The organism is Sporosarcina sp. BP05, from assembly GCF_014282005.1.
Lineage (GTDB): Bacteria > Bacillota > Bacilli > Bacillales_A > Planococcaceae > Sporosarcina.
Genome location: NZ_JACFTD010000004.1, coordinates 173,015 through 269,376, shown reverse-complemented (window position 1 = coordinate 269,376; position 96,362 = coordinate 173,015). Strand labels below are relative to the sequence as shown.

Here is a 96,362-nt window from a genome sequence, read left to right as displayed (position 1 = left end):
ATTAGGCATTTGGATTTCTGCTTTTTAGTTTATCCCGCATTAACGGGCAGTAAGACCCCCAGTTCAAGTCTACAAGAAGAATAAGTGTGGGATCAACTGCCCGTAAAAGCCCGAATGGTTAGGGCCAACGAGGAGGAATTGCAGTTCATTCCTCCCTGTTGGTTACTTAGGCTAAGAGCGGCCACAGGTCGTGGCCGCTCTTAGCCTAAGTTCTTTAAACAATCAGTGGGGGATGAAACCCCCCTCTGATTGAAGACTAACTTTATGAAAAAGATAGTTACGGGGCACCGGTATCGTCATCAGTAGTGGTCCCATCTGTTCCAGTACCGGTACCTGGTTCTGGTGGAACCGTGGTGCCGGTACCATCATCGGGATTCGTAGTACCTTCGTTACCACCATTACCACCATTACCGTTGTTACCATTATTTCCATTATTCCAGTCGTTACCATTATTACCGTTATTGCCATTGTTCCAGTCTTCGCCATCTGGGTTTTCATATTCAGTTTCTTCTTCAGGTACTGGGACTTCTTCAATAACTTCTTCAATCTGAACGGTCGTAGTCGCTGGACTGCTTACCAGGTCGTCGAGTTTGGCAATGACGGAGAACGTATATGTCCGACCTGTTTCAGCTCCTGAAAAAGTAACGGACATGTCAGATGTTGTTGTCATTTCTTGCATATCTCCGCCATCAGCGCCCACTAATACGGTGAACTCTACATTGCCCACGATAGCTTCGGAGACTGGAGCACTATGGGACCAGTTTAAATCAATAGAACCCGTTTCTGCATTATATTGGGCGGCTAAACCATTTGGTGCTTCAAGTACGATAATTTCTTCTTCAGCAACTTCTACGGGGGCAGTTCCTCTGACGAATAGTTCTGTGCGCTTTCGACTACTAGGTGTCGTCCGACTTGCTAAAACAAGTGGATTTGAACCGTATTCAATAGTTGCTTCCTCCACAGAGCCAGGTTTTTGGAACCGTGATGTGTTTTTTCCAGCGGAAATATCACTCATCACCATACGAAATAGATTTTGAGGGACGTATCTGCCTTTGTCGAATGTGGTAATAGGTGTTGCATATTTCTCATAACCACCCCATACGGCAATTGTATAATCTGTCGTATAGCCTGCAAACCATGAATCGGGAACGTCTGAATTTTTCAAGCCGTTCTTGGTTATTATTTCAGAAGGATAGTTTGTTGTCCCAGTTTTACCGGCAATATCCAGACCTGAAATAGCTGCTTTTGTTCCTGTTCCCGCTGTTAATACATCACGTAAAATGTCCGTAACCATATAGGCTGTAGAATCTTTCATGACTGTTTCGGTATCCGGTGTCATGTTACGTGGTTTTCCATCTCTAAAAATTATTTCCTTAATAGCATGCGGTTTTGTGTAAATCCCGCCGTTACCAAATGCTGAATAGGCTCCCGCCATCTGAAGTGTAGAAAAATCATATTCTCCGCCGCCGAGTGCATTGGAAGAATTCAATTTATCATACTGAAGTCCGAGTCCTTTCGCGAAAGCACCTGCCTTCCCAGTTCCGACTTCTTCAAACACTTTTACTGCAGGAATGTTTCGAGATTTATATAATGCTTCTCGAATTGTCATTGTCCCTTGGTATTTGCCATCAACGTTTCGAATGGCTTTGTTTGTTCCTTTATAATTGTACGGCTCATCTACGACCGTATTTCCGGTCGACCAACTAAAGTTCTCGATGGCAGGGCCGTAGGAGAGTACCGGTTTAATCACAGAACCGGGTTGACGTTTTTGGTCTGTAGCAAAATTCCAGTCAGTACCAGAGTAATTACGACCTCCACCGACTGCAACGATTGCACCGGTTTTGGTATCAAGCACTGTCATTCCGGCTTGCATTTTTTCGGATTCATATAGATCGTTAGTGTTTAGTGCATTCTCTACAGATTGCTGAGCTGCGGGATCCAAATTCGTTTGAATTTTTACGCCTTCAGACAGCAGGTGGGACATACCGGCATCTTCCAGTTCGGAGAGCACGAGATCGACGTAAGCCGGGTATTTTGTGTTGCTAACCTGTTTTTTATCGTCAGCAAGTAATGTTCCTGTGACTGACATGGCTTTTGCTGCTTCCATTTCGACTTTAGTAATTTTTTTATGCTGGTACATGAGCCCAAGAACGATATCGCGTCGTTTTTTAGCACGTTCTGGATTTTTATAAGGATTGTAACCGTTTGGACTTTGCGGAAGTCCTGCCAACATAGCGACTTCATTTAATTCAAGTTCATTCAGATTTTTACCATAAAAGTATTTGGAAGCTGTTCCAAATCCATAGTTATTCCCGGACATCAGGATCTTATTGAAGTACATTTCAAAAATTTCTTCTTTTTCGAATTTCCGTTCAAGCTGGAAAGCGAGCCATGCTTCTTGCGCCTTCCTTTTTAACGTTTTCTCTTCAGACAGGAATGAGTTCTTAATGACCTGTTGGGTAAGTGTACTCGCTCCTTGAGAACCGAAACCACTTCTAAAGTTCGCGATGACTGCACCGCCAAGCCTCCAAAAATCCATCCCGTGGTGGGAGTAGAAACGGACGTCTTCAGTTGCTAGTATTGCATCTTGCAGCGGGTCCGGGATTTCGGAGTAGGGGACGAACTCCCTTTTTTCAGCGCCCGATTTCATGAAGACATCACCGTTGATATCAAGAAAATCAGATGATAAGGGGTCTTTCAATAGGTTTTCATCGAGATCAGGTGCAGAACTTGCATAAAAAGCGAACAACCCCGCGCCGCCAATTAGTATGGCTACTCCGATGGCAACGATTGCCAGAACGATCTTCTTAATAATGCCTTTTCCCTTATTCGCCTTTTTACTTTTTTTCTTTGTGCGTTCCGCCTCAATTACTTTTCGGCGTCCAGCTCTTGAATTTATATTATCGCTCATACATCTTCCTGCCTTTCAGTTGCATTGTTTGATGTCGTTGTCATGATGGACACCGCTTTTAAATAATCGAGCCTTGGATTGAAACGTGGTAGAATTTCCAAGGATATGGCCTCAAACTCTAAAAGTGTGATCGATTTTCTTCCGCCTGTTTTCATTCTTTTCCAATATTCCTCAAAACTGTCATATGGGACTATAAAATAGCGGTCAAGCGAAGTGAATTTGACGATAAAAAAAACGATTCCACCTTGCTTTGACACAGATTGCATATGATCCACCTGATGCTCATGAATATTTTGTAACGGAAAAGAGGTTGCACTCTTTGTTTCTTTTGCTTCGAAATCAATATATTTCCCTTGCCATACCCCGTTAAAGTCAGTTGTAGACGGCGTCCGAAAATAGGCTTCTGTTATGACTGCGGCGCTTCTCGCCGGATAATTCACGTTTACGACTTGGATTGGAACGGGTTTCTTATGGATGACAGCAATTCCGCGACTTAAATAGAACTCATTTGTTTCATTCAATTCATCTTCCAACGACTTCCCTCGGTTACTAAATGAAAGATCGACTTTTTTTTGCAAGCCAATCTTCTGAACGGGTACATATTTTTTACCGTTCGGATAGCGTATTGTCATAGGTACCACCTCGCATCTCCCTATCATACCATAAGCATTGGACGGATTAGGGATGGGAAAGTTGCAATCAAATGTCCAGATAATGAACAAGCTTAAACGTATTCAATCAAAAACAAGCTGATTACCACATACTACAAAGTAGTCAGCTTGTTTTTTAGTATAAACACACGTCAGTTGATTAATCATTTATTTGCATAAAATACTGGTGAGAAGGGCTTGATATCCTCGATTTTCACTGGACTATTTTCGACTAACTATTCATGACAGATTTACTGAGGGGTCCTAGTGTGGCTAGTTGCCTGTCGCGTACCTATACTATTAAAGTGAAAAATGCAGTTGTTTTGGAAGAAAGGAGTAGATGACATTCTAATAGAAAGTTTCAGCCGCCAAAATTGCATCTTTGGCGGCATTTGTCCAGGTAGGAAGTCAGCTATTCTTTCGTCCCAAAAAGCTTTAGCACTCTGTGCACTTTTGCATTTGGAGCGCGGCGGATGAAATACCACCATACGATTACCGAAAATACTGTGTAGGGTAATGGTATAGAAGTCGTTCAATCCAAAGAAATCCAAATGCAACTATACACGTAGCACCTAGTGTGTAATCAAGTTATGTGCTGATTACTTTGGTTAATCGACAGACGTGGTGTAAACACAGTCTAGTTCCTACATTCAATAGCTTACCCAGCTTAAACCAGTAGTTCCTTCACCTGCATGTACGCCTACACAGACGCTGAGAGGGAGAACTTGTGCTTTCAAGTTTGGAAATTCTTGCAATAGCTCTTCTTTCCAACTTTCAGCATCTTTTGCATTGTTACAGTGGATCACTGCGATTTCTGGAACGGTGCCTTTTTTCATGTCGCTACGTAGCAAATCTGTCACATTTTTTTTAGCTCGTTTATTGGCACGAACTTTTTCTTTCATCACGGGTTTTCCATCATCAAACGAGATGATGACTTTAATATTTAGCAAATTACTTAAAAATGCTTGTGTTCCAGAGACACGGCCGCTTTTATGTAGTTGATTCAGATTGGCAGGTATGAAGGATAACTTGGAATGTTTTGTTGTTTTGTTGATGGCCGCAATAACTTCCTCAACGTCATGCCCCTTGTTAAGTAGTTCATTGCCAATTTCAATCATTTTAATCATCGGATAGGAGCCAATTTTAGAATCAATAGGATAGACCTTGAAGTCTACCATTTGTGCGGCCGTCTGCGAGCTGTCAAACGTACCGGATAAGCCGCTAGACACATGCACGGCAATTGCGCAATCATATCCTTGTTCCTGTAGTTCTTCATAAAGGGTGACCATTTCGCCAATAGCAGGTTGGGAGGTTTTGGGGTGAGTTTTTGCAACGCGTAGTTTGTCATAAAACTCTTCTTGTGTCATATCGACTGTTTCTTTAAAGACTCCTTCATCAAATACGACACTCAACGGTAAAATATGGACGTCATGTTTTCGTATAAAAGATTCGTCTAACTGTGCAGCTGTATCAGTAATCCATGCGATTTTCGTAGTCATTAACAGAATTCTCCCTTGATGGTGCAAATTTTAGCGTTAACACAAGCTATCTATTATCGCTAATGTACACTACGGGTGAAAGGAGCACTAGTATTAGTTGTCATATAGAGACGGGAAATTAATTTAGGTGACATAATTTGAACATAATTACAAGTCAACACTTATATCAATGACTTTAAATGTAGGATTAGTCATGACGAGGAATATACGTTCCTATGAATTTGGTACAACTCAATCATATCTGCTAAAATAAAAGAAACGTCCGGAAAGGGTGTATCATTATGAACCTACAACAAAAGACTGAAACGCTACTTACTGTTTGTAAGGAATGTTTCGAGCGCCATGCGCAGATGAGAGAACTCGATCGTGAGCCCGATTTTTTCATAGAAGTAAAACCATATGCAGATCAATACCATACGTTGCTCGATGAATGGACTGAGGAAGTGTCGGAATTCATCAAGACCGCCAAACCAAAATATGTTCATCCAATTCAAATTGAAACGCTGACTGACTCCATGAAGCAATTCATCGTTCAGTCATTTTATCAAAAGACAGGTAAAAAACGTTTTGTTCTATCGATAAATTCAGCTGAATATACGTTGAAAACAATTATGGACGCACTACGTCTTGAACAAGAGGGCAAAGAACGATGATAAAGAAGATGGCGGTTCACGAAGTGTTAGCTAAACTGCGTACTGACCCTTCTTTTTCCGACAATGTTATCCATACTAAAACGATTGCAGGGAAAGAAGCGATCTACGCAGAATTTCCTGAAAAACTGCATCCCTCGATTATTAAAGCGCTGTCGTCAAAAGGGATCAATAAATTATATAGCCACCAAAGAGAGGCGTTCGACCTGGCATCATCCGGAAATTCTTTTACTGCCGTTACACCGACAGCTTCCGGGAAATCCCTTTGCTATCATCTTCCCGTAATGCAAAGCATCCTTGAAGATGATACATCGAGAGCCATTTATTTGTTTCCAACAAAAGCGCTTGCCCAAGATCAACTAGCGGACCTCCATGAGCTTATTGAAGCGAGTGGGGAAACCATCCTCAGTTATACATATGACGGGGATACTGCGCCTGGATTACGTTCTAAGGTTAGGAAGTCGGGTCATATCGTGCTGACAAATCCCGATATGCTGCATTCAGGTATTTTGCCGCATCATACAAAATGGGTTTCGTTATTCGAGAACTTAAAATACATCATCATCGATGAATTGCATACTTACAAAGGTGTTTTCGGCAGTCATGTTGCTCATGTGTTGCGAAGGTTGAAACGAATCTGCAACTATTATGGCAGTGATCCAGTGTTCATCTGTACATCCGCGACAATCGCGAATCCGCAAGAACTAGCGGAGTCATTGATAAATGCGGATATGCAAGTAATCGTCAATAATGGAGCACCAGCTGGAAAGAAACATTTTGTCTTCTATAATCCACCGGTCGTCCATCCGACATTTGGTATCCGAAGAAGTGCCGTACTTGAAGTACGGGATATCGCTGCGCTTTTATACCGGGAAGGTATCCAAACGATTATTTTTGCGAAAAGCCGGGTACGGGTTGAGATGCTCGTCACCTATATGAAAGCATTGACGAAGAAGAAACTGTTCGATGAAACGGTAATGGGGTATAGGGGAGGCTATTTGCCATCTGAACGTCGGAAGATTGAAAAAGGACTTCGAGATGGCGATATCCGTACGGTTGTTAGTACGAATGCACTCGAACTTGGCATTGATATCGGGCAACTACAGGCGTGTATTATGACGGGTTACCCGGGAAATATTGCGAGTGCATTTCAGCAGGCCGGTCGTGCGGGAAGGCGGCAGGATGAGGCTCTTATTATTTACGTCGCCCAGTCCTTGGCTCTCGATCAATATATTATTGAACATCCTGATTATCTTCTTGGCCAATCACCCGAAGAAGCACGGATTCATCCGGATAACATGTTTATCTTAATGGATCATCTTAAATGTGCTTCTTTTGAGTTGCCATTTTCTTCAACGGATGCATATGGTGAATTCGACGTACAAGAATTACTCGCATTCCTTGAAAGTGAAGGGGTATTGATTAAGACCACAGACAAATGGCATTGGATGACAGACAGTTTTCCGGCAAGTGAAGTAAGTCTTCGCTCTGCATCACAGGAAAATGTCATCATTATTGATAAAACCTATCCGAAAGAAACAAAGGTCATAGGGGAGATGGATCGTTTCAGTGCGATGACGCTCCTCCATGAAGAAGCAATTTATATTCATCAAGGAACCCAGTTCCAAGTCGAGCAATTGGATTGGGAGGAAAAGAAAGCCTATGTTACAGAAGTCGATGTCGATTACTTTACAGATGCCAATCTTGCAGTGGAACTAAAAGTGATGAATGAAGATAGCGTTGCACAGTTCGGAGATAACAAAGCCGCTTATGGAGATATCGCTGTACTGGCAATCCCGACGATATTCAAGAAAATCAGGTTCGATACACATGACAATATTGGCTCAGGTCCGATTTCATTACCTGCGGAAGAATTGCATACCTCTTCTACGTGGTACACATTCGATATACCTGAAGGATGGACGGGTGCCGGACTGACAGATGCAATGACGGGTGCAGCCTATGCAATCCAATCATTTATCCCGTTATTCGTCCGCTGCGATAAAACGGATATCCATGTTATACCGCAAGTTAAAGCTGTTCATACTGGCAAGCCGACTATTTTCATCTATGACAGTTACCCAGGTGGGATAGGTCTGAGTGAAAAAATCTTTGAACGGTGGGACGAGCTGTTGCAGAAAGCGGCCAATCATGTGTCCACCTGTCGCTGCGAGGCGGGTTGTCCGGTCTGCATAGGTGCGCAAGAAGCTGGTATGGGCATGAAACAAGATGTAGGATCTCTTCTTCAGAAACTAGCAGGAGGAGAATGCAATGTCATATGAACAGAAGCTGATGCAAATGAAGAAATTGCTGAAAAAAACAACTACGAAAGTGGTAGCCGAAAATATGCCTGAAGATGTAAAACCCGTTGCAAAAGTACCTGTCTATGAACAACAATGGCTGGATGCCGGTTTGACAAAAGCCGTGAATAAACACGGTATCGTCTATAAACGGATTGTTGAATACGATACTAACTATCAACATGGAAACATTGTTCTTTCGGGTTTGAAGTCAACAATCGATAAATGGAAGAAGTCTGGTGAAGTGCATCCACTGTCGCCAGATTTTTCAAAACCGCTTGTTTTCTTTGATACAGAAACGACAGGTTTAAAAGGTGCAGGCACACTGATATTCCTTATGGGGTTCATTGAACAGACGTCATCATCTTTTAAAATGACACAGTATGTCCTTCCGGGCCCTGATCACGAAGCTGCCTTCCTTTATGCAACGGGGTTATGGGAAAAGCCTTCGACACTTGTTACGTATAATGGAAAAAGTTTTGATATCCCAATGGTGGAAACGCGGTGGACGATGAACCGTAAAGAATTGCCGCCGCTTATTAAGCATACCCAGATTGACTTGTTACACGGTTCTAGGCGCATATGGAAAGGTGAGATGGAAACGTTTAGACTTCCTGCAATTGAGGAGGAACAACTCGGTTTCTTCCGGGAAGGAGATATCCCGGGGCATATGGCGCCAATCATCTACCAAGATGCTGTGAAGAATGGTCGTGCGGAGCTTCTGATGAAGGTTCTCCTCCATAATGAATGGGATATCCTTTCTTTGGTCGCGCTTTATATACGGTCGACCGATCTTCTTTTGAAGAGTGATGTCCGAGAATCGGCTGTAACCCATACGAATATAGGGAAGTGGTTTGCTGATTTGAAGTCGCATGACCGTAGTAAACAAATCTTTGAAAGTGTAATAGCAGAGTATGGGGTCAATCATCCGGCGACACATTTTCACTTCGGATTCATCTTGAAAAAGGAACAAGCTTACGAGGACGCGGTCACTTCATTCAAGATAGCGGCAACAGGTCTTACCGGACGTGAGCAAATTATCGCATTAGAGGAATTAGCAAAGCTTTACGAGCATAAGCTGAAAGAGTTAAACAAGGCCCTAGGCTATACAGAAGAAGCGATTAGGCTCTTGAAGGTGGATTCTTACTTAACAGCAAGTTTTCGGATACGTTCGCGAAATGATTTCTTGAAAAGGGAAATAAGAATAACCAGAAAATTATTTCCCAGGCAAGCGCGCAAACCGACAAAAAATGGCTGAAAGTCGGCTTTAGTAAGACAAGGTCGGACAACATATGTTATAATCAAACGTATGTAAACAGAGACGGAAGGGCGATTTTTAATGGACACTAAACTAGATACTAAAACGATTCTTGAAAAGGAATTCAAAACGGGCCTACGCGGCTATAATCAGGAAGAAGTAGATCTCTTTCTGGATGATATTATTCATGACTATGAAGCTTTTAAAAAGACGATTACAGAATTGCGTACTGAAAATGAACGCATGCAAAGAGAACTTGAATCAGCACAAAAACGCCCTGCGGCAGGAAGTGCTGGGACGACGAACTTTGATATATTGAAGCGTATTTCAAATCTAGAAAAGCATGTTTTCGGAAGTAAACTCTTCGATCAAGAATAATATATTGTAAATGAAACATAAGTACGGTATACTGAAAATATCATAGTGGAATTTAGGTAATCGCTGCAACATCCTATGTTGTAGAGGAAAGTCCATGCTCACACGGATCTGAGATGACCGTAGTGTTCGTGCTCGGCGAAAGAATAAGCCGTGGCTTCGCGTATAACGCGTTGACGGCGGGAATAAATCCTAAGTCTTCGGATATGGATGAGGTTCCCTGAACAGTGCCACAGTGACGTAGCTGGCTCGGAAACGGGTCAGATGGAACGCGGTAAACCCCACGAGTGAGAAACCCAAACTATGGTAGGGGCACTCTTCCGAGGGAAATGAACTGTAGGAAGAGACAGGTGTATACCTGTAGATAGATGATTACCACCCTTAGTACGAGGCGCAAGCCGTTTGAGTACACGGGAACAAAACATGGCTTATCGAATTTCCTATGGTACTATTCTTAAATTGATTGCTCTCCAATAAGATGGGGAGCTTTTCTTTTTGAAAATTAAAGTGTGAAAAAAATATGGTTTTATTGGCAATGCTATAACAAGTTAACCCTTGATGAATTCATAGAAATGATTGATGGTATAGAATTGGAGTTGGAAATGCATGACTGAATTTAAACTAGTAGCAACATCTGCAATGGGGCTTGAATCGCTTGTAGCAGATGAAGTAAAAGCACTTGGTTATAAAACGACTTCGGAAAATGGGAAGATTTATTTTCAGGGCGATGAATTGGCGATTGCAAAAACGAATCTATGGCTCCGAGTAGCGGACCGTGTTCGTATTGTTGCAGGTGAATTCGAAGCTACGACGTTCGATGATTTATTTGAACAGACAAAAGCAATTCCGTGGGAACGTTTTTTGCCAGTTGACGCAGAGTTTCCAGTTGCGGGTAAATCAGTGAAATCTACTTTATACAGCGTACCCGATTGCCAGGCAATTGTAAAAAAAGCGATTGTTGAACGCTTGAAGATTGCTTATAAAAGAACTGGTTTTTTTGATGAATCAGGTCCTTTATTCAAATTAGAAGTATCGATTTTAAAAGATAAAGTAACATTGACAATCGATTCCAGTGGAACGGGACTACATAAACGTGGATACCGGATGGCGCAAGGGGATGCACCGTTGAAAGAGACGCTTGCTGCAGCACTTGTGAAAGTGTCACGTTGGAATCCAAATCGTCCTTTCGTTGACCCGTTTTGTGGTTCAGGTACAATCGCAATTGAAGCTGCAATGATCGGGCAAAACATTGCACCTGGATACAATAGGGAATTCTTAAGTGAAGAGTGGCCTTGGATCAACAAAAATATTTGGGATCAAGTTCGTGAAGAAGCGGAAGACCTCGCAAAATACGACCAACCGCTTGATATTTCAGGATTTGATTACGATCCGCGAATGATCAAAGTGGCACAAGAGAATGCGGCGGGAGCTGGATTCATGGATTTAATCAAGTTTCAAACATGTGATGTACGGGATTTGACGCTAGATAGCTTGAACGGAGTTATGGTCGGGAATCCGCCATACGGTGAACGTCTTGGTGAAGTGGAAGATGCTGAAGAAATTACGCAAGAACTTGGCCGTATAATGAAAAACTATCCTTCATGGTCTGTTTATATGTTATCTTCATTGGAAAATTATGAAAAAATGTACGGACATAGAGCAACGAAAAAGAGGAAATTATTTAATGGTTTTATTAGAACGGATTTGTATCAGTTCTGGGGCCAACGTCAATAATTGATAGAATGCGGAAGAGGGAAACTCCTCTTCCTTTTGCATGTAATAAGGAAGGGGTAAACGATGAGTAGTAAGATGCCATTCCCATTATCAAAAGATAAATCGTTCTATGAGTCACTGAACGACTGGATAGGGGATACGTTATACGATGAATTGACTGAAAAAGGATTTGAATGCCGTGATGAACAAATCTATATGGCGTTCCAAATTGAACAAGCGCTGAAAGAAAAGAAAGTCCTTTTCGCGGAAGCAGGTGTAGGGACAGGTAAAACAATTGCTTATCTACTCCCTGCAATCGCCTATGCTCGCTATACGGGAAAACCGGCTCTCATTTCATGTGCGGATGAGACGCTCATCGACCAGCTTGTTAAAGAAGACGGGGATATCCGGAAAATTAGTGAAGCGCTCGGTCTTGATATCGATGTGCGCCTTGCAAAATCACGTGACCAATATTTATGCTTGAAACGTTTGGAAGAGGCGGGTAATACGATTGACGAAGACTATGTTGATGTTGTGGCAGATGAACTTCCTGAATTCGTTTATGGCGCTGGTTCATTGCAATCTATTGTTCCTTACGGGGAACGCTCGGATTATCCTAACTTAAGCGATGAAGAGTGGAAAACAGTGAACTTCCATCCCATCCAGCAATGTGCTGCGTGCGATCTTCGCAATCGATGTGGCCAGACAATTCACCGAAATCATTACCGCGAATCGGTCGAACTCGTTATTTGTTCTCACGATTTTTATATGGAGCATATTTGGACAAAAGAATCACGTAAAAGACAAGGACAGTTACCTTTATTACCGGAACCATCAATGATTGTCTTTGACGAAGGCCATCTTCTTGAGTATTCGGCTCAGCGTGCTTTGACGTATGAGGTACAAAACAGTACGTTGCTAAATCTGCTTGAACGAATTATGGTCGATGGAATAAGAGAGTCGACACTTCAACTGATGGAGCGCCTAATTGATTCTCATGAAGCATTTTTCAAATTGCTTGACGCGCTTGCGGATAAAACGGAAAATGAGCGGAAAGCGATTGAGAAGACACCTGAACTTCTGGAAATTGGGAAAGAGGTTGTCAAAATCTCAAATGCGCTTCTTGAAGAATTTGTATTTGAAGGTGAACTCTATATCATTCCGGCATATGATTTGAGAATGGTCGAGGAATATCTGGATCAATATATTTACTCAATGGACCTCTTTACCTCTCAAAATGATGCAGTAGACTGGCTTGAGGGGCGCGAAGGCGAATCCACACTGGTTATCATGCCGCGTCTAGTGACAGATATATTAAGAGAGAAACTGTTTTCATCCAACACACCAATCGTCTTTTCATCCGCTACATTATCCGTTGGTGAAACGTTTACTTATTTGGCAGACGGTCTTGGTATACAAGATTACCTGTCATTCTCGGTGGAATCGCCGTTTGATTATGATAAAGTGATGGAAGTATTTGCGACGGATGTAGAAGCCGGCGGTAAAGCGAAACGAGCGCTTGAACTTTTAGAAGATGGTGAGCAAACGTTGATTCTCTTTAAGTCAGAACGAGCGATGAATCATTTCAAAGAGCGCGTTCCTTTAGAGTGGCAAGACCGTATCGCTTTCGAGGGTGAACGAGAATTATCTTCAATCGTACGTGATTTCCAACAGAAGAAAGTACCTGTTTTATGCTCTTATCATTTATGGGAAGGGCTCGACATTCCTCAAGATGCATTGACGCGTGTCATTATTTACGATTTGCCATTACCACCATCGGATCCGTTGTTCGACGCGAGACGCCAGCATGCCAAGGATCCATTCCGTGAAGTAGACTTACCGTTTATGCTGCTAAGACTACGCCAAGGAGCCGGCCGACTCATACGGACGTCTGCCGATTCTGGAACAGTACATTTATTGCTTGAAGGTAAAGAACAGGAAATGAAAGCTGAAATCGAAGGTATTTTCCCAGTGAAAATGAAAATGACGGTTTAACAATAATGTTTAAGGCTCTCCTAAGAAATAGGAGAGTTTTTTTACTTTTCGGGCAACTATATGATCTAGGACCTACACTGGTCTCGAGGTTTTAGTGTTTTTATGGGAAATGTGTGAAACGTTGTATGGTTCTGGAGGGACGTTGTTAGGTTTGTAGTTAGTGTTGATTAGTTAGATAATAATGTTTTGAAGATTGGGGAAAGCGTTGCTTAGTTGTTACAATGTCGTTTAGTTCTGGCGAAACGTTGTTAAGTTTCACGATAATGTTGCCTAGTTCTAATCATGCTTGGGAGTGTAACCCAACCCCCATATGCCGAAGCTCAGTTATATTTTAATACAAATAAAATTTAAATTCATCGTTAGCATCAATTGTCGCCAATAAAATAGAATGTACATCCACATTCATGTTCACTAATTTTTTATTTAGCCATGTATTGTCTTTACCGGATTTTTTCAATTCATCCACATCAATTTTTCCTTCTTTAATGATAATCCAAGGAATTGAAAATGGTTTTGTGATTAATTGTATGTCTTCGGCTGTTATCGGTTGTAGGTGGGGAGTTAAGAAAAATGAAATGGTACCATCAGTTTCCCACAGCGCAAGAGCAATCTTATCTACTTCTTGAATTTTTTCTTTTCTTGCTTCTGAAAGTAGATGATCTACCGTTATTCTTGCTTTAACTAGCCCATTATACATAATTTCCCCATTTTTTATCAAAGGAAAAGGAGATGGTTCAATCCATTTTCTAAATAAGTCCCATTTTAAACTCAAATGGACACCTCCACTATATAAAGCGACCAATACTGCGGTCGTAATTAGGGAACCTTTCATACCTGATTTTTCTTCAGACAACGGATGCGCAAGAATATTCCCGAGAATCAATGCGATTGAGAAATCGAGCAGTCGTAATTGTGAAATGGATCGGCGTCCAATAAGTTTGGTTGCAAAGAGTAAAAAGAAATAAGAAGTAATAGCACGAAGTACCCACTGGACAGTTGTGAGTGATTCATGACCGTAAAAAAATCCATCTGAATTCATACCCCGCTTCTGATTTTAAATAACCTGTACTATAATGCTTATTGTTTCCTGAAAACCAATAAGTATGAGTATGAATGCCTGGTTAATGAAATAAAATCAAAGAAACATGAACAGAAAAACATATCGAAGGGCTTAGATATCGAACTGATTTGATTTTAAAAGTAGTGGGATTTATTTACTAAAACCGATTACTATTTTCGAAACTATATGAGATAACCGAATTATGTTAATATAGAAGCCTGTATAGTAAAAGGGGGAATGGATTTGACAACAGAAGAAAAGTTCGTAGCTTTGCTAAAAAAAATGAGTGCATACTCAGAAGCCGTTTCAATAATGTATTGGGATATGAGAACAGGAGCACCGAAAAAAGGCATTCCAGCAAGATCAGAAGCAGTCGGAACGTTATCGACAGAGTTATTTAAATTGAGTGTCTCAGAGGAAATGGGGGGCTATCTCGAAGAACTTGGCAATAGGAAAGACACACTTAACCCAATTTTGTTGAAAACAGTTGAAGAAGTGAAAAAGGAATACGACCTAAGCAAAAAAATTCCCGCGGAGGAATACCGCGAATTTGTCGTGCTGACTTCTCAATCAGAATCCGCATGGGAAGATGCAAAAGAACAAGCTGATTTTGACACGTTCCTTCCGTATCTTAAAAAAATTATTTCAACGACGAAGAAGTTCATTGGCTATTGGGGCGAGAAAGATGGCAATCCTTATAATACATTGCTAAATCAATACGAACCGGGAATGACAACAGATATCATCGATGAAGTTTTCGGCCAATTGAAAGAGACAATCGTGCCGCTAGTGAAGAAAATTTCTGAATCAGGCAACCAACCTGACACATCATTTTTATTCAAACAATTTCCGAAAGAAAACCAGAAAGCATTTAGCCATGCTATTTTGAAACAACTTGGCTATAATTTTGAAGCAGGCCGTTTAGATGAAACCGTTCATCCATTTGAAACAGCCATCAATATTGGCGACGTTCGAATTACGACGAAATACGATGAAAATGATTTCCGTTCTGCTGTTTTTGGAACAATCCATGAATGCGGACATGCACTTTACGATCAAAATATTGATCTAGAACTTGAAGGATTACCAGTTGCAGAAGGTACTTCAATGGGTATTCATGAATCTCAATCATTGTTTTATGAACAGTTTGTCGGACATAATGAAAGCTTTTGGACGTATAACTTTGACTTATTAAAGAGCCATTCACCTGAACAATTTAAGGGTGTAGCACTTAAAGATTTCCTTCGTGCGATCAATGTGTCAAAACCATCGCTCATTCGGATTGAAGCAGATGAACTGACGTATCCGCTTCACATTATGATTCGTTATGAAATCGAAAAAGGCATTTTTAACGGCGATTATGAAGTGAAAGATCTGCCCCGAATTTGGAATGATAAATATGAGGAGTACCTTGGCGTCCGTCCAGAAAATAACGGTGAAGGTGTTTTACAAGATGTTCACTGGGCTGGCGGGTCCTTTGGTTATTTCCCGTCATACGCACTTGGCTATATGTACGCGGCCCAGCTGAAAGTCGCCATGTTAAAAGATCTACCTAATTTCGACGAACTTTGTGGGAATGGTGATTTTGGACCGATTCTTGATTGGTTAACAGAACATGTTCACAAATACGGCAAACTGAAACAGCCGCTTGAAATTATTAAAGATACAACGGGCGAAGGATTGAACGCCAAATACTTATCAGATTACCTGTCTGAAAAATACACAAAGTTATATAGCCTATAAAAAGTAAAAACAGTCCCGTGAGCCCCAAAGAATCCGGGGAAGGGACTGTTTTTAGTGGACTTTACTGTTCATCAATAGTTAACAGGACAGTTAACATTCCGCCGCCATCAATCTTAACGGGTAATTTAAATGCCTGTTTGAAGCCGTAAAATTTCGTTGACCCTGTCATAACGGTAGGAGGGGAAATATCAAGAATGAGGCCATCTTTTTCAAGTATAGTACATAAGTTTCCAGCAACCATATTGCCAAGTTCGCCCGTGAATGATTCGATCATTTCGCCTTCGATTGACATACCAAACATTGCTTGTCCAATCGTATTTATGGCGTCTAAAGATGCATCAATGAGAAGCCTTCCTTTTATGCCGCCAACAAGTCCAATTAAGACACTTATCTCTTTTTGTTCATATGGTTGAACTGTAGTCGTCGGACCGAGGACGTCCAATTTGACCGGAATAACAGATGTCAGTGAAGAAATTGTCCCATTTAATATCATTTGTGCATTCTTCGATGTGCTCATTTAAGTCTCCGCCTTTCTAAAATGGAACGATAGGTCAATTATATCATGACGAAAGTTGAATTAAGCAAAAAGCGACAAAATATGCATAGAAAAATTTGTTGATAATTTGAACGTTGATAAATGGTATGATAAAAAGAGTAATTGATGAAGGGATCGAAAGATAAATGCCAGAATTAGATAACCTATTACAACAAGCTGCTACATACGGACTGCTTTTTAAAACGAATGATGATGAAGATCGCTTTAAGAAAACGGCATTATTCGCCAAAAAGCTTATTGACAAAGAATATACCATTGGATTTGCAGGTCATTTTTCGGCGGGTAAATCGTCGATGATTAATGCGTTAACAGGCCAAGACTTACTGCCGTCAAGTCCGATACCGACGAGCGCCAACATTGTTAAAGTACGGAAAACTGAAACGGATTTTGCTATTATCCATCATACAGATGGTACAGCAGTAAAATACGGCGGGCATGGATTTCCAGCCGCCGTCAAGTCGTTCAGTAAGGATGGTGCGGCCGTTTCGCTCGTTGAAATCGGCCATACAGAATCGAAATTACCGGAAGGGATTACTGTTATGGATACGCCCGGTGTTGATTCAACGGATGATGCGCACCGTTTGTCGACAGAATCCGCACTGCATCTCGCGGATCTCGTCTTTTACACGATGGATTACAATCATGTGCAGTCGGAGTTGAATTTCCGTTTTACGAAAGAATTGATGCGTTACAACGATAACGTTTATTTGATTATCAACCAAATTGATAAACACCGAAACAGCGAGTTGTCGTTTGTGGATTTCAAAAAGTCGGTTGAGGATTCATTTAAAATGTGGGGTGTCGTACCGAAAGGGATTTTTTATACGTCATTGAAGGATTTAACGCACCCGCATAATGATTTTAGTGACGTGAAAGCAATTGTTGATGGATCAATGGAAAACTGGCAAGAACAATTCGTCGACAACGCCGAGATGACATTAGTAAAACTGAAAGATGAGCATAGCCAATTCTTGTCTGATGAAATTGCGGAACGGAAAAACACGTTCTCCGAAATTGTTTCAGAAGATGAATGGACTAAGCAAGATGAGCTTGAGGAAGAGGCTTTAGAATCACGAAAAATGCTGAAACTACTATCGGGGGATACGTTCTCTTCCACATTTGAAAAGGAACGAAATGACCTATTGCATGGCGCGGCAATTACACCATATGAAACACGTGAACTACTGAAAAACTACTTGGAATCGCTGTCGTCCAGATTTAAAGTTGGACTTCTGTTTGGTGCGAAAAAGACGGCGGAAGAAAAGGCGCGGCGGAAAGAAGCGCTTGCTGACAATATGGGGAAACTTGTGCATGCGCAAATTGAGGTCCATCTAAAGACGCTTATGAAAAAATCGCTGAAAGAAACGGGGATCTTAACGGATGAGCGATCACTGATGATTGATGAAATCAACTTAACGATCCCATTTTCTGATATAGAAAAAGAATTTAATGTATCTGATACTATAACTGGCGACACCGTTCTCAACTATTCTGAACGTATGAGAACAACGATTCAAGCAGCATTTAGGCGAATGACCGAGGATTGGAAACACGCGATGACTCAAATCGCATTAGCAGCGGGGAATGACAACACGGGTATTCTTGAACAAAAAGTGTACCGATTGGATGAGAAGTTGCATGCAATTCGGCAGGTCGGTGAAGTGGAAGTCCAATTGGCAAATCTCGAAAATGAAATTGTTGGCTCGAATGTGGAAGCCAATGCACTTCTTCAACAGTGGAAAGTACAGAAAACGCTGCAATTAGTTGAGTTCAATGAAGCGGAAGAAGTATTTTCCTCGGAGAATAATCCAAATCACACGGCAGAAAACGAACAAGTTAAGCGAGAAGTAATTACTTCAAATTCGGAATCAGTAGTTAAGCACGCCATTCATATCGCAAATTCGGTTGAAGCGATTCCGGGTTTTCTGGAAACAGCGGACTACCTTCGTAAAAAAGCTGACCGACTGGACGGACAAGAATTCACTGTTGCGTTATTCGGTGCGTTCAGCGCAGGAAAATCATCTTTTTCCAATGCATTAATTGGGGAAAATGTCTTGCCAGTTTCTCCAAATCCAACTACTGCAGCCATCAATCGGATACGTCCGATTTCTGTAGGAAAAGAAGATAAAACGGCCGATATTTTATTGAAAACGGAAGACCGGATGAAGGAAGATGTTTTCCGATCCTTTGAAGCGCTTGGTATCAGGGCAACATCATTGACGGATGCTTTCCAACAAGCAAATGATGCACTAAATGCAGAATTGACGGATGAAAGTCTCCATATTCATAAAGCATTTATTGCTGCATTCAAAAGAGGCTATCCTCTTTATCGTGAAGTGCTTGGCACAATTATTAAGGTCGGGCAGGAAGAATTCGTTAAATTTGTTGCAGAAGAAGACCGAAGCTGTTTCGTCGAATCAATCGACTTCTATTATGATTGCGAATTGACTAGAAAAGGAATCACCCTCGTTGATACACCAGGAGCCGACTCCATTAATGCGCGTCATACTGATGTTGCGTTTGAATATATCAGAAATGCGGATGCGATTCTTTTCATCACGTATTATAATCATGCGTTTGCGAGGGCAGACAGGGAGTTCCTTGTCCAGCTTGGTCGGGTGAAGGATGCATTCGAGCTAGATAAGATGTTTTTTGTTGTCAATGCAATTGACCTTGCATCTGATGCGGAAGAGGCGGAAGCAGTTAAGACATTCGTTGGGGATGAACTTCGGAAATTTGGTATCCGTAATCCTAGAGTCCATGGGATTTCAAGTTTACAGGCACTTGAGGCAAAAGTGGATAATCGGATGGATCCGTTTATGGCGCCTTTTGAAGAAGAATTCCATTATTTTCTTGAACATGATCTAAAAGGACTTGCTGTTCTGGCACTCGAAGAAGAGGCGGTAAAAACAATTGAACGACTTTCCTCACTTATTAGCCGGACAGAAACAAATCGAACACGTAAGGCGGAAAGATTGGACGAATTGAACAAACTTGAAGGGGAAGTGCGCCAACATTTCTCACACAAATTTACGCAAGTGCTAACAAAAGCAACTCATGATGAATTAAGCGAACTTGTCTACTACATTTTGCAACGTGTATTTTTACGTTTCGGTGATTTCTTCAAAGAGGCGTACAGTCCATCTGTTTTCGTTAACAATTCTGCAGACCGGGCATTGAAAGGTGCACTAGCTGAAACCGTGCAAATGATTGGATTTGATTTGACACAAGAGCTTAAAGTGACGAACTTGCGAATGCTAAATTTCATGAAAAAGCAGTTGACTAATCGGCAACGTATAGAAATTTCAGGATTAACTGACAAGGATAGCTCCATTGCACCTTCACCTTATGAACCGCGAGATGCTGACATGTTGTCTTTCGGAACTCCATACACTGATTCGAACAATTATGGAAGTGTCAACAAATTGTTCAAAAATCAGAAGGCCTTCTTCGAAAAGGGAGAGCGTGATGTATTGAAAGTCCGATTGGAAGAATTGTTGAAAGCGGATGCGTCGATTTATCTTGGTCGTGAAAAAGAATTGCTTGAAAAGTGGGCGGACCGTTGGATCGACAGTGAAGCGGAAGGGCTAAGACAGCACTTGCTGAAAGAAAGTTTGAATCAGATTGCCTCTGAGCGAACACATCTTCAAGGAACGGAACAACTAAGTGAATGGCGTACTGTGTATGAGAAACTACAAACAGAGGAGTGGGTTTGATTGGCTACCGTTTTTGTTTCGATAAAAGATATTGATCATGCTAAATCCAAATGGATAGATACACGTTTTTCATTGCAGGATGCGGATGAAGGCAAGCAGAAATACACAAAAATCCATATAACAGGTGCAGTTTACTGGGATCTTGAACGTGATTTGTCCGACATGACGAAATCGGAAGGGAGACACCCGATGCCAGAGAAGGCGGCATTAACAGAGCTTTTTAGAACGAGTGGACTCTCGATTGATGACCAAATAATCGTTTATGATGACGGTGGAAGCCCATTTGCAACTCGTGCGTGGTGGCTATTGCAATATGCTGGATTTAACAATTCATTAATCGTACTTGAAGGATTCGAGGCAATGAAAGAAGCGGGTTTCCCTGTAGATAATTGTATACCGGAGCCCCCGCGGACTTTAGTTGCCCCTCAGTGGGATGAAACCATCTATGCCCCAAGGCAATTCGTTGAAGAAACTGTAGCTGGTGAAACAGCGAGTGTCCTGCTAGATGCTCGATCAGCAGTACGTTACCGGGGAGAAAATGAACCAATCGACCCGATTGCCGGACGGATTCCAGGAGCGCTGAACTTTGACTGGGAACAACTGAAAAAAGAAGGCGTCTTCAATTTGGATGTTGCTGTAAAAGAGCGATTGCACACTGTTGTTAAACCTACAGAAGAGGTAACGGTTTATTGTGGAAGCGGCGTGACGGCGGCGCCTTTATATGCTTTGCTCAAACACAATGGTTATGAGTTTGCCCGTCTATATGTCGGAAGCTATAGTGACTGGATTTCACAACCAGGGGCGAAAGTCGAGAAAGATTGACTGGCCCAATCAGAACAATTCTATGGAGGGTTACGCATGCATTATGCACTGCTTGGAGACATACATTCCTCTAAAGAGGATTTAGAAAAAGTACTCGCGGATATTTCGGAGAAAGCGCCAGAAGCAGTCTGTGTCGGAACTGGCGATCTGTTTGAATGCATTATTAGTAAGAGGGATATTACGAAACAGAAGTTTACGAAGCTTGATGACGTTATGATTATTCCCGAGGGGTTTATTGAGCTATTAACATTTTTATCGGTTAGTGGCAACCAGGAAGACCGGATTTTGATGATTACCGAAACGGACGATCCGCTCCGGGAAAAACTGGACTCGATGCCGGAAACGGTAGACATTGCCACGGCTAAAATAATCCATGGTCATCAGTGGGAGTGGGGCGGTGAACCGTGGGCGCTCATTCATGCTGAAGTGAATGGATCTCTTGTTTTTTACGGGCATAGTCATACATCTAAACTGTCCCGAAATGATGTGAATGATGCAATTGAAATTGGAATACCATATGATGTAAGTGGTAACAAGGTCCTCGTGAATGTCGGGGCGGTCGTCATTGATCGAGAATGGGTGCTGTATGATGTATTGAAAAATACCGTTACTTTTATGAAAGCCTAACGAAAAAGACTGAACAGACAATCGCCTGTTCAGTCTTTTTTATGAATAGCTTCTCGTGCAAGTGCATCTGCTGCACGGTTTTCTGCATCGGGAATCCATTTAATGAAAAAGAAGTCAAACGTGTTTGCAATCTCAAGAATTCTTCTTAGGTATTCTTTATGCAATTCATTTTTCACGAATTGTTTTTCCACGGCCATGACAACGATTTGGGAATCCGAACGAGCAGATACCATGCCAGTCGTCAGTTTAGACGTTTCTTCCATTCCGCGTAAAAGCGCTTGAAATTCGGCAGAATGATTATCGGTCGGTTCGATTTTTTCGGATAATTTTATCACATGACCTTCACCTTTTATGAAGATGCCGATACCGCTTTTCCCGGGATTACCTGCACTTGCACCGTCTACATACAACTCAATCATTTATTTAGCACCTCGATTTACTTGATTTGTTGCACCTATGTCCAAAGCGTATTAGAATTAATGAATCGTGTCTTTTGGGGGTAGTCGTTATGAATAAAACGATCATTATGAAAGAAATCGACGGAATCCTGGATACCTATTGCGATGGCTGTTTCCTTAAAACCCAGTTGTCAAAAGACAAAGGGAAGTCGGGATCACATAAGTTTTGTATCACAACGTGTACAATTGGGGAACGGCTCCAGTTTCTAGGTCAGGAAATGAATAAAATCACAAAATAATATCCCGCTGGAAATTGCGTCAGCGGGATTTTTGATTTATCTAGGAAATTATAAAATCTCGTACTGTGGGCAAATTACCACTTAGAGATTTGACGTCTAGACTCCAGCGCCTAGGGGCTCGGGTCATAAGCTGGTCCGGCTGTGCGGAAAAGAACTCCGCTTCGCCAGCCCGTCTTATGCCTGTCGCCTCTGAACAGGCGCTTGCGCTTTTGTACTTTATCATTCATCTCCAAGTTTTAAGACATTCGCTGCCTGAGGACCGCGATTCCCTTCGATGATTTCGAAGGATACGGATTGTCCTTCATCAAGCGTTTTAAAGCCTTCTGATAGAATACCGGTAAAGTGGACGAACACATCTTCCCCGTCATCCGCTTCGATGAAACCATAGCCTTTATCATTACTGAACCATTTGACTTTTCCCTGGTACATGTACATTCCTCCTCGGCGATTCGATGTCCAATCCATTAGGTGCATGGATGCATCAACTATACATTAATCGACATTGTGCGTCAATGATATGCCTAAATATTCAGACGTTATTTTATCAAAAAAACTTATTAATAGGAGTGATTATATGACAAAAATTATTGAGAAATGCAAGAAGATAGTCGTAGAGATTTACAATAAATTTGATGCAAGTCATGATTTCGCCCATATCGAACGCGTCATGAAAAATGCGGAGGAAATCTTGGCTGGAGAGCCTACAGCTAGTGAGGAAGTCGTCCGTCTTGCTGTTTTGTTACACGATATCGAGGATGCTAAATACAAATCAGGTGACAATCCAACCGTATTGGAAATCTTACAGGCAATTGGTGTTGATGGTGAATTAGCTAAGAAAGTATTTGCGTGTATTGAAAGCGTGTCATTCAGTGGTGGGAATGCCAAGGATATCACGTCCATCGATGGAGCCATTGTCCGCGATGCAGACCGACTGGATGCAATCGGTGCTATTGGCATTGCGCGGACGTTTGCGTTCGGTGGTGCAAGGGGAAGGAAGCTGTATGATACAGACGAGATGGTTCGTGACAATATGTCTGAAACAGAATACCGAGGCAAGGAAACGGCATCAGTTACGCATTTTTATGAAAAGTTGTTGCTGTTAAAAGAGTTGATGGTGACAGAAGAAGGGAAGCGACTGGCAGAGCAGCGACATGACTATATGGAAGGTTTTTTAAAGCAATTAAATCGTGAAATCGGTACTTAATGGCGATAAAAATGCAACCCCTTGTTCTATAAGAGACAAGGGGTTTTTGAATGATTTCAGTCATCATGTATGTAACAGTAATTTTTTTCTAATGGTTTCCAGAATTTCGTCATTCCAATTGCGTCGCTTGCAAATACTTTTCTCTCAATCCAAAATACCCACCACGAAGGGCATCTTTATTGATTTCAATAAAATTGTTGGTCATCGGATGGACGGGGAATTGGAGAGTGTTCAAGGTATATTAAATTTATACGTCCCGTTTACTGGTCATATTGACATTTGTGCCTTTCATTTTATTCATAGTATCATAGGGGTAGTATTTGTTTTTAGATGTGTTTTTATAGCCTTAAATGGTAATCATATACTTTAAAAGAGATTATCTTATAGGGGGGGAGTTTATGTTCAAAATCAACAAAGATCAGCTACTCAAAGTTTTCAAAGTAATGATTCCACTTTTGTTATTAATTTTAGCTATATATGAAATTCAGCAAACAGCTCGTGGCGTGGACGTAGGTATGCTTCAGAATGAAGTGAGTCAATTGCATCCGTGGGAACTAGCACTAATACTTATAGTATCCTTTTGCGCCGTCACACCCATGTTTTTCTATGATATCATTTTGGTGAAATTACTTGGAATTAAAATGGGGAAATGGAAATTATTGAGGCATTCTTTTATTGCCAATACGTACTCAAATCTTATTGGATTTGGTGGCCTTGTCGGTTTGATGCTCCGCAGTTATTTCTATTCGAAACATAAAGAGGAGAAGGAGGGGCTGTTAAAAAATATCGCCTCGGTCACTCTCTTCTACTTAACGGGAATTTCACTATTAGCATGGATTGTTCCCATCTTTTTTTGGGACTTCCCGCTTCTAAGGGAAACGAAATGGTTATTTATCACAATAATTATCGTCAGTTTATATGTTCCGACTTTTATCGGTCTTTATATGATCCGTTATAAAAAAGTAAATGCCTCTTTGTTAAATGGTAAAGTTGCTGTACAGCTAATTGCAACATCGGTAGTTGAATGGATGGCAGTTTTGCTAGTAATTTGGTTTTTAACCATTATGTTAAATATACCAATTGAGCTTTCGACATTAATTCCAATCTTTTTAATTGCGTCTTGCGCAGGAATTGTGAGTATGATTCCCGGTGGAATTGGTTCATTTGACCTTGTTTTTCTGTGGGGCACACAAAGCGTAGGTATTGCTGATGAAAAAGTTCTTTTCCTACTTATTTTATATCGAATGGGTTACTTTGTTCTGCCGTTTTTATTCTCCTCTCTCTTATTCATACAAGAATATTGGGTCCGGTGGAATCTTTCGTGGGATGATTTACCGAATAATGTGCTTCAAAAAGTTAGTCATACACTGTTAACTATTATGGTATTTCTATCCGGAATTGTGTTACTGCTTTCCGCATCCGTTCCAGGTATCTTGAATCGCTTGAAAATCGCTCAAGAATTCTTATCTTTACCAATTATGAATGTTTCCCACCAGTTGACTGTCGCAGCCGGTTTTATTCTCTTAGGGCTGTGCAGAGGGATTAAATACAAAGTTAAAAGGACGTATCATCTAGCCATAATTGTTTTAATTAGTGCGGCTCTATTCTCAGTTTTTAAAGGGTTTGATTATGAAGAGGCTATCTTTTTACTCATTGTAATGGGTTTGCTAATTGTGTCAAAAAGCCAGTTTTACCGTTTAAGTTATGTTTTAACGTGGGGGATAGCCCTGTTTGACATAGCCGTCGTGACAATCATTACTGCGATGTATGTATTCATCGGCTATTTAAACTTACCGTCCTCAAAATTTCAGATTCCGGCTGCATTGCGCGACTATATAATAACGGATTACCGGGATTTGTTTTACAGTGCGATTATTGGAATACTTATAGCTTTAGTCATTTTGTTCATTGGACATATGATTCGTAAGCCAAAGATGATGGAAATGGAACCATCTATTCATCAAGAACAGAAAATTAAAGATCATCTTGAACGCTATACGGGGACTGAGTTTTCCCATCTTATCTTTTTACATGACAAATATGTATTTTGGAATCAAGACTATACCGTTTTATTTTCTTATCAAGCGTACGCCGATAAAATTGTGGTGCTCGGCAATCCAGTTGGATTAGAAAGTAACTTTTCATCTGCAATCGAAGAGTTTTTGGAAACGGCAGATCAATACGGTTATACGCCGGTCTTTTATGAGGTCAACAATAAAATACTTCCAGCCCTACATGAACATGGATTTGGTTTCTTTAAGCTCGGTGAGGAAGCGCATGTCAATTTGGACAGTTTCACATTTTCAGGAAAGAAGATGAAGGGATATAGGGCTGTTAAAAATAAATTTGAAAGGGAGAATTTTTCAGTTGAATTAGTAAATCCACCTTTTTCGTCCGAGATGATGACTGAATTAGAAGAAGTATCTACGAAATGGCTACAAGGAAGAGCAGAGAAAGGATTTTCCCTTGGCTTTTTCGACGAGCAATACCTGAATACTTCACGAATCGCTATTTTAAGGGATGAAGAGGGCATTATCGGCTTTGCAAGTTTAATGTCAATGTATGATAATGATGAACGGATTTCCGTAGATCTTATGCGCTTCAATCCGGGTGCTCCATCTGGAACGATGGATTTCATATTCCTTTCCTTATTCGAATGGGCAAAAGGAGAAGGATATAAAGTATTTAATATAGGAATGTCGCCGTTATCAAACGTTGGGCAATCAAAGTATTCCTTTTTAAGTGAAAAAATTGCGGCCCAAATCTTTTTACATGGCCAATATTTTTATCATTTCAAAGGACTAAAAAATTTCAAGGTGAAGTACGCGGATTTTTGGGCGTCAAAATATGTCGCCTACCGTAAAAAGTCTTCATTGCCGTTTACAATGGCACAAATTACGTTGTTGATTGGTAAAAAGAGAACTTAATCTACAGTTGTTGGGTTATGTTTAGAGGAAATAGGTAGAAGCCTAAGCCCATGCAATTTCTTTACATATCGTAGATAGTACGTATGTAAAGGGGCGATTAAATTGACAAACTCGAGAGGGTTTAACGGTGGTTACGGAGCACATCAAGGTTACCCAGGCCATGGTGGGCATCATGGACATCCCAGCTACGGCTACCCAGGCTATCCCGTTCATCACGGCTATCCTGGTTATTATGGTTACCCCGGCTACTATTGGAACATGGGATACCCAGGCTATCCAGGACACGGAGGTATGGGGTATCCAGGATACGACAATATGGGACATCATGGACACAATGAGCACGGGAATATGGGCCATCATTATGGTGGGGAACAGCGATAACTTTAAACGAAAAAACCAGCCAAACAACATGTTAACTTGTTGTTTGGCTGGTTTTATGTTTTATCAATTAAGTTAAGTTCTTGAAGTTTAGTTTAAAATTCAAGCTGTTTTGCAATATACTCTTGCACTTCTGAAATTGGCATACGTGTTTGTTCCATTGAATCGCGGTGACGAACTGTCACTTGACGGTCTTCTTCAGAATCAAAGTCATACGTAATACAGAATGGTGTTCCGATTTCATCTTGACGGCGGTAGCGTCTGCCGATAGACTGTGCGTCATCATATTGGACGTTGAAATGTTTACGCAGTTCCGCGTAGACTTCATCGGCACCCTCTGCGAGTTTCTTCGATAGTGGCAGAATCGCAGCTTTTACCGGCGCAAGTGCTGGGTGGAAACGAAGAACAGTACGTTTGTCGTCGCCTTCTAGTTCTTCCTCAGCAAACGCATCACAAAGGAAAGCGAGTGTCACACGGTCTGCACCGAGTGAAGGTTCGATACAATAAGGGACAAACTTTTCATTTGTTATAGGATCTAGGTAGTGGAAATCTTCACCGGAATGCTCCATATGACGGTTCAAGTCGAAATCTGTGCGGTTCGCAATGCCCCATAGTTCACCCCATCCGAATGGGAATTTGTACTCGATGTCAACAGTCCCTTTCGAGTAATGGGAAAGTTCGTCTTCATCGTGTTCACGCAAGCGCATATTGTCTTCTGTCAAACCAAGGTTCAATAACCATTGTTTTGAAAATTCACGCCAGAAAGCGTACCATTCCATGTCTTCGCCAGGCTTACAGAAGAATTCAAGTTCCATCTGTTCGAACTCGCGTGTACGGAACGTGAAGTTTCCAGGTGTAATTTCATTCCGGAAACTTTTTCCGATTTGTCCGATACCAAAAGGCATTTTCTTTCTCATTGAACGCTGTACGTTTTTGAAGTTTACGAAGATACCTTGTGCCGTTTCAGGACGAAGGAAAATTTCATTCGCTGATGAATCAGTCACACCCTGTGATGTTTTAAACATCAAGTTAAACTGGCGAATATCTGTATAATCCATAGCACTACAAGTAGGGCAGACAACGTTATGTTCATTGATAAGTTCTGACATTTTATCGAAAGATAGACCATCGACAACCATTTCAATCCCTTTTGCATCGAGTGCATCTTCGATAAGTTTGTCTGCACGATGACGTGTGTTACATTTTTTACAGTCAATCATCGGATCGTTGAAGTTCCCGATATGACCTGAAGCTTCCCAAACTTTCGGGTTCATAAGGATAGCTGCGTCAAGACCAACGTTATACGGCGATTCCTGAATGAATTTCTGCCACCAAGCTTTTTTAATATTGTTCTTTAATTCGATACCAAGCGGGCCATAATCCCACGTATTTGCTAGACCTCCGTAAATATCAGAGCCTGGGAAAACGAAACCTCTTTGCTTTGCTAAGTTAACGACTTGTTCCATTGACATAATAAATCCCTCCAATTATTAATCAAATACGCCTTGGCGGATTTGTGTCCAGATTTTGAATTGAGCTTGCTCAATTAATTCCCCTCAAAATCTGTGACATCCGCCGGAGGCTTTAATTTGTTTCAGCGGGGCCTTATGCTGAAACAAATTAAAAAGCACCCATCCCTGGACATATGTCCAGGGACGAGTGCATGATTACCCGCGGTTCCACCCTAATTGGCTGTACGAACAGCCCTCTTTAACAGTACATTAGCTCCAGGTTGCCGTTTCATGTCGGTTCGGGCTTTCACTATCCCCGCTCGCTTCAATTTGACATTACTCATAGACCTATCTTCGCCTATTCAATTCTCCCTTAGTTTAGCATGGTTCCGCTTTCTTCGCAATAGCGCGCGTCTTCGTATATAATAATCAAGGATAAACAATTGAACGCTTAGGGCGGTGACATATATGGAACTGAATAAGCGTCAGACGGAGATCTTTGAAATCGTTAAAGCAGATGGCCCAATCACTGGCGAACAGATCGCGGAGCGGCTTAAGCTAGCGAGGGCTACAATCCGTCCTGACTTAGCTATTTTAACTATGGCTGGCTTTTTGGATGCAAGACCTCGAGTAGGCTATTTTTATTCGGGAAAAAGACCTGCCCAATCGGTTGCTGACAGTATGACCGGCATGAGAGTACGTGACTTCCAGTCGATTCCGGTTGTTGTGGAAGAAAATATTTCGGTATATGATGCAATTTGTCAGATGTTCTTGGAAGACGTAGGGACATTATTCGTAGTTGATCAATCTTCATTTCTTACTGGAGTCCTTTCAAGAAAAGACCTACTAAGGACAAGTCTTGGGAACAATGAATTGGAAAAAATTCCGGTCCATGTGATTATGACGAGAATGCCAAATATTACGTATTGTGAAAAGCAAGACACGCTTCTTCATGCAGCGAAAAAAATGATAGACCAACAAATCGATTCGCTACCAGTTGTCATTGACAATGGAGTGGGACTTGAAGTTGTTGGAAGAGTGACCAAAACTAATATTACCGCAGCCTTCCTATCACTTGCGGATGATCACGAATTATGAGGGGGATACTATGAGGAAGTTAACTTTGTTCATTGTTTCTGACTCAGTCGGAGAAACAGCCGACCTTGTTGCAAAAGCAGCAGCAAGTCAATTCAGACAAGGGCTAGAAACCGTATTGATTAAAAGGTTTTCACATGTAGAAGACGAATCGCAACTTGATGAAATTGTCTATTTAGCGAAACAGCAAAATGCAATCATTATCTATACGCTTGTGAAAAGCGTAATGTGTCAAAAACTACAACACGAATGTCGAACGAAAGAAATTCAGTGCATCGATCTTCTTAGTCCTATTATTGAACGGATTGGTATGGAACTTGGTGAAAAGCCATTGGAAGAACCCGGACTTGTGCGGAAACTTGATGAAGATTATTACAAAAAAATTGAAGCAATTGAATTCGCCGTTAAATATGACGATGGTAGGGATCCGCGGGGTATTTTGAGAGCAGATATTGTTCTAGTAGGCGTTTCAAGAACATCGAAAACGCCCTTGTCGCAATACCTTGCCCATAAACGCTACAAAGTGGCGAATGTTCCACTAGTGCCTGAAGTAGAGCCGCCAGAAGAACTGTATATGATTGACCCAGCTAAATGTTACGGACTTGTTATCTCACCGGAAAAACTAAACTTTATTCGCAGGGAACGTCTCATCGCACTTGGTTTAAAAGATGATGCGAATTATGCGCGAGTTGAACGGATTGAAGCCGAAATTACGCATTTTAATAATGTCGTCTCGAAAATCGGTTGCAATGTTATTGATGTTACAAACCGGGCTGTAGAGGAAACGGCAAATGTTATATTAAGTGAAATGACGAATCGTAATTCGTAGTCGAGAAGTGAGGATACTGTTATTCCTGGGTTGTACGGGTATTTAAAACCAGGACACGGTGATGCAGAAGGACCGACCGCTAATACGGGTTGGTTCTTCTTTTGCGGATGAAGAAAAAGTTTTTGTGTAATATGAGGTTTATATAGAGATAAAGCTTTCCTATTAGTGTAGTATGAAAGATTCCGAGTATAATCGAAAATATTTTGTCGAAAATGAAGGATTTTTGAATACTATCTCGAATTCAATCTAGATAGAGTGGTTGGTGATAGGATGACGAGAATACCAGAAGAGACTATAGAAGCCGTCCGATCAAAGACTGATATTGTAGATCTAATTGGAGAATATGTGCAACTAACAAAAAGAGGGAAGAACTGGTTCGGGCTTTGCCCATTTCACGATGAGAGCTCACCTTCTTTCTCCGTAACAGAAGACAAACAACTCTTTCATTGTTTCGGATGCGGTGCTAGTGGAAATGCGATTACTTTTATTATGGATATTGAAAATAGCCCCTTTACCGAAGCTGTTGTAAAGCTTGCTGAACGAACGGGTATTGAAATCGATACTGCGGTGAGTGAAGGGGCCGGAGCAAAGCCGCACAATGAATTTAAATCTATGATTGAAGCGCATGCTCTTGCTGCAAACTTTTATAGTCATCTACTCTTGAACACTATAGAAGGTGAAGAGGCACTCGAATATCTTGAAAAAAGAGGGTTTACGAGGGAGAGTATCGAAAAATATGGAATCGGGTGGTCGCTAAATGATAATGAAGCGCTATCTAGTCTCCTAAAGCGAAAGAGTTTCGATATGAAGGACATGGAACGTGCTGGGCTTTGTATCATGAAAGACGATGGAACAGGCTATTTTGACAGATTTCGAGCACGTATCATGTTTCCGCTTCATGACGGTAATGGAAATGTTGTAGCATTCTCTGGACGAGTACTTTCCGGTTCAAAACAGGAAGCCAAATACCTAAATAGTCCCGAAACTCCGATATTCGAAAAAAGTCATATTCTGTACAATTTTCACAATGCACGTCTTAACGTCCGGAAAACGGGTAAAGTAATACTGTTTGAAGGATTCATGGACACGATATCAGCTGATCGTGCAGGTGTGACGAATAGTGTTGCAGTAATGGGCACATCTTTATCAGATAGTCATCTGCTGAAATTAAAAAGAATTGCTAAAGAGCTTATCATTTGCTGTGACGGAGATGATGCTGGATGGGAAGCGGCAAAACGATTCGCAGACATGGCCACTCAAAAAGGGTTGGATGTTAAAATTGCGCTGTTACCTGGGAAAATGGACCCGGACGACTACATCACAGAGTATGGCGGTGATGCATTTCGGGAAAAGGTTATCGGTAATCCCCATTCATTCATGTCATTCATAATGGCATATGCAAAGCGATCAAAGAACCTATCTTATGAAAATGATGTGCTGCAATATATCCATGAAGTATTGGAAGAATTAGCGAAGCGTACATCGCCAGTAGAACGAGATCTTTATTTTCGGCAGCTTTCAACCGTGACGGGTGTGTCAATCGAAGCCATTAATCAGCAGTTTATAAAAATGGCCGGACATCAAGCGAAGAAAGCAAAAGCAGAACCGAAGTATGGGGAAACTATGCGTCCCCAACCTACAGTTTCAATCAGAAAGAAGACGGGTACAGAGCGTGCAGAGCGATTGTTGCTCTTCCACCTGCTAAGTGATGGGGAATTGTTTGATCGGATACGATTGGACAAGCAAAACTTATTTGTTCGAGAAGACTATGTTGCCATCTTCATTCGGCTCGCCGGGTTTTATGAACAACATGGAATACCTGATTTCCACAGGTTTGCGGAATCGTTGGAAGACCGAGACCTTAGGAAAATCGTCTTAGAATCTGCAATGGTGGAAAGAGATCCCGAACACGCAGCGGAAGAAATTGCTGATTGTATCAGTCACCTTGAAAAATATAAAGTAAGTTTGACAATCCATGCAAAGATTCATGAATCGAAAGAAGCAGAAAAAATAAATGATCATACCCGGGCGCTGGAGCTGGCCAGGGAAATTATACAGCTCCGGAAATCATTGACGACGTTGTAGTCGTTTTCCGGTGTACTTAGGAGGAACGGGTAAGATGAGTAAAAAAGAGCAAGCAGAAGATATGGAGATTGAAATGACTGTTGAAGAAGTGAAGGCAAACCTGTTGGAGGCCGGAAAGAAAACAGGTGAACTTACGCTCGATGAGGTAACTGAAAAGTTATCTGTTTTTGAAATGGAACCTGAACAGTTCGAAGAATTCCTTGATTTGATTGAAGTACAAGGAATTGAAATGGACCGAAAAGCCGATGAAGAGGCCGGCGATGAAAGTAAAGTAGTGGCGGAAGAAAAGTTCGATTTAAATGACCTCAGTGTCCCGCCAGGTGTTAAAATCAACGATCCTGTAAGAATGTACTTGAAAGAAATTGGGCGTGTTGATTTACTGACAGGTGCGGAGGAAGTTGAACTTGCAATTCGCATTTTGGATGGAGATGAAGAGGCGAAAAAGCGGCTTGCAGAAGCCAACTTGCGCCTAGTCGTAAGTATTGCAAAACGGTATGTTGGACGTGGCATGCTGTTCCTCGACTTAATTCAGGAAGGGAACATGGGGCTTATTAAAGCAGTTGAGAAATTCGATCATACGAAAGGCTTCAAGTTCAGTACGTATGCAACGTGGTGGATACGCCAGGCAATCACCCGTGCAATCGCGGACCAAGCCCGTACAATCCGGATTCCGGTTCATATGGTTGAAACCATCAATAAATTGATTCGTGTTCAGCGTCAATTACTACAGGATCTTGGACGTGAACCATCCCCTGAAGAAATTGGTGAAGAAATGGATCTAACTGCCGAGAAAGTACGTGAAATTCTTAAAATTGCACAAGAACCTGTATCACTTGAAACGCCGATTGGGGAAGAAGATGATTCTCACCTTGGTGACTTCATAGAAGACTCAGAGGCCCAATCACCGTCTGATCATGCGGCATATGAGTTATTGAAAGAACAATTGGAAGATGTCCTTGATACGTTGACAGATAGAGAAGAAAACGTACTTCGTCTACGTTTTGGTCTTGATGATGGCCGTACAAGAACACTTGAAGAAGTAGGTAAAGTGTTTGGCGTTACCCGTGAACGAATTCGTCAAATCGAGGCGAAAGCATTACGCAAACTGCGTCATCCATCAAGAAGTAAACGACTAAAAGATTTTCTTGAATAAAAAAAGGCATCGGCATAATTTGTGCCGATGCTTTTTTCACTGTTAAGAAATAGAACGGCTAATTGGTGTTCCCCGATTCCCTTACACTTTTCAAGGAGCGATTTATACTATGAATCCACAGCGTAAACGAATGATTATTTCGGAAATAAAATATTGGAAGCAGAACAAGCTGTTGCCGGAACATTACTGTGATTTCCTAATCACTCTCTATGCTCAGGGGCAGGATGTGAAGGAAGTGAACGCCACCGAAGCCATTTTTGTCAAGGAAAAAAAGAAATTGAATCGGGCCATTGCTATGCTGTCCATACTAGCAATAATCGTTGGTGGAGGCATGTTTGTGTTTATCGAATACCCAGGATGGACTCTTGCTTTGACGGCTGTTGTTTCGTTCTCATTTCTCTTGTTGACGATGCGTAAATCAACAATTCAAATGGGAATCGCACCTGTTTTATACATACTAGCCTCCTTGATGTTGCTGTTAATGTCTTTGAAGCTATGGGTTGTCTTTTTCGAAGGGTATACGATGTTACTAATCGGATTACTTATATTGAACTGTGTACTCTGGTTATTTGCGGGACGTATGCTTAAATTGCAGTATTTCACAATCTCTGGAGCAGCTGGCCTACTATTAATCATTGTATTCTTGCTTGTCTCGTTCTGAATACTCCTATTCTTTTAATAATAGTTGTGAAAACGATAGACAATTCGTTATAATTGAAATTGTAAGCGTTCACAACAAAGGGGATGAAGATGTTGAATTTCGATTTGACAGAAGAACAGCAGATGATTAAAAAAATGATTCGGGAATTCGCGGATGAAGTTGTTGCACCAGGTGCAATCGAGCGCGACCGGACAAAAAAATTTCCAGTAGAGGTGTTTAAACAGCTCTCCGAAATGGGAATGATGGGTTTACCGTTTTCCGAGGAATATGGGGGCGGAGGAGCCGACACAATAAGTTTTGCAATTGTTACGGAAGAACTGAGCCGTGCATGTGCGTCAACGGGAATTACATATTCTGCGCATATTTCATTGGGTGGAGCACCGCTTAACCTATTTGGTACTGAAGAACAGAAACATACGTATTTGACGCCTATTTGTACAGGGGAATCATTTGGCGCATTTGGATTGACAGAATCGAATGCGGGCTCGGATGCGGGTGGGACGCAAACGACAGCAAAAGAAGACGGTGACGATTATGTCATCAGCGGTTCTAAAGTGTTTATAACGAATGCGAGCTACGCCAAGCACCTTGCAATTACCGCTATCACGGGGAATGAAGGCGGGAAGAAAGAAATCAGTGCAATTATCGTACCGACTAATGCAGAAGGCTTCACGGTTATGGACAACTATGAAAAAATGGGCCTTAATGCTTCTAATACGACAGAACTCGTGCTTGACAACGTCCGCGTACCAAAAGAGAACCTGCTAGGAACTCAAGGTAACGGTTTCCGGCAGTTCCTCGTCACGTTAGACGGTGGACGTATCGGAATCGGTGCTATGGCAGTAGGGATCGCCCAGGCGGCATTTGACCGGGCACTCCGCTACTCTAAAGAACGTAAGCAATTCGGTAAAACGCTTTCTGAATTCCAAATAACACAATTTAAGCTGGCAGATATGGCAATGAAAATTGAGCTGGCACGTACTATGGTCCATAAAGCAGCGTGGCTGAAAGATCAAGGGCGTCCATTCTCGAAAGAAGCTTCCATGTGTAAACTATATGCATCGGAAATTGCTATGGAAGTAGCAAGTGAAGCAATTCAGATTCATGGCGGTTATGGCTATATGAAAGAATATGAAGTAGAACGCTATATGCGGGATGCTAAGCTTCTTGAAATTGGTGAAGGTACTTCAGAAGTTCAAAGAATGGTCATTGCCAGATTAATCGGCTGCTAACAATACAAGCGGAAGGTGCCTGCAACTTGATAACAATAAAATGTTTGTCGAAATTGTCACAAACACCGAAAAAATCATCGATAACTCTTTCAGTTTCCTATTGAATACAGTACAATAATAGTTGTGTACTGTATTCATTACAGAATAGATCCTGATAAAGGAGGGTAATTCAATGGGTAAAAATCCAATAGTTCCTTATATCCTTATTTTTGCGCTTGGAATCGGTCTTATTTTCTTCATGTCTCTTTATGGACTTGAACAGAAAAATGAAATCGCTGGACAAGGCGAAGAGGGGAAAACTGAAGAAGCTCCAAGTTCTGCGGAATTTGATGCTGAAGCAGTTGCTCAAGGGAAATGTATAGGCTGTCATGGTGGAGATCTTACAGGCGGAATGGGACCAGCATTAGTTGGGACTGCTCTATCTAAGGACGAAATTAAAAGCGTTATAAAAGACGGTAAAGGCGCAATGCCACCTATGGGCATTACAGATGATGCCGAGCTTGACGCTATGGCAGATTATATTTTATCACTTAAATAATCCTTAATTAGGAAGAGCTGTCGGTTAGCAGAGCATTTCTGTGGACTGATGGCTTTTTCTATTTCCTGGGAGATTATAAAGTCATGTACTATTTATAAGTTTTCCACTAAGAGATTTCTCGTCTAGACTCCGGGCACCAGCCCCTCGAGTCGCTGCTGTCTTGCTGATAAGGCAAAGTGCACCTTTATCTTCAAGCCCTCCAGCGCTTGTCGGGTCTAAACGGCGCCCTGCGCTTTTGTTCTTAGTACAAAGTGCAAAATGCGACGAAATCTACTACAATTAACGTATTGAAAGGCGGCGATTATTTGAACTCAGAACGATTATCAAACAGATTGAAGGCAGTTGCTTCATTTGTTGACGAAGGTGCAGTTGTTGCAGATATCGGCAGTGACCATGCTTATTTGCCATGTTTCCTCCTCCATACAAATAAAGTGAAGAAGGCAGTCGCGGGAGAAGTAGCCAGAGGGCCATTTGAATCTGCGGTTAAAAATGTGCGTCGTGAGGGTTTTTCGGAGGCAATTACGGTGCGATTGGCAGATGGTTTATTCGCAATTGAAGAGAATGATGCTGTCGATACGGTAACGATCGCAGGGATGGGCGGACCGCTTATCGCCACTATTTTGGAAAGCGGCAAAGACCGTCTTTCTCAAGTGAAGCGAATCATTACACAACCGAATATCTATTCAAGAGCAATTCGTGAATGGGCTGTTTCTAACGGGTGGAAAATAATAAATGAACACATTTTGAAAGAAGACGGCAAAATATATGAAATTATCGTGATGGAAAAAGGGCAGGCAACGTATGGTGAATTAGAATTGATGGCGGGTCCTTTCTTGCTAACATCAAAAACCGATGTATTCATTGAGAAGTGGGAAAGCGAATTGTTGGAATGGAAACGTGTACTTGATTCCCTGACAAAAACAACTGAAACTGCTGCAATAAAAACGAAAAAAGTACAGTTGACACGTCATATTGAATTAATTGGAAAGGTGTTGGCGACTTGAAAAAAGTGAATGGTCATGAAATTATTATGCTATTTGAAAAGTGGTCTCCAAAACGCTTTGCAATGGATGGCGATCCAGTCGGTCTACACATCGGGCAATTAAACCGGACGGTAGAAAATGTGTTGGTTACATTGGATGTCAACGAAGAAGTGATCGATGAGGCAATCCGGAAAGGTGCCAACCTTATCATTGCGCACCATCCACCACTTTTCAGACCGTTGAAAAGTCTATTAACGGACACGCCGCAAGGTAGAATGATCGAAAAGTGCATAAAAAATGATATTGCTGTCTATGCAGCACATACGAACCTTGACGTTGCACCGGGCGGAGTAAATGATATGCTTGCTGAAAAACTTGGTTTAGTTGACACGGAAATAGTTGAGATAACTTATTCTGAGCTGCTTTATAAATTGGTCGTCTTCAGCCCTATAACACATGCGGATGAAATTAGACAAGCGCTGCAAAAAGCGGGTGCTGGTGCAATTGGCGATTACGTAGGATGCAGTTTTAGCTCATCAGGTATCGGACGTTTCACGCCTGTCGAGGGAGCTGAGCCGTTTATTGGGGAAGTTGGTAAAGGTGAGAAAGTCAAAGAGGAGAGAATTGAAGTGGTTCTACCGGGACCTATGCGTAGTAAGGTGCTAAAAGCGATGCTAGAAGTCCATCCATACGAAGAGCCGGCGTTTGATTTAGTTGCTCTTGATCAACAGTCAAACGACTATGGTCTTGGCCGTATTGGGAAACTTCGGGAAAAGACGACTCTTGGACAATATGCGGAACTTGTAAAAAAAGCATTCGATGTTCCAGCACTTCGATTTGTCGGTGATCCAAACAAGGAGATTCGAAAAGTTGCGGTGTTGGGCGGAGATGGTAATAAATATATAGGGGCTGCTAAACGAAGTGGAGCGGATGTTCTGGTAACTGGAGATTTGTATTACCATGTTGCCCATGATGCGCAAGCGATGGGACTTGCTGTCATCGACCCGGGCCACAACATTGAGAAGGTGATGATTCAAGGTGTTGCGGACTATATGCAGGCAGCTTGCGCGAAGGCTGGCTATAATGTGTCGTTTATCGAATCGGAAATCAACACGGAACCGTTTACTTTCAATTGATGTCAAATGAAGAAAAAACCAGCCTCCGTAAGTAGAGGCTGGTTCATTTAAGTTGTTGTGTACGGTTCGATTCGTTCCACAGGTGTAGGATTTTTAATTTTTGGTAAGATTTTTTCCAAAAGGAATTTCCGCTCTGGATGATGTGTAGAAGGATCTTCTGGATTGAACTTCTCAAGGAATGCAATCACTTCACGCACAATCAATGTCGGTGTCGAAGCACCCGCTGTGACAGATACAGTTTCGATCCCTTCCAACCACTTGACGTCCAGTTCGGAAACATCCGATACCCGGTACGATGGAGTGTTGGCAATTTCGACAGATACTTGTGTCAGACGGTTCGAGTTGTTACTCTTCGGATCGCCTACGACGATAAGAAGGTCTGATTCTCCTGCATGTTGTGCGACGGCTTCTTGCCTTACTTGAGTAGCAAGACAAATTTCCTTATGCACTTCGATATGCGGATATTTCACTTTAAGTGCGTCCATAATGTGAACAACATCCCATTGGCTCATTGTCGTTTGGTTTGTGACGAGCAGTTTAGCATTCTGTATAGTGAGGTTTTCGACATCCTCAATCGTTTCGATCAAATGTACAGCGTGAGGAGCGACGCCGATTGCACCCTCAGGCTCTGGATGATGTTTTTTCCCAATGTAAATGATGTCGTAGCCTTCTGCAGTCTTTTCCCCAATCAAGTCGTGGGTTACAGTTACATCGGGACATGTTGCGTCAATCGACACAAGGCCTTTTCTTTTCGCAAGTTCCCGTACTTCAGGTGAAACACCATGTGCAGTGAAGATAACTGTGCCCGTTTCAACTTTTTCAAGAATTTCTAGACGATTTTCGCCATCAATTGTGATGATGCCATCTTCTTCAAACGCATCTGTTACATGTTTGTTATGGACAATCATTCCCAATATATAAATGGGTCTCGGCAATGTTTTGTCGAGTGCCGCATTTCTAGCGATGATCATTGCATCGACAACCCCATAGCAATAACCTCTAGGGGTAATCTTTAATACTTTCATGCCGTTTCACTCCTCTAATAGGATCTATCAACCATTATAACGGAGTTGGGCGGCGGATTCAAAATTATCGAATGGGCGGCTGGAAGATGCGAGGGGCTGACAGGCCGGATGCAACATTTGCAACTGACCGTGCGGCTGATACTCCTCCGCTTACAGGTAAACTAGCGGCACCGGCTACTGGGAGTGATTGAAAGCCTTTATACAATCGCCACATTGCGGGCAAGTTTTGAACCATTGGCGCGAATTGTTGGACCACAGGTGCGAATTGCTGGGCTGTATTTAAGAATTGGTTCGCCGTTTGCATATACGATTCCATTTTTGATGGAACTTGTTGCTCCCCTTGACCAGCCATCGGACCCCCAGCTGGGTTGCCCATTGGCCCCCCGGGTGGATTGCCCGTTTGACCCCCGAATGGATTGCCCATTGGGTCATTCATGAACGGTTGTCTGGGTGTTTGCTGCCTCATTTGAGAAGGGGGTCCGAAGCTCGTTTGTCCCATGGAAGTTGGTTGTGATTGTTGTCGCGCGAATGGATAAAAGGATTCATACCTCATAATTATCTCCTTTCAATTAATCAGAATGGACTTTCACATAGTATACTATGCGAAAATCGCATACGGCGGAACGAAATCGTGTTATAATAGGTGTACATTAGGAGGGTTACGAATGTCTAAATTTACAGATTATCAATTTAAACCGTTTTTACGGGAAGCAATCGGGAGGCTCGGCTTTGAAAATCCGACACCGATCCAAAAGGAAATTATACCGCTCATCCTGAAAGGGACGAATGCAATCGGACAAGCACATACAGGAACGGGTAAATCTCACAGTTTCCTTATACCGATTTTACAACGTACTGATGTAGCTGTTGATGAACTTCAAGCGGTTATCACAGCTCCGACAAGAGAGTTGGCGACGCAACTGTACAATGAACTTGCGAAGATGACAGAAGGCACAGATGTGCGCAGTTCACTGCTCATAGGGGGGACGGACAAACAACGGTCTATCGGGAAATTAAAATCGAATCCACATATTATCGTTGGAACACCAGGACGAATTAGCGATATGTCCGAAAATGGAGCACTTGTTATTCATACCGCTAAAATTTTGGTTATAGATGAAGCGGATCTTGCATTCGACATGGGCTTTATCGAAGATATCGATAAGTTTGCAGCAAAAATGCCGGCTAAACTTGAAATGTACGTATTTTCAGCAACGATTCCGGAAAAGCTAAAACCGTTCCTAAATAAATACATGGAATCACCTGTTCATGTGAAAATTGGTGAACGTAAACCATTGACTGAAGGGATGCACTACTCCCTTGTTCCTGTTCGCAGTATGAGTAAAAAGAAAAAGTTATTGCAAGTAATGGAAGGAATCAATCCTTATTTAGCAATCATCTTTATGAATACAAGACAAAACGCTGAAGGACTCGCAACTTTCCTTTCAGAAAGCGGCATTAAAGTCGGAAGAATTCACGGCGATTTAACACCGCGTGAACGAACACGGATGATGAAGCAAATCCGTGATCTAGAATTCCAATATATCGTAGCAACAGATCTTGCAGCACGTGGAATTGATATTCCGGGTGTCAGTCACGTTATTAACTTCGAACTGCCTGAAGATCTGGAGTTCTTCATACACCGCGTGGGACGTACTGCACGTGCCGGGCTTAAGGGAACGGCAATTACACTGTACGAACCGTCTGAAGACGATAAAGTAGTTAGAATTGAAAAAATGGGTATTCCGTTTGTTCATGAAGAAGTAAAAAATGGTGAGTGGGTTGAAGTAAAAGAGCGCCATTCAAGAAAAAATCGAGTAAAAGAAGTGGATGATATTGACCGTAAAGCAATTTCATTCGTTGCGAAACCGTCAAAAGTAAAACCAGGTTACAAAAAGAAAATGGCTCAGAAGGTAGAGAGCTTTAAAAAGAGAGAAAGGAGACTGAAACGTAAAAAATGACAAATGATAAGCCATTATTGCTTGGCTCCCACGTTTCGATGAGCGGCAGCAAAATGCTACTAGGCTCAAGTGCGGAAGCTGCAAGTTACGGAGCAACTACTTTCATGATTTATACCGGCGCACCCCAGAACACACGGAGGAAGCCGGTTGAGGAACTGAATATAGCAGCAGGCCATCTGAGTATGGAGGACAATGGACAATCAAATATCGTCGTCCATGCTCCGTATATTATCAACATTGCAAATACGTTAAAGCCTGAGACATTCAGACTTGGTGTCGACTTTCTGCAAAGTGAAATCGAACGCACAGCTGCACTTGGCGTTGATCAGATTGTCCTTCACCCAGGCGCGCACGTCGGTGCGGGTGTTGATCTAGGAATCGCGAAAATTATCGAAGGACTAAATGAAGTTCTTTCCCAGGACTATCCAGTTCGCATTGCTCTCGAAACGATGGCAGGGAAAGGGACTGAATGCGGTCGAAACTTTGATGAAATTGCTGCGATTATCGACGGTGTCACACATAACGAACGTTTATCGGTTTGTTTTGATACCTGTCACGTTCATGACGCGGGCTATGATATCGTCGGTGACTTTGAAGGTGTACTAAACGAGTTCGATAAAATTGTGGGTATGGACAGAATATCTGTTATTCATGTCAATGATAGTAAGAATGAGCGCGGTGCAAAGAAAGACCGCCATGAAAATATAGGTTTCGGTCATATTGGATTTGAACCACTTTCTTATATCGTTCATCATGAAGGGTTCCAATCGATTCCTAAAATCCTTGAAACACCTTTTGTAGGTTTAGATCCAAAGAAGAAAACGGCACCTTATCAATTTGAGATAGAAATGTTGAAAGCAAAAACGTTTCAACCGGAGAAGATTGATTTGTTAAGAATTTAAATAGCAAAACCCACCTGCAAATGATATTTATGCAGGTGGGTTTTCTTCTTTTAGACATACTTGTCACTTGGTGGAGTCTAAATACTTTTTAAATAGGACTTCAGTTTTATTATCACCAATAGCTCCACGGATTTTAGCGATAAAAGTTTCTGGAATCCCAGTGAAGAGCCAATGGAAAGAAATTTCATCAAGCAATGGCCGAAGTGCTCTTATTTCTGTTTTGGAAAAGTCAATTCCGTATTGCTTTGCAATGATTTTCACTTCATCATCGCTTCTCGTTTTGACCTCATTTAGTAGTTGCGCATAATCCACTGATAATTCCCTCTTTCTTAAATGGTTGTATCCACTCGTGTCATGGTTTATAATTTGACGAGTGAATCGGAATGATTCCTGTTTTAAGGAAAGGATAGTAAAATGACAACTAATCTTATTCAATTGGACGACGTCAGTTTCAATTATGAACAGTCAATCGCCCTTGATCATATTTCTCTCGAGGTAGGAGAGGGTGAATTTTGGGCCTTGATAGGGCCGAATGGTTCTGGTAAATCAACACTCATCAATATTATTCTCGGTCTCTTACAACCAACCAGTGGCTCGGTAAAACTTTTTGGTTCGGATATAGAATCATTTAAGCATAGGGAACGGATTGGCTATGTTTCACAGAAATCCAATTCGTTTAACTCAGGTTTCCCAGCAACCGTTCTTGAAGTTGTACGTAGCGGTTTGACTCGGAAAGTAGGAATGTTCAAAAGCTTTTCGAAGAAAGATGAGCAGCGAACGCTAGAAGCACTTAGTATCGTCGGTATGGACAGTTACGCGAAACGAAATATGGGCGAGCTATCCGGCGGTCAACAACAGCGTGTGTTCATAGCAAGGGCGCTTGCAGGAGAACCAGATCTTCTTATTATGGATGAACCGACAGTTGGTATTGATCAGCAAAATGTCGCGTCGTTTTATTCTATGCTGAATACATTAAATCGTGAGCATGGAATCGCAATCTTGCTTGTAACACATGAAATTGACCTCGTTACTGATCTTGCAACCCATGTGGCTTGTTTGAACCGAACGATTCATTTTCACGGAAAACAATCCGATTATAAAAAGATGGAAGATGATGACGTTTCTAGATGGTATGGACACCCTGTTCGGCGCGTCCACCAGCAAACGGATGAGGTGGAACGATGATTAATGATATTTTATCGTATGAGTTTCTGCAAAATGCATTTCTTTCCGGCTTAATCATCGGTGTTATCGCTCCTTTACTAGGATTGTTTATCGTCGTCAGACGTCTTTCCCTTATCGCGGATGCGCTCAGTCATGTTGCACTTGCGGGAATCGCTGGAAGCCTTTATTTGAGCCAACAAGTACTGTTCTTTGCGGCGCTGAACCCAGTTTACCTCGGGATCGCATCTGCTGTAGGTGGGTCACTGCTGATTGAAAAATTGCGGGGTGCATACCGTCATTATGAGGAACTTGCAATTCCGGTTATTTTGTCGGCAGGTATCGGCCTAGGTGCTATTTTCATCTCGTTATCGAAAGGCTTCGGCTCTGATCTGATTGGTTATTTATTCGGTTCTGTTTCAGCGGTTAGCAGGCAGGATCTTTTCATTGTTATCGTTATTGCAATCATTGTTATCACCTATATCCGATTTCTTTATAAAGAACTATTTGCCTTGTCATTTGACGCGGAGTATGCCAAAGTTTCCGGTATTAATTCGCGCTATATCCAGATGGTGTTCATGATCATTGTCGCGCTTGTTATTGGGGCTTCTATGCGGATTGTCGGTATATTACTTGTGTCGTCACTTATGACGATTCCAGTAGCGGCAGCTATCCAACTTGCGAAAAGTTTTAAGAGTGCGATGATTTATTCCATTATTTTCGGCGAGTTAGCGGTTATCATTGGACTTGTTTCAGCCTATTATCTTGATATTGCTCCGGGAGGAACGATTGTTATCACGTCAATCGTTATTTTGTTAGTGGTGCTCGCTTGGAAGAAAATGCAGGGCGGACGTAATGCCCGTATGGTGAAGGGGGAGTTGGTTTGACACTTGATGAGGCATGGCGGATTCTTCAGGAAAACCAATTTAAACGAACGAAAAATAGAGATACGATTTTAAAGTTCTTTTCGAATAAAGACCGTTATTTAACTGCTCTCGAAGTGAAGAACTTCATGGCAGACGATAATCCGGGAATAAGTTTCGATACGATCTATCGAAACTTATCAACCTTTTCAGAACTGGGGATTCTTGAAGAAACAGATTTGAACGGGGAACGGCATTTCCGAATGCAATGTGATCCTGGCGTTCACCACCATCATTTCATTTGTACAGCATGTGGCAAGACGCGCAGTATTCCGCATTGTCCAATGGAAATGATTACTGTCAATTTACCGGACTATGAAGTGGAAGGACATAAATTCGAAATCTATGGAAAATGTCCGCTATGTGTGCAAAAATGAAAAACGTTGTGAAACTCTTAGATTAGAGTTTCACAACGTTTTTTTAGTTAAATGAAGGTTCTTCTATTGGAAATAACTTCTTGATTCTATTATTCGCTTCTTGCCAATCGTAGACACGGATGACGCCATTAGGAATTGGCTTCCGGTTATACGGTGTGTCAAAAAGTATGACCGGAATGTCGAGTTCTTCATGGATTTCAACCGCGTTGTCATGCTTGTCTTCAAAAAAGGCATGAACACCGAACTTTTTCGCTGTTTCAATTTTATAATGACTTCCGACAAGTTCGATATGATCATACGGGATTTCCTGTTGTTTGAACCAGTCTAGTGTGGAGTCATAGACGTGATGGCCGCGGGCAGAAATGTAATACAGTTCAAACTGCGCCTGCCAGCTGGTTAACGTTTCTTTGGCATATTGTTGTGCAGCTGAGGTTTTGTAAATATGCGCCTCCGCACTTCTATACCATTCGTAGAAGGCTTTTTCATCTACCGTAAACGCTTTTGTTAAGTCATATTCTTTAATATCATCAAGGACAAGATTGCATCCGTATTGCTCATTGATATGCGGTAATAGAGAAGTGGGGCATGTCACAGTACCGTCAATGTCGATGCCAAAGCGGAGGTTTCTCATTCCGCTGTCCCACCTTGCAGGAGAAGTTCTTCCTGTCTTTTCTTTTCGAAATATTCTTCCGCAAGTTTGTCAATTTCGATTTTTAATTCTTCGACCATCGTTGCTTCTGGTACTTTGCGCACCGTTTTCCCTTTCATGAAGAGAAGACCTTCGCCGCGGGCACCCGCGATTCCGATATCCGCTTCACGTGCTTCGCCGGGACCATTGACCGCGCAACCGAGCACCGCAACTTTCAGTGGTGCTTTAATGTGTGAAATATATTCTTCGATTTCATTTGCAATCGTAATAAGGTCAATTTCAATCCGTCCGCATGTCGGACATGATATAAGTGTAGCTGCGTTCGAAGAAAGGGCGAATATTTTCAATAACTCGCGTGCCACTTTAATTTCTTGGACAGGATCAGCACTCAGCGATACGCGCATCGTGTTGCCGATGCCAGCTGACAGAAGGGTGCCCAGACCCGCCGAACTCTTAATAGACCCTGAAAACAATGTCCCAGACTCTGTAATGCCGAGGTGCAAGGGATAATCGAATGCTGCCGCGGCTTTTTGATACGCTTCGACTGCTAAATTTACATCAGAAGCTTTTAATGACACGATGATGTCGTGAAAATCGAGGTCTTCCAATATTTTAATGTGATGCAGGGCACTTTCTACCATTCCGTCGGCAGTTGGGTAACCGTATTTTTCAAGAATCTTTTTCTCAAGTGAACCAGCGTTGACACCAATTCGAATCGGAATACCTTTTGCTTTCGCTGCATTGACGACAGCTTCGACTTTCGCCTGTCTTCCTATATTACCAGGGTTAATTCGAATTTTGTCTGCCCCTTGTTCAATAGCAATCAACGCCAATTTATAGTCGAAATGGATATCGACAACAAGAGGGATATTGATACGTTTTTTGATTTCACCGATGGAATAGGCCGCGCGCTCATCTGGACACGCAACACGGACAATTTGGCATCCGGCTTCTTCTAGGCGCAAGATTTCTGCGACTGTTGCTTCGACATCATGTGTCTTAGTCGTTGTCATACTTTGGATGAAAAGCTCGTTGCTTCCGCCAATTGTTAGGTTACCAACTCGTACAGGACGTGTGTTTTTTCTGTTTATCATAGCATTCATTTATTTCGCTCCTTAGTCGGCCTTAGCCTCATAACTATAACTATTTTAGCAATCTTCATAGTAAAAAGACAAGGGACAACCCTTATCGATTAGACTCTATGCATTTTTCCGTTTGTAAAAGGGGAAGCGGGAGTACGATTTTCTCGCCTCCGATAATCTGTTGATTTTGAAGATGTGGGTTCAAGGTGTAGAAGGAAGACAACCTATCAATAAAGCTAGACTCGGGATCTGGATATAATGCGAACAGTGTTTCGATAGTATCTCCATCAACTGTAGTGACAGGTATCGTCTTCACTTTTTGTTCTTCTTTACATGTTGGCTGTTCTTGAGCATAAGAAGCAAGCGGGATTGTGCCTTCCATTAAATCGAGTCGGATAAAATGAACGGTTACGAATAATAAGACTGCGAGTAGTAGTATTCTCATGGAAATTCCCCCTTTCGCCACTATATGCACGGAAAGGGGAAGTATTCATCGAGGTATTTTTGGATAGTACTTAGCTGCAGCCGCAATATAAGCGAAGTGGACAAGGGATGTGATGGCTGTACTAGCGTTATTCATTGCCGGAAAGAAATCAAGCCCGATGGTCAGAAGAATAGGGATAGTAATCGCAATAGCGGAAGTTCTCCACATATGACGGTATTCCCCACGTCTTTTCATAAGTTTTAACAACAGGATTCCCACGTATCCAAAAATACTGATTCGAATGAAGATATAAGATGTACTGATAACGAGCTGCAGAAGAATTGCAATTGGATAAATCAGTCCTCCAATTGTTTCTCCGTGTTCGAGCAGTTCTGGCGAAGATTCGAAAAGTGTTGCATTTCCTACTAAATAACGGGTGAATGATAGCAATGTGAACAACGCAACGAAAATGAAAACATAGCGAAACACTTTGCCAATGGGTAATAGGCGAAAGGCTGCCAATTTTTTCGGTTCATGGATTGCTGCTTTGACTAGTTGGTGGAACTTCACTTTAAAACCTCCTCCATCTAAACCAGTCTATCATTTAACGACGCAATTGTGCGCGCAACTATTTTCGACAGAATGATGACATTTCCTAAATCAATTGTTAAGGGAATGTAAAGATTCGACTCCTGCTATTTACAATTGGGGGTGGCTATCGTCATAATGAGATGCGATACATAAAGCATAATGGAGGTTGACTGCATAATGGAGGTAAACTGGCAGGAAATACTGTTCCAGTTTTTTGGTGGACTCGGAATTTTCTTGTTCGCTATAAAGTATATGGGAGATGGCCTTCAAAAAGCGGCGGGGGACAGGCTTCGCGCAATCCTTGACCGATTCACGACGAATCCGTTCATGGGTGTATTGGTCGGGATTATCGTTACAGTCTTAATTCAATCGAGTTCTGGGACCACTGTTATTACTGTAGGACTTGTGAGTGCTGGTTTCATGACACTCCGACAAGCCATTGGCGTCATAATGGGAGCCAATATTGGGACGACAGTAACTGCGTTCATAATCGGCCTTGATGTCGGAGCGTATGCACTGCCAATTATGGCTATTGGAGCATTCCTCATTTTCTTTGTTAAGAAAAGCCAGGTAAAAAACTTGGGAGAAGTCATTTTTGGCTTTGGTGGACTTTTCTTAGGGCTCGAATTAATGAGTGGCGGGATGAAGCCGCTTCGGGAATTAGATGTATTCACTGATATGATGCTTTCGATGAGCGATCAACCGATGCTTGGAGTAGTTGTCGGTACAGTATTTACATTGATTGTTCAAAGTTCGAGTGCAACGGTTGGTATTTTGCAGGGCCTTTATGCCGAAAATCTCATAGATATGAATGGAGCATTGCCAATTCTGTTTGGAGACAATATTGGGACAACCATTACGGCTATCCTTGCTTCAATCGGTGCATCGGTAGCGGCGAAACGTGCTGCCGCAGCACACGTATTATTTAATGTTGTTGGAACGGTCATCTTCATGCTGCTGCTTATACCGTTCACTGCATATGTTGAGTGGCTATCGGGTGTGTTGGTCCTTGAAAGTAAAATGCAAATTGCGTTTGCACACGGTTCGTTCAATATTGCCAATACAATCATCCAGTTCCCGTTAATCGGAGCTTGGGCTTGGTTAGTTACGAAAATGATTCCGGGTGAAGATGTTACAATCGAATACAAACCGAAGCATCTAGACAGGCACTTTATCGAGCAATCACCTGCCGTTGCAATCGGACAAGCGAAAGAAGAAATTATTCGGATGGGTGAATTCGGTGTCCGTGGTTTACAGGAGTCTTTCGAATACTTGAAAACTGGCAATAAAAAACATGCAGAGACTGCTTATCAAATTGAAGATGCTATCAATAACCTAGACCGTAAAATTACGGACTATCTTGTTGAAATCACTACAGTCAGTATTTCGCCGATAGAATCCACACGTCACTTTATGCTTATGGATACAGTCCGTGATATTGAACGGATTGGTGACCATTTTGAAAATATCGTCGAACTTATTGATTTCCGCGATGTCAACCGTGTGAAATTGACGGACGACGCGATGAATGATCTGACGGAAATGTTCACGCTTACGATTGAAACTGTTCAGAAAGCTGTTGAATCACTCAATCACAATGATATGGAGATGGCAAGAACAGTTGCTGAAAAAGAAGTTCTCATTGATAAAATGGAGCGGAAATTCAGAAAGAACCATATTTTAAGACTTAATGAAGGACGTTGTACCGCGCAATCAGGCATGGTGTTTGTTGATATCGTTTCTAACCTGGAGCGTGTAGGTGACCATGCAGTGAATATTGCAGAAGCAATTCTTGGCAATCGGGCATAAAGATTCATATAGGGGGATGGTTTCATGGAGTTTTTAGGTTGGATTATTGCAATTGTCATGTTCATTATTGCATTTGCGGGACTCATCTATCCAATCATTCCATCTGCTCTCTTCATCGTAGGAGGTTTCCTTCTATATGGATTCATCAATACATTTGATGGGATGACTGTTTGGTTTTGGATTATTCAGGTGTTATTCGTTATCTTGTTGTTCGGTGCAGACACACTGTCGAATCTCGTCGGCGTGAAAAAATTTGGAGGTTCTAAGGCGGGCATGTGGGGGAGCACAATTGGACTTCTTATCGGTCCTTTCGTCATTCCAGTTGCCGGTATTTTAGTGGGGCCATTTTTGGGTGCTGTTATCGCGGAACTTGCCGTATCTCGGTCTGGCGTGAAGCAAGCCATAAAGACAGGTGTCGGTTCTCTCGTCGGATTTCTGACGTCAGTTGTCACAAAAGGACTTGTCATGACTGTGATGATTACTGTCTTTATTTTCTTTATCAAATGAAACGTTCCAAAATAGTCCATTTTATTTGAACGTTATTCATAATTTTGATAATGTTGAAAGGTAGCATATTTATGAATCTTTTGAGGAGGAATGGACAAATGACTTACAAATTACCAGAACTACCTTACGCTTATGATGCACTTGAACCACACTTTGACAAAGAAACGATGAGTATTCATCACACTAAACACCATAATGCATATGTGACGAACCTGAATAACGCTCTTGAAGGAAATGAAGAACTTCTAAACAAATCTATCGAAGATCTTATTGCGAACCTAGATGCAGTACCTGAAGGCAAACGTACGGCTGTCCGTAACAACGGCGGCGGTCACGCAAACCACTCACTATTCTGGGAACTTCTATCAGCAGATGGTGGCGGCAATCCGTCAGGCGCATTAGCTGAAGCAATCGACAACAAGTTCGGTAGTTTTGATGCATTCAAAGAAGAATTCGCAAAAGCGGGCGCAACTCGTTTTGGATCAGGATGGGCTTGGCTTGTACTGAATGGCGGAGAACTTGAAATTATGTCTACTCCAAACCAGGATTCACCAATCATGGAAGGCAAAACGCCTCTTCTAGGGCTTGACGTTTGGGAGCATGCTTACTATCTAAACTATCAAAACCGTCGCCCTGACTATATTTCAGCATTCTGGAATGTTGTTAATTGGGACGAAGTTGCAAAACGTTTCGGTAAATAAGTTTTTATCTTCATTTAGAAGGAACCAAGCACACATCTTGTTCGTCAAGATGTGTGCTTTTGTTATTTTCAATGTTATAATTCAAAATGATTAACGAAGTAGGGGGGACATTATGAAAAAACAGATGCGTAAGGCGGATCAAGCTAAAATACGCCAACGGAAACATATCGCATTCCGGATGAACTTCCTATTCTTTTCAATCTTCGTCCTATTTTCATTGCTAATTTTCCGACTTGGCTATTTACAAATCGTCAAAGGTGAAGATTATTCTCGTGCGTTGGAAAAAACGGAAGAAATTCCTGTCAACACAAGCGTACCAAGAGGGAGAATATTTGACCGCATGGGACGTGTTCTTGTTGATAATGATCCGAAAAACGCCATTACATATACGAAAATGACGTCGACGAGTTCAGCAGATATGCTAAAAGTCGCTGAGCAACTTGCGGTCTTGATTGAACAAGAAACGAAAAGGATTACCATTGGGGATAAGAGAGACTTTTGGATTTTAAAGAATTCTGAAGCGGCATCGAAAAAGGTTTCTCAAAAGGAACAAGAGGCCCTTGAAAAGGATAGCTCGCTTTCGCGAATTGAGTTGCAACGTGAAATAAATAAGCTAACGAGGGAACGGATTACGGACGAGGAAATTAATTCATTCACGGAAGAGGAGCTAGAAGTACTCGCGATTTACAGGGAAATGATGTCGGGCTATGCGTACTCTCCGCAAATCGTCAAAAGTGGAAATGTGACGGATGAGGAATTCGCGACTGTTTCTGAACGCCTAGGAGAGTTGCCGGGCGTCGATACAACAACAGATTGGGAACGTGTAAGGAGATCAGACAATACGATTCTAGGAACAACCACGAGCCCTATTGAAGGTATTCCTGACTCGCGCAAAAATTATTACTTGGCACGGGATTATTCAAGAAATGACCGTGTCGGAAAAAGTTACATTGAACAATATTATGAAGAATTGTTAAAAGGTCAAAAAACAATTGTTAAGAATATTAAAGATCGTAGCGGACGTGTTATCGAAACAAAAACAATTCGAGAAGGCGAACCGGGCAAGGATCTTATTCTGACGATTGATAGCGAACTGCAACAGACACTTGAAAATATTGTGTCGGATAAACTGTTGGAATTGAAAAGAGGGCCAAATGCCGGTGAATTGGACAGGGCTTTCCTAGTCATGATGAATCCGAATAACGGTGAAGTTCTTTCGCTTGTAGGTAAGCAGGTTGTTACGAATCCGGAAACAGGCAAGCTTGAAATATGGGACTATGCATTTGGCACGTTCACTGCACTCCATGAAGCGGGATCAACTGTGAAGATGGCAACTCTTCTTACGGGGTATCAGGAAAACGTTGTACGTATCGGCGAAACGAAGATAGATGAGCCAATTAGAATTGGCGGTATTACAAAAAGATCGCTGTTTAATCAAAACTCTAGGGTTGCTGTAAATGATATTGAAGCAATCGGTAGGTCTTCGAACGTTTATATGTTCAAAATCGCTTTGGCTATGGCGAATTCTGGATCTAGCTCTCAAGATTCTGAACTTAATAGAAAAAATGCATTCGATACGTTCCGACAATCTTTCGCTTCTTTCGGGTTGGGAACAAAAACCGGCATTGACTTACCGGGTGAGTCGGGCGGTCTGATTGGCGATAGTAATTCAATAGGTATCTTATTGGATTTATCCATCGGACAGTACGATACCTATACAACACTTCAACTTGCTCAATACGTCTCAACAATTGCGAATGGCGGTTATCGTATAGCTCCGAAAGTGTTAAAAGAAATACGCGAACCATCTGAGGATGGAGAAATTCTTGGGCCTCTTATCCAAGAAATAGGGGTCAATATCTTAAACAGAATTCAGAATACAGATGCAGAAATTGATCAAGTGAAGCGCGGTATGCATTACGTGTATTATGGGTCTAAAGGGACGGCTCCGAATCAATTTGCTGGAAAAGACTATGATGGAGCTGGGAAAACGGGGACAGCGCAGGCATTTAGCTCTGGAAAACCAACAATCAACCTATCACATGTGGGTTTTTCACCTTATGAAAACCCGGAAATAGCTTACGCGGTCGTCATTCCTAATATCTCTACAGTTCCGCGTGGCTACACATATGCTAACAATCAAATTGCGAAGGAGGCTGTGGAAGAATATTATAAATTGAAGGCGAAAAGGGCTGGAGAAGAAACTTCTACAGCGGGTAAACAGCCAATTATACAGGCGCCTAAAGTAGAGCCCGAATAAAAAAGTAGAGACAACCATGCTTAATGGTTGTCTCTACTTTTTTATTGTCGTGATTTCTTTGGCGATTGCTTTGAAATTCATTGAAGAATCGACTTGGTGTTCACCGATTTGTATTTTGCCAGTTAGGTTATTATCTTCAAGATATGAATTGAAGATGGCTGCATTCTCGATAATACCCAATCTTTCTAGGTTTGCTGAGACAACTGTTGAATTCGAACCGTCTTCAATCACTAAAATGGTTTTAAGAATTGTATCGGAAGAAGAGGAGTTACTTTCGGTGCCGTCGTCTTCCTTTTCATCGACTTTCTCCATATCTACTTTTGAAGCATTTTCTTTAACCGAAGATGTAGTCTGTGCAGTAGCTAATAGCTCTTTCGTTTTAGCAAGTTCACTTTGGAGTTTCCCGACAGTATCCCGCAATTGTTGCGAGTCTATGTCTGAAGGAACCTTACTACCGATGGTGAAATAAAGGATTCCCGCGGCAAGGAGACAGCCAATCCCGACTGCCCGTAAAATATCACGGATCATGCAATCACGCCTTTCGATTGTAACACTGTGATTACATCGTCGTTTGATAAGGAGGAACGTACAGCAATATCGCTGATAGAATAACCTTGGGAATGCAGTGACAGAATTTGATTGACAATGATTACGTGAACAGGTTTTGCTGTAGTCTGCGTTTTATGGCCTGCAGCTAACGGACCGACACCAATCATTAACTCTTCCTCAATTGCTTTTAATCTTTTCTTTAACCCATTCGTTTCCTGATGAATACTAATTGAAACCTGTTCCAATTCATCTGCATAACTGGATGAAGAATTACCGAGGAAAAATGAAGCTATTATACATATTAGTCCAATAATAAGCAGTATTATTGTGATGTCCATTTTACCACCCCTTTAGTGAATCTTTTTGCTACTATTTTACCATAAGAAAGCTGTTTTGGAAATTTCGATTTTTCTAGTGGACATCTGCCGTTGATGTGGTATACTTGATAGGTCGTATAAATTATGCTCATATAAAACTTTACATTCTTGATGAGTGGGAGGGACCAACAATGCGCGTAAATGTTACACTTGCTTGCACAGAATGCGGTGAGCGCAACTATATTTCAAAGAAAAACAAACGTAACAATCCAGAACGGATTGAAATGAAAAAATATTGCTCACGTGAAAAGAAACAAACTTTGCACCGTGAAACGAAATAATCGCTCAGGCCAAAACCTTCACCGGTTTTGGTTTTTTCATTTCAGAACGGGAGGATACTAAATGAGTAAAGAGATTTTGAGGAATCAAGTACTAGGCACATTGAATAATATAAATCGACCAGAACATCTAAAAAAGTCTTTGGAGATTACAAACCGGGTACTTGTATCAGATGAATTTCGAAGTGCGGATACAATCGGGATAACGATTTCTCGTTATCCCGAAGTGGACACACGCCCGCTTATTGAAGCGGCTTGGGCAGCTGGAAAACGAATTGCTGTACCTAAATGCATCCATGCAACCCGTAAGATGGATTTTCGACTCATTACATCATATGATAGTTTAGAAACGGTCTATATGGGCCTTTTTGAACCGATAACCGATGAAACACAATCGGTTGAAAAAAACGCAATTGATTTGCAAATCGTACCAGGGGTAGTCTTTTCGGACGAAGGATACAGAATTGGTTTTGGTGGAGGTTATTATGACCGCTATATGTCGGATTACAATGGTGCTACATTGTCGTTAGCATTTGCAGTCCAAACGAGTCATAGGATACCTGTTGAAGGTTACGATATTCCGGTCAGTAAAATAGTTACAGAAGAAAAAGAGATTGCCTGTATATGAAAGACTATTTCGGTGTCCTTCAATTGCTGAAGCGTTTCGGAATTTATGTCTATACGGGAAATCGAAAAGATGACATCGATATGGTGCAATCAGAAGTGAAAGATCTTTATGACAACGGTCTGCTAATGAAGGAAGATTATTTAAAAGCGGTGCTAATCTTGCGTAGTGAAGCAGCAAAACTATGAGGTTAGACCCAATGCTATCGTTCATTTGGACTTATTTTGGTAATTAGTGAAACTTATCTTCAGCTACACCGTCTATTATGTAGTAAGATTTAGTTCGAACGTTTTTTTAAAGTGAATCTATTTTCGAAAGGAAGAGATGGAATGAAAAAAATAGTATGGTCAAAACATTCCGTACTCGTAGTAGCAATAGTGGCGACGTGGTTGACAACGTATTTCGGTTATCTTACAAGCTTCAATATGAAAATCGATAATATAATGCAGGAATTCATTCTCTTTTTGAATCCTCTTAGTTTCCTTTTATTCGTTTATGGTATTGCGCTATTCATCAAGAGTACGAAAAGACGTAATTTTTATTTACTGACGGTAAGTATGATTACTTCAATTATTATGTTTAGTAATGCAGTGTTCTATAGATTTTTCAATGACTTTATTACCGTGCCAGTCTTGTTCCAAACGAGTAACTTCGGAGATCTATCGTCCTCAGTTACTGCCAATTTGCATGTGACGGACATATTCTTTTTCACAGATGTGCTCATTATCTACCTTGCAATCCGGTTTATTCCTAAAAATGAACGAATGGGGCAACGAAATAAAATCGGACGTAAACTTTACTTCGTTATGACTGCTGCGGTTATTATGGTAAACCTTGGTCTAGCAGAAATGGAAAGACCACAACTATTAACACGCAGTTTTGATAGAGAACTTCTTGTGAAAAACATCGGAACCTATAATTACCATATATATGATTTGTTCATTCAATCCAAATCCCATGCTCAGCGTGCACTTGCGGATGGCAGTGAACTAGTAGAAGTAGGTAACTATATTAATGCGAATTACGCTGCTCCCGACCCTGAGATGTACGGAGTTGCGAAAGGGCGTAATATCATTGCGATTTCGCTTGAATCCTTACAGTCGTTCGTTATTAACGAGGAAATGGATGGACATGTCATTACGCCATTTTTGAATGAATTAACGAAGGATCCGGATACATTCTATTTCTCTGATTTTTATCATAATACAGGTCTGGGAAAGACGTCGGATTCAGAATTCATTCTTGAAAACTCGTTGTATCCGAGAAATGGTAGTGCTGTATTTTTCACGCATAGTGGGAATACTTACCAATCGATGGCGGCTCAGCTAGGCGAGAATGGCTATTTTACAAATGTAATGCATGCAAATAATCGAAGTTTCTGGAACCGCGATATCATGTATGGTGCTCTTGGTATCAACAAGTTTTACGATATTGAAAGTTACACTGTCGGTGAAGGAGAAGCGGTCAACTGGGGCATGAAAGATATTCCATTCTTTGACCAATCGGTAGAGTTGATGAAAGAAATGCCACAGCCTTTTTACTCAAGACTGATTACATTGACTAACCATCATCCATTTGATTTGGATGAAGAAGATAAGCTTATTCCTGAATATACATCAAATTCAAATACGTTGAACAAATATTTCCAAACAGTACGCTATATGGACGAGGCGATCAAAGTTCTTTTCGAAGACTTGAAAGCGAGCGGTTTGTATGATAATTCCATCATTGTTATGTACGGAGACCATTATGGTATTTCTGAGAATCATAACAAGGCGATGGGCATGTATTTAGACAAAGAAATTACACCTTTCGATAACGCGAAATTACAGAAGGTTCCATTGTACATTCACATTCCTGGTTATGGGAAAGGGAAGACGATTGATGAAGTGGCGGGACAAATCGACTTGAAACCCACCATTTTGCATTTAATGGGTCTTGAAACGAAAGAGGATATGTATCTTGGCTCGGATATCTTCTCGCCAGATCATGAACCATTTACTATTTTCCGTGATGGCCGTTTTGTAACTGATAAAAATGTTTACGCGCAAGAGGTCTGTTATGATAGTGAAACTGGTGAAGAAACTGATATAGATGAATGTGAGCCGTTTATCGAACGTGCCAGCACAGAGCTAAATTATTCCGATATGATCATCAATGGAGATTTGCTTAGATTCAAAGAAGAACAGGACAAATTACCGATATCAAACAGTAAGAGTAAAGAATGATAAGGTTCTGCACGGAACTTTCCGTGCAGCCTTTTTTTTAGTTTAAATATAGAAGGGGGGGAGGCGCGGTGAGAAAAAGAATGTTCATCTTTTGTGCAGCAGTCCTGTTAATAACGGGTTGTTCGGAAAATACGAATGAGATTATCGATGGCCCAACAGCCATTGAGCAGCCTAAGGATAATGATTTAATTGAAGATGGAATTAGTAAATCCTTAGCTGCTGATCCTGCGAAGTTTCATTTCGTTGCGGACTGGTTAACTGAGTCTAAAGTTATCTACGTTGAAAAGGAAGACGGGCTTTATCAAGTGAATAGTTTTGATTTTGAAACAGGTCAAACGGACACGTTATATGAAGATGACTCTATTATCATCGACGTCCTCATTCATCCTTCAAAAAAGTATCTATTACTACATACTAGTGATAATACTACATCTGCAACGGTTAAAATCGTGACTATGGATGGTACGGTACAAGATGAAGTTATTGTTGCTTCCACAGAATTGGCGATTGAATGGAACGATACCGACCCTTCTCTTATTCTTCTCACGGCTTTTCATCAAGATTGGACGTTTGATTTATTTCTTTATAACGGAAAAATAGATAGTTTGGACCTGCTGGCGATTGAAGATCCTTTCCCAAAATGGCTAGGTGAGGACAAAATTGCTATAGGATATGTCGAAGGCCACGTACTTGATGGTGGGGAGATACATACATATGAACCTCTGACAGAAAAGTGGGGACAGCTAGATATAAGCGGTGTTGTTTATTTTGATACATATGAAGATACCTTGCTTGTTGTACGAATAAATGAGGACAATGAGGCGCACTACACCATTAAGAGTAAGGATGGTGTAGTGCGTTCGGAATGGACGATGCCAGTCATTAGTAATTATTCGGAGTGGGTTATTCCTGCGATTGAATGGGGTTCAAATGAGACTGTATTTCTGCTGGCTCCTAACGAGGGTGGCCAACTCGATGAACTACAAACGCCATATCGACTTAATCGCGTAATAGAAGGACGTCAAGACGTTGTGGCTGATGATATCATAGCAGGGGTTCTTCGTTGTTCACCGTCGGGCCGGAAATGTTTAACGGGCTACTCGGCGGAAAACCTGATAGATGTAGGGACAGCGGAAGAGACACAGTGGCTCATTTTCCCTGAATGAAATAACAATAAAAACATCCTCTGCGAAATAGACGCAGAGGATGTTTTTATTGTCTTAATGTAAGGTTGGTGGAAACCCTTGGAAAACGATAGTCGCTATTGTAAAGCCTCCAAAAACGACTGCAGCTCCAAGATTAAACACAACACTTAAAGCGTTACGTTCTTTGAATGCTTGGACTGTACCGACCACCGCTAAAATTGCGATGAGTCCAAAAATGATCATCAATAAGTTCATAGGGAAGACACTCCTTTCAATAGGAACTTCTGCTAAAACCGCTCACGTTGTGTGAACAATGCAGAAGTCAGCACATCTTGTGCAAGTCCGATTTAGCTATATTCCTCTTCTATTGTACTGTTTACAATCAATTTTGTCGAGGGATAGTAGTGACGATTGTTTGAAATCGTAATTAGTATTGCGTAATATAAGTTAAAGGAGGTGCCGACAATGTTGAAAGTCAATACATATCCGCTCGGACCAATCCAGACAAACTGTTACATCATCAGTGACGAATCAGGTAATTGTCTAATCATGGATCCGGGTGAAGAAAGTGGACGTATTATTAATAAAGTGAAAAGCAAAGAGTTGACACCTGTCGCGATTTTATTAACACATGCGCATTTCGATCATATTGGGGCTGTCGACAGTATAAGGGACCGTTATACCATTCCAGTCTATATTCATGAAGAGGAGCAAGAATGGCTGTCAGATTCAAGATTAAACGGCTCTGCCAAGTATCCAGGATTACCAGACGTCCGCATTAGAAAAGCCGACAAGCTTATCAGGGGTGAGGGAATGATGAATGTAGGCCCGTTCGAGTTTGAGGTAAGGCATACGCCGGGTCATTCTCCGGGAAGTGTATCTTATATCTTTGGACCATCTCGTTTTGCCATTGTAGGCGATACACTTTTCCAACAGGGTGTCGGAAGGACAGATCTGCCGGGTGGGAATACAGGAATTCTACTGACGTCTATCCATGATAAGTTGCTTTCTCTCGATGATGATTTTATCATCTACTCTGGCCATGGACCTTCGACAACTCCAGAAGAGGAAAAAGATTCGAATCCCTTTTTGAATGGATTTTGAACAATTAAGTAAAAAGAAAACAAAAAAACAGCCAATAAAAGGCTGTTTTTTTGTATGTACTTTTCTTTTAGTGGCCAGCGCCTGGTACGTGTATAAACGTTGTGTAGTAGCTGAATCCGACCATAAATATCATCAGATATGCTCCGAATAAGTACATGTACATCCGCTCTGTCAGGTTCAAATATCCAAGTAGCAGGAAGAACCCAGTGTTCGCAACAAAAAGAAGTGCGGCTGGCAGCATGTCTCCCATATAAAACATTACTGCGAATATGCCTGTCCAGAAGCCCATCAACTTGAACATGTTATCCATGTGTGCGTCCCTCCTTAATAAAACATTACAATAAGCTCCCATTCATTATAAGGGATAACGACAGTAGATGTAAACTCCAATCGTCCTTTCATTGTGACAAACACGTGTATAAGGGTGATTGTCACGAAAAATGATATTTGCTGTCGAAAAGTGGGGCGAATTTCAAGTATCGCCCTCTTTCTAGGGTTACACAATTCAACTTTGAGGGAAAGTATTCCAATACGTGTTTGCAAGTCGTATACTGTGCCCAAGGATGAATTACGGTTTATCCGACAATAAGGGCGGATACAGATCATCCGCCTCGGATGGAATGAGTTTCATCCAACCTAAAAGAAAGAGGGGTGTTCAATGATTAAGAATGATAACGTCGTAGAACAGAAAAGTTTTAAACTTTTAGAGAAAGCAATTAAGTACGAAGCGACTGACATTCATCTCGTACCTATGAAGGAAGGATATGATGTCTCGTTTAAAAAAGATTCAAGGCTGGACCGGTCCGGTATTCTCCCCCCACAGTTGGCGGGCCGCATGATTTCATTTTACAAATTCCTATCCTCACTCGACATTAGCGATAAGCGTAAACCCCAAAGTGGTTCATTTCATAAACAGATCCAAGGTGAGAATTATTCTTTCCGAGTTTCAACAATCCCTTCGATTCAAATGAAAGAAAGTGTTGTTATACGATTGCAAAGGCATGACCAAGTCGTTTCAATTGATGAATTATGCATTGAAAAAGACTGGGCCGATAAATTACGCCGGGCTGTATCAGAACCGCAAGGATTAATTATACTAACCGGTCCCACCGGATGCGGGAAGACGACCACTATCTATTCGCTAACAGCTCATTGCGTCAATCATCTAGAACGGCATGTAATCACATTAGAAGATCCTGTTGAAAACAATCATTCACATCTGCTTCAAATTCAAGTGAATGAACGGTCCGGTATGACGTACTCGGCAGGTCTAAAAGCAATATTGCGCCATTCGCCTGATGTCATCATGATTGGAGAAATCCGTGATAGCGAAACGGCAAAGATTGCAGTGCAAGCTGCGTTAACTGGACATTTGGTACTCACTTCAGTTCATTCCAAAGATCCTGCTGGCTGTTTTTACAGGATGATGGATTTTGGTATTTCAGCTGAAGAACTAAGGCAAACCGTGGTATGTATTTCAGCCCAACGCCTCATTCGCAGTGCTTCCGGAAAAAGGGGAGCAGTATTTGAAATAATTCAAGGGGACACGCTTAATTCTATGACGAACTCCATTATGAAAGGCGAAAGGGTAGATGTTCCTGAAGAACTTAAAGTGGAGTCGCTTATTCGAAAATATAACAGGCCAATTGTAGTGAAAGATGAATAAATCAAAAAAGAAATTGTTATTTCATAAAAAAGAAAGCTTTCAAAATCGACCGGTATTCCTAGAAAGACTTTCTGTTTTATTAAATGAGGGATACACATTTCATGATGCCGTTACTTTGTTAGTACCACATCACTTGAAAGATTATAATCCTGTGCTGGAAGCAATGAATAAAAATTTTAAGGAAGGGTTCGGTGTCACTCATATCCTTGCAAGTTTTGGGTTCTCATCCGGAACGCTTCTTCCTATCGCGATTGCTGAAGTAGACGGACGAGTCGCACAGGCATTGAGTGGCATGGCTGTTCGTATGAGGAAAGCAGAAGAAAAACGGAAGAAATTAAAAAGTCTTCTTGTCTATCCTGTTGTGCTTTTTATTCTGATCGCAGCATTGCTTATGGCTTTCCGAAGGTTCTTTTTACCTAATATGGAGGCGTTGATGATTTCAAGGAAAAACGAAGGGGATGGGTTTGTTTCAACATTACCTTCGCTCGTGACGAAAATCCCTGATGTCATAATAAGTATGGTGTTAGTATCTGCTTTACTAACAGTATTATGTGCTGTTATTTACAGAAAAATTGAACCTGCAACAAAAATTCGTGTATTAATGTCCATCCCTGTCGTAGGAATGTTCTTTTCTATTGTTAAGACCCGGGATTTTTCTAGTGAAATTGGGGGCTTGCTTCAGTCGGGCCTTTCCTTGCAAAACGCTCTGGATGTATTAATTGAACAAAATCTGGATGTAGTGTTAAGTGAAATTACGAAAAATGTCAAAAAGCAGGTCGTTTTTGGAGATTCGCTCCATACTGCGATAAGTAGGACAGAGGGATTGATGGACCAACTAGCTGCATTCGCCAAGCATGGCGAGGACAGCGGTTATCTTCCGAAAGAGCTGCAGATTTACAGTGAACATCTTAGTGAAACGATTGATGAGAAGTTAGCGAAGGCTTTGGCAATGTTGCAGCCGGCTTTATTTAGTGTCATAGCAATCTGTATTTTGGCTGCATATCTCGCTCTACTTTTACCAGTTTACGGAATGATGGATAAATTATAAGGGAGGAATTTGATGGAATTTATTCGAAATGAAAAAGCGTTCACGCTAATTGAAATGATGATTGTTCTTTTGATTATTTCGGTTCTCATCCTTATTGCAATCCCAAATGTCTCGAAGCATTCGAAGTCAATTGATGAAAAGGGATGTAACGCCTATGTACAAATGGTTCAAGGGCAAATTGAGGCATTTAAAATGGATGAAAAACATTTGCCCACTCTCGATGAATTAACAACAAAGGAATATCTGCCTGAAAATGCACAGTGTCCCGATGGCACGCAATTATCAATTGATGGGGATGGAAAAGTGGCTAAGCAAGTAGTTGATGGAGGAAACTAAGGAAAGCGGATTCACGTTCCTCGAAATGATTTTAGTAGTAGCTGTTTTGTCAATCATGACAGCAATCATTTTACCCATCGGTGACAAATGGATACAAGCGGAATCTGAGGATGACGCGCTTCAAGCGTTTATGGTAACGGTCTATAGTTTACAAGCTTATTCGATGGCCAACTATGCGGCTACAAGCTTGGAGTTCAGGGATGGAGGAACTGAATATATTACATCTTATCTATTGGGCAAGGAAGGAAAAGTTGGAGTTGCACAAAATGTTTTTCCGAAAGGGATGCGTTTGGCGAGCTCGAGCCAATTGAAGTCAATAAAATTCGATGGGAATGGCGATATCTTGAAGCCTGGCACAATGGCGTTCTTTACGAGTTCAGGTATTATCGAAATAAGGTTCCAATTTCAGCGCGGAAGGATGATTATCCATGAATGAAGGGGGCTACTCGTGGCCAGAAGCGATACTTACATTAACGATTGTAATAGTTATCTTTGGGACACTTCTTCCTTTTGCTTCAATAGTGACCTCAAAGTTACAGATGAAGAAGGCGCATATGTATGCGGCGGAAACTGCTCATCAAGGGGCTATCTATTTTAGTTCATATGGTTTGGTGGAGGGGGTCCGTCAAGTTGACGGAGTGGATTACGATTGGACCATTGACGGGCAATCCGTTTGTGTGTCTTATAAGATAGTCGAAAAGGTGTTCAATAAATGCGTTCATTCATGAAGATGTCAAATGAACAGGGCTATACATTTCTAGAAAGTATCTTTCAACTAATCGTCATGACCATTTTCATTCATCTATTTATACTATTTTTCTTTTGGAAAGGTCCGATTGAACAATACTATACAGATTACTCATCCACTGAATGGGAATTATTCTCGGCTGATTTACAATATCTACTTTCTGACGTCAACGAAATCCGATTGGCTAACGGCGGAAGGACAATTCGGCTGAAGAACAATCGGGGGCTGATTGATATTGAGCAAAGTGGAACGGTTATCCGGAAACGAGTAGACACTACAGGGCATATTCCATTAGTAACGGGAGTAAAGGAAGCTACGTATACATTTGATGGTATGACTATAACTGCTTATGTGACGATGTTGAATGATTCCGTTAAAGTAAGGGGTTTTGCGGTTGGGTTTTATCCGAAATGAACATGGCGCCATGCTTGCGGTCGCGATTATTTTATTATTTTTCGTTAGTCTCTTTCTTTTCTCCCTTGTTTCGTGGCATGATAGTATACAACGAACTTACGATTCGCTTGAAACGTATTATGAAAACGAAACGGTGAGAACAATGAAACGGAACGGATAAACTATTCGTTCTGCCAAATGGGTGATGACATGAAGAAAGTGTATTTGATTGGTTATATGGGGTGCGGGAAGAGTGCAATCGGTAAACGGCTCAGTTTTGCGACGAAAATGCCATATTATGATATGGATACTGAAATCGTGAGGATGACGGGTTTGACGATCCCCCAAATATTTGAAATGTATGGCGAAGAACGTTTCCGTGAAATGGAAACAGAGTTCCTTCGCACGTTCCGTGATGAATTTTGTATCATTGCGACAGGCGGTGGTGTGGCGATGCGTAAAGAAAATAGGGAGATTATGCGGAAAACAGGTCTTGTCTTCTTTCTTAATGCCCCGTTTCGCGACATATGGCGACGGATTTCCACGGACCGAAACCGTCCAATTGTACAAAGGTCGACACGTTCCGATCTTGAACAGTTGTTTAATAATCGGAAACCTCAATATCTACATGGTGCACATTTTAAAGTCGAAACGGAAAATCGATCTTTGCGTGACATTGTGGATTATATCGCATTCCAAATAGGGAGGCTTAAGGGGGAAATATAAATGAAAACAAAAATCAACTACTGATTATTGGTTTTCCAATCCTTTAATTCGGATGAAAATTTAATTAATGCCCAAAAAGACGAACGATTGTCACGGAATACTTGTTTACGTTCGTCAAAACGACTGCCAATTAAAAAGTATTGCGCTTTCAAAGATGAAATGTTAAGATATAAGGCGAAAGGGCATTAGTTGTCCGAATCTTAATCATTTTCATTTCAATTGAATAACGCGAATGATTGTATGGGGAGAGCACGCAATGGCGTCGCCGAAGGAGCAAGTAACTTATGTTATGAATCTCTCAGGTAACAAGACTCATACATGACGCATCTCTGGAGAGCGCCGGTTAGGCTGGCCACCAACGAGGAAAGCCGTAAGGTCAAACTTTCAGGTACAAGGACAGAGGTTTCCTAATTAGGGGACCTCTGTCCTTTTTTATCAAACTTTTAAGGGGGAATAGAACTTGTCAGAGTCTTTGAAACGCACTGTCCTTTTTGACAGTTACGCGGAATACGGTGGTAAAACGATTGATTTTGGTGGTTGGGAGCTACCTGTTCAGTTTTCGAGCATTAAAGCTGAACACGAAGCTGTACGGACAAAAGCAGGCCTTTTTGATGTTTCACATATGGGTGAAGTGCTTGTCACTGGAGAAGGTGCATTATCTTATTTGCAAAAGATGGTTACAAACGATGTTTCGAAACTTAAAGAAGGTCAAGCTCAATACACGGCTATGTGTTATGACAACGGCGGTACTGTAGATGATCTTTTAATCTACAAACGTGGAGATAATAACTACCTTTTGGTTGTCAATGCGTCAAATATCGACAAAGATCTTGAGTGGATGAATAGTCATGCTACGGACGATGTCAAAATTGAAGACGCATCATCTTCTTACGCACTACTTGCTTTGCAAGGGCCTATTGCACAAGAAGTACTTCAAACATTGACGGAGGAGCCTCTAGAGGATATCAAATTTTTCCGCTTTAAAGAGAATGTTGACATTTCTGGACACCAAGTACTCGTGTCGCGTACTGGATATACAGGAGAAGATGGATTTGAAATTTATGGTTCACCAGAAGCAATTGTTGCTTTATGGGCCGTTATTCTGAAAGCGGGCGCAAGTGAAGGTGTTGTACCAGCAGGTCTTGGTGCACGTGATACGCTTCGTTTTGAGGCTGGTTTACCACTATATGGACAAGAACTATCAAAAGATATTTCACCGCTTGAAACGGGCCTTGGCTTCGTTGTGAAGCTGAATAAAGAAGAGGATTTCTTCGGTAAAGAAGTTCTAGCTTCCCAAAAAGAAAATGGTGCACCGCGTAAACTTGTCGGTGTGGAAATGATTGACAAAGGAATTCCGCGTACGGGTTATAAAGTATTCCTTGGTGAAGTACAAATCGGTGAAGTAACAACGGGTACACAATCACCGACACTGAAAAAGAACATTGGTTTTGCGCTTCTGAACAGCGAACATACTGCCGAAGGAACTGAAATTGAAGTAGAAATTCGTGCTAAGCGTTTGAAAGCAGTAATTATCGCTACACCATTTTATAAACGCTAATCATATACCATTATGAAAAGGGGTTAAGAAGACATGCAGCATCGTTATATTCCAATGACTGAAACCGATCGCGATGAAATGATGAAAACAATCGGGATTACTTCCGTAGATGAACTTTTTGAAGATATTCCTGAAAAGGTTAGATTTAGAGGCGAATACAATATTAAAAAAGCGAAATCCGAGTCTTCATTGACAAAAGAACTTTCAAAACTTGCAGCGAAAAATGCGGATGCGCGTACATATGCATCATTCCTTGGCGCAGGTGTCTATGATCATTACAAACCGATCATCGTCGACCATGTCATTTCACGATCTGAGTTCTATACGGCTTACACGCCTTACCAACCGGAAATCTCACAAGGTGAATTGCAAGCTATCTTTGAATTCCAGACAATGATCTGTGAACTGACTGGCATGGACCTTGCAAACTCATCAATGTACGACGGCGGGACGGCCCTTGCTGAAGCGGGAACACTTGCATCAGGACATACACGCCGTAAGAAACTTCTTGTTTCTGAAACAGTTAACCCTGAATCTCGTGATGTAGTCCTTTCTTATGCTTCTGGACAGTACATCGAAGTTGTCACAATACCGCAAAAAGATGGCGTTACTGATTTGGCGATGTTGGAAGAAATGATGGACGAGGATACAGCTGCAGTGCTTGTGCAATATCCAAATTTCTTTGGTCAAATTGAAGACGTTCAAAAAATCGGGGAAATTGCACACGCTAAAGGTGGATTGTTCGTTGTTTCATCAAATCCACTTGCGCTTGGCATTTTAACACCTCCAGGGAAGCTTGGTGCCGATATTACAGTCGGTGATGCACAACCGTTCGGTATTCCTGAATCATTTGGTGGACCACATTGTGGTTATTTCGCAGTAACGAAAAAGTTGATGCGTAAAGTTCCAGGTCGTCTTGTTGGAGAAACAACTGATGATGAAGGTCGTCGTGGATACGTATTGACACTTCAAGCACGTGAACAACATATCCGTCGTGATAAAGCGACGTCTAATATCTGTTCAAACCAAGCGTTGAACGCATTAGCTGCTTCAGTAGCGATGACTGCGCTTGGTAAAATTGGCGCACAAGAAATCGCCTACCAAAACATTGTGAAAACGCGCTATGCGAAAGAAACTTTTGAAAAAGCTGGTTTCGACGTTAAATTTAGTGGCTCACATTTCAATGAAATCGTCGTTGATTGCAAACGGTCTGTAAAAGATGTAAATACAAAACTATTTACAAAAGGGATAATCGGTGGTTATGACCTAGGTCTGACGTATCCTGAATTTGCTAACCATGCACTTATCGCTGTAACAGAACAGCGTACGAAAGAAGAAATCGATGCACTTGTGCAGGAAATGGAGGCCCTTCATGCATAAAGATAACCAGGCGTTAATTTTTGAAATTACGAGAGAAGGACGTATAGGCTACAGTCTCCCTGAGCTGGATGTACCTGAACTTGACCTTTCCAATCTATTGCCAAAGGGGTTTGTACGCGAGGAAGTTGCCGAGCTTCCGGAAGTTTCTGAACTCGATATTATGCGTCATTACACAGCACTTTCTAATCGTAACCATGGTATCGATTCAGGATTTTATCCACTTGGATCATGTACGATGAAATATAATCCGAAAATCAACGAATCTGTTGCGCGTTATCCTGGATTCGCAAATATTCACCCACTGCAAGATGAGTCAACTGTTCAAGGTGCGCTAGAGGTTTTATATGACCTGCAAGAGCATCTTGTGGAAATTACAGGAATGGACGAAGTAACACTTCAGCCGGCAGCAGGAGCGCACGGCGAGTGGACAGCTTTGATGATGATTCGGGCTTTCCATGAAGCAAACGGTGACTTTAAACGTACGAAAGTACTTGTTCCAGATTCTGCGCACGGTACAAATCCGGCTTCCGCTACAGTTGCTGGTTTCGATACGATTACAGTAAAATCAGGCGAAGACGGACTTGTTGATCTTGAGGATCTGAAACGACATGTAGGGGATGACACGGCGGCACTTATGCTGACGAATCCAAATACACTTGGTCTTTTCGAAGAAGAAATTCTTGAAATGGCTGAAATCGTTCACGCTGCTGGCGGAAAACTTTATTATGATGGCGCAAACTTGAACGCAGTTATGTCTAAAGCACGTCCTGGTGATATGGGCTTCGATGCAGTTCACTTGAACTTGCATAAAACATTTACAGGACCACACGGCGGCGGTGGACCAGGTTCGGGCCCAGTAGGCGTGAAGAAGGATCTTATTCCATTCCTTCCGAAACCAGTCCTTGTGAAAAAAGATGAAGTTTACACATTTGAATACAATCTGCCACAGTCGATTGGCCGTGTTAAACCGTTCTACGGTAACTTCGGTATCTATCTGCGTGCATACACGTATATTCGTTCAATGGGACCAGACGGCTTGAAAGCTGTTACGGAATATGCTGTATTGAATGCGAACTACATGATGCGCAGATTGGAGCCACATTTCGATTTGCCGTATAACCGTCATTGTAAACATGAATTTGTTCTGTCTGGTCGCCGTCAGAAGAAACTTGGCGTGCGTACGCTGGATATGGCGAAGCGACTGCTTGACTTTGGCTATCATCCGCCTACAATTTACTTCCCGCTTAACGTTGAAGAAGGCATGATGATTGAGCCTACAGAAACAGAATCGAAAGAAACACTCGATGCTTTCTGTGACGCACTTATCCAAATTGCAAAAGAAGTAGAAGAAAACCCTGAAATCGTACAAAATGCACCGCATACAACAGTCATCAATCGTCTTGATGAAACGAAGGCGGCACGTTTCCCTGTACTTCGTTATACAAAAGCATAAGTAAAATGCAGTAATGATTATAAAGAGCCTACACTCCAATGGATGTAGGCTCTTTATGTTTGTCTTTTTCGAGAAATTAAAGTGATTTTGCCCTCCTTGACTACATATGATTAATGGAAGGGAGCGGAAAATGTGAAACGTTCAAGAAGTTCATTATTCATACTGTGCATAGTTGGTGTTTTTCTTACAGTCTATGGAGCAGCCGTTATCTTGCGTCTTATATTCGGGGATTTTTTATTAGATGGTGGCCTAACTAATCCGAATTATTCATTGCTTGCCTTATTATGTCTGGTGCCGTATCTGTTCTATTTACTAGTCAGTAGGAATGATTTTAAAAAAGTAAATGAAGTGATTTTGACAAGTGGGCTCTTTTTTATACTCCTTTTCATTTATACTAACTTTATTCTTGTACTTGCTTTGACTGAAAACTCATCGGCAATAGCTATCAAATTATTGATTATCTTTCCGATTGTTGCATTGCTCTTAGTAACCACTTTACATTTTTTTCTAAGCAAAAATAGTTGGTGGAATGAGAAGAATTAAACATGCTTTGCGGAATGAAAATATAAATTGAAATACAAAAGGAGAAGCCGCCTGGGCTTCTCCTTTTATTATCTAATTTCCTACGTTATCGGCATTAATGATGTTATTTCAAAGCGGTAATTTATTTGCTTTTCACTTTACCAGTCCATTGACGGAAACCGCCTTGCAGGTGAAACAGTTGCTGATAGTCTTTTTTCTTTAAGAATAATGCTCCACGTGCACTTTTTCCACCGTTTTGATCGTACAAATAAACGGGCTTGTCCGAACGGATTTCTTTAAACCGCTGACGGAACTGAGAATAAGGGATATTACGCGCTCCTAAAATATGGCCGGCATCAAAATCTTTTGCCTCACGTACGTCGATTAGCTGTGCTTTCCGATAGCCTTCGATAAATTGCTCCTGCGTCAAGTTTGTTACGGCTTTACGAAGGCGTAGCATCGTCACAACAAAATAAATGATTACGGCGAGAGCGACGGCTCCTAAAAAATAATAATTCAAAACAACTTTCCCCTTTCTCTCTACCTATTCATTATAAAGATTGAACGGCACATGTTCAATGGGCAAGCACCTTTTTGATGTCGATTAAAAAGAAGTCATTATTTAGGGATTAACCTTTTGCTGGTTAATCATCCCTTTTATATGTTGCACTCTTGGCCTATGGTGTAATCGAGGTGCCTTGTCACGAATAGAGTACGGAGCGAATAAAAGACTCAGTTGTCATTATACTGACCCTAGAAGATGAAAATAGATAGCTTAAGTGTTGATGGGAATGATAAAATGATAGTCGTTGTGAAGGGGGAATTCGGATGGGGAAAAAGGTTTGGCATTTCATTAATTCAGGAAAATGTCGCGCATCGTTCAACATGGCGTTAGATGAGGCTTTACTGGAATGGCATAGTAAAGGTGAAATCGGTCCAGTGCTTCGATTTTATGAATGGGAGCCTGCGACATTATCGATTGGTTATTTTCAAAGTGTCGAAAAAGAAATAAATTTGGATGAAGTAAGAAAAAATGGGCTCGGTTTCGTCAGACGTCCTACTGGGGGAAGAGGCGTTCTCCATGAACACGAACTTACATATAGCGTAATTGTTAGTGAAAGTTATCCGAATATGCCCGAAACGGTTACGGAAGCCTACCGCGTCATTTCGGGTGGTGTGCTCGAAGGGTTCCGTAATCTGGGGTTGGATGCAATGTTTTCAGTACCACAAACGGTGCAACAGAACGAAGATTTGAAAAAACCAAAAAGTGCGGTGTGTTTTGATGCGCCTAGTTGGTACGAACTTGTCGTTGAAGGTAAGAAAGTGGCTGGCAGTGCGCAGACAAGGCAGAAAGGTGTCATTTTGCAGCACGGTGCGATACTTTTAAGTCTGGATGTGGATAAGCTTGTTTCCCTTTTTACATTCAAATCAGAATTGCAACGTGAACAAATGCGTACAAGCTTGCCTGAGAAAGCGGTAGCCATTGATAGATTGGTTGATCGGCCGGTGACGGTTAGCGAATGTGCCGACGCGTTTTCGAAAGGATTTGAACTAGCGCTAGATATGGAACTGGAACCTATGGAATTAACCGAGCAACAGCTCCACTATGTCTTGGAAATCGAACGCAAGAAGTATGCGAATGACGAATGGACCTTTAAGAAATAACACCTACAACTTTGGAGCTTTTTTCAAAAAAAAGCACGTTTAAATGGCGGAAATAGTGCACTTTGAATTTTGTGTTAAAACAAATTTATTGAAGTCGATTTCAATATGTAGTAGATTAATGAGTAAGAGTGACACTATATATGGTGTTGCGTTATTAAAATCCCAAAAGGAGGGATGCGTTAATGGTCATCATTTTAAAGAATCAGGAACCCATTCTCGACAAAGAACAATTGAATGCGGATATCGCGAAGTTTCCGCAAGTACATCCAATTACAGAGGACATGCATATCGAACACAAAGGGGTATCCCGACTGGTCATGATTGACAGATATTCGTTTAAGGATACTGAAAAGAAAACACTGAAAGTTGGTGATTTTGTCGTCCTGACAGTGAAGGAAGATCCGAAATTCCCAGCACGTGGACTTGGTTTTATCACCGCGCTTGATGAAAAAAACGGCAAAGCAGATATTTGGATTGAGAAAGATTACCGTTCTGCAATTGATAATCCTGAAGAGCAGGAAAGAGGCATCGTCACAAGACCGATTGAAGTCCTTGAAAAGCCGCTTGAAGTGTTTTATGAGCAGATTGCAAGACGTAATGCGACTGGACTTGCATCGGTTGAAACGACAGAAGAAAGACGTCAGGAATCGTTCGATCAGTTCTACGATCAGTTGTCAAAACTGAATTTCATCCCAGCAGGACGTGTTTTGTACGGAGCGGGCTCGGATACTGAAGTGACATTCTTCAATTGTTATGTGATGCCTTTCGTAGCTGACTCCCGTGAAGGCATTTCTGATCACCGCAAACAAGTGATGGAAATCATGAGCCGGGGCGGCGGTGTTGGGACAAACGGTTCTACACTACGCCCACGTAACACACTCGCACGCGGCGTTAACGGTAAATCATCTGGGTCGGTATCATGGCTTGATGATATAGCGAAATTGACACATCTTGTCGAACAAGGTGGATCCCGTTAACTTTACACGGCGGGATTAAAATTCTGCGAATTGCTGGAACACCCTTAGAGCCTTATTTACCACAACGTGACTGGCGACGGTGAGCGTGAGGGTTTGAAAAAAATAAGGATTGGGCAATCAGCAGCGAAGGGTCTTTGGAAACAAAGATCAACGTTCAACGACTATTAAAACTTCCTAACGTTACCAATATGTTCATATGATTGGAAGGTGGATAGATTGGGGACTACGGAAGGAGTAAACCATAGCGGGCGGCAACGCCGTTATGGGGCGCAGGACATAGAAGAACTAATCATTACGATTACTAAACTCCATTAAGAAGGCTTAAGTCAGGTCGCAATAGCAAAAAAACTTGGACTCTCTAGAGGTACTATCTTACGGTGGAATCAAGAGCTTCAATTTTTCAAACCTAGAACTCCAGGAGAAGTTGGGAAATTGAAAAATAAAATTTATCAATATGATGAAGATTATTTTGAGGTAATTAATACACCTAACCAAGCTTACATTGTAGGTTATATTTTAGGCGATGGAACGATAGTTGATAGAGGAAAGTCCAAAAGAATTGTTTTATGCCTGGCTGCAGAAGATTTGCAACTGTTGGAAGATATTGCACGGGAACTTAATATGACTGAAGCGATTAAGTTTCGTCTGAAAAGTGCACCCAACGAACAAAATAAATATTCTTTGGCTATCAATTCTACAAAAATGGCTAATGATCTAATTAAACTGGGTATCACCCCTAATAAAACCGGAAAAGAACAGTTTATCAATTTTAATAATAACGAGCTTCAATGGGCTTTTTTACGAGGTTTCTTTGATGCAGACGGGCATATTAGGGTATACCAACGCAATGGATATCAAAAAGGTCGTATGGGGTTTACAGGGAATCTTGTATTATTGAAAGACATCCTAACCTTTTTACAATCCGAAGGTTTTGCGCAGAATGTTAGATCAATTACCAAAAAGAAAGGCTGCTACGATATCTACGTCAGTAGCATAAAAGATTTGAGAGCAATTTGTAACCTTCTTTATCAACATGGAGATATAAAGTTAAATCGTAAATTTATTAGGTTTTTATCTTTGATGAGATAGTCTGATCTTATGTGAAAGCATGAGAGTTGGGCAGAAATGACCCAACCCTTCCAAATAGGGAGAGTAACATTCAGCGTGGAGCGCAAATGATTATGTTGGCGGATTAAACAACAATGCTAGTCCGCGTCGTTCAGATAATGGACGACTAGAAAATCGGGTGAATTGCGAAGAACTCCTTAGAGGCCATTAAGCTACAACGCGACTGGAAACGGTGAACGTGAATGCTTAAAAATTGATGGCATTGGACAATCCGCAGCCAAGCACCGTGTTAGGTGAAGGTTCAACGACTATCGAAAACATTCGAAATGAATGGAAGTAGAGTAGGGAAGATACAGTTCTTTCCGAAGCGCCCGGCCCCTACCAGATAACACTGAGGGTGATGATATAGTCTACTCCGTCTGCTACTATTTGCAGAGAAATATCCTGAAAAGGACGGTATTTAGGTGGCACCCTGATATTTGCGAATTCATCATCTCGAAAATGCAGAATCCAAGAATTCTACGTTATCTTATGGAACATACCGAAGATGAGATGATCAAAAAGCTCGCAAATGAAAAACTGAAATTCAAACCACTGACAGCCCAGGAAGAAGCGATGTACCAAGGGATTATCAACTATCAAACGATTCCTGGTATGGGTGGCTTCAATGCGGCAATCATGAAAGACGCTGACACGAAATTGCGTGATGGTGGGACCTATTCCGTACATAATGCGGAATTCCTGACAGGTGCAAACATTTCCGTCACTTTGACGGATGATTTCATGAAAGCTGTCGAACAAAACGCAGATTATGACCTTCGTTTCCCAGCTGTCGAGAAGTATTCGCCAAAAGAAATGGCGAAGTACAATGAAGAATGGCATAAAGTCGGCGATGTCCGTGAATGGGAACGTCAAGGATTCGCAGTACGTGTTTACCGGACAATCAAAGCGCGCGCACTTTGGGATTTAATCAACATTTGCGCAACTTATGCTGCAGAACCAGGTATTTTCTTCATCGATAATGCCAATAACGAAACGAACGCCAAAGCTTACGGCCAGCAAGTCGTAGCGACAAACCCGTGTGGTGGACTTCGCCTCACGTTAAAAATTGCGGGATGAAGCGGGAAAGCTGAGATGCCAATCCGAACCGAAGGCTGGGGGTAATACTTTAGTCAGGGGCAACGCATACCTGGTGATCCTGTTTTCTGTAATCAGGAAGCAGACTATAATCCAGGCACGAGACCGCAACATTACACAACAACTTTTTCTTCATTTATAATAAGTAATAAAGGAGAAGAAAGATTTGAACAGAGGATATGCTGGATATTATAAGAGCTTTTATTTAAGAAGTTCTTATGAATATGCTTATGCTGTTTATCTGGACCATTTTTTTATTACCTGGAGTTATGAAGATCAAGTTTTCAGGATTGATGGAGAGAATTATAAACCTGATTTTTTCTTTTATGATCAATCTGGAAACCTGGAAAAGATAGTTGAGATTAAATCAAGAGATAAAAATGCTCTTGAAAAGGCAAAAGAACGTTTGAAATCCATTGAACAACAAGTTCAGATTAAAACAGAATTGGTATCCTATGAAGAACTTTTGATTATTTATAAGAATATGCCGGTGTCATTGAACTCTATTATTACTAAATGGATTGCTTCAGATAAGACTACGATTCACAAAGCAGCCAGTGGTGAATTGAATAGTCACTATGGTCTAAAACATTCTGAAGAAACCAAGAAGAAAATTGGAGAACATACTAAAAGTTTGTGGAATACTAATTCCGAAACGAAAAAACGTATGATTGAAGGACTGCGAAAATCGGGTTTATCACAAAGAGGGAAAATAAAAACACTCCGAGAGTCCCGATACTGCAGTCTATGCTCCCATGAGTTTATTGTAATGAAGACATCTGCACGTATTTATTGTAGTCGGGAATGTTCGGGTAAAGTAGCCATAAAACTTGCAACCGACGAATACGTAAACAAGAGAAAAATCATTCATAGCGAAATCAAAGGCTATATTAATCAATGGACAATGGAAAATAAAGATATAGTTCTTGCTACGCCTTTTAATAAAATTAATTCAACTATTAAACCAATGACAGATGAAATTTTACGTCGATATAACGTAAAAGATTTTAGAGTCATTTCCAGCGCCATTTTCGGTGTTGATCAAGGAAGAAAAGAATTGCTGAAATATATGAAAAAGTTGTGTAATGAAAATGTATGCTGAACTTACAGGAAATCGAACTGTAAGAACTAGAGGATAAAAAGCCTTTAGGATAACAAAATTGGAACAACCATTAGCACCATATTCAGTTTGTAATTTAGCTGCTGTAAACCTAGCTGAAGTGGCAGATAAAGAAACGAAAACAGTAAACCATGAAAAATTACAGGAAATCGTTCGTGTCGGTGTTCGTATGCAAGATAACGTTATCGATGCAACGCCATATTTCCTTGCAGAAAATAAAGTACAAGCACTCGGCGAACGTCGTGTTGGACTCGGTGTCATGGGTCTTGCTGATCTCTTGATTTATTGTGAAAAAGAATACGGTTCTCCTGAAGGCAACGACCTTGTCGAAAAAGTATTCGAAACAATTGCAACGTCAGCTTACCGTGAATCAATCGAACTTGCGAAAGAGAAGGGAAGTTTCCCGTTCCTCATTGGCAAGACAGACGAAGAAACAAAAGCTCTGCGTACTGCATTCATCAATACAGGTTTCATGAAAAAAATGCCGGAAGATATCCGTATGTCCATTTTGGAACATGGTATCAGAAACTCTCATCTTTTAACTGTTGCTCCAACGGGATCCACTGGAACAATGGTAGGCGTAAGTACCGGGTTAGAACCATATTTTTCCTTTTCTTATTACCGCAGTGGACGCCTTGGTAAATTCATCGAAGTGAAAGCTGAAATTGTAGAAGAATATTTGGAGAGCAATCCTGACGCAGATGCGGAAAACTTGCCACACTGGTTCATCTCGTCGATGGCGCTGGCACCTGAAGCGCATGCAGATGTTCAGTGCATCATTCAACGCTGGATTGACAGTTCGATTTCCAAAACGGTCAATGCACCGAAAGGCTATACAGTTAAGCAAGTAGAAGGTGTCTATGAGCGTCTCTATAAAGGCGGAGCAAAAGGCGGTACAGTCTATGTAGACGGTAGCCGTGATTCACAAGTGTTGACGCTCAAAGCCGAAGAAAATGAGATGGATTCGTGTTATGTTGAAGAAGTCGTAGAAAATCGTAAAGTTGTTCTCGTCAATACGATACAAGATTTACGTTCGACAAATGTCACGATTGGATCCGAAGTTGGGGATACATGCCCTGTATGTAGAACAGGCACCGTCGAAGAAATGGGCGGCTGTAACACATGCACGAACTGTAATGCACAATTGAAATGCGGTCTTTAATCAAATGAAAAAGCGGAAGCAGCCGTAATCGGCAGCTTCCGCTTTTCATGTTGTCTAGCTTCAGGCGCCAGCCGCTCAGGTCATAAGCAATCCAGCTATGTGGCAAAGAACGCCACGTCGCTGGATCGACTTATGCCTGTCGCGTCTAGAAGGCGCCTTCCGCTTTTCTTAAGTTACAGGAACAGTTTCTGTTTCAGAATCACTTTTCGTTACAACTTCCATAGCTACAGCGCCATGCTCTTCAATCTCAAGCAACCTTTCGAATGAAGCAATTGCGACTTCCACTTGCTTGTCATCCGGTTCTTTTGTCGTCAATAACTGGAGCCACAATCCAGGATAGCCTAGATATTTCAGTACTGGAACGTTACGAAGCGAGTTTGTTAATTGTAAAACCTCGAAAGAAATACCAAGCACAACCGGAATAAGAAGAATGCGGTTCACAATGCGCAACCAAAATGGGTCGGTCGGCACGAGAAAGTAGACAAACATCCCGACAATCACAGTAAATAGCATAAAACTACTACCGCAACGGAAATGAAGTCTCGATTGCGCTTGAACATTTTCGACTGTCATCGGTAAGTTATTCTCATATGCGTTGATTACTTTATGCTCAGCCCCGTGATATTGGAATACTCGTTTAATAAGGGGAGTCATCGAAATGAGCGAGACATACGTCAGTAACAAAATAAGTTTGAACAAACTTTCAAGTAAAATTTGAGCGGTTTTCCCTGGAGCAACGAACTGCAATGCTTGTGCAAGAAAAACGGGGATAAGCGTGAAAACAAATTTCCCGAAAAGCAAAGATAACACTCCAACCGCAGCGACGCCAAGAACCATCGCCAATTTTGAAGTCTCTTCTTCTTTCTCAATTTCTTCACCAGGCATGACATCGTACCGCTCACTCGAAAATGTTAAATGCCGCGATCCGACGCCAGCAGATTCGATTAATGCAACTATACCCCGAACGAATGGGATTTTTTTCAGTTTCATCCGGACACTATTCTTTTCTTTTGGTAGATGGAAGTAATCGATTGTATCGTCCTTCCGTCTAATTGCCGCCACAGTATGATTTTTACCGCCGAACATTACCCCTTCGACAAGTGCTTGACCCCCGTAAGCAGGAGGTTGTAGTTCTTTTCCCATACATTTACCCACGCTTTCTTTTATATCAACCAAATCCTATAATTCATTATACTAAAAAACGGCCCTACACTCCACAATGATGTTTAAAATGTTCTGAACCTCCCGACACTTTGTAAAGGAGGGATTTTCATGATTAATAAAACATTACTATGGACCGCGCTAGTAGGCGCATTTTTTACGACAATTGCGCTTAAATTTCTGCAGCTATTTAATTTCATAAACTGGTCGCCTGTTGGCTGGGCAAAAAAGTGGCATTTGTTTCCGTCCGCCCATTTCACAATCAAATGGGCTTTGCTTTTTGTGGCGCTGGTATTGTTATACGCTATTGTTTATTTTGCGGTTTCATTCACAACGTCAATTCCGCCATCTATTACAGCCTTAACTATCGGAATTATCGTTGTTTTTACGGTTGAATGGACGATTGGCTCACCGAAAACACCCTTTGCTGCAATGAAATCCATATCACTCCCATATTTCGCTTTAATGGCTATGGTTTTCAGGTTTATTACCGGAACGGCAGTTTTTATGAAGAAATTTTCGGATGAAAGTGTAAAATGAGTTGCTACAAAAGAACGATATGATAAAATGGGATAGACAACGGTGAGGGGAATGGTGTGGCGATGAAGTTACTAATTCTGAACGGACCCAATCTTAATCGGCTCGGAAAGAGAGAGCCGGGTATTTATGGTGCAGAAACATTGGAAGACGTTGAACGTAAATTAGACAAGATTGCGTTGTTACATGGTGTTGAACTATCATTCTTCCAATCTAATTGGGAAGGTGCCTTAATCGACAAAATCCATGAAGCAGATGACGTTGGCCTGGATGGCATTGTCTTCAATCCAGGCGCGTTTACACATTATAGTATCGCTTTACGTGATGCTGTCGCGTCTGTTAATGTACCTGTCATCGAAATCCATATTTCGAACATACATAACCGTGAACCGTTCAGAGAAACATCCGTTATTGCGCCAGTCTGTATCGGCCAGTTAGCTGGATTCGGCACTACCGGATACGAACTCGCCTTCCACGCTTTCCTTCTCCGGGGAAAAGGGGTATGAAACTGTGAAATTGACAAAGCTACGTGAACTGTTAACAGAACATGGCATTGACGCACTACTCGTTACGAACTCGTACAACCGTCGTTATATGACTGGCTTCACGGGGACAGCAGGGCTTGCCCTTATCTCGTCTGACGACGCAGTGTTCATTACAGATTTCCGTTATACTGAACAGGCTGAAAGAGAAATCAATGGCTTCCGGATCGTTCAGCATACGGCAACCATCATCGAAGAAGTGGCCGAGCAAGCGGAAAAAATGAAGCTTCGGACAATCGGTTTCGAAAAAGATGATCTGTCATTCGGTCTTTACGAACTATATAATGGAAAGGTCGAAGCGGAGCTTAAACCTGTTTCGGGCCTCGTTGAAAAACTGCGTATGGTAAAAATGGAAGATGAGTTAGCTATTTTGAAAAAAGCGGCTAAAATTGCAGATGATGCATTCACGCATATTTGTACATTCATCAAACCGGGCATGACGGAACTCGAAGTGTCGAATGAACTGGAGTTTGCGATGCGTAAACAAGGGGCAACGTCATCTTCATTTTCAATTATCGTGGCGTCCGGCTTACGCGGTGCACTTCCGCACGGAGTTGCAACTGACAAAGTCATCGAGTCGGGAGATTTTGTCACGCTCGACTTCGGCGCATTGTATGAAGGCTATATTTCAGATATCACGCGTACGGTCGCTGTCGGTGAACCTTCTGACAAACTGAAAGAAATTTACGCAGTGACTCTTGCAGCACAAGAACTTGCTTTAAAAGAGATCAAACCGGGTATGACTGGAATAGAAGCCGATGCAATTGCACGCGACTACATCAAGTCTAAAGGCTACGGTGAAGCATTTGGTCATTCAACGGGACACGGCATAGGTCTTGAAGTGCATGAAGGACCGGGATTATCTTTCCGTTCTGCGACGGTACTTGAGCCGAATATGGTTGTGACAGTTGAGCCAGGTATCTATCTGCCTGGAATTGGCGGCGTCCGAATCGAAGATGACATCATTATGACGCAAAACGGTAATGAGCGTTTGACACATTCTACAAAAGAACTACTTATCTTATAATCTACTATTAATTGGAGGAATCATCTTGATTTCAGTAAACGACTTTAAAACAGGATTAACAATTGAATTTGACGGGGATATTTGGCGCGTAATGGATTTCCAACACGTTAAACCAGGTAAAGGCGCGGCGTTCGTTCGCTCGAAACTGCGTAACCTACGTTCAGGCAACGTCAATGAAAAAACGTTCCGCGCTGGAGAAAAAGTGGCGAAAGCACAAATTGATAACCGTCGCATGCAATATTTGTATGCAAATGGAGACGATCATGTCTTTATGGATAACGAATCGTACGAACAGATTGAACTTCCAGAGAAGCAGATTGAAGACGAATTGAAGTTCCTAAAAGAAAATATGGAAGTTCACGTTATCATGTTTAAAGAAGAAGTACTTGGCGTTGAACTGCCTGTAACAGTCGTTCTTGAAGTTGCAGAAACGGAGCCGGGTATTAAAGGCGATACAGCGAGCGGTGGTTCTAAGCCAGCTAAAATGGAAACTGGCGTTGTTGTACAAGTGCCATTCTTCATCAACATTGGCGATAAACTTATCATCAACACAGTGGAATCTGAATACGTTTCTCGCGCATAAAGAGGAACGCAGTTTAAGTACGCCACGTCCTGTGGCAACAACTGAATGACCTGGCCTAAGCTTCTACGGCCGCTTAGACGCGACAGGCATAAGTCAGATAAAGGAAGGCAGTCTAAGTTCGCGACATCGTGTCGCAAAGACTGCATGATCTGCATCATGCAGGCCCAAGCGGTGTTCTTTACCCGGGAAGGATGTAGTTCAATCATTCCTTGCTGTACTGACTTATGATCCGTGCGTCTGGCCGGTGTAGCCTAGACAAAATCCAAAAACACCTTGCGTTCCCAATCGGAATGCAGGGTGTTTTTTGCATATGAGCTGCCCCTTGCACATAGGATAGTGCAATGGGGGGAATACCGGATGGAACTAAATGATTTGCTACGCGTTGCCGGTATCGGATTAGTCATCGGTTTTCTGCATATCTTTTTCGAGCAGACAGGTAGGAAAGAGTTTTCCTTTTTTCTTTTTTTCATCGCCTATATTTATATCACTGCTGAAATGCTCCGCTTCCTGAAGATTTTCTTCACTGAAATCACGGAGTTTTTCCAGTGGCTGTCGATGTCAGTCTGATGTTAACATTAATTCAATTAATTGTAGTTTTCCTTATTCTCCTCCTCATTTCATTTGCTGTACCTAAATTGCAGCCACTTTTGTATGCATCTATTTTTTTCTATTTTCTATTCCACCTGCTCGTTACAATCGTCTTTCCATTCGGGAAATATTTTGTTGCCTTGTTTGAACCATTACCGGATCCATTTGCAAAATTATTGATTGGTAGTGCCATTCTGTTTTATGTCTCTGAGCTCATTGCAAAACATATCGAAGAGGCAGGATACGGCTCGCTTGCCGCAGTAGCTCATTTCGCTGTAAAAATTTCCATACTGACTTTGTGGATGCAGCAGACGTCCGCATTAATCGAAATTCTTTCAAAACTCATTACAAAATGAACAGGCGGGGCATCCATGATTTCTTTTATAGAATCGATACTCGGAACCGTATTGTCAAGCTTTGTCATCATTATTATTGCTACGTTCATGGCATTGTTGGTGGATTTTTTATTCCCTTCATTTGCAAAGTGGACGAGGATGATTTTGATTTTTATTGTTGTAACGGTCGTGCTGCAACCCGCATTTGAACATCTGACTCTCATCCGTGATATTGCAAACTCGATATCGATGATGTTTATTTCTATTTATCCGATATTGACCGCCAGCATGGTTGCTGCGGGTGGAGCATTCAGTATGTTGAACTTTCAGCCGGCTATGTTGTTATTTGCAAATGGCGCAATTGTACTCACGGAAAAAGTACTCATACCACTTTTAACTGCTGCACTAATCTTAGATCTTGTATCTAGGATACTTCCAGCCGTACCGTTTACAAAAATGGCGGATTTAATTCGGACGACCCTTCTGGGGACGGTTTCAGCCGTTGTTGCGGCTTATTCCATTTTTATAACTGTGGGAGGCACGATGTCTTGGGCGCTCACTGGGCTAGCGAGCGAACCTATTAAAGAGTTAATACGTCAAAATGTCCCTCTAATTGGTTCATTTATGACCGAAAGCATGGGGACGATTGGCCGCTATTCGTCGGGGGCGAGTGTTTTCGCAGGAGGTTGGCTTATATCGGCAATTTGGACTGTTGCACTCATTCCATCGTTCAAAACACTGCTTACCGCGTTTTTCTACAGATGGACTGCAGCACTTATCGAACCATTTGCGAATGAAGATATCACTGGGATTTTGGATGATATCGGAAGAACATTATTTGTGTTATGTGCGGTTTCTTTTTTAATCGCTTTTGCGTTTATCTATACTGCGCTTTTTTCAATAATCCTTGTGAAGTTGATAACTACAATGAAATGAGGCGGGGAATGGAGTCTTTTTAGCAGGTGTCCTGCTTATCACCCTTTTTGCTTCAACAATTATGTTGTTATTTCCAAATGAAACAGAAGAAAATTTCCTGCCAATTATTAAACTCGCGATGGGCATTTGGATGATTCAATCATTCTTCAAGATTTTTGGTCATAGCCTTCTATGAAACTGCATAAAATGATTCATTGATGACAGGTCGTACAAGCGGCACAATGAGCGGAAATGGTGATAATATGCACAAACCAACAAGGAAAACCCATACGATCCTCCTCGGAACGATTGTTATCCTGGTCATCATTTTCATCAATTCTAGTCTTGGTGTCATCGGGGGGGAGAAGGGAAAGAGGGAGGAGAGCGGGGAATTTGCAGCACTACAAGAGGCGCTGATGAAAATTGAAGGGATTGGGGAAATCTCGTTATATTTCCATTATGAAAATAGGGAGTCCACTAATCCGTTATCCAATTACTTTTCAACGTCCACTGCATCGGCTAATAAGGGAAGTGAGCTACAAGGCGTACTTGTCGTTGCGGAAGGCGCGGAAGACTTGAAAATTCAGAGCAAATTATCGAAGATCTTGTCAACCGTCCTCCAGCTGCCCGAACATCGAATTGTCATCGCAAAAATGAATAATAGGGGGAACACTAATGAGAACGAATAAAAGAACAGTATGGTTTTTAACATTGCTTAGCCTAGTTGCAGTTATCTCCATCTATTACATCAAGGAAAAATCACCAATGCCGTTCGATGGAATCAACATTTTTAAAGACTCAGATAGTGCTGTACAACTGGTCGAAAAAACGGGTGATGCAGAAAAAACAGCACCCGTCTTCGCTGAGGCCGTTGTATTCGAAGAAATGCGGATGACGGTACGTGATGAACGAAGCAAAACAGGGGAGCAATTGTTGTCTAAAATATTATCGTCTGATTTAACAGCCGAACAAAAAAACGAAGTGTACGAAGAGATAGGTCAGCTGAATAAACGTGCATCAGCTGAGGCACTGATGGAATTACAAATTATAGCGATGGGATATCCTGAAGCATTTGTCTACAATGAAGACGGAGAAGTGAAAATTACTGTCCTTTCCCAGGAAGGCCATTCAGCAAAAATGGCGGAAGAAATTACTCATTACGTCATGACGAGTTGGAAAGATGCAAAAGCAGTGGATATTACTTTCACTGGTGACGCGGAATGAGTACGGAAAGTGAAGGCCCTAAATAGGGTCTTTTTTTTATTTTACAGCAAACTTTAATGTAAATGATCATTATCTATTTCAATATGGGGCGAAAACAGCTAAAATAGTTAAAGAACCTAATTATAATGAAGTCAGGAGAATCGATCATGCTAAAAATTCAAGAAATCCGTGAAATTATTAAACTAATTGATCAATCTTCAATTGAAAAATTTACTTTTGAATCAGATGGTGCAAAACTCGTATTAAAAAAAGGTAGTGGTGCACAAGCTGCAGTACCTTCAACAGTTGTCGAACAAGAACAACCTGTTCAGCAGGAGATTTCTGCTGTGCAAGTTCAGCGAACAGTAGAAGTAGTTGCACCTCAACAGGTAACACCAGTGGCGCCTGTTGCTGAAGTACAAGTGGAAGATCCATCGCTACACAAAATTACATCACCGATGGTTGGAACGTTCTATTCAGCATCTTCCCCTGATATTCCAGCATATGTACAAAAAGGTGACAGTGTGAAGCCAGAAGCTATCGTATGCATCGTAGAAGCGATGAAGCTATTCAATGAAATTGAAGCGGAAGTTTCAGGGGAAATCGTCGAGATTCTCGTGAAAGACGGACAGCTCGTTGAATACGGACAGCCTCTCTTCCTTGTAAGAGCTAATTAAGGAGGAATGAAAAATGAAAAAAGTTTTAATAGCTAACCGTGGTGAAATTGCCGTACGTATCATCAGGGCTTGTAAAGAACTTGGTATTAAAACGGTCGCGGTTTATTCAGAAGCTGATCAGGAAGCTCTTCACGTCGAATTAGCAGATGAAGCATATTGTGTCGGTCCAAAATTATCTAAAGACAGCTACCTAAACTTTTCAAATATCATTAGTGTTGCAAAATTAACTGGTTGCGACGGAATTCATCCGGGATATGGTTTCCTGGCAGAAAATGCAAGTTTTGCCGAACTGTGTGAAGAGGTCAATATCGAATTTATCGGACCTACTTCTGACAATATTTCACGGATGGGTACGAAAGACGTAGCACGTGAAACAATGCGAGAAGCAGGCGTGCCAATTGTTCCAGGTTCTACTGGAATCGTTGCTGATGAACAAGATGGTCTTCGAATCGCTGAAGAAATTGGTTTTCCAGTTATCATCAAAGCCACAGCAGGCGGTGGAGGTAAAGGGATTCGTGTTGCGAGGGATGCTGCTGAGTTAATCAATGGCATCAAAATCACTCAAAAAGAGGCTGCTGCTGCCTTTGGCAATCCTGGCGTTTACCTTGAGAAGTTTATTGAAGTGTTCCGCCATATCGAGGTTCAAATACTTGCTGACAAACATGGTAATACAATCCATCTCGGAGAACGTGACTGTTCGATTCAGCGCAGGATGCAAAAGCTTGTTGAAGAAGGACCATCACCGGCCCTAACACCTGAACTAAGATTGGCAGTAGGCGAAGCGGCGGTCAAAGCGGCAGAAGCCGTCAATTATGAGGGCGCTGGAACAGTTGAATTCATTTTCGATCATATCAATCAAAAGTTCTATTTCATGGAAATGAATACGCGAATCCAAGTAGAACACACGATTACAGAAATGATTACAGGTATTGACTTGGTACAACAGCAACTGAAAATCGCGTCGGGTGAAAAACTAGCTTATCGCCAAGAAGATATTAAAATCAATGGCTGGTCAATCGAATGTCGCATCAACGCAGAAAATCCATCGAAAAACTTTATGCCTTCACCGGGGAAAGTAACCATGTATATGCCTCCAGGCGGCTTTGGCGTTCGTGTAGATTCGGCCATGTATACGGGCTATTCAATCCCACCTTATTACGATTCAATGGTTGCGAAACTCATTGTACATGCGGATACAAGAGATGAAGCAGTAGCTAGGATGAAACGGGCGCTTGATGAATTTATCATCGAGGGTGTCGAAACAACCATCCCGTTCCACTTGAGACTTATGGACAACGAAGTCTTCAAATCAGGCGATTTCGATACGAAATTTCTTGAAAAATATTCGATTATGAACTGAAAGGGAGGGGACTTGGAATGACTGACAAAACAATTCCTACATTCGTCGGAATGGCTCCGGCGGGAGATGGTGAGCTCGGACGCGTCCAGCTTGCTCCCGAAGTTCTTGAAGTGATTATCGGAATTGCAACGACGGAAGTTAAAGGCGTCGCGAATACAAGAGGAAACTTTGCCACAGGAGTTGCGGAAAAGTTCGGTAAAATGAACTATGGTAAAGGGGTCAAAACGGAATGGTCTGAAGATGGCCTGACGATTGACGTCTATTGCGTTGTCGAATATGGCTATTCTGTACCTGCTATTGCCGGGGATATCCAAAAGCAAGTTCGTCATGCAATTTTCCACATGACTTCCCTTGAAACGAAAGAAGTCAATGTCCATATTACAGGGATCCAGTTTGAGGCTGGAGCGGAAACGGTATGATCTGAAAAGCATCGTCCAGCCGGATGATGCTTTTCAACTTGTCTTACTGTATCCGGCAACCTGTTTATGCTATGATAATGCCCTAGAGATACGGTAGTGGAGGAGAATAAGAAGATGAAGCGAAGAGAAGCACGTGAAAAAGCAGTACAAACACTTTTTCAACTTGATAATACAGAATTGAGTGTAGATGAAGCTATTAACTACATTGTTGAAGAACCAGCAAACCGCTTCTATGAACAGCTTGTGCGGGGAACTGTGCAAAATAAGGAAGCAATAGATGAGGTCCTCACAGGAAAGCTGGAACACTGGTCATTGGATCGTCTTCCGAAAATTGAACGGACCGTTTTGAGAATTGCAGTTTATGAATTGCTGTTCAATGAAGAAGTACCACACAGAGTGGTCTTGAATGAGGCAATCGAGCTATGTAAAACATTCGGCGATGAAAAATCAGGCCGTTTTGTGAACGGTGTACTATCGAAGTTTGAAGAAAAATAATTAAAACCATTTTGGGGGTATCAGGATGACTGGAAAACTGATTGATGGAAAAGCAATTGGACAAGAAATCAGAGACGAAATCAAGGAAAGAGTAACTGCGTTGAAAGAGCATGGTTGTCAACCCGGGCTTGCAGTCGTCCTTGTAGGTGAGAATCAGGCTTCCCGTACATATGTTAGGAACAAGCAGAAATCAAGTTCGGAAGTAGGCATGAAATCTGAACTGATTGAACTTCCAGTCACGGTATCCGAAAAAGAGTTACTCGATCATGTTACACGGTTGAATAATGATGATTCGATTCATGGTATTCTGGTTCAGCTTCCATTACCTGACCATATCGACGAAAATCTTGTCATCCGTGCAATTGATCCGACAAAAGACGTAGATGGATTCCATCCGGAAAACGTTGGGAAAATGATTATAGGTCAAAAAGCATTCCTATCATGCACACCATACGGTATCATCAAACTTCTAGAACGGACAGGTACTGAAATAAGCGGTAAGCATGCTGTTATCGTTGGCCGTAGTAACATTGTCGGAAAACCGATGGGCCAATTGCTGTTGCAGCGTGATGCTACAGTCACATACTGCCACTCTAAAACGGAGGATTTAGCCTCATTTACAAAACAGGCCGATATTCTAATTGTCGCAATTGGCAAGACGAAGTTTATTACAGATAAGCATATTAAAGAAGGCGCTGTCGTGATAGATGTTGGCATGAACCGCGATGAGAATGGTAAATTATGCGGGGACGTTGATTTCGAATCGGCAAAAACGAAAGCTTCAGCTATTACACCGGTTCCAGGTGGGGTAGGTCCAATGACGATTACGATGTTACTGAAAAATACACTTCATAGTGCAGAAAAAGCTTCTGCAGAAGGAAAATGTTCACAAATACTATAAAAAATTGGACGGACGCTGTTTTTCTTAGAAAAGACAGCGTTTCTATACGTCAAGAATCGGGAGGCGGGACTGTTGGCCGGAAACCCACACTTGTCTGTACAAGCATTAACAAAATACATTAAACGGAAGTTCGATGCGGATCCCCATTTGCGCAATGTGTTTGTCAAAGGCGAACTGTCGAACGTTAAAAGTCATCCGAGCGGACATATTTATTTCACCTTAAAAGATGAAAAAAGTAGGATCCAGTCAGCTATGTTCCGTTCAAGCGCATCCAGTCTCAAATTTAAGCCTGAAAACGGCATGAACGTACTGATTACGGGTGATGTAACCGTTTTTGAAACGAGCGGAAGCTATCAATTATATGTCCAATCAATGCAACCCGATGGTATCGGTGCGCTGTATCTCGCATTTGAACAATTGAAGGAAAGTCTAGGGAAAGAAGGTCTATTCGATGCTCGCTGGAAAAGACCGTTGCCTTCGTTTCCAACTAAAATTGGTGTAGTTACGGCGCAATCAGGTGCCGCAATCCAAGATATTTGTTCAACAATTGAAAGGCGTTACCCACTTGCAGAAATCATTTTATTTCCTGCGATTGTACAGGGAGCGCAAGCAGCACCTTCCATCGTTAAATCAATCGAACAGGCAGATACATATGGCTCCATCGATGTGCTCATCGTTGGACGTGGCGGAGGTTCCATCGAAGACCTGTGGGCGTTCAATGAAGAATCGGTCGCACGGGCAATCTTTTCATGCCGAATTCCGGTTATTAGTGCTGTCGGGCATGAAACCGACACGACAATTGCCGATTTTGTCTCGGACAGAAGAGCGCCTACGCCTACTGCTGCTGCTGAAATGGCCGTTCCGGCTCGCGACGAGTTGTTTGAAAGGCTATTGGACCGAAAACGTGCCATTTATAAATCCCTTTCCAATCAGATAAAAAATGAACGCAAACGTCTAACAAGCTTACAAACATCCTACCCACTTCAATTTCCAGAGCGTCTTTATCGCCCATTCACTGAAAGATTGATTGGACTTGAAGGTAGACTCTTTCGAAGTGGACAAGATATTACGGGATACCGTTTATCCCAGCACCAACGATTGAGTAGCATGCTGTCCACTTTCTCGCCTGAACAGCGAATCAAAGAAGGACACAGGAATGTAGCGGCACTGACGGATCGTCTAACACGGGGAGTTCATCAAGAGGTCCGCATCCAAAGTGATCGTTTCCATGCATCTGTACGTATGCTGAAGGCACTTAACCCACTGACTATTATGGAACGTGGGTATTCGATTGTTTATCAGAACAACGAAGTTGCCAATTCTGCAAAATCACTAGAGGTTGGTGGAAACATTCAAATACGGTTGCAAGACGGAACCGCAGAAGCAACGGTCCAAACGATTACAATGAACGAAGGGGAGGAAATTTAATTGGGAAAAGAGCCAATCCGCTTTGAAGAAGCAATGCTTAACTTAGAGGAAGTCGTCCAGAAGCTTGAAACAGGCGACGTACCACTGGAGGATGCCATCACACTTTACAAAAAAGGGATGGAACTATCCGCTTATTGCCACGGGAAATTACAGGATGCTGAAAAACAGCTCATTTCCATTATCGACAAAGATGGAAACAAAACAGAGTTTGATCCGACAAAAGGTTCCGAGTCGAATGCATAATGAATTACAACGATTTATCACAGAAAAACTACCTATTATCGATGCGAAACTGAATAGCCTGCTTGGGGACGCAAATGTATCTGAAACATTGAAATCCTCGATGGTCTATTCAATCAATGCCGGCGGTAAAAGGATCAGGCCACTCCTCGTCCTGGCCACGATCGATGATCTTGGCGTGGAATCAGAAGATGCCTTGACAGTAGCTTGTGCTGCCGAATTGCTACATACGTACTCCCTCATTCACGATGATTTACCATGTATGGATGATGATGATTTTAGGCGCGGAAAACCGACGAACCATATTGTTTATGGGGAAGGGGTTGCTGTACTTGCAGGGGATGCACTACAGACGCTGGCATTTGGAAGTTTAACTCATTTGTCGGAGACATCCGCAGAAGACACTCTGAGAATCATCCGTTTACTGGCGAATGCTTCCGGAGCGGCCGGGATGGTCGGCGGACAAATGCTTGATATTGAAGGCGAGACGAAAAAGTTGTCTTTACCGGAGCTTGAAACGATACATATAAATAAAACTGGGGCTCTATTGTCATTTTGTATTGGTGCCGGCGCAATCCTAGCAGGCTTAAATGAAGAAAAGTCAGCGAAGTTGGAAAACTTTGCGTATCATATTGGATTGGCATTTCAAATACAGGACGATATTCTAGATATCACGTCTACGACGGAAGAACTTGGAAAGACTGTAGGAAGCGATGCGATAAGTGAAAAGTCAACGTACCCATCACTGCTTGGTCTAGAAGGTGCATCGGCACGTCTAGCAGAACATCATCAATCCGCAAAAGATTCTCTTATGTTTTTGGAAACGGAGCGTCCGCTCCTTGGACTATTCGCAGATTATATTGTAGAACGAAAGTCGTAAAGCGAACCAAATTGTTGTACCGATCGTCCTTATTGATATAATGTAGGCAGTTCAGTATTATCCGTGGCAATTAATATGTGAAGGTGTGTGATAATGATGGAACTCACAGAAATTACGAATCCATCTTTTATTAAAAAACTTGATAGGGAACAGATGGTTGAATTAGCAGAAGAAATTCGGAAATTCCTTATTGAGAAGTTATCTGTTACAGGTGGCCATATAGGTCCTAATCTTGGTGTAGTTGAATTGACACTCGCCTTGCATAGGCATTTTGATAGCCCTGATGATAAAATCATTTGGGATGTCGGGCACCAGGCATATGTCCATAAAATTTTAACAGGTCGTGCTGGTGATTTCGATACACTTAGGCAATTCAAAGGCTTATGTGGATTCCCTAAAATGATTGAAAGCGATCATGATGTGTGGGAAACAGGTCACAGTTCTACCTCCCTTTCTGCGGCTATGGGAATGGCGGCTGCACGGGACATCAAGGGTGATTCGAACTATGTAATACCAGTTATTGGAGACGGTGCGCTGACAGGCGGTATGGCACTTGAGGCACTTAATCATATCGGTCATGCAAAGACGAACATGATTGTTATTTTGAATGACAATGAAATGTCAATTGCTCCAAATGTCGGTGCACTTCATGCAGTCCTTGGAAAACTAAGAACTGCGGGTAAATATAATAGTGCAAAAGATGAACTTGAATATATTTTGAAGAAAATCCCAGCTATTGGTGGCAAACTCGCTACTGCTGCGGAGCGCGTGAAAGACAGTTTGAAATATCTTCTCGTTTCGGGCGTCTTTTTCGAAGAAATGGGCTTCACCTATCTTGGGCCTATTGACGGGCATGATTTCAATGATCTTGAACGTAATATTCAATACGCCAAAAAAATGGATGGGCCTGTCTTACTTCATGTTATTACGAAAAAAGGCAAGGGATATAGCCCTGCCGAGGACGATAAAATCGGTACCTGGCATGGCACGGGGCCTTATAAAATCGAGACAGGTGATTTTGTCAAGTCATCCTCTGTAGCCCCATCATGGAGTGGACTTGTAGCAGGTACTGTTCAAAAAATTGCACGTGAAGATAGACGCGTCGTCGCAATAACGCCGGCAATGCCTGTCGGTTCGAAACTGGAATCATTTGCAGCGGAATTCCCGGATCGTTTCTTTGATGTTGGTATTGCTGAGCAGCATGCAACGACGATGGCAGCAGGTCTTGCAACGCAAGGGATGAAACCGTTCTTAGCAATCTATTCGACATTTATGCAACGGGCTTATGATCAGATGCTTCATGATGTTTCCAGACAAAACTTAAATGTCTTTATCGGTATTGACCGTGCTGGCCTGGTAGGGGCAGACGGTGAAACGCATCAAGGTGTCTTCGATATTGCCTTCTTAAGACATATGCCGAATATGGTTATTATGATGCCGAAAGATGAAAATGAAGGTCAGCATATGGTGAAAACGGCGATAGAGTATGATGAAGGACCAATAGTGATGCGTTATCCGAGAGGAAATGGACTCGGTGTACCTATGGATGAAACATTACGTCCAATCCCAATCGGTTCATGGGAAGTGCTACGTGAAGGTCATGATGGTGTAATTTTGACGTTCGGAACGACAATCCCGATGGCACTAGAAGCTGCCAACCTATTATTTACTAAAGGGATTCAGGTGAAAGTTGTCAATGCAAGATTCATCAAACCACTTGATACTGCAATGTTAGACATGATTTTCGCAACTGGAATGCCGATTATTACAGTTGAAGAGGCAGTTCTCGCCGGCGGTTTCGGCAGTGCTGTACTTGAGTATGCACATGATACACTTCGGACTGCCGTTCCGATTAGACGGATGGGCATTCCGGATCATTTCATTGAACATGGAAATGTTGATGAACTGCTTGCAGAAATCGGTATGACTGCAGGTCATCTAGTTGAGAATATGGAATCATTTATTAAAATGCAAGTAGTGGAAAGGGAACAAGTATGACAAATCGAATACCGAAAGAGCGAGTAGATGTCCTCCTGGTCGCGCGTGGTCTCTTTGAAACAAGGGAACAAGCAAAGCGCTCCATTATGGCGGGCATCATCTTTACCGCTGAAACAAGGCTAGATAAACCAGGTGAAAAAATTTTTGCAGATGCACCGCTTGTGGTCAAAGGGTCGAAACTGAAATATGTCAGTCGGGGTGGCCTGAAGCTTGAAAAAGCACTTGAGCAGTTTGATGCTGACGTTAACGGCAAAATTGTACTGGATATCGGTTCATCAACGGGTGGTTTCACAGATTGTGCCCTTCAAAATGGCGCGTCACATTGCTACGCGCTTGATGTTGGGTACAATCAGCTGGCATGGAAAATACGTCAGGATCCACGTGTAACTGTAATGGAAAGAACAAACTTTAGACATGCGACACCAGAACTTTTTACCGAAGGTATACCGCAATTTGCAACAATCGATGTATCCTTCATCTCATTGACGCTTATCCTGCCTGCGTTAAAGCGCATTATTGCAGACGGCGGCGATGTCATGGTCCTTGTAAAGCCACAATTTGAGGCTGGAAAAGGAAAGGTGGGAAAAAAAGGTGTTGTAAGGGAAAAGTCCATTCACCTTGAAGTTTTAAGAAAAATCGCTGATGCATCCATAAAAGAAGGATTCAGTCTTCGCGGGATTTCATATTCTCCCGTCACTGGTGGGGAAGGGAATATTGAGTTTCTATTCCACCTGACTTCTGAAGACGATCCTTTGACATTATTTGACGATATTTCATTCGACAAACTTGTCGAAGAAGCGTACAAGGAACTGCAATAGCACGCATTAATTTGCGTGCTATTCTTGTTGGATGAAATCATGGGTGGTAGAGTATGAAGTAAGATATTATTATGGTATGGGAGTGATTAGTTTGAATAAAGGGCATAGGCAAATTCGGATTCGGGATATTATATCGAATTTTGAAATAGAAACACAAGACCAACTTGTAGATAGCTTAAAAGAAGCAGGTGTAGACGTGACGCAAGCAACCGTTTCACGTGATATAAAAGAAATGCATCTCATTAAGGTCCCTTTGTCTGATGGTAGTTATAAATACAGCTTACCACCCGTACATAAGTACAACACAGAACAAAAACTTCACCGTATGCTGACTGATGCTTTTGTCAGTATTGATGCAGCGGGTCATTTTATTGTTTTGAAAACGCTTCCTGGAAATGCACAAGCTGTCGGTTCTTTAATGGATCATCTCGGATGGGATGAAATTCTTGGAACGATTTGTGGCGACGATACGAGTCTGATTATTTGTCGCGATGAATCACTGACAGTAGTAGTAAAAGAAAAACTGTTGGCGATGCTCTGAAAGAGGTGAAAGCAATTGTTACGTGAAATCTCCATAAAAAACTTTGCAATCATTGAACACCTTGAAATAACATTTGACGAAGGCCTAACCGTATTAACTGGAGAAACAGGCGCAGGGAAATCGATTATTATCGATGCTGTCCAACTGCTGGCAGGTGGAAGAGGATCACAGGAATTTATCCGTCATGGAGCAACAAAAGCCGAACTGGAAGGGCTTTTCACTATTGAAGAAGAAGCGCATCCGATTATTGCTCAATTAGCTGAATTCGGCATTGATGCACAGGATGGCGTCGTTATTTTGCGACGCGATTTGAATTCGAACGGTAAAACGGTTTGCCGTGTCAATGGGAAGCTCGTGACAATTGCGATCTTGAGAGAAATTGGTTCTCAGTTGATTGACATACATGGTCAACATGAAAACCAAGAATTAATGCATGAAAGAAGTCATATTCATTTACTCGATCATTTTGCGGGTGAGAAACTGGGACATGCTACTGAAAATTATTCCGAGCTGTATGAGAGTTACCGAAAGTTGAAACGGAAGCTTGAAAAGGCAGATGATAATGAGCAGCAAGTTGCACAACGTATTGATTTGTATTCATTCCAGCTGAAAGAAATAAATGCGGCCGCACTTGTCATTGGTGAAGAGGACCAACTCGAAGCAGAAAAACAAAAACTTCAAAACTTCAATCGATTATTTGAGCGATTGAATACTGCATATGTGTCAATCAGTGGGGATACACATGCGCTTGACTGGGTAGGTTCCGCGATGAGTGATATGGAGGATGCAGCTTCGGTCGATAAAACATTGAAGCTGCATGCTGAAACGATTGCAACGAGTTTCTATACCTTGCAAGATACTGCACACGAGCTCAAGAGTATCCTTGATGATATGGAGTTTGATCCTGCAAGACTCGAAGTAGTTGAAGAGCGCCTAGCCCTCCACATTTCCCTGAAAAGGAAGTATGGCAAAACAATTGAAGACATTCTTATGCATCGCGATAAAATCACAGAGGAACTTGAAAACTTAGTAAGCAGGGATGAACGTCTTTTTGCTGAGCAGGAAAAACTTGCGCAACTTCTTCAGGACTTAGAAATCGAAGCAGAAGAGTTATCAATTATTCGCCAAAAGTCGTCTATTCAATTAGAAGATGCAATTATGGAACAGCTGGAGCAACTTCATATGGGTAAAGCCTCATTTAAAGTGGATATTACTCGAAAAGCAGCGGGTACTTTCGATTCAAACGGATATGATGATGTGAACTTCTTGATCTCGACGAACGTTGGGGAACCGTTGAAACCACTTGTGAAAGTAGCTTCGGGCGGTGAAATTTCCCGCATAATGTTAGCCATAAAGACAATATTCTCTAAACATCAAGGTGTTACTTCACTTATTTTTGACGAAGTGGATACGGGTGTGAGCGGAAGGGTTGCACAAGCAATTGCGGAAAAAATAGCAATAATCGCAACAGATTCCCAAGTGCTTTGTATTTCTCATTTACCGCAAGTTGCCGCAATGGCCGATCACCATTACCTCATTAAAAAAAATGTAATAAGTGACAGGACGATGACGGAAATTCATGATGTCATCGAATCAGATAGGACTGAAGAATTGTCTAGGATGTTGTCTGGAGCTGAAACTACGCCCTTAACATTAAAGCATGCGGAAGAGTTGTTGACATTGGCCGCAGAACGTAAGAAATCGTTTAGATAATCACTTCACGTGCATACTACATTATGCACGTTTTTTTTATTTTTTTTCTTATTGTCACTAATTGCAATGAAAATAATGTTCGTTCCACTTTTGCTTTATTTACCCTTTCATAACATTCCCCTGAACGGACATACCAACAGTATCTTATTAAGGGAGGTGAAATATGGGATGGAGTAGACAGTTTAAGTTGGCCATTTCGTTTTCTGTGCTTTTACTTGTCGTGCCATTCTCTACAAATGTAGCATTTGCAAAAGACGGAACGCTGATACCGATGGGGCAGTCGATTGGTATTAAGATGGATTTGTCGGGAGTCTACATCACAAATGATGTCATGATCAGTAAAGATAACTGGTTGAAGGCAGGTGATCTAATCGGACAATTAGACAATGTAGCAGTCAGCACACTTCACGAGTACGAAAAAGTATCATCCTCAATGCGTGACAAGAAAGAAATCGTATTGCAGATCATAAGAGACGGTGGAAATAGTCAGGTCCTAGCAGACGGCGAAGCGATGAAACGTCTCCTTCCATTCCTGAAAGATCGAACAGAAGGGACAGGGACCTTGACGTATGTCGATCCGGACAAAGGGACATACGGTGCGCTCGGTCATCAGATCATCGACAGTGCACTGAAATCACCTCCATCATTCCGGACAGGAGCGATTTATCTGTCGGAAATCGATCAAATTAAGAAAAGTGTACCCGGAATTCCAGGTTATAAAATTTCAACGATTGTCGATGACGAGGATTTTTTAGGGACGATTCGAATAAATGGTCTTTATGGCATTTTCGGATCATGGAACAGCGATTATAAGGAAGTGTTAGCCGAACCCTTAACGATTATGCAGCCAGCAGAAGTAAAAGTAGGTGCTGCTGAAATTTACACAACGATTAAAGGGACAAAAGTTGAATCATTTTCCATTCGAATTACAGAAGTAGAACAAGACCAGTTCCATTTCGAGTTAACAGATCCCAAATTGCTCGAAGCAACGGGCGGTATTTTACAAGGGATGAGTGGAAGTCCTGTTATCCAAAATGGACAATTTGCAGGTGCAGTAACGCATATGTTTGTCGATAATCCCAAAAAAGGTGCTGCCCTTTTTCTGGAGAAAATGCGTAGCGGGGAAAATTAATAAAAGGGCCAACTCGAACAATGAGTTGGCCCTTTTGTCCTGTCGTGTTAAGCTTATCGAGAACGATTCGACAAACGCTTATAAAAGAATGGAATTGGTCGAAGTTTAGGGAAACCATATGTCAGAAGTTTCATTTTTGTTAAATAAAAGAGGGTTACTACACTATTCGTCGAAATTTCCCTTGTGTAGTTAAGAGAATGTTGCTAATGTTTAGGGAAAGAAGTCGTCATAAACGTACAAGGGGGAAATGGGAATGGATAAACTGAAAGTCGCGATTGCTGACGATAACAAGGAACTTGTGAGGACTATGATAACATATTTTGAAAGGCATCCTGAGATCGAAGTCATTTGGACGGCGCATAACGGGAAAGTATGTCTGTCGATGTTGGAAGAAAAAAAGCCGGATGTCTTATTACTTGATATCATCATGCCACATCTTGACGGAATTGCGGTTTTGGAAACGTTGAGTGGAAATGCACAAACTGCCGATGTGCATATAATTATGTTGACGGCATTTGGGCAGGAAGATGTAATGACACAAGCTGCGAGTCTAGGGGCTTCCTATTTCATGCTTAAACCGTTTGAATTCGACCGACTTGCAAACCAAATATTCCAAGTAGCAGGAACAAGAAAACCAATCGTTCCGATAGCTCAAGCTAGTGTAGAGTATGCGCCAGGAACAGTAAGCCAAAAAGTGCTGGATACTACAATTACAGCAATTATTAAAGAGATTGGTGTACCTGCTCATATTAAAGGTTATGCCTTCATTCGTGAAGCTATTCAAATGGTTTACACGGACGTCGATTTGCTTGGTTCAGTGACGAAAGTACTTTATCCCGAGATCGCAAAAAAATACAATACGACAGCATCCCGTGTCGAGCATGCAATTCGCCACGCAATCGAAGTCGCATGGAACCGTGGCAATTACGACGTCATTTCAAAAATGTTTGGCTACACAGTGCACCATTTGAAAAGCAAACCAACAAAT

The 96,362-nt window shown here is 41.7% G+C and carries 97 protein-coding genes, 1 other RNA gene, 3 pseudogenes and 1 riboswitch (1 of these 102 cut by a window edge); of the genes and pseudogenes, 80 read left to right on the top strand and 21 right to left on the bottom strand.

The window, feature by feature from the left end; translation table 11 throughout:
- Nucleotides 1-277: 277 nt before the first annotated feature.
- From H2672_RS07290 to H2672_RS07280, 3 genes are all read right to left on the bottom strand, one after another.
- Nucleotides 278-2,911: a penicillin-binding protein 1A gene (locus tag H2672_RS07290; protein ID WP_186670634.1), complete on the bottom strand. Its 2,634-nt coding sequence runs from the start codon at nt 2,909-2,911 to the stop codon at nt 278-280.
- Nucleotides 2,908-3,543 carry a Holliday junction resolvase RecU gene (gene recU / locus H2672_RS07285; RefSeq protein ID WP_186670633.1) on the bottom strand — a complete coding sequence of 212 codons (636 nt, stop codon included), beginning with the start codon at nt 3,541-3,543 and terminating at the stop codon, nt 2,908-2,910. The genes H2672_RS07290 and recU overlap by 4 nt, the downstream gene beginning before the upstream one ends.
- Nucleotides 3,544-4,211: 668 nt before the next feature.
- Entirely contained in the window at nt 4,212-5,060 is an 849-nt protein-coding gene (locus H2672_RS07280) for a DegV family protein (protein WP_186670632.1), read from the bottom strand.
- 281 nt (nt 5,061-5,341) lie between these two features.
- Here H2672_RS07280 and H2672_RS07275 point away from each other — a divergent pair, with 281 nt between their 5' ends.
- The 7 genes from H2672_RS07275 to H2672_RS07245 all read left to right on the top strand — a co-directional run bounded on the left by H2672_RS07275 (nt 5,342) and on the right by H2672_RS07245 (nt 13,351).
- Complete coding sequence (locus H2672_RS07275) at nt 5,342-5,713, top strand: YppE family protein (protein ID WP_186670631.1); 372 nt, start codon at nt 5,342-5,344, stop codon at nt 5,711-5,713.
- Nucleotides 5,710-7,992, top strand: a complete 2,283-nt coding sequence (locus H2672_RS07270) for a DEAD/DEAH box helicase (protein WP_186670630.1) — start codon at nt 5,710-5,712, stop codon at nt 7,990-7,992. The genes H2672_RS07275 and H2672_RS07270 overlap by 4 nt, the downstream gene beginning before the upstream one ends.
- Nucleotides 7,982-9,268: a ribonuclease H-like domain-containing protein gene (locus tag H2672_RS07265; protein WP_186670629.1), complete on the top strand. Its 1,287-nt coding sequence runs from the start codon at nt 7,982-7,984 to the stop codon at nt 9,266-9,268. Before H2672_RS07270 ends, H2672_RS07265 begins: the two co-directional genes overlap by 11 nt.
- Before the next feature lie 81 nt (nt 9,269-9,349).
- Nucleotides 9,350-9,646 (top strand): cell division regulator GpsB, encoded by a 297-nt coding sequence (gene gpsB, locus H2672_RS07260; protein ID WP_067210288.1) that lies wholly within the window; start codon nt 9,350-9,352, stop codon nt 9,644-9,646.
- Nucleotides 9,647-9,694: 48 nt separating this feature from the next.
- An RNA gene (rnpB, locus tag H2672_RS07255) (RNase P RNA component class B) lies at nt 9,695-10,079 on the top strand.
- A 170-nt stretch (nt 10,080-10,249) separates the two neighbouring features.
- Entirely contained in the window at nt 10,250-11,377 is a 1,128-nt protein-coding gene (locus tag H2672_RS07250; protein ID WP_186670628.1) for a THUMP domain-containing class I SAM-dependent RNA methyltransferase, read from the top strand.
- Between the two features lie 63 nt (nt 11,378-11,440).
- Nucleotides 11,441-13,351: an ATP-dependent DNA helicase gene (locus H2672_RS07245; RefSeq protein WP_186670627.1), complete on the top strand. Its 1,911-nt coding sequence runs from the start codon at nt 11,441-11,443 to the stop codon at nt 13,349-13,351.
- 331 nt (nt 13,352-13,682) lie between these two features.
- Here H2672_RS07245 and H2672_RS07240 read toward each other — a convergent pair whose 3' ends face one another.
- A complete protein-coding gene (locus tag H2672_RS07240) occupies nt 13,683-14,390 on the bottom strand; it encodes a DUF421 domain-containing protein (RefSeq protein WP_186670626.1) in 708 nt (235 codons plus the stop codon).
- A 258-nt stretch (nt 14,391-14,648) separates the two neighbouring features.
- On the opposite strand from H2672_RS07240, the gene H2672_RS07235 reads away from it, so the two are divergent.
- The gene (locus H2672_RS07235; RefSeq protein ID WP_186670625.1) at nt 14,649-16,154 is read left to right on the top strand and encodes a carboxypeptidase M32; all 1,506 of its coding nucleotides are present in this window, start codon (nt 14,649-14,651) and stop codon (nt 16,152-16,154) included.
- A gap of 61 nt (nt 16,155-16,215) precedes the next feature.
- Here H2672_RS07235 and H2672_RS07230 read toward each other — a convergent pair whose 3' ends face one another.
- The gene (locus H2672_RS07230; RefSeq protein WP_186670624.1) at nt 16,216-16,671 is read right to left on the bottom strand and encodes a chemotaxis protein CheX; all 456 of its coding nucleotides are present in this window, start codon (nt 16,669-16,671) and stop codon (nt 16,216-16,218) included.
- A 164-nt stretch (nt 16,672-16,835) separates the two neighbouring features.
- On the opposite strand from H2672_RS07230, the gene H2672_RS07225 reads away from it, so the two are divergent.
- The 3 genes from H2672_RS07225 to H2672_RS07215 are packed head-to-tail and all read left to right on the top strand — an operon-like array spanning nt 16,836 to nt 21,875.
- Entirely contained in the window at nt 16,836-20,426 is a 3,591-nt protein-coding gene (locus H2672_RS07225; protein ID WP_186670623.1) for a dynamin family protein, read from the top strand.
- Nucleotides 20,427-21,248 (top strand): sulfurtransferase, encoded by an 822-nt coding sequence (locus tag H2672_RS07220; protein WP_186670622.1) that lies wholly within the window; start codon nt 20,427-20,429, stop codon nt 21,246-21,248.
- A 36-nt stretch (nt 21,249-21,284) separates the two neighbouring features.
- On the top strand, nt 21,285-21,875 hold the full coding sequence (locus H2672_RS07215; protein ID WP_186670621.1) for a metallophosphoesterase family protein: 591 nt from the start codon (nt 21,285-21,287) through the stop codon (nt 21,873-21,875).
- Nucleotides 21,876-21,904: 29 nt separating this feature from the next.
- Here H2672_RS07215 and H2672_RS07210 read toward each other — a convergent pair whose 3' ends face one another.
- Nucleotides 21,905-22,294 (bottom strand): ribonuclease HI family protein, encoded by a 390-nt coding sequence (locus H2672_RS07210; RefSeq protein WP_186670620.1) that lies wholly within the window; start codon nt 22,292-22,294, stop codon nt 21,905-21,907.
- 89 nt (nt 22,295-22,383) lie between these two features.
- On the opposite strand from H2672_RS07210, the gene H2672_RS07205 reads away from it, so the two are divergent.
- Nucleotides 22,384-22,572 carry a zinc-finger domain-containing protein gene (locus tag H2672_RS07205; protein ID WP_186670619.1) on the top strand — a complete coding sequence of 63 codons (189 nt, stop codon included), beginning with the start codon at nt 22,384-22,386 and terminating at the stop codon, nt 22,570-22,572.
- A gap of 219 nt (nt 22,573-22,791) precedes the next feature.
- Here the strand turns inward: H2672_RS07205 and H2672_RS07200 are convergent, their stop codons facing one another.
- Complete coding sequence (locus tag H2672_RS07200) at nt 22,792-23,001, bottom strand: cold-shock protein (RefSeq protein WP_067210265.1); 210 nt, start codon at nt 22,999-23,001, stop codon at nt 22,792-22,794.
- A 145-nt stretch (nt 23,002-23,146) separates the two neighbouring features.
- On the opposite strand from H2672_RS07200, the gene H2672_RS07195 reads away from it, so the two are divergent.
- From H2672_RS07195 to H2672_RS07185, 3 genes are all read left to right on the top strand, one after another.
- Entirely contained in the window at nt 23,147-23,776 is a 630-nt protein-coding gene (locus H2672_RS07195) for an HD domain-containing protein (protein ID WP_186670618.1), read from the top strand.
- 398 nt (nt 23,777-24,174) lie between these two features.
- Nucleotides 24,175-26,703 carry a bifunctional lysylphosphatidylglycerol flippase/synthetase MprF gene (gene mprF, locus H2672_RS07190; protein ID WP_186670617.1) on the top strand — a complete coding sequence of 843 codons (2,529 nt, stop codon included), beginning with the start codon at nt 24,175-24,177 and terminating at the stop codon, nt 26,701-26,703.
- 102 nt (nt 26,704-26,805) lie between these two features.
- Nucleotides 26,806-27,084 carry a spore coat protein gene (locus H2672_RS07185; protein WP_186670616.1) on the top strand — a complete coding sequence of 93 codons (279 nt, stop codon included), beginning with the start codon at nt 26,806-26,808 and terminating at the stop codon, nt 27,082-27,084.
- A gap of 92 nt (nt 27,085-27,176) precedes the next feature.
- On the opposite strand, the gene H2672_RS07180 is transcribed toward H2672_RS07185, so the two are convergent.
- Nucleotides 27,177-28,556, bottom strand: a complete 1,380-nt coding sequence (locus tag H2672_RS07180) for a glycine--tRNA ligase (RefSeq protein WP_186670656.1) — start codon at nt 28,554-28,556, stop codon at nt 27,177-27,179.
- 444 nt (nt 28,557-29,000) lie between these two features.
- On the opposite strand from H2672_RS07180, the gene ccpN reads away from it, so the two are divergent.
- The 9 genes from ccpN (at nt 29,001) to H2672_RS07135 (ending at nt 38,244) form a co-directional block, all read left to right on the top strand.
- On the top strand, nt 29,001-29,630 hold the full coding sequence (gene ccpN / locus H2672_RS07175; RefSeq protein WP_218624824.1) for a transcriptional regulator CcpN: 630 nt from the start codon (nt 29,001-29,003) through the stop codon (nt 29,628-29,630).
- 10 nt (nt 29,631-29,640) lie between these two features.
- The gene (locus tag H2672_RS07170; protein WP_186670614.1) at nt 29,641-30,456 is read left to right on the top strand and encodes a pyruvate, water dikinase regulatory protein; all 816 of its coding nucleotides are present in this window, start codon (nt 29,641-29,643) and stop codon (nt 30,454-30,456) included.
- Between the two features lie 270 nt (nt 30,457-30,726).
- Complete coding sequence (gene dnaG / locus H2672_RS07165; protein ID WP_186670613.1) at nt 30,727-32,541, top strand: DNA primase; 1,815 nt, start codon at nt 30,727-30,729, stop codon at nt 32,539-32,541.
- 34 nt (nt 32,542-32,575) lie between these two features.
- Complete coding sequence (gene rpoD, locus H2672_RS07160) at nt 32,576-33,694, top strand: RNA polymerase sigma factor RpoD (RefSeq protein WP_186670612.1); 1,119 nt, start codon at nt 32,576-32,578, stop codon at nt 33,692-33,694.
- A 109-nt stretch (nt 33,695-33,803) separates the two neighbouring features.
- Entirely contained in the window at nt 33,804-34,355 is a 552-nt protein-coding gene (locus H2672_RS07155; protein ID WP_186670611.1) for a hypothetical protein, read from the top strand.
- 92 nt (nt 34,356-34,447) lie between these two features.
- Nucleotides 34,448-35,587, top strand: a complete 1,140-nt coding sequence (locus tag H2672_RS07150; RefSeq protein ID WP_186670655.1) for an acyl-CoA dehydrogenase family protein — start codon at nt 34,448-34,450, stop codon at nt 35,585-35,587.
- A gap of 172 nt (nt 35,588-35,759) precedes the next feature.
- Nucleotides 35,760-36,125 (top strand): cytochrome c550, encoded by a 366-nt coding sequence (gene cccA / locus H2672_RS07145; protein ID WP_186670610.1) that lies wholly within the window; start codon nt 35,760-35,762, stop codon nt 36,123-36,125.
- Nucleotides 36,126-36,430: 305 nt separating this feature from the next.
- Complete coding sequence (locus tag H2672_RS07140; protein WP_186670609.1) at nt 36,431-37,129, top strand: tRNA (adenine(22)-N(1))-methyltransferase; 699 nt, start codon at nt 36,431-36,433, stop codon at nt 37,127-37,129.
- Entirely contained in the window at nt 37,126-38,244 is a 1,119-nt protein-coding gene (locus tag H2672_RS07135) for a Nif3-like dinuclear metal center hexameric protein (protein WP_186670608.1), read from the top strand. Before H2672_RS07140 ends, H2672_RS07135 begins: the two co-directional genes overlap by 4 nt.
- A 47-nt stretch (nt 38,245-38,291) precedes the next feature.
- On the opposite strand, the gene H2672_RS07130 is transcribed toward H2672_RS07135, so the two are convergent.
- Together H2672_RS07130 and vrrA are read right to left on the bottom strand one after the other, a co-directional pair.
- Nucleotides 38,292-39,269: a 4-hydroxy-3-methylbut-2-enyl diphosphate reductase gene (locus H2672_RS07130; RefSeq protein WP_186670607.1), complete on the bottom strand. Its 978-nt coding sequence runs from the start codon at nt 39,267-39,269 to the stop codon at nt 38,292-38,294.
- 64 nt (nt 39,270-39,333) lie between these two features.
- Complete coding sequence (vrrA, locus tag H2672_RS07125; protein WP_186670606.1) at nt 39,334-39,822, bottom strand: VrrA/YqfQ family protein; 489 nt, start codon at nt 39,820-39,822, stop codon at nt 39,334-39,336.
- A gap of 112 nt (nt 39,823-39,934) precedes the next feature.
- Between vrrA and H2672_RS07120 the strand changes: the two genes are divergently transcribed.
- Together H2672_RS07120 and H2672_RS07115 are read left to right on the top strand one after the other, a co-directional pair.
- Complete coding sequence (locus tag H2672_RS07120) at nt 39,935-41,230, top strand: DEAD/DEAH box helicase (RefSeq protein WP_186670605.1); 1,296 nt, start codon at nt 39,935-39,937, stop codon at nt 41,228-41,230.
- Nucleotides 41,227-42,132, top strand: coding sequence for a deoxyribonuclease IV (locus H2672_RS07115; RefSeq protein WP_186670604.1), 906 nt, complete (start codon nt 41,227-41,229; stop codon nt 42,130-42,132). Before H2672_RS07120 ends, H2672_RS07115 begins: the two co-directional genes overlap by 4 nt.
- 63 nt (nt 42,133-42,195) lie before the next feature.
- Here H2672_RS07115 and H2672_RS07110 read toward each other — a convergent pair whose 3' ends face one another.
- Nucleotides 42,196-42,444, bottom strand: a complete 249-nt coding sequence (locus H2672_RS07110; protein ID WP_186670603.1) for a hypothetical protein — start codon at nt 42,442-42,444, stop codon at nt 42,196-42,198.
- Nucleotides 42,445-42,546: 102 nt separating this feature from the next.
- On the opposite strand from H2672_RS07110, the gene H2672_RS07105 reads away from it, so the two are divergent.
- The 3 genes from H2672_RS07105 to H2672_RS07095 are packed head-to-tail and all read left to right on the top strand — an operon-like array spanning nt 42,547 to nt 44,593.
- A complete protein-coding gene (locus H2672_RS07105; protein WP_186670602.1) occupies nt 42,547-43,317 on the top strand; it encodes a metal ABC transporter ATP-binding protein in 771 nt (256 codons plus the stop codon).
- On the top strand, nt 43,314-44,180 hold the full coding sequence (locus H2672_RS07100) for a metal ABC transporter permease (protein WP_186670601.1): 867 nt from the start codon (nt 43,314-43,316) through the stop codon (nt 44,178-44,180). Before H2672_RS07105 ends, H2672_RS07100 begins: the two co-directional genes overlap by 4 nt.
- On the top strand, nt 44,177-44,593 hold the full coding sequence (locus tag H2672_RS07095) for a Fur family transcriptional regulator (RefSeq protein ID WP_186670600.1): 417 nt from the start codon (nt 44,177-44,179) through the stop codon (nt 44,591-44,593). The genes H2672_RS07100 and H2672_RS07095 overlap by 4 nt, the downstream gene beginning before the upstream one ends.
- A gap of 43 nt (nt 44,594-44,636) precedes the next feature.
- Here the strand turns inward: H2672_RS07095 and H2672_RS07090 are convergent, their stop codons facing one another.
- The 4 genes from H2672_RS07090 to H2672_RS07075 form a co-directional block, all read right to left on the bottom strand.
- A complete protein-coding gene (locus tag H2672_RS07090) occupies nt 44,637-45,224 on the bottom strand; it encodes a 5' nucleotidase, NT5C type (protein ID WP_186670599.1) in 588 nt (195 codons plus the stop codon).
- Nucleotides 45,221-46,345 carry a flavodoxin-dependent (E)-4-hydroxy-3-methylbut-2-enyl-diphosphate synthase gene (gene ispG, locus H2672_RS07085; protein ID WP_304626073.1) on the bottom strand — a complete coding sequence of 375 codons (1,125 nt, stop codon included), beginning with the start codon at nt 46,343-46,345 and terminating at the stop codon, nt 45,221-45,223. The genes H2672_RS07090 and ispG overlap by 4 nt, the downstream gene beginning before the upstream one ends.
- Before the next feature lie 82 nt (nt 46,346-46,427).
- The gene (locus H2672_RS07080; protein ID WP_186670598.1) at nt 46,428-46,769 is read right to left on the bottom strand and encodes a hypothetical protein; all 342 of its coding nucleotides are present in this window, start codon (nt 46,767-46,769) and stop codon (nt 46,428-46,430) included.
- A gap of 45 nt (nt 46,770-46,814) precedes the next feature.
- Complete coding sequence (locus H2672_RS07075; RefSeq protein ID WP_186670597.1) at nt 46,815-47,318, bottom strand: DUF1189 family protein; 504 nt, start codon at nt 47,316-47,318, stop codon at nt 46,815-46,817.
- 198 nt (nt 47,319-47,516) lie between these two features.
- On the opposite strand from H2672_RS07075, the gene H2672_RS07070 reads away from it, so the two are divergent.
- From H2672_RS07070 to H2672_RS07055, 4 genes are all read left to right on the top strand, one after another.
- Complete coding sequence (locus H2672_RS07070) at nt 47,517-49,148, top strand: Na/Pi cotransporter family protein (protein ID WP_186670596.1); 1,632 nt, start codon at nt 47,517-47,519, stop codon at nt 49,146-49,148.
- A 24-nt stretch (nt 49,149-49,172) separates the two neighbouring features.
- A complete protein-coding gene (locus H2672_RS07065) occupies nt 49,173-49,655 on the top strand; it encodes a DUF456 domain-containing protein (RefSeq protein WP_186670595.1) in 483 nt (160 codons plus the stop codon).
- Nucleotides 49,656-49,753: 98 nt separating this feature from the next.
- A complete protein-coding gene (locus H2672_RS07060) occupies nt 49,754-50,356 on the top strand; it encodes a superoxide dismutase (RefSeq protein ID WP_186670594.1) in 603 nt (200 codons plus the stop codon).
- Between the two features lie 112 nt (nt 50,357-50,468).
- Entirely contained in the window at nt 50,469-52,616 is a 2,148-nt protein-coding gene (locus tag H2672_RS07055; protein ID WP_186670593.1) for a peptidoglycan D,D-transpeptidase FtsI family protein, read from the top strand.
- Nucleotides 52,617-52,649: 33 nt separating this feature from the next.
- Here the strand turns inward: H2672_RS07055 and H2672_RS07050 are convergent, their stop codons facing one another.
- Together H2672_RS07050 and H2672_RS07045 are read right to left on the bottom strand one after the other, a co-directional pair.
- The gene (locus H2672_RS07050) at nt 52,650-53,144 is read right to left on the bottom strand and encodes a hypothetical protein (protein WP_186670592.1); all 495 of its coding nucleotides are present in this window, start codon (nt 53,142-53,144) and stop codon (nt 52,650-52,652) included.
- The gene (locus H2672_RS07045) at nt 53,141-53,503 is read right to left on the bottom strand and encodes a hypothetical protein (protein WP_186670591.1); all 363 of its coding nucleotides are present in this window, start codon (nt 53,501-53,503) and stop codon (nt 53,141-53,143) included. The genes H2672_RS07050 and H2672_RS07045 overlap by 4 nt, the downstream gene beginning before the upstream one ends.
- 170 nt (nt 53,504-53,673) lie before the next feature.
- Here H2672_RS07045 and rpmG point away from each other — a divergent pair, with 170 nt between their 5' ends.
- From rpmG to H2672_RS07020, 5 genes are all read left to right on the top strand, one after another.
- Nucleotides 53,674-53,823 carry a 50S ribosomal protein L33 gene (gene rpmG, locus H2672_RS07040; RefSeq protein WP_067210194.1) on the top strand — a complete coding sequence of 50 codons (150 nt, stop codon included), beginning with the start codon at nt 53,674-53,676 and terminating at the stop codon, nt 53,821-53,823.
- Nucleotides 53,824-53,884: 61 nt separating this feature from the next.
- Complete coding sequence (locus H2672_RS07035) at nt 53,885-54,448, top strand: 5-formyltetrahydrofolate cyclo-ligase (protein WP_186670590.1); 564 nt, start codon at nt 53,885-53,887, stop codon at nt 54,446-54,448.
- Complete coding sequence (locus tag H2672_RS07030) at nt 54,445-54,633, top strand: YqgQ family protein (RefSeq protein WP_186670589.1); 189 nt, start codon at nt 54,445-54,447, stop codon at nt 54,631-54,633. The genes H2672_RS07035 and H2672_RS07030 overlap by 4 nt, the downstream gene beginning before the upstream one ends.
- 141 nt (nt 54,634-54,774) lie before the next feature.
- Nucleotides 54,775-56,673, top strand: coding sequence for an LTA synthase family protein (locus tag H2672_RS07025; RefSeq protein WP_186670588.1), 1,899 nt, complete (start codon nt 54,775-54,777; stop codon nt 56,671-56,673).
- A gap of 68 nt (nt 56,674-56,741) precedes the next feature.
- Complete coding sequence (locus H2672_RS07020) at nt 56,742-57,839, top strand: YqgU-like beta propeller domain-containing protein (RefSeq protein ID WP_186670587.1); 1,098 nt, start codon at nt 56,742-56,744, stop codon at nt 57,837-57,839.
- Nucleotides 57,840-57,893: 54 nt separating this feature from the next.
- Here the strand turns inward: H2672_RS07020 and H2672_RS07015 are convergent, their stop codons facing one another.
- A complete protein-coding gene (locus tag H2672_RS07015) occupies nt 57,894-58,073 on the bottom strand; it encodes a DUF2759 family protein (protein WP_186670586.1) in 180 nt (59 codons plus the stop codon).
- Nucleotides 58,074-58,283: 210 nt separating this feature from the next.
- On the opposite strand from H2672_RS07015, the gene H2672_RS07010 reads away from it, so the two are divergent.
- Nucleotides 58,284-58,922 carry an MBL fold metallo-hydrolase gene (locus H2672_RS07010; RefSeq protein ID WP_186670585.1) on the top strand — a complete coding sequence of 213 codons (639 nt, stop codon included), beginning with the start codon at nt 58,284-58,286 and terminating at the stop codon, nt 58,920-58,922.
- A 67-nt stretch (nt 58,923-58,989) separates the two neighbouring features.
- On the opposite strand, the gene H2672_RS07005 is transcribed toward H2672_RS07010, so the two are convergent.
- Nucleotides 58,990-59,232 carry a DUF2626 domain-containing protein gene (locus tag H2672_RS07005; RefSeq protein ID WP_067210178.1) on the bottom strand — a complete coding sequence of 81 codons (243 nt, stop codon included), beginning with the start codon at nt 59,230-59,232 and terminating at the stop codon, nt 58,990-58,992.
- A gap of 348 nt (nt 59,233-59,580) precedes the next feature.
- On the opposite strand from H2672_RS07005, the gene comGA reads away from it, so the two are divergent.
- The 12 genes from comGA to H2672_RS06945 all read left to right on the top strand — a co-directional run bounded on the left by comGA (nt 59,581) and on the right by H2672_RS06945 (nt 68,773).
- Nucleotides 59,581-60,588, top strand: coding sequence for a competence type IV pilus ATPase ComGA (comGA, locus tag H2672_RS07000; RefSeq protein ID WP_186670584.1), 1,008 nt, complete (start codon nt 59,581-59,583; stop codon nt 60,586-60,588).
- Nucleotides 60,581-61,636: a competence type IV pilus assembly protein ComGB gene (gene comGB, locus H2672_RS06995; protein ID WP_186670583.1), complete on the top strand. Its 1,056-nt coding sequence runs from the start codon at nt 60,581-60,583 to the stop codon at nt 61,634-61,636. Before comGA ends, comGB begins: the two co-directional genes overlap by 8 nt.
- Before the next feature lie 12 nt (nt 61,637-61,648).
- Complete coding sequence (gene comGC, locus H2672_RS06990; RefSeq protein ID WP_186670582.1) at nt 61,649-61,972, top strand: competence type IV pilus major pilin ComGC; 324 nt, start codon at nt 61,649-61,651, stop codon at nt 61,970-61,972.
- Nucleotides 61,959-62,408, top strand: coding sequence for a type II secretion system protein (locus H2672_RS06985; protein ID WP_186670581.1), 450 nt, complete (start codon nt 61,959-61,961; stop codon nt 62,406-62,408). The genes comGC and H2672_RS06985 overlap by 14 nt, the downstream gene beginning before the upstream one ends.
- A complete protein-coding gene (locus H2672_RS06980) occupies nt 62,401-62,700 on the top strand; it encodes a hypothetical protein (RefSeq protein ID WP_186670580.1) in 300 nt (99 codons plus the stop codon). The genes H2672_RS06985 and H2672_RS06980 overlap by 8 nt, the downstream gene beginning before the upstream one ends.
- Nucleotides 62,685-63,134 (top strand): competence type IV pilus minor pilin ComGF, encoded by a 450-nt coding sequence (comGF, locus tag H2672_RS06975; protein ID WP_186670579.1) that lies wholly within the window; start codon nt 62,685-62,687, stop codon nt 63,132-63,134. The genes H2672_RS06980 and comGF overlap by 16 nt, the downstream gene beginning before the upstream one ends.
- Nucleotides 63,115-63,294, top strand: coding sequence for a hypothetical protein (locus H2672_RS06970; RefSeq protein ID WP_186670578.1), 180 nt, complete (start codon nt 63,115-63,117; stop codon nt 63,292-63,294). The genes comGF and H2672_RS06970 overlap by 20 nt, the downstream gene beginning before the upstream one ends.
- Before the next feature lie 29 nt (nt 63,295-63,323).
- Nucleotides 63,324-63,839 (top strand): shikimate kinase, encoded by a 516-nt coding sequence (locus H2672_RS06965; RefSeq protein WP_186670577.1) that lies wholly within the window; start codon nt 63,324-63,326, stop codon nt 63,837-63,839.
- Between the two features lie 232 nt (nt 63,840-64,071).
- A riboswitch (glycine riboswitch) is annotated at nt 64,072-64,163 on the top strand.
- A gap of 136 nt (nt 64,164-64,299) precedes the next feature.
- Nucleotides 64,300-65,397 carry a glycine cleavage system aminomethyltransferase GcvT gene (gcvT, locus tag H2672_RS06960; RefSeq protein WP_186670576.1) on the top strand — a complete coding sequence of 366 codons (1,098 nt, stop codon included), beginning with the start codon at nt 64,300-64,302 and terminating at the stop codon, nt 65,395-65,397.
- A gap of 33 nt (nt 65,398-65,430) precedes the next feature.
- Nucleotides 65,431-66,777 (top strand): aminomethyl-transferring glycine dehydrogenase subunit GcvPA, encoded by a 1,347-nt coding sequence (gene gcvPA / locus H2672_RS06955; RefSeq protein WP_186670575.1) that lies wholly within the window; start codon nt 65,431-65,433, stop codon nt 66,775-66,777.
- Complete coding sequence (gcvPB, locus tag H2672_RS06950; RefSeq protein WP_186670574.1) at nt 66,770-68,230, top strand: aminomethyl-transferring glycine dehydrogenase subunit GcvPB; 1,461 nt, start codon at nt 66,770-66,772, stop codon at nt 68,228-68,230. Before gcvPA ends, gcvPB begins: the two co-directional genes overlap by 8 nt.
- Nucleotides 68,231-68,362: 132 nt before the next feature.
- A complete protein-coding gene (locus H2672_RS06945; protein WP_186670573.1) occupies nt 68,363-68,773 on the top strand; it encodes a hypothetical protein in 411 nt (136 codons plus the stop codon).
- A gap of 121 nt (nt 68,774-68,894) precedes the next feature.
- On the opposite strand, the gene H2672_RS06940 is transcribed toward H2672_RS06945, so the two are convergent.
- Nucleotides 68,895-69,212, bottom strand: a complete 318-nt coding sequence (locus H2672_RS06940; protein ID WP_186670653.1) for a rhodanese-like domain-containing protein — start codon at nt 69,210-69,212, stop codon at nt 68,895-68,897.
- A 368-nt stretch (nt 69,213-69,580) separates the two neighbouring features.
- Here H2672_RS06940 and H2672_RS06935 point away from each other — a divergent pair, with 368 nt between their 5' ends.
- From H2672_RS06935 to H2672_RS06910, 6 genes and pseudogenes are all read left to right on the top strand, one after another.
- Nucleotides 69,581-70,417: a lipoate--protein ligase family protein gene (locus H2672_RS06935; RefSeq protein WP_186670572.1), complete on the top strand. Its 837-nt coding sequence runs from the start codon at nt 69,581-69,583 to the stop codon at nt 70,415-70,417.
- A gap of 182 nt (nt 70,418-70,599) precedes the next feature.
- Nucleotides 70,600-71,391, top strand: a pseudogene (locus H2672_RS06930) (ribonucleotide reductase N-terminal alpha domain-containing protein); the annotation flags it as partial.
- A 435-nt stretch (nt 71,392-71,826) separates the two neighbouring features.
- Entirely contained in the window at nt 71,827-72,483 is a 657-nt protein-coding gene (locus H2672_RS06925) for an LAGLIDADG family homing endonuclease (RefSeq protein WP_186670570.1), read from the top strand.
- A gap of 444 nt (nt 72,484-72,927) precedes the next feature.
- Nucleotides 72,928-73,548: pseudogene (locus tag H2672_RS06920) on the top strand (vitamin B12-dependent ribonucleotide reductase); the annotation flags it as partial.
- Nucleotides 73,549-73,765: 217 nt separating this feature from the next.
- Nucleotides 73,766-74,701, top strand: coding sequence for an NUMOD3 domain-containing DNA-binding protein (locus tag H2672_RS06915; RefSeq protein WP_186670568.1), 936 nt, complete (start codon nt 73,766-73,768; stop codon nt 74,699-74,701).
- 61 nt (nt 74,702-74,762) lie between these two features.
- A pseudogene (locus H2672_RS06910) lies at nt 74,763-75,881 on the top strand (vitamin B12-dependent ribonucleotide reductase); the annotation flags it as partial.
- A 168-nt stretch (nt 75,882-76,049) separates the two neighbouring features.
- Here the strand turns inward: H2672_RS06910 and H2672_RS06905 are convergent.
- Nucleotides 76,050-77,024: a DUF1385 domain-containing protein gene (locus H2672_RS06905; protein WP_186670566.1), complete on the bottom strand. Its 975-nt coding sequence runs from the start codon at nt 77,022-77,024 to the stop codon at nt 76,050-76,052.
- A gap of 129 nt (nt 77,025-77,153) precedes the next feature.
- Between H2672_RS06905 and H2672_RS06900 the strand changes: the two genes are divergently transcribed.
- The 23 genes from H2672_RS06900 to spo0A all read left to right on the top strand — a co-directional run.
- Complete coding sequence (locus H2672_RS06900) at nt 77,154-77,582, top strand: hypothetical protein (RefSeq protein ID WP_186670565.1); 429 nt, start codon at nt 77,154-77,156, stop codon at nt 77,580-77,582.
- Nucleotides 77,583-77,644: 62 nt separating this feature from the next.
- On the top strand, nt 77,645-78,085 hold the full coding sequence (gene aroQ, locus H2672_RS06895) for a type II 3-dehydroquinate dehydratase (protein ID WP_186670564.1): 441 nt from the start codon (nt 77,645-77,647) through the stop codon (nt 78,083-78,085).
- Between the two features lie 4 nt (nt 78,086-78,089).
- On the top strand, nt 78,090-79,148 hold the full coding sequence (locus H2672_RS06890; protein WP_186670563.1) for a M24 family metallopeptidase: 1,059 nt from the start codon (nt 78,090-78,092) through the stop codon (nt 79,146-79,148).
- Between the two features lie 25 nt (nt 79,149-79,173).
- Entirely contained in the window at nt 79,174-79,731 is a 558-nt protein-coding gene (gene efp, locus H2672_RS06885; protein WP_186670562.1) for an elongation factor P, read from the top strand.
- A gap of 357 nt (nt 79,732-80,088) precedes the next feature.
- Nucleotides 80,089-80,298 (top strand): SpoIIIAC/SpoIIIAD family protein, encoded by a 210-nt coding sequence (locus tag H2672_RS06880; RefSeq protein ID WP_067209912.1) that lies wholly within the window; start codon nt 80,089-80,091, stop codon nt 80,296-80,298.
- Nucleotides 80,277-80,675, top strand: a complete 399-nt coding sequence (locus H2672_RS06875; RefSeq protein ID WP_186670561.1) for a hypothetical protein — start codon at nt 80,277-80,279, stop codon at nt 80,673-80,675. Before H2672_RS06880 ends, H2672_RS06875 begins: the two co-directional genes overlap by 22 nt.
- Before the next feature lie 15 nt (nt 80,676-80,690).
- Nucleotides 80,691-81,590, top strand: a complete 900-nt coding sequence (locus tag H2672_RS06870) for a stage III sporulation protein AE (protein WP_186670560.1) — start codon at nt 80,691-80,693, stop codon at nt 81,588-81,590.
- A gap of 197 nt (nt 81,591-81,787) precedes the next feature.
- Nucleotides 81,788-82,258, top strand: coding sequence for a hypothetical protein (locus tag H2672_RS06865; RefSeq protein ID WP_186670559.1), 471 nt, complete (start codon nt 81,788-81,790; stop codon nt 82,256-82,258).
- Entirely contained in the window at nt 82,245-82,793 is a 549-nt protein-coding gene (locus H2672_RS06860; RefSeq protein ID WP_186670558.1) for a SpoIIIAH-like family protein, read from the top strand. Before H2672_RS06865 ends, H2672_RS06860 begins: the two co-directional genes overlap by 14 nt.
- Nucleotides 82,794-82,939: 146 nt before the next feature.
- The gene (gene accB, locus H2672_RS06855; RefSeq protein WP_186670557.1) at nt 82,940-83,449 is read left to right on the top strand and encodes an acetyl-CoA carboxylase biotin carboxyl carrier protein; all 510 of its coding nucleotides are present in this window, start codon (nt 82,940-82,942) and stop codon (nt 83,447-83,449) included.
- Between the two features lie 13 nt (nt 83,450-83,462).
- A complete protein-coding gene (gene accC, locus H2672_RS06850) occupies nt 83,463-84,809 on the top strand; it encodes an acetyl-CoA carboxylase biotin carboxylase subunit (RefSeq protein WP_186670556.1) in 1,347 nt (448 codons plus the stop codon).
- 17 nt (nt 84,810-84,826) lie between these two features.
- Nucleotides 84,827-85,228 carry an Asp23/Gls24 family envelope stress response protein gene (locus H2672_RS06845; protein WP_186670555.1) on the top strand — a complete coding sequence of 134 codons (402 nt, stop codon included), beginning with the start codon at nt 84,827-84,829 and terminating at the stop codon, nt 85,226-85,228.
- A gap of 114 nt (nt 85,229-85,342) precedes the next feature.
- A complete protein-coding gene (gene nusB / locus H2672_RS06840) occupies nt 85,343-85,723 on the top strand; it encodes a transcription antitermination factor NusB (protein ID WP_186670554.1) in 381 nt (126 codons plus the stop codon).
- A 25-nt stretch (nt 85,724-85,748) separates the two neighbouring features.
- A complete protein-coding gene (folD, locus tag H2672_RS06835; RefSeq protein WP_186670553.1) occupies nt 85,749-86,624 on the top strand; it encodes a bifunctional methylenetetrahydrofolate dehydrogenase/methenyltetrahydrofolate cyclohydrolase FolD in 876 nt (291 codons plus the stop codon).
- A gap of 72 nt (nt 86,625-86,696) precedes the next feature.
- Complete coding sequence (gene xseA / locus H2672_RS06830; protein ID WP_186670552.1) at nt 86,697-88,052, top strand: exodeoxyribonuclease VII large subunit; 1,356 nt, start codon at nt 86,697-86,699, stop codon at nt 88,050-88,052.
- Complete coding sequence (locus H2672_RS06825; RefSeq protein WP_186670551.1) at nt 88,053-88,295, top strand: exodeoxyribonuclease VII small subunit; 243 nt, start codon at nt 88,053-88,055, stop codon at nt 88,293-88,295.
- Nucleotides 88,288-89,172 carry a polyprenyl synthetase family protein gene (locus H2672_RS06820; protein WP_186670550.1) on the top strand — a complete coding sequence of 295 codons (885 nt, stop codon included), beginning with the start codon at nt 88,288-88,290 and terminating at the stop codon, nt 89,170-89,172. Before H2672_RS06825 ends, H2672_RS06820 begins: the two co-directional genes overlap by 8 nt.
- 96 nt (nt 89,173-89,268) lie before the next feature.
- Nucleotides 89,269-91,170 carry a 1-deoxy-D-xylulose-5-phosphate synthase gene (gene dxs / locus H2672_RS06815; RefSeq protein ID WP_186670652.1) on the top strand — a complete coding sequence of 634 codons (1,902 nt, stop codon included), beginning with the start codon at nt 89,269-89,271 and terminating at the stop codon, nt 91,168-91,170.
- Entirely contained in the window at nt 91,167-91,988 is an 822-nt protein-coding gene (locus tag H2672_RS06810; RefSeq protein WP_186670549.1) for a TlyA family RNA methyltransferase, read from the top strand. The genes dxs and H2672_RS06810 overlap by 4 nt, the downstream gene beginning before the upstream one ends.
- 91 nt (nt 91,989-92,079) lie before the next feature.
- Nucleotides 92,080-92,529: a transcriptional regulator AhrC/ArgR gene (gene ahrC, locus H2672_RS06805; RefSeq protein WP_186670548.1), complete on the top strand. Its 450-nt coding sequence runs from the start codon at nt 92,080-92,082 to the stop codon at nt 92,527-92,529.
- 15 nt (nt 92,530-92,544) lie between these two features.
- Nucleotides 92,545-94,242, top strand: a complete 1,698-nt coding sequence (recN, locus tag H2672_RS06800) for a DNA repair protein RecN (RefSeq protein ID WP_186670547.1) — start codon at nt 92,545-92,547, stop codon at nt 94,240-94,242.
- 163 nt (nt 94,243-94,405) lie between these two features.
- Nucleotides 94,406-95,374: a SpoIVB peptidase S55 domain-containing protein gene (locus H2672_RS06795; RefSeq protein ID WP_186670546.1), complete on the top strand. Its 969-nt coding sequence runs from the start codon at nt 94,406-94,408 to the stop codon at nt 95,372-95,374.
- A gap of 253 nt (nt 95,375-95,627) precedes the next feature.
- Nucleotides 95,628-96,362, top strand: the 5' portion of a protein-coding gene (gene spo0A, locus H2672_RS06790; protein WP_186670545.1) for a sporulation transcription factor Spo0A. It continues 57 nt past the right edge of the window; only the first 735 of its 792 coding nucleotides appear in the window; it begins with the start codon at nt 95,628-95,630; its stop codon lies beyond the right edge, outside the window.

Coding starts and splice junctions, on each gene's coding strand:
- ccpN (WP_218624824.1), top strand. CDS start 29,001: ATGGAACTGAATAAGCGTCAGACGGAGATCTTTGAAATCGTTAAAGCA.
- H2672_RS07100 (WP_186670601.1), top strand. CDS start 43,314: ATGATTAATGATATTTTATCGTATGAGTTTCTGCAAAATGCATTTCTT.
- H2672_RS07245 (WP_186670627.1), top strand. CDS start 11,441: ATGAGTAGTAAGATGCCATTCCCATTATCAAAAGATAAATCGTTCTAT.
- H2672_RS07045 (WP_186670591.1), bottom strand. CDS start 53,503: ATGGACATCACAATAATACTGCTTATTATTGGACTAATATGTATAATA.
- H2672_RS07205 (WP_186670619.1), top strand. CDS start 22,384: ATGAATAAAACGATCATTATGAAAGAAATCGACGGAATCCTGGATACC.
- H2672_RS07035 (WP_186670590.1), top strand. CDS start 53,885: ATGAGTAAAGAGATTTTGAGGAATCAAGTACTAGGCACATTGAATAAT.
- H2672_RS07265 (WP_186670629.1), top strand. CDS start 7,982: ATGTCATATGAACAGAAGCTGATGCAAATGAAGAAATTGCTGAAAAAA.
- H2672_RS07030 (WP_186670589.1), top strand. CDS start 54,445: ATGAAAGACTATTTCGGTGTCCTTCAATTGCTGAAGCGTTTCGGAATT.
- H2672_RS06820 (WP_186670550.1), top strand. CDS start 88,288: ATGCATAATGAATTACAACGATTTATCACAGAAAAACTACCTATTATC.
- H2672_RS07055 (WP_186670593.1), top strand. CDS start 50,469: ATGAAAAAACAGATGCGTAAGGCGGATCAAGCTAAAATACGCCAACGG.
- H2672_RS06985 (WP_186670581.1), top strand. CDS start 61,959: ATGGAGGAAACTAAGGAAAGCGGATTCACGTTCCTCGAAATGATTTTA.
- H2672_RS06935 (WP_186670572.1), top strand. CDS start 69,581: ATGGGGAAAAAGGTTTGGCATTTCATTAATTCAGGAAAATGTCGCGCA.
- dnaG (WP_186670613.1), top strand. CDS start 30,727: ATGACGAGAATACCAGAAGAGACTATAGAAGCCGTCCGATCAAAGACT.
- H2672_RS07070 (WP_186670596.1), top strand. CDS start 47,517: ATGGAGGTAAACTGGCAGGAAATACTGTTCCAGTTTTTTGGTGGACTC.
- H2672_RS07270 (WP_186670630.1), top strand. CDS start 5,710: ATGATAAAGAAGATGGCGGTTCACGAAGTGTTAGCTAAACTGCGTACT.
- H2672_RS07105 (WP_186670602.1), top strand. CDS start 42,547: ATGACAACTAATCTTATTCAATTGGACGACGTCAGTTTCAATTATGAA.
- H2672_RS07010 (WP_186670585.1), top strand. CDS start 58,284: ATGTTGAAAGTCAATACATATCCGCTCGGACCAATCCAGACAAACTGT.
- H2672_RS07250 (WP_186670628.1), top strand. CDS start 10,250: ATGACTGAATTTAAACTAGTAGCAACATCTGCAATGGGGCTTGAATCG.
- H2672_RS07215 (WP_186670621.1), top strand. CDS start 21,285: ATGCATTATGCACTGCTTGGAGACATACATTCCTCTAAAGAGGATTTA.
- H2672_RS07275 (WP_186670631.1), top strand. CDS start 5,342: ATGAACCTACAACAAAAGACTGAAACGCTACTTACTGTTTGTAAGGAA.
- mprF (WP_186670617.1), top strand. CDS start 24,175: ATGTTCAAAATCAACAAAGATCAGCTACTCAAAGTTTTCAAAGTAATG.
- comGB (WP_186670583.1), top strand. CDS start 60,581: ATGAATAAATCAAAAAAGAAATTGTTATTTCATAAAAAAGAAAGCTTT.
- H2672_RS07170 (WP_186670614.1), top strand. CDS start 29,641: ATGAGGAAGTTAACTTTGTTCATTGTTTCTGACTCAGTCGGAGAAACA.
- rpoD (WP_186670612.1), top strand. CDS start 32,576: ATGAGTAAAAAAGAGCAAGCAGAAGATATGGAGATTGAAATGACTGTT.
- cccA (WP_186670610.1), top strand. CDS start 35,760: ATGGGTAAAAATCCAATAGTTCCTTATATCCTTATTTTTGCGCTTGGA.
- H2672_RS06905 (WP_186670566.1), bottom strand. CDS start 77,024: ATGGGAAAAGAACTACAACCTCCTGCTTACGGGGGTCAAGCACTTGTC.
- H2672_RS06900 (WP_186670565.1), top strand. CDS start 77,154: ATGATTAATAAAACATTACTATGGACCGCGCTAGTAGGCGCATTTTTT.
- H2672_RS07210 (WP_186670620.1), bottom strand. CDS start 22,294: ATGATTGAGTTGTATGTAGACGGTGCAAGTGCAGGTAATCCCGGGAAA.
- vrrA (WP_186670606.1), bottom strand. CDS start 39,822: ATGAGGTATGAATCCTTTTATCCATTCGCGCGACAACAATCACAACCA.
- H2672_RS07120 (WP_186670605.1), top strand. CDS start 39,935: ATGTCTAAATTTACAGATTATCAATTTAAACCGTTTTTACGGGAAGCA.
- H2672_RS07235 (WP_186670625.1), top strand. CDS start 14,649: ATGGATTTGACAACAGAAGAAAAGTTCGTAGCTTTGCTAAAAAAAATG.
- comGF (WP_186670579.1), top strand. CDS start 62,685: ATGCGTTCATTCATGAAGATGTCAAATGAACAGGGCTATACATTTCTA.
- H2672_RS06980 (WP_186670580.1), top strand. CDS start 62,401: ATGAATGAAGGGGGCTACTCGTGGCCAGAAGCGATACTTACATTAACG.
- H2672_RS06810 (WP_186670549.1), top strand. CDS start 91,167: ATGACAAATCGAATACCGAAAGAGCGAGTAGATGTCCTCCTGGTCGCG.
- accC (WP_186670556.1), top strand. CDS start 83,463: ATGAAAAAAGTTTTAATAGCTAACCGTGGTGAAATTGCCGTACGTATC.
- H2672_RS07065 (WP_186670595.1), top strand. CDS start 49,173: ATGGAGTTTTTAGGTTGGATTATTGCAATTGTCATGTTCATTATTGCA.
- comGA (WP_186670584.1), top strand. CDS start 59,581: ATGATTAAGAATGATAACGTCGTAGAACAGAAAAGTTTTAAACTTTTA.
- accB (WP_186670557.1), top strand. CDS start 82,940: ATGCTAAAAATTCAAGAAATCCGTGAAATTATTAAACTAATTGATCAA.
- dxs (WP_186670652.1), top strand. CDS start 89,269: ATGGAACTCACAGAAATTACGAATCCATCTTTTATTAAAAAACTTGAT.
- H2672_RS06880 (WP_067209912.1), top strand. CDS start 80,089: ATGGAACTAAATGATTTGCTACGCGTTGCCGGTATCGGATTAGTCATC.
- H2672_RS07240 (WP_186670626.1), bottom strand. CDS start 14,390: ATGAATTCAGATGGATTTTTTTACGGTCATGAATCACTCACAACTGTC.
- rpmG (WP_067210194.1), top strand. CDS start 53,674: ATGCGCGTAAATGTTACACTTGCTTGCACAGAATGCGGTGAGCGCAAC.
- H2672_RS07025 (WP_186670588.1), top strand. CDS start 54,775: ATGAAAAAAATAGTATGGTCAAAACATTCCGTACTCGTAGTAGCAATA.
- H2672_RS07015 (WP_186670586.1), bottom strand. CDS start 58,073: ATGAACTTATTGATGATCATTTTTGGACTCATCGCAATTTTAGCGGTG.
- H2672_RS07155 (WP_186670611.1), top strand. CDS start 33,804: ATGAATCCACAGCGTAAACGAATGATTATTTCGGAAATAAAATATTGG.
- aroQ (WP_186670564.1), top strand. CDS start 77,645: ATGAAGTTACTAATTCTGAACGGACCCAATCTTAATCGGCTCGGAAAG.
- H2672_RS07290 (WP_186670634.1), bottom strand. CDS start 2,911: ATGAGCGATAATATAAATTCAAGAGCTGGACGCCGAAAAGTAATTGAG.
- H2672_RS07080 (WP_186670598.1), bottom strand. CDS start 46,769: ATGAGAATACTACTACTCGCAGTCTTATTATTCGTAACCGTTCATTTT.
- H2672_RS07195 (WP_186670618.1), top strand. CDS start 23,147: ATGACAAAAATTATTGAGAAATGCAAGAAGATAGTCGTAGAGATTTAC.
- H2672_RS07090 (WP_186670599.1), bottom strand. CDS start 45,224: ATGAGAAACCTCCGCTTTGGCATCGACATTGACGGTACTGTGACATGC.
- H2672_RS07115 (WP_186670604.1), top strand. CDS start 41,227: ATGACAAATGATAAGCCATTATTGCTTGGCTCCCACGTTTCGATGAGC.
- gpsB (WP_067210288.1), top strand. CDS start 9,350: ATGGACACTAAACTAGATACTAAAACGATTCTTGAAAAGGAATTCAAA.
- H2672_RS06860 (WP_186670558.1), top strand. CDS start 82,245: ATGAGAACGAATAAAAGAACAGTATGGTTTTTAACATTGCTTAGCCTA.
- comGC (WP_186670582.1), top strand. CDS start 61,649: ATGGAATTTATTCGAAATGAAAAAGCGTTCACGCTAATTGAAATGATG.
- H2672_RS06870 (WP_186670560.1), top strand. CDS start 80,691: ATGATTTCTTTTATAGAATCGATACTCGGAACCGTATTGTCAAGCTTT.
- ispG (WP_304626073.1), bottom strand. CDS start 46,345: ATGAATGCTATGATAAACAGAAAAAACACACGTCCTGTACGAGTTGGT.
- gcvPA (WP_186670575.1), top strand. CDS start 65,431: ATGCAGCATCGTTATATTCCAATGACTGAAACCGATCGCGATGAAATG.
- H2672_RS07200 (WP_067210265.1), bottom strand. CDS start 23,001: ATGTACCAGGGAAAAGTCAAATGGTTCAGTAATGATAAAGGCTATGGT.
- nusB (WP_186670554.1), top strand. CDS start 85,343: ATGAAGCGAAGAGAAGCACGTGAAAAAGCAGTACAAACACTTTTTCAA.
- H2672_RS06940 (WP_186670653.1), bottom strand. CDS start 69,212: ATGCTACGCCTTCGTAAAGCCGTAACAAACTTGACGCAGGAGCAATTT.
- H2672_RS06965 (WP_186670577.1), top strand. CDS start 63,324: ATGAAGAAAGTGTATTTGATTGGTTATATGGGGTGCGGGAAGAGTGCA.
- H2672_RS07225 (WP_186670623.1), top strand. CDS start 16,836: ATGCCAGAATTAGATAACCTATTACAACAAGCTGCTACATACGGACTG.
- H2672_RS07060 (WP_186670594.1), top strand. CDS start 49,754: ATGACTTACAAATTACCAGAACTACCTTACGCTTATGATGCACTTGAA.
- H2672_RS06865 (WP_186670559.1), top strand. CDS start 81,788: ATGACAGGTCGTACAAGCGGCACAATGAGCGGAAATGGTGATAATATG.
- H2672_RS06795 (WP_186670546.1), top strand. CDS start 94,406: ATGGGATGGAGTAGACAGTTTAAGTTGGCCATTTCGTTTTCTGTGCTT.
- folD (WP_186670553.1), top strand. CDS start 85,749: ATGACTGGAAAACTGATTGATGGAAAAGCAATTGGACAAGAAATCAGA.
- H2672_RS07130 (WP_186670607.1), bottom strand. CDS start 39,269: ATGAAAGTATTAAAGATTACCCCTAGAGGTTATTGCTATGGGGTTGTC.
- recU (WP_186670633.1), bottom strand. CDS start 3,543: ATGACAATACGCTATCCGAACGGTAAAAAATATGTACCCGTTCAGAAG.
- H2672_RS07230 (WP_186670624.1), bottom strand. CDS start 16,671: ATGAGCACATCGAAGAATGCACAAATGATATTAAATGGGACAATTTCT.
- H2672_RS07050 (WP_186670592.1), bottom strand. CDS start 53,144: ATGATCCGTGATATTTTACGGGCAGTCGGGATTGGCTGTCTCCTTGCC.
- H2672_RS07005 (WP_067210178.1), bottom strand. CDS start 59,232: ATGGATAACATGTTCAAGTTGATGGGCTTCTGGACAGGCATATTCGCA.
- H2672_RS07280 (WP_186670632.1), bottom strand. CDS start 5,060: ATGACTACGAAAATCGCATGGATTACTGATACAGCTGCACAGTTAGAC.
- gcvPB (WP_186670574.1), top strand. CDS start 66,770: ATGCATAAAGATAACCAGGCGTTAATTTTTGAAATTACGAGAGAAGGA.
- H2672_RS06845 (WP_186670555.1), top strand. CDS start 84,827: ATGACTGACAAAACAATTCCTACATTCGTCGGAATGGCTCCGGCGGGA.